Consider the following 113,054-nt stretch of genomic DNA (forward strand, 5'->3'; position numbering starts at 1 on the left):
AGGGTGGGCCACGGCTGGGCCTGCGACCGCTGCGCCTGCGGCGGGCTCGGCCCGGGCCACGACCGCCCCGCCTGCGGCGGGTTCGGCTGGGGCCGTTGCGCCTGCGGCGGGCTCGGCCGGGGCTGTGGACACCGCCACTGCCTCGCTCGCCCGCCCAGGGTGGGCCACGGCTGGGCCTGCGACCGCTGCGCCTGCGGCGGGCTCGGCCCGGGCCACGACCGCCCCGCCTGCGGCGGGTTCGGCTGGGGCCGTAGAACCCGCCGCTGCTTCGCTCGCCCGCCCCGGATGGGGCGCGGCCGCGCCTGCGGCCGCTGCGCCTGCGGCGGGCTCGGCGCGGGCCACGACCGCCCCGCCTGCGGCGGCCTCGACCTCGGGTGGGGAGGCGGGGTCGTCGCTGCCCGTGACCTCGCCCGAAGGGGTCGCCGTCCCCGCGCCTACGGCGGGTTCGGCTGGGGCTGTGGCTCCCGCCGCTGCTTCGCATGCCCGCCCGGGGCGGGCCACGGCCGTGCCTGCGGCGGGCTCGGCCCCGGCGGTGGATTCCGCTCCTGGGTCGGCCGCCCGCTCGGAGTGGGGTACGGCCGCGCCTGCAATGAGCTCGGCTGGGGACGCCGGGTCGTCGGCCGTCGCTTCGCCCGATCGGGTCGCTGTTCCTGCGCCTGCGACGGGTGCGGATCCTGCTCCTGTGTCGGCCACCCGCCAGAGCTGGGGTGCTGCCGCGCCTGCAGCGGGCTGGACCCCGACTGGGGATGCCGGGTCGGTGGCCGGGGCCTCGCCCGATGGGGTTGCTGTTCCTGCGCCTGCGCCTGCGCCTGCGGCGGCTTGGGGTCCGGGTGCGGATCTCGGTTCGGTGTCGGCCGTCCGCGAGGGTTGGGGCGCTGCCGCGCCTGCGGTGAGCTCGACCCCGGCTAGGGATGCGGGGTCGGTGGCCGGGGCCTCGCCCGATGGGGTTGCTGTTCCTGCACCTGCGCCTGCGCCTGCGGCGGCTTGGGGTCCGGGTGCGGATCCCGGTTCGGTGTCGGCCGTCCGCGAGGGTTGGGGCGCTGCCGCGCCTGCGGTGAGCTCGACCCCGGCTAGGGATGCGGGGTCGGGGGCCCTGGCCTCGCCCGATGGGGTTGCCGTTCCTGCGCCTGCGGTGGGCTCGGGCCGGGGTGCAGAACCCGCTCCCGTGTCGCCGCCCACCCGCCCCAGTTGGGGTACTGCCGTGCCGGCGGTGGGCTCGACCCCGGCAGGGGCCGGCTGGGCTGACGCTGTTCGGCCGGACGGGGCCGCGGAGGCCGGAGTGGCTTCGGCCGCATCGCGCGAAGCGGTCGTGGATGCCGGTGCCGGCCCTGCGTCCGGGGCGGCGCTGCGGGAGGCCGTCGGGCCCGCCGCCTCGGCGGCGCCGGTCGGCGCGTCTGGCAAGACCTCCTTCGGCTGGGCCGCCATGCCCGCGCCTGCGGGTGGACCACGCTCGGCGCCGGAACGCGGTTCCGACCCTGCGTCTTCGGCCCGCCCGCAGCGGCCCGCGAGCCACCCGGCAGGGGGTGGCGCGGCTCTGGTCTCGGAGCCGGGGTTGGTGGCCGCGTCCGTACCCGTGCCCGGGGGCCGTTCCGACCATGGCTCGGCCGTGGTTCATGACCAGGACCGGTACCAGGGCCTTGGTGCTGCCCGCGGCGATCACTCGGCCGAGGGCCGTTCCGCCGAGGCTGCGGGCGCCGCGCCCGGTTCCGTGCTGGTGGGTGCGCCCGCCGGGCAGGCCGGGGCCGAAGTCCCCGCCGCGCGCAGTCAGGCCGAGCCCGAGCCGATGCACGCCTCGCCGCAGCCGGGCGTTCCGCATCCGCAGGGCCAGGCGGACGACCCCGGCCCGGCCGCCCGCCGCCCCCGGGGCGAGGACATGCACGCCGACCCCGGCCCGGCCGCCCGCCGCCCCCGGGGCGAGGACGTGCCCGCCGACCCCGGCCCGGCCGCCCGCCGCACGCGGGGCGAGGACGTGCCCGCCGACCCCGGCCCTGCCGCCCGCCGCACGCGGGGCGAGGACCTGCCGGGCGAACCCGCGGACGCGCACCGCGTGCCCGGGCCCGGCGTCGCCGAGATCGTCGCCCAGGCGGTGTCGCGCGGCCTGGCCGAGGACGACGCGCCGGAGCTCGCCCGGCTCCGGCCGGCCCCGCGGGGGAGCGCCGTCACCGAGGTGCCGGTGCACCTCCCCTTCCGCGGCGCGCAGCAGCCCACGCCGCAGCCCACGCCGCAGCCCAAGCCGAAGCACGGGCCCGCACCACAGCCGACGGCCGTCACCCGTCCCGCCCCCGGCCGCCGCGTGCCCCGCGGTGACCACCGGCTCCGGGAGCACCGCGGCCCCGTACTGCCCGGCTGGGTCGGCGTGGCCGTCGGCGGGACCGCCCTCGCGGGATGCGCGGCAGTGCTGTGGCGGGCCGGGGCCGTCCCCGACCCCTTCCTCGCCGCTTTCGGCGCGGCCCCCCGCGCCTACCGCGGCCTGCGCGCCACCCACTGGCCCCCGCTCGCCTTCCTCGGCATCGTCGCCCTCATCGCGCTCGGCGGCCTCGGCCGCGCCCGGGCCGGCCACGCCTGGGTGCTCACCCTCTTCGGCCGCTACCGCGGCACGGTCCGCCGTACCGGCCTGACCTGGGTCAGCCCCCTCCTCCTGCGCCGCCGGGTCGACGTACGCCTGCGCCACTGGCGCAGCGATCCCATGCCCGCCGTGGACTCCGGCGGCCTTGCCCTCCAGGTCGTCGTCCAGGTCGTCTGGCAGGTCAAGGACACCGCCAGGGCCACCTTCGCCGTCGCGGACCACACGGAGTACCTCGCCGAGCAGGTCGAATCGGCCATGGCCCGCGTGCTGTCCCAACTGCCCGCCGACGCCTTCCACGAGGACGCCCCGACCCTGCGCGACGCCGAGGCCGTCGGCGACGCGCTGACCCGGATGCTGGCCGCCGAGACCGAGGCCGTCGGGATCGAGGTGTTCTCGGCCCAGCCGACCCGGATCGAGTACGCGGCCGAGGTCGCGGAGGCCATGCGCCGCCGCCGGGTCGCGGCGATCGACGCAAAGCACCGGGACACCGTGCTGACCTCGATCGTGGACGCCGTCGACGACACCGTCCACCGGCTGACCTCGCGCGGGCTCGTCGAGCTCGACGACTACGAGCGCAAGGCTCTGGTGAAGGACCTCACGGTCGCCTTCTACACCGGGCGCTGCGAGTAGGGCACGTGAGCCCTGAGCCCTGAGGTCTGAGGAAACGGATAGCGCACGTAAGGGAACGCGTGGGAACGGGTGGCCGGAACGGACCGGACCACCCGTTCCCGCATTGGTCTGGACATGGCCAACTCCCGTCCATAGTCTGGAACTTGGTCTAGACCTAAATCCCCTGCGCGCGCTCGCCGAACTCCCCCCACGTTCAAGGAGCACCATGCGTCACCTCCGCATGCCCAAACGGTCCGGCGCCACCGCGCTCGGACTCGGCCTCGTCGCCGGAATCACCCTCCTCGGCGCCCCCAGCGCCAGCAGCCACGGCTACACCGACACCCCCATCAGCCGCCAGAAGCTCTGCGCCAACAAGACCGTCTCCGACTGCGGCGCGATCCAGTGGGAGCCGCAGAGCGTCGAGGGCTACAAGGGCTTCCCGGCCGCCGGCCCCGCCGACGGCAAGATATGTTCCGCCGGTCTCCCGCAGTTCGCCGAGCTCGACGACCCCCGCGGCGGCGCCTGGCCCACCACCAAGGTGACCAGTGGCCAGAGCTACGGCTTCCGGTGGCAGTTCACCGCCAACCACTCCACCACCGACTTCAAGTACTACGTCACCAAGAACGGCTGGACCGGCACCAAGGCCCTCACCCGCGCCGATCTCGACCCGCAGCCCTTCCTCACAGTCGCCTACAACGGCGCCCGGCCCGCCATGACCACCGTCCACCAGGGAGCCATGCCGAGCGGCAAGACCGGCCGGCACCTGATCCTGGCCGTCTGGACGGTCAACGACACCCCGATGGCCTTCTACGCCTGCTCCGACGTCCAGTTCTGACGTCCCCAGCAGGACAGTCCCCGTCAGGGCAGTCCCCATCAGGGCAGTCCCCATCAGGACAGTCCCCATCGGGACAGGCCCCATTAGGACAGTTCAGTTCTGACACCACGTCAGCTACCCTCGGGCGCCATGCGGACGACGACGACCGGACCCGAGACCGTCGCGGAGCTCATAGCGCGCCAATGGGGCGACCACCGGCCCGGGCTGAGGCACGCCAGCGGTGTCCTCAGCCACCACCGGACCGCCCAGGCGGCCGCCGTGCGCGCCGCGCTGCTCGTCGACCTCATGCCCGCGGGGGCCGAGCCGCACCTCGGGGTGCTGCTCGACAACACCCCCGAGTTCCCGTTCTGGCTCGGCGCGGCGGCCCTCGCCGGGGCCGCCGTCGCCGGGATCAACCCCACCCGGCGCGGCCCCGAGCTGGCCCGCGACATCCTGCACACCGACTGCCGGATCCTGGTCACCGAGCGCGCCCACCTGCCCCTCCTCCAGGGCCTCGACCTGCCCGGCGTCCGCATCCTGATCACCGACACCGAGGAGTACGAGGCCCTCCTCGCCCCCTACGCGGCCGCCAAGCCCGGCGACGCCGCGCTGCGCCCGCCCGGCCCCGGTGACCGGCTGCTCCTCTACTTCACCTCCGGCTCCACCGGCGCCCCCAAAGCCGCCGTCTGCAGCCAGGGCCGGCTCGCGGCGGCCGGCTCCGCGCTGGCCCGCCGCTTCCAGGTCACCCCGGACGACGTCCACTACATCTGCATGCCGCTCTTCCACGGCAACGCCGTCATCGCCGACTGGCTCCCGGCGCTGGCCGGCGGCGCCGCGGTGGCGCTGCGCCGGCGCTTCTCGGCCTCCGCGTTCCTGGACGACGTACGGGCCTACGGGGCCACCTACTTCACCTACGTCGGGCGGGCGGTCCAGTACATCCTGGCCACGCCCCCGACCCCGAACGACCGCACGCACGCCCTCCGGCTCGGTTTCGGCACCGAGGCCGGGGCGGTGGATGCGGAGCGCTTCGCCGAGCGGTTCGGGGTCCGGCTGGTGGAGGGCTACGGGGCCACCGAGGGCGGCGCCTCCGTCCAGAGCACCCCGGACACCCCGCCGGGCGCCCTGGGCCGCGCGGCGGACGGGGACGACCTCGTGGTGATCGACCCCGGCACGGGCCTGGAATGCCCGCCGGCGGTCCTGGATCCGGCGGGCCGCCTGCTCAACGGCTCCGCCGCCATCGGCGAACTCGTCAACCGGGGCCGCAGCCTCTTCGAGGGCTACTGGCGCAATCCGGACGCCCAGGCCGAACGCACCCGGGACGGCTGGTACTGGACGGGAGACCTCTTCTTCCGCGACGCGGCCGGCTTCCTCTACTTCGCGGGCCGCACGGACGACCGCCTCCGCGTCGACAGCGAGAACCTCGCCGCCGCGGTGATCGAGAACATCCTGGCCCGCTGGCCGGCCGCGACGGCCGTCGCGGTCTACGCCGTCCCGGACGAGGTCGCGGGCGACCAGGTGATGGCCGCGGTCTCCCTCCAGGACGGCGCGGACTTCGACCCGTCGGGCTTCGCCGCCTTCCTGGCCGCGCAGCCGGACCTGGGCACGAAGATGTCCCCGCGCTACGTCCGCGTGCTCCCGGCGATGCCGGTCACGGCGACGAACAAGGTCCACCGCGTCGCACTGCGCCGGGCCGCCTTCCGCTGTCCGGACCCGGTCTGGACCCGCACCCCCTCCGGCGCCTACGAGCTTCTGGACGCCGAGTCCCTGTCCGCCCTCCTGGCGACGTACGAGACCCACGGCCGGACGGACCTCCTGGACCGCTAGGCCCCGCCGCCCCCGGCTCAGGAGTGCTGGACCTTCTGGCCCTCCGGGACCCGGTAGCAGCCGGACGTGACCTCGATGCCGATGCTCGGGGTGTCGCGCTTGCTGTATGCGACGACCCAGACGCTCACCTTCTGGGCGTCGTTGTCCGCGACGAGGTTGAGGTTCTGGTTGGGGCTGTTGTCACGGTAGGAGTCCTGGACCACCCACCCGCCCGTGCTCAGCTTCTCCTTGAGGTTCGCCATGGCGGTGTCGTTGTCGCCGCCGGACGTCGGCTGGAAGCTCCACGGATGGTGGACCCGGAAGTAGGTGTCCGGGTCCTTGCCCTCGCACTCCCGGATGCCGGGCCCGGGTGCCGTCGCCTTGCCGGGCACGCCCACGAAGTCGTAGAGCTGGCTGGAGACCGCCTTCACGGCGGCGACCGCCTCCTCCGTGCCCGCCGTGCCCGCGGGCGGGATCTGCGGGGCCGTCGTGCCGGTCGGGGAGTCGCTGGTGTCGTTGTCGTCAGTCATGCCACATCCGGTGAGGAGGAGTCCGGTCAGTGCGAGGGCCAGGCAGGTGCCGCCCGGCCGCCGGTACCGGCGCGGGACGGGGAGTGGTGCACGGAGCATGAGGATCCTCGGTGGTACTCGGTGGTACTCGGTACTGCTCGCTGGTGTTCGCTGGTGCCCATTGCGCTACTGGGGCGCGGTGACGTCTCCGTACTGGCCGACCACGACCAGCCCCTGGTTCCTCAGGGCGGTCGAGCCCGGGGTCCAGTACTCGCTGTGTCCTTCCGACCGCGTGGTCCGCTCGGTGCCCCTGACCTCGGCGTCGGTGTTCATCTGGTGCGCCCCGAAGGCCTCGTCGCTGGGGATGAGGAAGGTTCCGCCGCCCAGTCTCCACTGGCTGCCGCCGTGACCGTAGCGGCCGATGTCGGGCACCTTGTCACCGTCGGCCTCCTGGTTCCACACGTGCCCCTTCGGCACGTCCATCTCCGCGGCCGAACCGACCTTGACCCCCGGGCTTCCGGCGAAGATCACGTCGTCGGTGTTCAGATTCCCCTTCTCCGCCGCGGCCCCGATGAGGGTGCTGCCGTACGAGTGGCCGATGGCCGTACGGTGCGGATCCCCGGGGGCGCTGTGGGAGGCGTCGAGGCCGTCCATGAACTGGCGGAAGGCCGGGGCGCCGTCGTAGGCGTAGTGCTCGAAGGGGGCGTCCTTGACGGGGCTCTGCGGAGCGTCGTAGCCCAGCCAGGTGATCGTCGACACCGAGGCGTTCGGGGACGCCTGGTGGGTCTGGCGCCACAGGTCGGTCATCCGGTTGATGTTGCCCTCGACGCTGTCCAGGTCGGACCCCGTGCCCGGCACGTACACCGCCTGGTGCTGAGCCGTGTCCGGGTTTCCGGTGGCGACGATGGCCCGGCCGTGCCCGTCGGGGCTGAAGCCGAGCAGGTACGCCTCGGGCAGGCCCTCGGTGCCGGTGGCGTCGAAGCGCTTCTGGATGGCGTCCATGCCTTTGACGGAGTCGGTGAGGTGGCGGTAGTCGTCGCCGTACTTGCGGTCCCAGGCCATCCACTCGTCCGTATGGACCTTGGCGGCCCCGCCCATGGTCACGATGTAGGTCCACTCCTCGGCGGGCGGTTTCGGGATCGCGTCCAGCCTGATCCGGTACTCGGCCTGCTTCTCGTCGAACACGATCCGGTTGGCCTCGTCCCTGACCTCGGCGGGCAGCCCGTCCAGCCTGCCCACGACATCGGGCTGGAGGGAGAGGTACGCCTCGCGCTGCTGGGGCGTGAGCCCCTTCCACCAGTCGGCGTTCTGCGCGGGGGTCGCGTCCTTGGGCGGCCCGCCGATCGATTCCAGGTAGCCCTTGCCGGCCTCCCGTACGCCCGCCATGTCCGACTGGGCGTCGGCGAGGTCGTGCGCGGAGACGGTGAGGTCGTCGTCGGCCTTCAGCGCCCGCACGCGCGGCTCCCACTTGGCGTCCGCCTCCGTCGCCTCCTTGAGGGCGGCGGCGATGCGGTCCGCGAGGGCGATCGCCTCGGCGCGGTGGGGATTGGGGGCGGGACCGGCGCCGGGGCGCAGGACGGACGGGGGCGGGGCGCCGGGGGCCCGGGGATCCGCGCCGGCGGTGACCGTACCGCCCGCGGGCGGCAGCTCGACCATGGTGTGCGGCTCGCCGGGAGGGTAGGTGACGCTGCCGTCGGCGCCGACGGTGAACTTGAGCGCCTCCGCGTCGGCCAGCGCGGACAGGAGCTTGCCGCGGGCCGCGTTCATGTCGTGGACGAAACCGTTGAGCGCGGTGCTCACCAGCCCGCACTCGATCTGCGCGTAGTGGAAGTTCGCCGACAGCTGCTTCAGCTCCGCGAGCGCGGCGTCCCGGGCCTCCCCCTTGAGGGAGCCGCGCATGCTGGCCGCGACGACGTTGTCGATGTGGTCCTTGGCCGCACTGGCCATGTCGCTGCTCGCGCGGTAGCCGTCAGCGGCCTGAGCGAATTCGGACGGCTGCAGTGCCTTGAGGGTGGCGAGGTCCATGGAGGCCCGTCACCGCCCCGGGACCTGGCCGCCGACGGCGGGCGTGTCGGTGTACCGGCTGTCGATGGCGGAGAACGAGGCCTTGACGGCTTCGTCGCTTGAGAGGAGGAGGTGCCCGGTCTGCTCCAGCGTCTCCTTGATGCTGCCGCAGCGCTCACCGACGCTCTTGAGGTACCGGGACCAGGAGTCGTACACGTCCTTCTGGGCCCCCGCGGTCAGGCACCCCGGGGCAGCGGTCCCCTGCTGCCCGTCGCCCAGCTGGGTCAGGGCCTTGCCGAGGCCCTCCCGCAGCCCACCCACGCCCTCGCCCGCCTTGTTCCACACGTTCTGGATGGACTGGTAACCGCCGGTGACGGTGGCCGTCGCCACACCGGGTCCGTCGTCGGGCGGGGCCCCGTTGAGCCGCATCTGCGGCCCCTGCCCCTGGCCGGCGTCCTGCTTCAGCTGTTCCCACTCGTCCCACGCCATGCGTGGCCTCCTCCCCCGTGGCCCCTGGGCGTGCCCAGGGGTGCGTCGCGGACGGTACGGACGCGGGCCCCCGCCCGCATCTGGCCGCAGCGTGACCCACCCCGGCACTCCGCCGGGGGCCCGCCTGTCTCGAATCGATCCCCCCGGACGCAGCCCCTCCGCCCCATTCGAACAGCTCGGACCCGGTGACATCTGGGACGCGAACGGCCCTGTCGCATAAGGGAATTGGCTTGATGAGCACGCCGTGTCGGCCCCCGGAGCAGCCATTCCAGCCGTCCGGCGTTTGAGGGCCGGGTCCGGGCAGCGCCCGGGAAACGGAGAAAGGGCGGGGCGGGGAGAAGGCTCCGCGCAGCGGCCCCCGCGCCACCACCGGGTACTGGTTTTGAGCACCCCGGAGGACCAGGTAGTATTTTCTGTGTCAGGCGCCGCTAGCTCAGTTGGTTAGAGCAGCTGACTCTTAATCAGCGGGTCCGGGGTTCGAGTCCCTGGCGGCGCACCTGTACTTCGGGCGGTTTCCGGTTCACCGGAAACCGCCCGAAGTGTTTTCCAGCAGCTCAGCAGCCTAAAGGGTGAGCGAGAGCAGCAGCGGCGCCGTCTTCCGGTTCAGGGTGTCCGCCGCGGCGCGCAGCCGATGCGCGTGCTCGACCGGCATCGACAGGGCCAGGCAGCCCACCGAGGCCCCGGCCGTGATCGGGACCGCCGCGCAGACCGTGCCCACGGCGTACTCCTGGAGGTCCAGCACCGGCACGGTGGCCGGCTGGGAGTCCAGCTTGGAGAACAGGATCCGCTCGTTCACGATCGTCTTAGACGTCAGCCGGGCGATCTTGTGACGGGCCAGGTGGTCACGCCGCCCGTTCAGATCGAGCTGGGTCAGCAGGCACTTGCCGACCGCGCTGGCGTGCGCGGCCGAGCGGAAATCGACCCACTCGTGCACCTTCGGTGTGCGCGGGCTGTCCGCGAACTGCGTGATCCTGACCTCGCCGTCCACGTACCGGCTGATGTAAACGGCCGCGCCGACCGAGTCGCGCAGCCGGTCCCGCGTCTCCTGGAGCTTGTCCGTCAGTGCCTGCTGGCGGTCGATGCCGGAGCCGAGGAGGACGAGGGAATCCCCTATGGCGTAGGCACCGTCGGACACCTGCAGGACGTACCCCTCCCGCCGCAGCATGAGCAGCATCGGGGCGAGGTGCACTGCGGGCAGGCCGGTCTCACGCGCGATCTGTACATCGGTGACACCACCGGTGTGCCGTGCGATCGTTTCGAGTACGCGTAGTGCGTACTGCACCGAGTGGAACGGCGCGGTCGGCTCGGGCTTCAGCGCCACGGTCTCCCCCTAGCAGGTTGTTACCGCTTGCCCTACCACGATAGCCATCAAGCGGCCCATGTGGAGCGCCTGTTGAGAAGATTGATGGCTCAATTACATCCCCTCGCCTGGATCTACTCTCTTGGCATATGCCATGGTCATGCGCACAGTCCCACTGTGCCCGGGAATGCCCCGCGGCCGCTCACGGTTCGAGTTCTTCGTACGGACAATATGGGGCGGCACAGTGAGACGGGAGCGACGATGAGTGACATCGGGGACGCCGGGGACGCGCATCGACGGCAGGGCGGGAACGGGATCCGCGGCGCCGCACGGGGCCGGGCGGCCGTACCGCTCTCCGTCCTCGACCTCGTCAGCGTCGGCGCCGGCAGCACCGCCCACCACTCCCTGCGCACCAGCGTCGCCCTGGCCCGGCTCGCCGAATCCCGCGGCTACCACCGCCACTGGGTCGCCGAGCACCACTCCATCCCCGGCGTCGCCAGCTCCTCGCCCGCCGTGATCCTGGCGCACCTCGCCGCGCACACCTCCCGCATCCGGCTCGGGTCGGGAGGGGTCATGCTGCCCAACCACGCCCCGCTCGCCGTCGCCGAGCAGTTCGGCACCCTGGAGGCGCTCGCCCCGGGGCGGATCGACCTCGGGCTCGGCCGCGCGCCGGGCACCGACGGCCGCACGGCCGCCGCGCTGCGCGGGCCCGGGCGGCTGGACGAGGCCGCGGAGGAGTTCCCCCGGCGGCTCGCGGAACTCACCCGCTTCCTCGACGACGACTTCCCCGACGGGCACCCGTACGCCCGCGTCCACGCCGTACCGGGCCCGGTGCAGGGTCCCACCGGGAGGCCGCCACTGTGGCTGCTCGGCTCCTCCGGCTTCAGCGCCCGGCTCGCCGGGGAGCTCGGCCTGCCCTTCGCCTACGCGCACCACTTCTCGGCCGCCGGCACCCTGCCCGCGCTCGACCTCTACCGCCGCAGCTTCAGGCCCTCGGCCGTACTGGACGCCCCGTACGCCGTCATCGGGGTCTCGGCACTGGCCGCCGACACCGACGGGGAGGCCCGCGCCCAGGTCCTCACCGGCGCCCTGTCGATGCTGCGGCTGCGCAGCGGGCGGCCCGGACTGATCCCGACGCCCGAGGAGGCGGCGGCGTACCCCTTCTCCCCGCTGGAGCGGGAGTTCGTGGACGGCTGGCTCGCGAACGTCGTCCACGGCACCGCCGACGAGGTGCGCGCCGGGCTCGACGACCTGGCCGCGCGGACGGGCGCGGACGAGCTGATGCTCACCGCCAACGCCCACAGCGGGGCGGCCCGGCTGCGCTCGTACGAGCTCGTCGCGGATGCGTACGGGATGCCGGTGGAGGCGCCCGCCGCCGACTGACCCCGTACGAACGGGGTGTGGCTGGTTCATTGCCGCACCCTTGCCGGGGGATGGCTCAAGGGAGCCTTAAACCGCTCGTCACCCGGGGTGGCGAGCGGTTTCTGATGTGCGCTCAGGTCTCTGACGAGGGGTTTTGTGGCGTGAGTGGTCTAGTCCTTCTTTGGTCCGAACCATTGACGCGGCCCTGAAGTGATCGCTATCACTGCTCTCACCCGAACGTCTTGCTCCTCCCTCCCACCCCCACCGGAGGCAGTTCATGCACATCCGTAAATCTCTCGTCGCTGCCGCCGCCACGGCAGCGCTGGCAGCCGGAGCGCTTGCCTCCTTCGCGGGACTCGGCACCGCCGCCCAGGCGGCCGACGCCGGAACCACCGCCGCCGCGGGCGGCGTCCGCATCGCCTACTACGACCAGTGGAGCGTGTACGGCAACGCCTTCTACCCCAAGCACCTCGACACCCGGGGCATAGCGGGCAAGCTGGACGTCATCAATTACTCGTTCGGCAACATCCACCCCACCAACCTCACCTGTTTCGAGGCGAACAAGGCGGCGGGCGACGACAACAACCCCAACGCCGGTGACGGCGCGGGCGACTCGTACGCCGACTACCAGAAGTCCTTCAGCGCGGCGGACAGCGTCAGCGGGGTCGCCGACAAGTGGGACCAGCCGATCGTGGGCGTCTTCAACCAGTTCAAGCAGCTGAAGGCCAAATACCCCCACCTGAAGATCAACATCTCGCTCGGCGGCTGGACCTACTCGAAGTACTTCAGCGACGCGGCGAAGACCGACGCCTCCCGCAAGAAGCTCGTGTCCTCCTGCATCGACCAGTACATCAAGGGCAACCTGCCGGTCGAGGGCGGCTTCGGCGGCCAGGGCGCGGCGGCCGGGATCTTCGACGGCATCGACATCGACTGGGAGTACCCCGGCTCGGCGGGCGGCCACCTCGGCAACCACTACGCCCCCGAGGACAAGCAGAACTTCACGCTCCTGCTCAAGGAGTTCCGCGCGCAGCTCGACGCCTACGGCACGGCCAACGGCGGCAAGAAGTACCTGCTCACCTCCGCGCTCCCGGCCGGCCAGGACAAGATCAAGTGCATCGAGACGGACAAGATCGGCGCGTACCTCGACTACGCGAACATCATGACGTACGACATGCACGGCGCCTGGGACGGCGACGGGCCGACGTACCACCAGTCCCCCCTGCTGAACTCGGCGGCCGACCCGACCGACCCGATCGCACCGGGCACCCAGAAGTACGGCATCAAGAACGCCATCGACTCCTGGATCGACGGCAACCCGGCCTACGGCATCACGGGCGGTTTCCCCGCCAACAAGCTGACGCTGGGCTACGAGTTCTACTACCGCGGCTGGAAGGGCGTCCCCGCCGGGACCACCAACGGCCTCGCCCAGAGCGCCACCGGCCCCTCCGCCGCCCGGCCCACCAGCCAGCAGGCCGGCATCGCCAACTACAAGGAGCTCGGCGGGCTCGTCGACAACCCGGCGACCACCTTCTGGGACGACCAGGCCAAGGCCGCGTACTTCTACAAGGACGGGGAGTTCTTCACCGGCCTGAACCAGAAGTCCATCCAGGCCCGGGTCGACTACGGCAAGCAGCGCGGCCTGGCCGGCGCGATGATGTACTCCCTGCTCGGCCTGGACAACAACACCACGCTGCTGAACCAGATCTCGGACGCCCTCGGCTCCGCGACGCAGCCGCCGGTCACCACGCCGCCGACGACCACGCCGCCGACGACGACCCCGCCCACCACGACCCCGCCGAGCGGCTGCGGCTCGACCCCGGCGTACGTCGCGGGCACCGTCTACACCGCCGGCAACGAGGTCTCCCACAACGGCCGCAAGTACAAGGCCCAGTGGTGGACGCAGAACGAGACGCCGGGCACCACCGGTGAATGGGGTGTCTGGAAGGACCTCGGCGCCTGCTGATCCCCCCACCTCGCGCCGAGCGACACCCCGCCCCGCCCCCGGATCCCGGGTGCGGGGCGGAGGTGTGTCACATGGTTACCGGGATTCCCCACACCCGACGTGTCGGACTCGTTACGCTCGGCCACAGGCAGCCGAATCCGGTGCACGTCTCCATGGAGGTGACCGTCCATGGTCCAGGTCCGCGACCTCGACCCCAGCGCCTCGCCGCTGGACTACTACGCCTACGAACTCCGTCGGCTGAGAGAGGCGGCCGGGCTGAAACTGGGGCAGTTGGGCGACATCATCTACTGCACCGGCTCGCTGGTGGGGATGATCGAGCACACGAAGAGGGTGCCGACGCGGGACTTCTCGGAGCGGGTGGACGCGGCGCTGGGCACGGACGGGCATTTTTCCCGCCTGGTGGGGCTGGTCCTGCGGAGCGTGCTGCCGAGCTGGTTCCAGGCGTACGCGGAGATGGAGGCCCGGGCGACGTTCATTTCCACGTTCCAGTGCCAGCTGGTGTACGGACTCCTTCAGACGGAGGCCTACGCGCGTGCGGTGCTGGGCGTCGAGAACCCCGACACGCTCGATGCTGCCGTCGCGGCTCGCCTGGATCGGCAGCGCATACTGGCCCGCGACAATCCGCCTGTCCTGTGGGTGGTGCTGGACGAGGCGGCTCTCTACCGGGAGATCGGTGGCCGCGAGGTCATGCGGAACCAACTCGCCCACCTGTTGAGTCTTCAAGACCGGCAGTGGCGGGAGATCCAGGTCCTGCCCTTCAGCGCCGGACAGCACGCGGGAATGATGGGCTCGTTCAATCTTCTGCGGTTCGACGGCGATCCGGATCTGCACTACAGCGAGAGCTATGACTCCGGGCACATGACCGCCAACCCGCAAGTGATCAAAGAGCGTTCGGTCGGCTACGCTCGTTTGCAGGCCGAGGCCCTCTCTCCCCGGGCGTCGGCAGAGCTGATCGCTCGCGTAATGGAGGAACGCTATGGGAAGCATCCAGAGCCTGACGGGCGCGCTGTGGCGTAAGTCGTCCTATAGCGGCTCCAGCGGCGGCGACTGCGTCGAGTGCGCCCCCCTCGGCTCCGCCGCCTGGCGCAAGGCTTCGTACAGCGGAGGGACCGGCGGCGACTGCATCGAGGTCGCGGCCCAGCCCTGCCTCGTCGCCGTCCGGGACTCGAAGAACCCCGACGGGCCGACGTTCACGGTCGCCCCGGAGGCGTTCGGCGAGTTCGTCCGGAGCCTCTGACCAGCCGTGGGCAGCCCCCTGCCCGGGGCTGCCGCCTCGGGCAGGTCAGAACTGGTACTGGCCGACCGTCACGAAGTACCGCAGCTCCTCCGGGGTGCCGTTCAGCGCCTTCTCGGCCGCCGCGCGCAGGGCGTCGCTGATGTCGGTGCGGAACAGAATCCGGGCGACCGTGACGCGGTCGTCCTCGGCCCGGGCGAGCCGGAGACCGGTGGTCAGGAAGGCGGCGCGGTCGGCGGCGGTGCCGCTGAGGGCCTTGTTGGCCTCCCGCTTCACGGCCTTGCCGCTGGTGGGGTCGGCCAGGAGCTTGACGATGGCGAAGGTGTTGTCCTCGTCCTGGGCGAGGGCGTAGCCGGTGGTCAGGAACGTGAGCCTGTCCTCCGGGGTGCCGCTCAGGGCCTCGTTGGCCTCGCGGATCACGGCCTCGCCGCTGGTGGGGTCGGCCAAGATCTTGGCGATGGCGACGGCGTTGTCCTCGTCCGAGCCCACGACCGTGGTCACCGAGGCGGCGACGGGCGTGATGGCGGCGAAGGACGGGGTGGAGAGCAGCAGGGCCGGAGCCAGTGCGATGGCGGTCAGGACCAGCGCAGCTCGGGTCGTCTTCATGGTTCCCCCTCGTTGAGTATGAAGTCCGTTTCGACTTAGGCGAGTTGACGACGCCTGATCGATCATGTTCGGTTCCCGCCGTTCCGAACACGTTCGACGTTTGTCGCTCTCAGACCGGAGGGTGCGGCGCGGGCCCGTCCAGTTGGCCGGGGCCCGCCGCCACCTGTCGGTCGATCATGCCGGCGATCACGTCCGGGGCCACCGCGCGGGAGTACAGCCAGCCCTGCCCCGTGTCGCAGCCCACGCGTCGCAGCCGCGCGGCCTGGCCCGCCGTTTCCACGCATTCCGCCGTCACTGTCAGGCCCAGCCGGTGCGCGAGCTGGACCATGGCCTCGACGATGGTCTCGTCGGCCGGGTTCGGGTGCGTGCCCTCGTCGTAGCGGAAGCCCCGTACGAAGGAGCCGTCCAGCTTCAGGACCGAGACCGGCAGGCGGCTCAGGTAGGCCAGGTTCGAATACCCGGTGCCGAAGTCGTCGATCGCGATCCGTACGCCCATGTCGCTGAGCGCCTGCAAGGCCTGGAGCGGCCGGCCGGCCGAGCCCATCACGGCGGACTCGGTCAGCTCCAGCTGCAGCAGCTGCGGCGCCAGGCCCGTCTCGGCCAGGATCTCCGCGACGTCGCCCACCAGGTCCGAGTCCCACACCTGCCGCACGGCGACGTTGACCGACACGAAGACCGGGGTGTCGCTGGGCTGTTCGATCTGCCAGCGGCGGGCCTGCCGGCAGGCGGTGCGCAGCACCCACTGGCCCAACTGGACGATGGAGCCGTCTTCTTCCGCAATTCCGATGAACCGATTCGGCGTGAGCTTGCCGAACTGCGTGTGGTTCCAGCGCACCAGGGCCTCGACCCCGCGCAGGGCGCCGCTCTCCAGGTCCACCAGCGGCTGGTACTCCAGCTCGAACTCCCCACGCTCCACGGCAGGGCGGAGCGTGGAGGAGAGCGCCTGCCGGGTCATGCGGTGCGCGTTGCGCTCCGGGTCGAAGAGCGTCCAGCGGGCCTTGCCGTCCGCCTTGGCCCAGTACAGCGTCGTATCGGCGGCCTGCATCAGACCGGTCGCGGAGGTTCCGGCCGTGCTCCGCTCCACCACCCCGATGGAGGCGGAGACCGACAGCCGCTGCCCGGCCAGGTCGAAGGGCTCCTGTACGGCGGCCAGCACGCTCTTCGCCAGGTCGGCGAGCTGGTCGGTGCCGCTGGAGTCCTCCACGAGCAGGGCGAACTCGTCGCCGCCGAGCCGTGCGACCAGGTGCCCGCCGGTGCGCCCGTAGCCGGACTGGTCGGCGCACTGGGTCAGCCGGGCGGCGACGGCGGCCAGCAGCCGGTCCCCGACCCGGTGGCCGAGGGTGTCGTTGACGGCCTTGAACCCGTCGAGGTCCAGGTAGCACAGCCCGATCCGGCCCGTGCCGCCGCCGTGTTCGTACGAGGAGGCCTCCAGGGCGGCGGAGAGCCGCTCGAAGAACAGCGTCCTGTTCGGCAGCCGGGTGACCGGGTCGTGCATCTGGAGGTGCCGCAGGCGGGCCTGGAGGTCGCGCCGGTCGCTGATGTCGGCCACGGACAGCAGGACGTCCCCGGTCCCGGGGACGGGCCCGAGGGTGACCTCGGTCCACAGCGAGTGCCCGTCGGGGTGCTTGAGGCGGCGGGTGCAGCGCAGCCGGGCTTGGCGACCGCGGAGCACTTCCTGGTACGCGGCCCAGGTGCGGGCCTCCGCCGCCAGGTCCACCAGGTCGGCGGCGCACCGGTGGACGAGGGCGTGGGGCTCGCTGCCCAGCAGTCCGGCGAAGGCCTGGTTCGCGGCAACCACGTAACCGTCGCGGTCCACGACGGCCATGGCGAGGTGGGCCGCGTTGAAGGCGGCCCGGTAGTCGCGCAGCTCGGCCTCGGTGGCGCGATAGGGCGCCGCCGAGCTGGCTGGCATCGGGGAGGCCGACGGCACTGCCGGCACGGCCGGGTGACGCTCCGTAATGGCCGATCGGATGCTGTCGGCCGCCGAACCGGTTCCCTCTGAGGTTCCGCTCACCGTTGGCTCCCGCAGTGTTCGTGAGTGTCCGTGCAGGAAAGTGTGCCGATCATAGAGGCTGCCGGGAGGCCCTATCCAGCGGCGTCGCCGTGCGGGGCTCGGCTGTTCGGCGTGCTGACGCTTCGTCGGACCAAGATCGCTTGATCGTTTCTGCGCGGCTGTGAGCACCCGAGGGTCTCCACTGTTCTCGGGTGATCGGTCGTGACGATCTGTAGGCAGGTGCGTGAAGCCCGGGGGTCACCGGCTTGCCGTATTGCTCACTCGTGTGGGGCAGCGGAACAGGGCATTAGTAAGACAAGCGCCTCAAGGTGGCTAAACAGGGAAAAATCCACCACCGGAGGTCGATGTGACGCGTCAGCAGCCACCCGGGGGAGTGGACCGCTCCCGCATCCGAAGTACCGGCGCGGCACTCACCTCCCTGACGGCGCTCGCGGCCATGTCGCTCGTCGCGGGGCCCGCGGTGGCCGATTCGGGAGCCGGACCCTGCGCGCTCTCCCGTACGGCGGCGCACCACTCGCTGGGCCTGGACAGCTGGAACGGCGCCTACCCCAAGCCCGAGCGGACCCTCGATGCGGTCATGGTCTTCCTCTCGTTCCCCGACCACCGCACCACCCTCACGACCGGGGAGATCGCCGGCGACTACTTCCCCGCCACCAGCGAGTTCTTCGAGCAGGCCTCCTACGGCCGGTTCCGCCTGGCCGCGCACCCGCAGAAGCGGTGGATCCCGATGCCCAAGCCGTCCACCGCGTACGGGATAAGGCGCGACTGGGCCCCCGAGGACCGGGCGGCCTACCTGCGGGACGCGGTCGCGGCCGCCGACGCCGAGGTGGACTTCGGCAAGTACGACGTCGTCTACTTCGTCGCCGACCCGGACGCGCCCGGGGTGGACTCCGACGCCACGAAGGTCGTGAACTTCGACCGCCCGATCGTCGCCGACGGCACGGAACTGCGCCGGATCGTGACCGTTTTCGAGCGCCACCCCCCGGACCGCAACGTGCTGGCCCACGAGACCGGGCACGTCTTCGACCTGCCCGACCTCTACCACCGGCCCACGGACGGAAAGGGTGACTGGGACACCTACGTCGGGGACTGGGACGTCATGGGCAGCCAGTTCGGCATGGCCCCGGACCTCTTCGCCTGGCACAAGTGGAAGCTGGGCTGGCTGGACGCCTCCCAGGTGGACTGCGTGCAGTCCGGCTCCTCGCTGCACACCCTCCAGCCCCTGGCGCAGGCCCCGGTGGCGGGCGGCACCGGCGGGACCCGGCTCGCGGTGATCCGTACGGGACCCGGCAGCGCGATCGCCATCGAGGCGCGGGGCTCCGCCGGCAACGACGGGGACACCTGCACGGAGGGGGTCCTCGTCTACCGCGTGCGCAACGAGGCGGCGTCGGGCGGCGGCCCGATCGAGGTCCTGGACGCCCATCCGGAGACGGAGGCCTGCTGGGACCGCTCGGTGTACCCGCCGCTGGCTGACGCTCCGCTGGAGGTGGGCGAGACCTACAAGGTGCCCGGCGAGCGGATCAGGATCGAGGTGGCGGACCGCACGCCGTCCGGCGCGTACACGGTGAAGATCACCACGTAGGGGGTGGCGGCGGGGAAACGAAGAAGGCCCCCACTCGCGTGGAGGCCTTCTTCCGTCTGTGCGCCGCCAGGGACTCGAACCCCGGACCCGCTGATTAAGAGTCAGCTGCTCTAACCAACTGAGCTAGCGGCGCTTGCTGACGAGGTAGACATTAGCAGGAGGATCCGCGGAACGAAAAATCGATATCCCCAGGTCCGGTCGGTGCGGGGCTGCGGGCCGCCCGTACGAAGGCCCAGAGCAGCGCCTCCGGCCCCGGAAGCCACGGCGTGCGCGCGTCGGGGGCCACGAGCCACCGGGAAGGGCCGGGGGTGGCGGCCAGCGGCGGCACGGTGACGGCGTCGCCGCGACCGTGGCACAGGGGCGCCGGGGCCGTACGGGAACCACCCCACTCTTCCCACGCCAGCAGGGCGGGGAGCCGGTGGGCGGCGCCGGGGGAGGCGAAGAGGAGCATCCGGCCGCGGTGCACCGCGACGGGGCCGGAGCCGGGGCCCTCGGACCAGAGCAGGTCCAGGACGCGGCGGCCGAGGACGAGCGGGACGTTGACGACGTCGAAGGCGCTCCCGCAGGGCAGCGTGGCGAGCGCGGTCGGCCGGGCCTGCCACAGTGCGAGGGTGCGCTCGGGGTCGGCGGCGGCCGAGGCCAGCCAGGCGGCGCCCTGCGGGGTGACATGGGTGGCGGGGCGCGCGCAGCGCGTGTCGAGGGCGGGGGAGGTCATTGCCGTCGTCAGCGTCGTCATATGCCAGATGTACCGGGCGTAGCGAGCCGGTTTCCGGGAGTTACCGAAAACCGGGACGCGACGGGTGGTGATGGGATATCTTGCGCGCCGTTGCGCGCCGTCGCCGGGGGCAGAGCCCCCGGACCCCGCTACGGCGTACCGGCCCCGCGCTGGAGGGACTCGCCGAATTCGATCATCTTGCGGGCGTAGTCCTCGGTCCACTCCGCCTGATCGGCGATCGCCCCCGGCGAGAGCCGGTCGAACCGGCTCGGATCCGCGAGCTGGGCGGCGGCCAGCGCCTGGAACTCCACCGCCCGGTCCTGCGCGGCCCGGAACGCCAGCGTCAGCTCGGTCGCGCGCGCCAGGAGCTCCGCCGGGTCCTCTATCGATTCCAGGTCGAAGAAGTGTTCCGGATCCGCCGCCGCCTCCGAGGGTTCGAAGAGCAGCGGCGCAGGCCGCAGCCTCCGCTGGGTCCGCTCCGGCTCTGCCATGCGTGTCCTCCTGCTGCGCGTGCGAAATGCTTCCGGGCCACCGTCCATTGTCCAACGCCGCGCAAGGGGCCGTCAGCTCAGACGGCGGCGGGCTCCGCGGCGCGCTGCGCGGCCAGCGTGGCCACGTCGTCGAGGACGCCCGTCAGCTCGCCCACGAGTCCCTCGGGCGCCCGGAAGCCCTCGGGGCCGATCAGCCCGGGCAGGCCCGGGATGGCGATGGAGCGCTCGGCGGGCAACAGGCCGACCCGGTTGAGCACGGGCTTGAGCATCTCGGCCGCCGGGGCGCCGCCGCTGGGGCCGCCGCTGTAGCTGACGATGCCGACCGGCTTGCCCGCCCACTCGCGGTAGAGGAAGTCGATGGCGTTCTTGAAGGGGGCGGTGAAGCCGGCGTTGTACATCGGCAGGACGAAGACGAAGGCGTCGGCCGAGTCGACCAGGGCGCTCCAGTCGCGGGTGTGCTGGTGGGCGTAGTTGCCGGTGGAGGCGTATTCGGGCTCGTCGAGGAAGGGCAGCGCGATCTCGGCGAGGTCGACCGGGGTGACCTCGAAGCCGCCGTGCGCGCGGGCCTGCTCCGTGACCCACTGCGCGAGGGGGCGACCGGAGGAGGTGGGGCGGGTGGCGGCGGAGATGACGTGGAGGCGGGTCACGGCGTGGGCTCCCAGGGGTGCGGGTGGTTGTTGATGTGTCACCTATAGAACCCGGGGGGTGGGTGACGTGTCAACCAGGTAGATGATGTGTCATCGATCTGGTTAGAGTGCAGATATGACCCCCGCACCCGAGCCCCGGTGGCTCACGGCACGTGAGCAGGACGCCTGGTACGCCTGGCGGCGGATGTTCCCCCTGGTCAACGCGGGGATCGCACGCGACCTCAGCCAGGACAGCGGGCTCTCCGAGGCCGACTACGACGTCCTGTCGGTCCTCGGCTCCACGGACGGCCACCGCACGCGCATCAGCGCACTGGCCGAGCTGATGCAGTGGTCGCGCAGCAGGCTGTCCCACCAGCTCACCCGCATGGAACAGCGCGGCCTCGTCCGCCGCGAGGAGGTGGCCGCCGACGCCCGGGGCGCGGAGGTGGTCCTCACCGCCATGGGCGTGAGCACGATCATGACGGCGGCCCCGCTCCACGTGGAGTCGGTACGCCGCCACCTGATCGACGTCCTGACCCCCGAGCAGCTGCGCGTCCTGGCCGAGGTGGGCGAGGTGCTGGCCGCCCGGATGGGCGTCACCCGCAAGTCGTAGGGACACCCGGCCCGGCGGGGCTCACGGCCGCCAGGCCACCCGGTGTTCCGCCAGGTGCGCGAGCACCGCGTGGTTGGCCTCCCAGCCGTCCGGGAACTTCACCGTCACCCCCAGCTGGACCGGTTCCGTCGACGGGTGTTCGTCCAGGAGCTCCGCTATGCCCGCCCTGGCCACCACCACGCACGCGTGCCGGTGGCGGGAGGCCAGGACGCACAGGCGGCCCGTCTCCAGGTGGAAGGCCGTCGCGTCCGGGCGGCCCGACAGCGGGTGGAGGACCACCGTGAGGTCGTACTCGCGGCCCTGGAGCCGGTTCGCCGTGTCCACCGTGACCCCCGTGACCCCGAGCGCGACCAGCGCCGCACGGACCGCCGCCGCCTGGTCGCGGTGCGCGGTGCCGACCGCGATCCGGTCGGGCGTGAGCGGGGCCGGGCCGGGGGACTGCTCGTCGGAGGTGACCGCCCCGCGGTCCAGCGCGCGGCGGACCACCAGGGCCACCGCCCGCACCGCCTCCGGGTCGGTGCGCGGGGTGTGCCGGGCGGGCAGCTCCAGCAGGCCCCAGCCCGCCTCGGCCGCCTCGTCCAGCACCCGGTCCGGACCCGACCCGTCCGAGGGGACCCCGTACGACAGCCGGCGCTCGCCCGGTCCCGTACCGCTGCGGAACTGCGTGTACGGGTAGAACGCGCGGGAGACCAGCGGCGCCGCCGTCGCCGGGAGCCGCCAGGACACCGGCAGCCGGTGCTGCGGCAGCTGCGGGTTGTGGGCGAGCAGGGTGCTCACCGCCGCGGCGGAGGGATCGTAGGACAGGCCCGCCCACTGCTCCGCGCCGACCACGCTGAAGGGGTCCAGCTGCCCCGGGTCGCCCACGAACAGCGCCCGGTCGAACAGCCCGGCCACCGCCAGCAGCGCGTCCGAGCGCATCTGGTACGCCTCGTCGACGATGGCGTGCTCCCAGGGCTCCACGTCCTGGACGAAGGCCCACTTCGCCGCCGTGGAGATCGTGACGGGCAGACCGGCGAGGTCGCCGGGCTTGGCGGAGAGGGTGACCGAGGGGAGGTCGCGCAGGGCTGGATCGTAGGCGTCGCCCTCGCTGCTGTGCAGCCGGCCGACCTTGAGCTCCGGGTCCTTGTCGGCGAGGCGCAGCACCAGGTCGTCGACCTGCGCGTTGGTCTGCGCCACCACCATCAGCCGGCGTCCGGCCGCGGCCAGTTCGCGGGCCGCCCGGACCACGAGCGTGGACTTGCCGGCTCCGGGCGGGGAGTCGACGACGACGCCGCGCTCGGTCCCGTGCAGGGTGTCGTGCAGGATCGCGGCGGTCGCGTCGGCGGCCGCGGCTCCCGGGTCGAAGGAGTTCACAGCAGGTCCTCGTCGGTCACGGCGTCGGTCGCCACGGGGCCGGTCAGGTGTCCCGGCGGGCCGCCGTGCGTCCACGGGGTCCGCTCGGGGTCCGGGAGCCTGGGGCCGCCGCGCGCGTCGTGCTCGAAGAGCGTCCAGCACACCCGGTCGCCCTTCTCCGGGACCGAGCCGGGCTCGGGCTCCCTGCCGCGGCCCATCTTGTCGAGCAGCCGCAGCACGATCTGGCCGTCGGCCTCGTACCGTACGAACTGCGCCGACTGCGGCCGTCCGGCCAGCGAGCGGAACACCTTCCCGCCGCCCCCTTCCGCGAGCTGGGGCCGGTCCTCGGTGGCCACCGTCACCAGGGGGCGCGGGCTCGGCCGCTTCGACTCCGTCCACTCCATCACCACCTCGGTGACCTCACCGGCGAAGGCCTCGCCCGCGAGCCGCCGGCCCGCCATCACCAGGGGGTCGTCCAGCGCCTCCTGGGCGTCGAGCCGCACCTGCTCGGTCTCCCGCGTGGCCAGCTTCTGGGCCGCCGTCACCGCGTCGTCGCGGCGCGGCTGGGGCGGCTCGCCCGCCCGTACGCGGTTCCGGTGGCCCGTGTACGACCAGCGGTCGCGCGTCCAGCGCTCGGCGGTCCGCTCCCCGGCGGGCAGGGCGCGCAGCAGCTCCAGGGAGCGCCACACCGCGTCCCAGGTGGGCGTCATCTGGGAGGCGACCAGGTCCCGTACGTCCTGCTCGGCGCGGGCCCGCGCCCGCTCGTCCTGCGGCTGCGCCGAGCGCGCCGCGTCGTAGCGGGCCATCGCCGGGGCGAGCAGCTTGTTGTCGAAGGCAGGGTCCGTGGCGGGACCGGCGGGCGGGAGCAGCAACCGGCCGTCGCCGTCGCGGGCCAGCTCGGCGCGCAGGGCGGCCTCGGCGCCCGACTCGCCCTCCGGGGGCGCTATCCACGCCAGCAGGGCGCCCAGGTGCTGGTCCTCCAGATGGCTCTGGCCGGTGGCCCAGTGCCGCCCCAGCAGCTCGGAGGCCGACAGCAGCATCGAGGATCCCGGTACCCGGGAGCGCTCGGCGAGGTGCGTGAACCAGCGCCCCAGCAGCGGCACCCGGGCGGGCGCCGGGTAGGGGTTGTCCGGGTCCTCCTCGGCGGTGCGGCGAAAGCGCATCGACCGCCCCAGCAGCCTCACGTACTCGATGCCCGCGCGGCTCGGCACGATCAGCTGCGGTGCGTCCAGGCAGAGCTCGGCCGCGACCTTGGACCTCTTGCCCGTCTCCGGGTCGGTCTCGCTGCGCTCGACGACCTCGACCTCGTCGGCGTAGGCGTCCACATACGGCAGCACCTCGGCGGCCAGGTCGGCGAGGAAGGCCCACCGCAGGTCCCGGTCGCGCGGTTGCGGGACCACCAGGAGCCGCGGCGCGGCGGGATCGGTGCCGACCAGGGCGCCGAGCGGAGCCCCCGCCTCACCGGCCGTCGTCAGCGGTACGAGGACCAGCGGGCGCTCGCTCAGATGGCGGTGGCGTACCGTCGCCAGCGGCTGGGCCCGGCCCGCCCGGACGGCCTCCAGCCGCGCCAGGGTGTTCAGGAGGGGCATGCCGCGCCCTCCCCCGCCGAGTGCAGCGCCTCGGCGCGCAGCCGGGCCGCCCGGTGCAGTGCGGCCGCCGTCGGGTCCTCGGCGCAGCCGGACCCGCTGGCCGCCGCGAGGGCCTGCTCGACGGTGGTCAGCGCGCCCAGCTCACCCCGTACGGAACGGCCCAGGGCGCTCACCTCGTCCGCGGCGTGGGCCTGGCCGCGGCAGTGGAAGGCCAGCTCACAGGCGGCCAGGCACTCGGGGGCGTAGGCGGCGTCCACGGCGGCGACCGCCTCGGTGAGTTCCTCGGTGGTCAGCGCCGGGTCGAAGCTGAGCCCTTCGGGCAGCGCGGCGGCCAGCTCCTCGACGCGGGTCAGCCGCTCCAGCTGGCGCCGGGTGACCGAGCGCTCGCGGCGGACGTCGACGGGGGAGGCGGTGGGCAGGTTGGAGAAGTCCTTGGGGCAGACCAGCAGCGCGGTGTGGCCGACCTCGGCGCCGGTCAGTTTCCCGGCGGTCCGCTCCAGGGCCAGCACGTAGACGGCGGCCTGGCGGGCGGCGGCGCCCACCTTCGCGGCGTCGGCGGCGCCGTCGATCATCGGGAAGGACTTGATCTCCACGACGCTCCAGCGGCCGTCGGGATGAACGACGACCGCGTCCGGTTCCAGGTAGGCGGGGGAGCCCGCCACTTCCAGGGCCAGCATCGGGTGGTCGAGCAGGGTCCACGCCCCGGTGTCCCGGCCGGCGGCGGTGGCCTCGCGCAGGGCGAGCGCGGTGCGGGCGGCGCGGCCCTCGGGCCCGGCGGCGGTGAGGTCGGGGACCCGGGCGTCCGGTCCGGGGGGCTCGGCGGCGGGGTCGAGATGGGCGTGGGCCAGCCGCAGCAGCTCGGCTCCGCCGTCGCCCTTGACCTTGGCCTCGAAGGAGTTCCCGCGGATGATGGCGAACTGCGACTGGCCGAAGGCCGCCGGGGAGCCGAGGGCCGAGGCGAGCGCGGTCTTGTCGACCCCGGCGCCGTCGAGCAGGGCGCGTCTGCCGCAGCCGGGATTGGCGGCGAGCGCCGCCAGGGCCCGGGCGTCGAGCGGTCGGGGCGGCACGGCCGGACCGCGCAGGGCGGCGAGCCGCCGGCGCAGCGTGGTCGGCTGCGCGGGGCTGCTGGGCGGGTAGGAGCTCACCCGCGGAAGTGTCCCATCCGCCACTGACAATCGGGGACGGAGGCGGAAACCTGCGATGGGATGATGTACGGACGGCAGAATCACCGTAAAACCGAATGAACGTACCTGTACCGGGAGAACTCATATGGCCCCCCGCATCCTGCTGGCCCGCCACGGCCAGACGGCGTGGTCCAAACTCGGCAAGCACACCGGACGCACGGACGTGCCGATGCTGGAGGAGGGCAAGCGGGGCGCGAAGCTGCTCGGTGAGCGGCTGGCCCGCGACCCGTGGCGGGGCCTGCCCGGCCTGGAGGTCCGCACCAGCCCGCTGGTGCGCGCCAGCGAGAGCTGCGAGCTGGCGGGCTTCGGGGTGCAGGCGGAGCCGTGGGACGCCCTGATGGAGTGGGACTACGGCGACTACGAGGGCATGACCCCGGCCGAGATCCAGGCGGTCCGGCCGGGCTGGCTGATCTGGCGCGACGGGGTCCCGGGCGGCGAGTCCGTCGCGGACGTCGCGGCGCGCGCGGACGAGGTGGTGGCCTGGGCCCGCTCGGCGGAACGCGACGTCCTGGTCTTCGCCCACGGCCACATCCTGCGCACCCTGGCCGCCCGCTGGCTGGGCTTCGAAGCCTCCTTCGGCGCCCGCATCCGCCTGGAGCCCACGTCCCTCTCGGTCCTCGGCTGGGCCTACGGCGCGCCCGCCCTGGAACGCTGGAACGACACGGGGCACCTGGACGGCTAGCGCCTGGCCGCGTAGTGAGGGCGCGGGTGCGCCGCCGTTGCCGGGGGCGCTGCCCCCGGACCCCCGCGCCTCAACTCCCCCAGACTCCGTCCGGGGGGACCCCAGGCGAGGCTGATGATTCAGCCCCTCCGGCGTTTGAGGAGCGGGGTGCGGGGCGGAGCCCCGGGAGCGGCGGCGCACCCGCACGGGCCAGGTCAGGCCGACGCGTGCCGCGTCAGGAAGGCGCCCACGCGCGGGGAGCGCTGGTGCGGGACCAGCGCTTCGGCCGTCTGTGACAGTTTCGACCGGATCCGGGTCGACTGGACCTGCTCCAGCAGGTCCAGCACCCGGCCCCCCGCCCACGCGGCCTCGTCGGGCGCACCCGCCCGCGCCAGGTCGTCCGCCAGCTCCCCCGTGTAGAGGGCCACGTTGCGGGCGAAGTGCGGATCCTGGAGGTCGGCGGCCCGGCGCGCGTGCCGGGCCGCGCGGGCGTGCTCCCCGAGCGTCGCCCAGCACCGCGCCTCCAGGTATTCCAGTTCCGCCTCGCCGAAGAAGGACATCCACTCGGGGTCGGCGTCCGCCGCGCCCCGCGAGAACTCCGTGTGGGCCAGCGCCAGCGCCTCCTCGCAGGCCTTGCGGTCGGCCAGCCCCGCCCACCCGCCGGCCTCCCGCAGCGCGAGCAGCGACAGCAGCCGTGGGGAACCGAGGGAGCGCGCGGCGCGGCGGCCCGCCTGGGCCGCCCGTACCGCCTCGCGGGAGCGGCCGCAGTCCCGGGCGAGATAGGCCATGTTGCTGAAGGCGTGCGCCTCCAGGCCCGCGTCCCGCGACACCCGGGCCGTCGCCAGGGCCTCGGCGTAGTGCGAGCGGGCGTCGTCGAAGCGCCCGGAGTCGTGGGCCAGCCAGCCGACCGAGACGGCCAGCTCGCCGGCGCCCGCGTGCAGCCGGTCCTCGGTGGACTGCCGGGTGGCTCCCGCGTCGAGCAGCGCGTAGGCGGCGCGCAGGGGTTCGGCGGCCTGCCGGTACAGGGCGTCGGCGCCGTGCCGGTCGTCCAGCAGCCGGATCTGGCGTACGGCGTCCTCGACGGCCGCGGCCTCGGACTCGCCGGCGCGGGAGGGGATGCGGCGGGTGTCGCCGAGCAGGGTGAGGCCGAGCGTCGCGGCCGCCACGGTCGCGGAGCCGCCCGCCATGAACGCGCGACGCAGCACGTCGCTCTCCTTGGGACGGGAAGGGGAACGGGGAGTGGGGACGGAGAGGAGGAGGGAGGAGGGAAGGGGGGCGGGGACGGTAGTGGCGAAGGGGGCCGCGGGAGCGGCGGGTTCGCGCAGCGCCGAGCGGCCGCGGACGCTCTCGCGCGGGGAGAAGCCCAGGTCGGCCAGGGCGCGGCCGGGGAACATATGGAGGAAGACCCGCTCGTAGGCGTAGTTGGGGCAGCGGATCTCGCCGGACTCGACGCGGCCGATGTAGCGCGCGTCGCAGGAAACCGTTTCTCCGATCTCCTTCGCCGCCCGTCGCACCAGGGCCGCGAACTCGGCCGGCGAGTGCTGTCCGCGCAGTCGCCGGAACGTGGAGTTGGGTGAGTGGGGGGACGCCGCCATGGACGTGGCCTCTCTGGCAAGGAACCCGGCGCCGGTGCTGTGGAGTGGGGACCGGCGCGCATGAACGTACCGCCAGGGGCAGGGTGTTCACCCGATGTTTGGCTACAAAACGGATATCTCACCCACGATCCGCCATGAACTGCCATCCTTTGCGGCGTCTTGCCGCCGCACCTGTTGACGTTCCCGCGCGTTGAACCCATGCGGATCCGGATCGAGGAGGGGTTCCCTTGGTGGAGGGCGGCATGGAGAGCACTGGAACGAACACCGCGCCCGAGCCCGGCACGGCCCCGGCGGCGGACCTGGACCTGGACCTGGTGACCGTGCCCACCCGGCAGGGTCTGGAGGCGGTGGACATCATCCGCCGTGCCGCCAGCGAGGCCGGCGGGGTCGGACCCGTCCTGCACGACGGATCCGGCGACACCCTCGGCTTCCTCGTCCCGCCCGGTACCGCCGACGCCTGGGACCTGCCGGGCAGTGCGTGTACGCAGACCAACGGCCGCGGGATGCGCTTCGGCGACGCCGCCTCTCCCGTCGCGGGCGTCACCGGCTGGCTGCTCCCGCCGGAGGCCGTCGGACCGGTCACCGATCCCGCGGTGCTGCGCGCGGCGCTCGGCGAGGCGGCCCGGCTGATCGAGGCCGCGGACAACTGCCGCTGAGCGGACGACTGCCGCCGAGCGGACGACTGCCTGAGCGGACGACTGCCGCCGAGCGGGGACAATGGGACCGTGGCGGGCAAGGACAGGACCAAGGGCAAGCAGCGCGGACGGGCTGCCGCGGAGGCGGTCGTCGGACAGGTGGACGGCGGCCGGGCGGAGCTGGAACCGGACCGCGAGCGCGCCGGCGCCTGGACCCTGCTGATCGACGGAGCCCCGCAGTCGCACGTGGACCTGGACGATCCCGGGTACCTGGACTTCGCCTACCAGCGGCGGATCGGCCACCTGATCGACCTCGCCGCGCCCGCCCGCCAGCCCCTGAACGTGGTGCACCTGGGCGGCGGCGCCTTCACCCTCGCCCGTTACACCGCCGCCTCCCGCCCGCGCTCCACCCAGCAGATCGTGGAGATCGACGCCGCCCTGGTGGCCTTCGTACGGCAACACCTGCCGCTGGACCCGCAGGCGCGGGTCCGGGTCCGGGCGCTGGACGCGCGGGCCGGCCTGGCCAAGGTGCCGGACGGCTGGGCGGACCTGGTGATCGCGGACGTGTTCAGCGGCGCGCGGACACCGGCGCACCTGACGAGCACCGAGTTCCTGGACGAGGTACGCCGCGCCCTGGCGCCCACCGGGTGGTACGTGGCCAATCTGGCGGACGGTCCGCCGCTGGCCCACCTGCGGAGCCAGATCGCGACGGCCGCGTCCCGGTTCACGGAGCTGGCGCTGGCCGCGGATCCGGTGGTGTGGCGGGGGAAACGGTTCGGCAACGCCGTCCTCGTGGCGGCCGACCGCGAGCTGCCCGTCGCCGAATTCACCCGCCGGGTCGCGAGCGACCCGCACCCGGGCCGGGTCGAGCACGGCCGGGTCCTGGCGGACTTCGCGGGCGGCGCGGCGCCGGTCGCCGACGCCTCCGCGGTGGCCTCGCCGCAGCCGCCGCCGTCGGTCTTCCGCTGAGCGGTGCGGGTGCGCCGTCGCGTTCCCGATCCGCGGGCGATCTGCCGGATAAAGATCGGCAGAGTACTCCCGGCGGGCGGTCCCCGTGCGTAGCCTGTGAAGCCCTAGGAGGGTCGCCCCTCCTACGACGCGTTCAGGAGACGGCCAAAGATGTCTGATTTCCCCGCAACCTCCGGTGCCCCGACCCCCGGGACCCCGGCGTCCGGTGCTCCCAGCACCGCAGGTTCCGACTACACCCAGCGGCTGGCCCGCCTGGAGCAGTCCGGGATCAAGCGGCTGCTGCCGACGCAGGCGCCGTACCGGTGGAACCTGCAGCGCCTGCAGCTGGGCCGGGTCCTCGACATCGGCTGCGGTCTGGGGCGCAACCTGCTCAACTGCGGCCCCGACAGCGTCGGAGTCGACCACAACCCGCACTCGGTACAGACCTGCCGCGAGCGCGGACTGAACGCCTACACCCCCGACGAGCTGGCCGCGGCCCCGGACTGCGGGCCCGGGTCCTTCGACAGCCTGCTGGTCGCGCACGTGCTGGAGCACGTCGACGAGGAGACCGCGGCGGCGCTGCTGGAGCAGTACCTCCCGCTGGTCAAGCCGGGCGGCTCGGTCGTCATGATCACCCCGCAGGAGGTCGGCTACCGCTCGGACGCCACCCACATCCGCTGGGTCGGCTTCGAGGAGCTGCGCCGGCACGCGGGCAAGGCGGGGATCGCGGTCCGCCGGACCTACTCCTTCCCCTTCCCCCGCCCGATGGGCAAGGTCTTCCCGTACAACGAGTTCGTGCTGGTGGGAACCGTCCCGGCGTGATCCGTACGTTCTAAGGGTCGACGATCTCGACCCGCGGCGGGTGGTCGTGCCAGGTGCAGAACACCGACACCTCGCGGCCGTCCCGGGTGAAGGTGACCCGGATCCAGTAGTCCTGCTTCCACACCTGCATCCGCCAGCCCGCCGCCGGGGTCGCGGAGACCAGCTCCGCCGAGGAGGCCCCTAGGTCGAAGACGACCCGGCCGCCCGAGACGGGATACGCCTTGACCGTGTCCGCGCTCCCGCCCTCCCCCTGCTGCTGGGGGCGGGAGCCGGCCGGAGGCTTCGCCGAGGGCGGGCCGGGGGAGGCTCCGGCGGCCGGCGAGCCGGCCGGGGCGGAGGAGGCGGAGGGCGACGGGGACGCGGACTGCGAGGGCTGCGGATCCTGCGGGTCCGCCGTGCGGTGCGGGTGCTGGGTCGAGGAGGACAGGGGCAGGGTGGCCAGCGGCACCGCGAGCGGCGGATCGTAGGCCGTACCCGACATGACCGCGTGCACGCCCCACCAGGACAGCGTCACCGCCGCCCCGGTGGCCAGCGTCCAGGCCATGGCATGGAGAAGTCCTCGTCGCATCAGGGCACATACTGCACCACCCGTCACACAAGCCGCCCGCCACCCCGCTGAGTCCCCCGAATGGACTACGGTGCGGGCCATGGCAAGTGTGCTCGTGGTCGAGGACGACCAGTTCGTACGTTCCGCCCTCATCCGGCACCTCACCGAGGCCTCCCACACCGTGCGGAGCGTCGGCACGGCCCTGGAAGCCCTGCGCGAGGTCGCGCACCACCGCTTCGACGTGGTCATCCTCGACCTGGGGCTGCCCGACCTGGACGGGTCGGAGGCGCTCAAGATGCTGCGCGGCATCACCGACGTGCCGGTGATCATCGCCACCGCGCGCGACGACGAGGCGGAGATCGTTCGGCTGCTCAACGACGGCGCCGACGACTACCTGACCAAACCCTTCTCCGTTGAGCACCTCTCCGCCCGCATGGCCGCCGTGCTGCGCCGCTCCCAGGCGGCCGGGGCCGAACCGCTGTCCCGCGTCCTGCGCGTGGGCGGGCTCGCCATCGACCCGCTGCGCCGCCAGGCCGAGCTCGACGGGGCGGTACTGGACCTCACCCGGCGGGAGTTCGACCTGCTGGCCTTCCTCGCCGGGCGGCCCGGGGTGGTCGTGGCCCGGCGCGAGCTGCTCGCCGAGGTCTGGCAGCAGTCGTACGGGGACGACCAGACCATCGACGTCCACCTGTCCTGGCTGCGCCGCAAGCTCGGCGAGACGGCCGCCCGGCCGCGCTACCTGCACACCCTGCGGGGCGTCGGCGTGAAGCTGGAGCCGCCGCAGTGAGGGGCTCGCTGTGAGATGGGCGCTGGTCAAGGTGTGCCTCGCGGTCACCGCGATGGTGGTCGTGGCCTTCGCCGTACCGCTCGGGCTCGTCGTCCAGGAGATGGCCAGCGACCGGGCCTTCTCCAACGCCGAGCGGCAGGCCGCGACCATCGGGCCGACCCTCTCGATCACCACCGACCCGGTGCAGCTGCGCAAGGCGGTGGAGTCGACGCAGATGGGCGCCGCCCGGCGGATGGCCGTCCACGTGCCGGCGATCGGCGCGGACGCCCCGGTGGAGATCGGCGGGGGCTGGGCGGGCGAGCACGCCGTGGCCGAGACCCGGCGGATCGGACGGGCCACGACGGCCTCCGTGGCGGGCGGGGGCTCGGCGCTGCTCCAGCCGACCGCGCTCGGGTCCGGGGACATCGCCGTGGTGGAGATCTACGTACCGGAGAGCGAGGTCAGCAACGGCGTCGCGACCGCCTGGCTGGTCCTCGCGGGCGTCGGACTGGCGTTGATCGTGGGCTCGGTGGCGGTCGCCGACCGGCTCGGCGCCCGGCTCGTACGGCCCGCCGAGCGGCTCGCGGACGCCGCGCACCAGCTGGGCGAGGGCAGGCTCGGCGCGCGGGTGCCGGAGGCCGGGCCGAAGGAACTGCGCTCGGCGGCCGTCGCGTTCAACGCGATGGCGGACCAGGTGGTCCAACTCCTGGCAAACGAGCGGGAGTTGGCCGCCGACCTGTCGCACCGGTTGCGGACGCCGCTGACGGTGCTGCGGCTCAACACGGCCTCGCTGGGCGACGGTCCGGCCGCCGAGCAGACCCGGTCGGCGGTGGAACAGCTGGAACGCGAGGTCGACACCATCATCCGTACGGCCCGCGAGCAGCGCCCGGCCACGGGGCTGGCCGGCGCGGGCTCGGGCGCCGGCGCCGGGGCCGGGGCCGGGGCCGGGTGCGATGCCTCCGAGGTGATCCGCGACCGCATGGCCTTCTGGTCGGCGCTCGCGGAGGACGAGGGGCGCGAGGTGCGGCTCGCGGGGGTGGACCGTACGGTACGGATCCCCGTGGCCCGCCCCGAACTCGCCGCCGCGCTCGACGCCATGCTCGGCAACGTGTTCCGGCACACCCCCGAGGGCACCCCCTTCGCGGTGGACGTCCACGACGCCGGGGACGCGGTCATCGTGCTCGTCTCGGACGCCGGCCCCGGCATCGCGGACCCGGACGCCGCGCTGCGCCGCGGCAACGACGGCGGCCGCGACGGGTCGACGGGGCTCGGCCTGGACATCGTGCGCCGGGTCGCGGAGTCGACGGGCGGTGACCTGCGGCTGGGACGCTCGGTGCTGGGCGGGACCGAGGTCCGGGTCTGGATCGGCCTGGACGGGCGGACCCGCGGCGGCCCCGACGGCGGGCGGGGGCGGCGGGGGCGGCGCGGCAGTCGGCGCAGCAGGGGCGCGCGCCTAGGCACACCTCGTAGCCCGTAGCCCGTAGCCCGTAGCGCCTGGCCCGTGGTCCGTAGCCCCGCACGGACGGGGGCGCACATGTTGCTGCGGCCCCGGTCCGCCCCGAGTGTGGGCGTGAGGGAAGGAGTCACGCATGAGAGTCGTGCTCAGGGCCCACTTCGACACGGCCGCCACCAACGAGGGCATCGCGACGGGCGCCCTGACCCAGGCCATGAAGAAGCTGATGGACAGGGTGAAACCGGAGGCGGCCTACTTCGGCCTGCACGAGGGCGTGCGCTCCTGCTGGATGGTCTTCGACCTCCAGGACAGCGCGATGATGCCGTCGCTGACGTGGGACCTGCTGCACCAGTTCAACGCCGAGGTCGAGGTCGCTCCGGTCATGAGGCCCGAGGAGCTGGTGGAGGCTCTGGGGGCGTTGCAGGGCTCGTGACGGCCGGAGCTCGGTCCGGAGCTCGGTCCCGGGCTCGGGCCGGAGCTCAGTCGCGCTTGCACGAGCTCAGTCGCGGTCGCCCGCGGTCAGGCGCTTGGCCTGGGCCCGGCCGACCTCGGCGGCGCGGTGCAGGTAGTCGGCGATGACGGCGAGCTCGGTGTCGGAGTAGCTCTCCAGTACGGCGCCGAAGGCGCGGCCCGGGGTGTCCCAGGCCGCGCCGATCCGTTTCCGGGCCTCGGGGGAGAGGGAGACGAGGGAGCGGCGGCGGTCGTTCGGGTCGGAGTGCCGCTGGACGACACCGGCCTTGACCATGCGGTCCACGAGGCGGGTGGCGGAGCCGGAGGTCAGACCGGTGAGGCGGGCGATGTCGCCGGTGCTGACGGGCTCGGGCTCCATGTCGAGGAGCGCGACGCACTGCATGTCGGTGGGGTGCAGGCCCACGTGGTCGGCCATGGCCTGGTTGAAGAGGGAGTAGTCGGCGTAGTGCCGCTGGCTCTCGGTGACGATGCGCGCGAGCAGCTCGGCCCGGCTCCACTCCTCACCCGAACGAGGGGAATCAGTTGACATCGGCTTCTCCATGCTCCAAATTTGTCTGTGTGGCGCAGAGAATGTATCGCACAGAATCTGTGTCACGTATCTATCCTACCTCCAGTCAGAACGGGACACAGTCATGTCGATCCTCGTCACCGGCGGCCGAGGCGCCGTCGCCCGCGGCCTGTGCGACCTCCTCGCCGCCCGCGGCATCGCGCACCGCATCGGCTCCCGCGAGCGCGAAGCCCCGGGCGCCGTCCACTGCGATCTCACCGACCCTGCGACCTTCGGCGGCGCCCTCGCCGATGTCCGCTCCGTCTTCCTCTATGCCGAGGCCTCCGGCGTCGACGCCTTCGTCAAGGAGGCCGTCGCCGCGGGAGTGGAGCACGTAGTGCTCCTGTCCTCCTCCTCGGTGCTCAGCCCCGGCGCCGCCGACAGCCCCCTCTCCGCGGCCCATCTCGCCGTCGAGGAGGCGCTGTTGGCCTCCCCGCTGCGCACCACCCTGCTGCGCCCGGGGTCCTTCGCGAGCAACGCCCGCGGCTGGGCCTGGTCGATGAAGTCCGGCCGCCCGGTGCACCTGCCCTACCCCGGCGCCTACGCCGACCCGGTTCACGAGGCCGACCTCGCCGAGGCCGCCTTCGCCGTCCTCACCGACCCCGCCCTCGCCGGCCGCGCCTACACGCTGACCGGCCCGCAGTCGCTGACGTTCGCGGCGCAGATCGCGATAGTCGGCGAAGTCCTCGGCCGCTCCATATCCTGCGAGGCCGTGTCGGCCGAGCAGTGGAAGGCCGAGGTCGACGGCTACATCCCCGGGCCCTACGCCGATGCGCTGCTGGAGTACTGGGCCTCCACTGACGGCCTCCCGGTCGAGATCACCCCTGCCGTCGAGCACCTCACCGGCCACCCGGCCCGCACCTTCAGGACCTGGGTCGAGGACCATGCCGACGCCTTCTCGGCCTGAGGGCCGGGTGATCACGCACCCTCTGACGAAGGGCACTCCTGGTGAGTGCCGGCCTGCGGGGCATCCGAGCGCGACGGATTCCAGAGCCGGTCGGCCTCGCCGCGGGCGAGGTGGTCCTCGTAGATCCTCACCTTGTACCGCATGACGTCCATGGTCTCGTGCAGTTCCCGGATCTGCGCCTCCACGTGCTGTTCGTGCCGGCGCAGCAGCGCGAGCCGCTCGTGCTCGTTGCCCGGGCCCTGGCGGGCCAGCTCGATGTACTGCCGGATCGTTGCCAGCGACATGCCGGAGGACCGCAGCTTCGTGCAGATCGCCAGCCATTCGAGATCTTCCTCGTAATAGATCCGGCGGCCGTTGGGCAGGCGGCGTACCGGGTTGGCGAACAGGCCCTCCCGCTCGTAGAACCGCAGCGCGTGGACGCTGAGTCCGCTGCGCTCCGCCACCTCACCGATGCTCAGGTCCATGAGTGACCCCCGTCACACAGCTCTTGATCTAGACCCGACTCTAGCTTCTAGCGTCGAGCCGTCGGCCCGTGGGGCGATCGACATCGGAGCAGGGGGAGAGCATGGGCGTTTGGTTTGTCACTGGTGCGTCGCGCGGGCTTGGTGCGGAGATCACCCGTGAGGCGCTGGACCGGGGACACAGCGTGATCGCTACGGCGAGAGACGTGTCGGCGGTGGAGCAGGCCCACCCTGACCACCCCGAGGGCTTGCTGGCCGTGAGGGCGGACGTGACGGAACCGGAGCAGCTGGCTGCCGCCGTGGAGGCGGGCCTGGCGAGGTTCGGCCGCATCGACGTCGTGGTCAACAACGCCGGCTACGGGCTGGTGGGCGCGGTCGAGGAGGTCTCCAACAAGGCGGCCCGGGATCTGTTCGACGTCAACGTGTTCGGTGTGCTGAACACGCTGCGGGCGACGCTGCCGACGCTGCGCGCCCAGCGATCGGGACATGTCGTGAACATCGGCTCCGTGGGCGGCTTCGCCACCGCTCCGGGGGTCGGCGTGTACGGGGCGTCGAAGTTCGCCCTTGAGGGCATCTCCGAGGCGCTGCACGCCGAGCTGGCCCCGTTGGGCGTCCACGTCACGATCGTGGAGCCCGGCGGCTTCCGCACCGACTTCCTCCACCGGTCGAGCATCCGGGTCGAACCGGCCTCCATCGCCGACTACACCGCCGGCGCGGGGCCGGTGCGCGAGGCGCTCGCCGCCAACGACGGCCGCCAGCCGGGCGATCCGGCAAAGGCGGCGAAAGCCGTCGTCGACCTCACCGAGGCCGCCCAGCCGCCTCTGCGCCTGCAGTTGGGTGCGGACGCGGTCGAGCGCGTCGAGGCGAAGCTGGACCTCGTGCGACGGGAACTCGACCAGTGGCGCCACGAAGCACTCGCCACCGGCATCTGAGCAGCCGTCCGCACCCGGACCGCCCTGCCCCGGCCCCCGGCCGTCGACCCGGCGGATCCCGCCGAGGTCGCGGCCGTGGCCCGCAAGGTCACATGACCCCCTTGCGGGCCAGGCGGGCGTACCAGTGGGCGCTGGAGCGCGGGGTGCGGGCCTGGGTCTCGTAGTCGACGTGCACGATGCCGAAGCGCTTGCTGTAGCCGTAGGACCACTCGAAGTTGTCCATCAACGACCAGAGGAAATAGCCCTCGACCGGAGCGCCGTCCTCCCGCGCGCGGTGGAGGGCGGCGAGGTGGGCCTCCAGGTAGGCGATCCGCTCCGGATCGTCCAGGTCCTCGCCGTACGCGGCGCCGTTCTCCGTGACCAGCAGCGGCAGCCCGGGTGCCTCGCGGGTGAAGCCCATCAGCAGGTCGTACAGGCCGCTCGGATCGATCGACCAGTTCATGTCGGTCCGCTCGCCCGGCGGCTGGTGGAAGGCCACCCCGTCCGCCGCCGGCCAGGGGGAGTGGTCCGTGGAACCGTGGCCGTCGGCGCGCGGGCCCTGCCCGTCGGGCGCCGCCGAGACCACCGCCGGGGTGTAGTAGTTCACGCCGAGGAAGTCCAGCGGCTGGTGGATCAGGGCCTCGTCGCCGGGGCGGACGAACGACCAGTCCGTCACCTCGGCGGTGTCCGCGAGCAGGTCCCGCGGATAGGCCCCGTGCAACAACGGCCCGGTGAAGATCCTGTTGGCCAGGGCGTCGATGCGGCGCCGCGCGTCCACGTCGGCCTCGGAGCCGGTCAGCGGCCGCACCGCGCTCGGGTTCAGCGCGATGCCCACCCGGGCCGAGGCGGGCAGCGCGGCGGCGGCCAGGCCGTGCGCCAGGTTGAGGTGGTGGGCGGCGCGCAGGGAGTCGGCCGGGGAGGTGCGGCCCGGAGCGTGGACCCCGGAGGCGTAACCCAGGAAGGCGCTGCACCAGGGCTCGTTGAGGGTGGTCCACAGCTCCACCCGGTCGCCCAGCGCCCGGCCGACCTGCTCGGCGTACCGGGCGAAGGCGTAGGCCGTCTCCCGCTCGGGCCAGCCGCCGGCGCTCTCCAGCCCCTGCGGCAGGTCCCAGTGGTACAGCGTCACGCAGGGCTTGATCCCGTACGAGAGCAGCTCGTCGACGAGCGCGTCGTAGAAGCCGATCCCGCCGGCGAGCACCCGCGGCCAGGACACCGAGAACCGGTACGCCCCGAGCCCCAGTTCCGCCATCAGCCGGACGTCCTCGCGCCACAGCCGGTGGTGGTCGACGGCCACCTCGCCGGTATGGCCTCCGTACACCTTCCCCGGCGTACGGCAGAAGGTGTCCCAGATCGACGGCCCGCGCAGCCCCGCCGCGCCCTCGATCTGGAAGGCGGCCGTGGCCGCCCCCCACAGGAAACCGTCGGGGAAGCGCAGTTCCCCTGTCGTGTCCGTCATCCCTTCACCGCTCCTTGCATGATGCCGCCGACGATCTGTCGGCCGAAGACGAGAAACACCAGCAGCAGCGGGAGCGTGCCCAGCAGCGCGCCCGCCATGATCACCGACTGGTCGGGGATGTAGCCCCGGCCCAGTCCGGTCAGGGCCACCTGCACCGTCGGGCTGCCGTTCTGGGTCAGCGCGACGATCGGCCAGAAGAAGTCGTTCCAGGCCATGACGAAGGTCAGCATGGCCAGCACCGCCATGGCCGGACGGGCGGCCGGGAACACCACGTGCCACACGATCCGCAGCGAGCTCGCCCCGTCCGTGCGCGCCGCCTCCACCAGCTCCGACGGCAGCGCCTGCGCCAGGTACTGCCGCATGAAGAAGACCCCGAACGCGGACACCAGCGTCGGCAGGATCACCGCCTGCAGCCGGTCCGTCCACGACAGCCGGGCGATCAGCATGTACAGCGGGACCACGCTCAGCTGCGGCGGGATCAGCATCGTCCCCACGACGAGGGACATCAGCAGCCGGCGACCCCGGAAGCGGAGCTTGGCGAAGGCGAAGCCCGCCAAGGTGGAGAAGAGGACCGTTCCGGCCGCGACCGTCCCCGCCACGATCACCGTGTTCAGCAGGGCCGTGCCCATGTTGGCGTCGGTCCACGCGACCTGGAGGTTGTGTCCCAGGTTCCCGCCGAACCAGAACGGCGGCGGGGTCTGCGCCAGGCGCGTATTGCTCCGGGAGGCCGCGATCGCCGTCCACACGAGCGGGAAGAGCGAGCCGGCGGTGAAGAGGGCGAGCACCACGTAGGTGAACCGGCCCGCACGCAGTGACTTCATCAGGAGTCCTTCCGTCCGCGCAGCAGCCGCGCCGCCCCGGCGATCAGGAGCAGGATCAGGAACATCGCCCAGGCGATGGCCGAGGCCCGCCCGAGGTGCAGGTTCACCCAGCCCTGCTCGTACAGGTACAGCCCGAGCGTCTGGAACTGGTGGTCCGAGCCGCCCGTCGCGCCCGCCCCGCCGTTGAACAGCAGCGGCTCACCGAACAGCTGGGTCGCCCCGATCGTCGACACCACACAGGTGAAGAAGATCGTGGGCCGCAGCGAGGGCACCGTCACGTGGAGGAACTGCTGCCAGCGCGAGGCCCCGTCCAGTGCCGCGGACTCGTACAGCTCGCCCGGCACGGCCTGCATGGCCGCCAGGTAGATCAGGGCGTTGTACCCGGTCCACCGCCAGATCACGATGGTGGAGACCGCCAACTGGGAGGCGAAGGTCCCGTTCTGCCAGTCGACCGCCTCGAAACCGAGCGACGACAGCGCCCAGTTGACCATCCCGTAGTCCCGGCCGAAGAGCAGCACGAAGACGAGCGTGGCCGCCGCCACCGAGGTCGCGTACGGGGTGAGCACCGCGACCCGGAAGAAGGCCGAGCCGCGCATCTTGTAGTTGAGCAGATGGGCCAGCCCGAGCGCGATCGCCAGCTGCGGCACCGTGGACAGCAGCCCGATGGTGAAGGTGTTGCGCAGCGCGTTCCAGAAGAACTCGTCGTCCCACAACCGGGTGAAGTTCTTCAGCCCGACCCACGTCATGCTGTCCGGATCGGTGAGCTCCACCTGGTGCAGCGCCGCCCAGCCCGTGTAGAGCAGCGGGAACAGCCCGAAGGCGGCGAAGAACAGGAAGAAGGGCGCCACGAAGGCGTACGGGCTGGCGCGCAGGTCCCAGCGGTAGCGGCGCGAGCGCCACACCTGCCTGCGCCCGCCCCGGCCACCCCCCTCCGCCGCCGGCCGCTTCGGGCCGACGGCGGAGGGGGACAGGACGGCCGTCTCGTCCGTCACGGCCGCCTCACCGGTCCAGGGCGTTGTCGATCGCCTTCACCGCGGCCTCCCAGCCCTCCTGCGGCGAGCGGCCCTTCTGGTCGACCTGGAGCATCCCGATGTCCGCCAGGTTCTGCGCGATGACCAGGTCCTTGGGGCCGACCACCGTCACCGGCACCCCCTCGGCCGCCTTCGCGAAGATCTCCCCGATCGGGGCCCCGCCGAAGTACTCGTGCTTCGCGCCCGACACCGCCGGCAGCTTGTACGCGGCGCTCGCGCTCGGGAAACTGCCGCGCTTCTCGAAGAGCTTGGCCTGCTGCGCCGGAGCCGTCAGCCAGGCCGCCAGCTTCGCCGCCTCCTCGGCGTGCTTGCCCGCCTTCGGCACCACCAGGAAGGAGCCGCCCCAGTTGCTGGGCTTCGGCGCCTGCGCCACGTCCCACTTGTCCTTACCCGCCGGACCCGCCTTGTCCTGGATGTAGCCGAGCATCCAGGCCGGGCAGGAGACCGTCGCGAACGAGCCGTTGGAGAAGCCCTGGTCCCAGGCCGGGGTGAACTGCTGGAGCTTGGCGCTCAGCCCCTCGGTGGCGAAGGAGGCCGCCAGGTCGAAGGCCCCGCGCACCGCCGGGTTCGTCTTGTAGACGACCTGGCCCTGCTCGTCGTAGAACCGCTGCGCGCTGCCCCCGGTGACCGCCGTCATCACACCCGAGGCGGAGTCGACGAAGGCCTTGCCGTCGCCGGCCTTCGCCTTGTACGCCTTGCCCGCCTCCAGGTACTTGTTCCAGTCGCCCGCCCACAGCGCCCCGACCGCCGCCCGGTCACTGGGCAGCCCGGCCGCCTCGAAGAGGTCCTTGCGGTAGCAGATGCCCTGCGGGCCGATGTCGGTGCCGAGGCCGACCGTGGCCCCGCCCTTCGCCGCGCTCGCCGTGCCCTGCGCCCACTTCCACGGCAGGTACGCGGCCTTGTCCACGCCGGGGGCCTTGCCCAGGTCCACCAGCTTGTCGGCCTGGGTGGCGGTGATCTCCGCGATGTTGTTGACCTCGACGGCCTGGATGTCGGCGAGCCCGCTGCCCGTGCCCAGGTGGGTCAGGAGCTGGGGGTAGTAGTTCTCGTTGCGCTCGATGGAGGTCTGCTCGATGCGGATCCCGGGATTCTGCGCCATGTACTCGTCGTAGAGCCCGGCCTCCTGGAGGCCGAAGGCCCCGAAGACCCCGACGGTGAGGGTGGTCTTCGCCTTGCCGTCACCGGTCGGGTCGCCCTTGCCGGAGCTCTCCTTCGGGTCCTCGGCGCATCCCGCGAGCAGCAGGGCCGCGGCCCCGATCGCCGTGACGGTGGTGACGAAACTTCTTCGGGCGCCTGCTCGCGCTCGTGTTCGGCCTTGCGATCGGGCCTGTATCTGGGCTCGCATGGGCTTCCTCCCTGAAGGACGCAAACGTGCCGGGGTGTCGTGTGACACAGTGTGGGAGCGCTCCCACAGTCGTCAAGAGGTAGATTCACAACCGGGAGGAAGCCATGAACGGGTACGGGCGCAGTGGGGGACGACCGACCCTGGAGGAGGTCGCGGCGCGCGCCGGAGTCGGACGCGGCACGGTCTCCCGGGTGATCAACGGATCCTCCAAGGTCAGCGAGCACACCAGGGCCGCCGTCGAGGCGGCCGTCGCCGAGCTGGGGTACGTCCCCAACCGTGCGGCCCGGGCGCTCGCCGCCAACCGCACCGACGCCATCGCCCTCGTGATCCCCGAGCCCGAGGCGCGCTTCTTCGCCGAGCCGTACTTCTCCGAGGTGGTCCGCGGGGTCGGCGCCGCCCTCGCCGAGACCGACGTGCAGCTCGTCCTCACCCTGGCGGGCAGCGACCGCGAGCGCCGCCGCCTGGCCCAGTACCTGTCCGGGCACCGCGTCGACGGGGTGCTGCTCGTCTCCGTGCACGCCGGGGACCCGCTGCCCGAGCTGCTCGCCGAGCTCGGCATCCCGACGGTGATCAGCGGCCGGCGCTCCGCCGCCGAGACCCTGCCCTGCGTGGACTCAGACAACTTGGCGGGCGCGGCCGAGGCCGTACGCCACCTCCTCGAACGGGGCCGGCGCACCCTGGCCACGATCGCCGGCCCGCAGGACGTGTACGGGGCCCAGTGCCGCCTCGACGGCTACCGGCAGGCCCTGGCCGCCGCCGGACACCCCGTCGACGAGCAGCTGATCGCGGTCGGCGACTTCACCGAGGACGGCGGCCGCCGGGCCATGCGCGAGCTGCTGGAGCGCCGCCCCGGCCTCGACGCGGTCTTCGCCGCCTCGGACGTCATGGCGGCGGGCGCCCGGCGGGAACTGCGAGCGGCCGGCCGCCGCATCCCGCAGGACGTGGCGCTGGTCGGCTTCGACGACTCGGTGGTGGCCCGGCACATGGACCCGCCGCTGACCAGCGTCCGCCAGCCGATCGAGGAGATGGGCCGGACCATGGCCCAGGTGCTGCTGGAGCACATCGCCGGCCACCGGGAAGACGGCGGGGAGCCGGACGGGACCGCCGTCGTCCTGCCCAACCGGCTGGTGGTCCGCGAATCCTCGTAGGACATGCAGAAGGCCACGGCCGCTTTCGCGGCCGGGGCCTTCTCGCAGGGTGAGTGACGGGACTTGAACCCGCGGCCACCTGGACCACAACCAGGTGCTCTACCAACTGAGCTACACCCACCATGTCCGGTCGGAAAACCGACCGGCCGAAGAAAAGGGTACAGGGTCCGGGAGGGTGCTCGCTCCCCCGTTTCCCCGCCCCCCTCCCCGGTAGGGCGAGACCCCCGCTAGGCGCCGGGAGAAGTGTGCTTGGCGGCGATGGTGCGGGCGGTGTCCGAGTCGGGCCCGGGCCGCGGCACGAAGACCGCCTCCCGGTAGTAGCGCAGCTCGGTGATGGAGTCCTTGATGTCCGCCAGCGCCCGGTGGTTGCCGTTCTTCGGCGGGCTGTTGAAGTACGCCCGCGGGTACCAGCGGCGCGCGAGCTCCTTGACCGAGGACACGTCCACGATCCGGTAGTGCAGGTAGCTCTCCAGCGCCGCCATGTCGCGCAGCAGGAAGCCGCGGTCGGTGCCGACCGAGTTCCCGCAGAGCGGGGCCTTGCCGGGCTCCTTCACGTGCTCCCGTACGTAGGCCAGGACCTGCGCCTCGGCATCGGCGAGGGTGGTGCCGCCGGCCAGTTCGTCGAGCAGTCCGGAGGCGGTGTGCATCTCGCGCACCACGTCGGGCATGGTCTCCAGGGCCGCGTCCGGCGGGCGGATCACGATGTCCACGCCTTCGCCGAGCACATTGAGCTCCGAGTCGGTGACCAGTGCGGCCACCTCGATAAGTGCGTCGTCCGTCAACGAGAGCCCGGTCATCTCGCAGTCGATCCACACCATGCGATCGTTCATGTGTCCCACCTTATGCGGTCGCTCGGGGGCCGGACCGCATATGCGGAAGGTCCCCCATCGGCGGTGACCGGTGGAGGACCTTCGCCTGCCCTGCCCCTCGCGGGAGCTACGCGTGTTCCCGCAGGACACGCCCCGGGCCGTACAGCTCGGTGACGGTGGGGCCGGCCGCGGCCAGAGCCGCCGCCGCCCGATGCGGCTGCGGAGTGCGCTGGTGCGGAACCGGACCCGAGTTCATCTCGGCCGCCTGCGCCACGTCGGCCTGCGGCCGGCGTGCCCGGTAGGCGGAGCGGTAGGCGGCCGGGGAGGACCCCAGCTGCCGCCGGAAGTGACCGCGCAGGGCCACCGGCGAGCGGAACCCGCAGCGTCCGGCGACCTCGTCGACCGAGTAGTCCGAGGTCTCCAGCAGCCGCTGCGCCTGGAGCACCCGCTGGGTGATCAGCCACTGCAGCGGCGCGCTGCCGGTGAGCGAGCGGAACCGGCGGTCGAAGGTGCGCCGGCTCATGTACGCACGGGCCGCCAGGGTCTCCACGTCGAACTGCTCGTGGAGGTGCTCCAACGCCCAGGCGACGACCTCGGCCAGCGGGTCGGCGCCGATCTCCTCCGGCAGCGACCGGTCGAGATAGCGCTCCTGGCCGCCGGTGCGGCGCGGCGGGACGACGAGCCGGCGGGCCAGGGCCCCGGCCGCCTCGCTGCCGTGGTCCGTGCGCACGATGTGCAGGCACAGGTCGATTCCGGCCGCGGTGCCCGCGGACGTGAGCACGTCGCCGTCGTCGACGAACAGTTCGCGCGGATCGACGTGGACGGACGGGTACCGCTTGGCCAGCGTCGGCGCGTACATCCAGTGCGTCGTCGCGGGCCGGCCGTCCAGCAGACCGGCGGCGGCGAGCACGAAGGCCCCCGTGCACAGTCCGACGATCCGGGCCCCCTCCTCGTGCGCCAGACGCAGCGCGTCGAGCGCCTCCGGCGGCGGCGGTGAGGTGATGGAACGCCAGGCGGGCACGACGACCGTGCCTGCCCGGGCGATCGCCTCCAACCCGTATGGCGCGGTCAGTTCGAGTCCGCCGGTGGTCCGCAGCGGACCGTCCTCACCGGCGCACACGAGCAGTCGATAGCGTGGAACTCCCGCGTCCTGCCGGTCAATGCCGAACACGGAAAGTGGAATGGAGCTCTCGAAGATCGGTCCGCCGCTGAAGAGCAGCACCGCGACGATCTCCCTGCGGCGACGCCCCGCGAGCTTCCTGCCCGCGTCAGCGATGACTGCGGTGGAATCCTGGCTCATGGCGCTAAGCCCCCCTTGGGTGTCGCGACTCCTTGGTCTGGTCGCACCTGCACGTTTCCCCTCGGCCTTGCACGTGGATCCCCCGCCGTAAATACATGATCGAATCTACTGCGTCCCGTGGTGTCGGCGTGACAAGTTCAGCACGCAGCGCTATGTCGACTTCTCAACTTGGCGAAAAGCATTCGATCAGGATCCGTTCCGCTCCGCTACCCGATCGAGATGTGCGTCGGCCGCCCGTGGCCAGTACCCGTACGGCCAAAACGCCCCCCGAGGTCCGTCATCGCTGGTGATGACGGGCAAGGGGGGACATTCCGGCAAGGAGGGCACCCTGCCGGGAAGTTGGCCGAAAACGTGCGGGTGTGGATGTGCGAATGAGTCAGTCGTGCGGGCGGGCGGGGCCGGACCCCTGGCAGCCGCGCCGGTTTCCGGCCCCGCCGCGCGAGTGCCGACCGCGGTGGCCGGGCGCCTCCCGCTGCTCCGGCCGCACCCGGGCCTCGGCCTGCCGCGTCCTCTCCGAGTGGCGCAGCAGGACCCGGCACGCGGCCGTGACGGCGAGCAGGCCGAGGGTCGCGACGGCGGCCCCACCGAAGGAGGTCCCGTAGACGACGAGGACCACCGGGACGAGCAGGCAGCTGAAGGCGGCCCAGCGCACGACGTCGCCCGCCGGGTCGTCCGCGGGCCGCCCGGCGGGCTGCACGGACGAGTGAAGGGCCGGACGGCCGGAAGTGGTGAAAGGGGGGGTCCCGGACCGGCCGGACCGGATGGACCGGGCGGACTGCGTCGGCTGAGCTGGCTGGACGGGGTGAACCGGATGACCGGGCACGGCGTGCTCCCTGCGGGCTCTTACCTGGAGGTCGGACTCGTGTCCAACGCCGCGCGGCGGGGCTCGGTCACTGCGCGCACGGGTGGCGAAACCCCCGTCTCGTCACTGCCTGTAGGGGGCAGCGGCCATTGCCAAGCAGCGCGCGCTCCGGCATGCTCCCTGGGACGCTCTCCAAGGGCGGCAAGCCCTGTGCAGGACAGGAGTGTCGCCGTACCCTGGGGGGTATGGGCTTGGGAAGATGCTTCCCGGACAGAGCTCCGTCACCCAGCGTCGCCGCTTTCGCCCCCTGTTCCTTCCTCCAAGGACCTCTTCACCGAGACACCCATGGCCGGTCACGAATTCTCCGAACCCGCGGACCGCAAGCGCAAACGCCTCGCCGCCGACCCCGCGTCGGCCGCCGACCTGCGCGCGGTGGAACAGACGCGCATGCCCTGCGACCCGGCCTTCCGGCACGGGGTCGTGGTGGGATTCGACGGATCCACGTCCAGTGAGCGCGCCCTCGCGTACGCGATCGGCATGGCCCGCCGCTCCGGCTCCGGTCTGATCATCGTCCATGTCGCGAACCGGCTGCCCACGACCGTGTGGGCCGGGTGCGAGCCGCCGGTGTTCGTGGACGTGCCCGACCACCGCACCGAGGTGCTCGGGCTGGAACTGGCCTGCGCGGACTACCTGGCCGAAGTGCCGTGGATCCTGGTCGAGCGCGGTGGTGACATCTGCCATGAGCTGGAGGAGGTCGGCCGGGAGTATTCGGCCGACGCCATCGTGGTCGGATCCACGCACGGGATCGTGGGGCGGATCTTCGGCTCGGTGGCCGGACGCTTGGCCAAGCGCGCACAGCGACCGGTCGTTGTCATTCCGTAACTGCTTGTTAACCGATTGTGCGGTTGTGCCCCCGTGTAAAGGGTAGATAAATGCTGCTGGGACGCAGCAAACAACTGCAGATCGAAGGGAGCCCGCCGTGGACAATGGTGTCTCTGCGGGAAGCACGGCCTCGACTTCGACCCTCGGGCACATAGCCCTGGGTCTGACCCTTCTCGCATTCGGTATCGGCCACACCGGTGTCATCGACGGTGTGACCGCTGCCAACTCCGTGTCGCTCGCGATGTACGTCGGCGGCGCCGCCCTCTTCCTCCTCGGGCTCCTCGAGTACCGCGGCGGCAACGGGTTCAACGGCACCGCGTTCGCGGGCCTCGGCATCTTCTGGTTCACGTGGGCCAAGGGCGCGGGGGGCTCGGTCTCCGACGAAGCCGCCGGAACGTTTCTTGTCCTGTTCGCGATGCTCGCGCTGAGCCTCACGGTCGCCGCCGCGAGCGGTGTGTTCGGCCAGGGCGTCTACGCCCTGCTGACCCTGTCCCTGGTCCTGCTGGCGGTCGGCGCGTTCGCCGACAGCGGCGGGCTGGCCAAGGTCGCCGGCTGGGTGGCCGCCGTGTCCGGACTGCTGGCCTGGTACGGGGCCACCGCGGCCCTCGCGCACTGGCCGATGGCCCTGGGCAAGAGCCGCCGCGGCGCGGTCGCCGCGGGCTGAGCGCCACATGAGCCGACCCCCGTGCGCACGGCGCACGGGGGTCGGCTCATGTGAGGGCTCGTCTGAGGACTCCTGGGAGGACTCCTGGGGACGGGCCGTGACTACTCGACCGTGACCGACTTCGCCAGGTTCCGCGGCTTGTCGATGTCCCGGCCCATGGCCAGGGCCGTGTGGTACGCCAGCAGCTGGAGCGGGATGCCCATCAGGATCGGGTCGAGCTCGTCCTCGTTCTTCGGCACCACGATGGTGTGGTCCGCCTTCTCCTGCTCGCGGTGCGCCACCGCGAGGATCCGGCCGCTGCGGGCCTTGATCTCCTCCAGCGCCGCACGGTTCTTCTCCAGCAGGTCGTCGTCCGGGACGATGGCGACCGTCGGCAGCGAGGGCTCGATCAGCGCGAGCGGACCGTGCTTGAGCTCGGAGGCCGGGTAGGCCTCGGCGTGGATGTAGGAGATCTCCTTCAGCTTGAGGGAGGCCTCCAGCGCCACCGGGTAGCCGCGCACCCGGCCGATGAACATCATCGACTTGGCCTCGGCGAACTCGGCCGCCAGCTTCTTGATGTCCTCTTCGCCGTCGAGGATCTCCTGGATCTGCGCGGGCAGCTTGCGCAGGCCCTCGATGATCCGCTTGCCGTCGGTGACCGAGAGGTCCCGGATGCGCCCCAGGTGCACGGCGAGCAGCGCGAAGGCCACGACCGTGTTGGTGAAGCACTTGGTGGAGACGACGCAGACCTCGGGACCGGCGTGCACGTACACGCCGCCGTCGGCCTCGCGGGCGATCGCGGAGCCGACCACGTTGACGACGCCGAGGACGCGGGCGCCCTTGCGCTTGAGCTCCTGGACGGCCGCGAGGACGTCGTAGGTCTCACCGGACTGCGAGACCGCGATGTAGAGGGTGTCGGGGTCCACGACCGGGTTGCGGTAGCGAAACTCCGAGGCCGGCTCGGCGTCCGCGGGGATGCGGGCCATGCCCTCGATGAGGCCGGCGCCGATGAGGCCCGCGTGGTACGAGGTGCCGCAGCCAAGGATCTTGACCCGGCGGATGCCGCGCGCCTCGCGCGGGTCCAGGTTCAGGCCGCCCAGGTGGACGGTGTTGAAGCGGTCGTCGATCCGGCCGCGCAGCACGCGGTCGACCGCGTCGGGCTGCTCGGAGATCTCCTTGTGCATGTAGGTGTCGTGACCGCCCATGTCGTAGGAGGCGGCCTCCCACTCCACGGTCTCCGGCGTGGCGGTGGTGGTGGCACCGCTGGTGGTGTAGGTGCGGAAGTCGTCGGCCTTCAGGGTGGCCATCTCGCCGTCGTCGAGGGTGACGACCTGGCGGGTGTGGGCGACCAGGGCGGCGACGTCCGAGGCGACGAACATCTCCTTCTCGCCGATGCCCAGGACGACGGGGGAGCCGTTGCGGGCGACGACGATGCGGTCGGGGAAGTCGGCGTGCATGACGGCGATGCCGTAGGTGCCCTCGATCGCCTTGACGGCCTCGCGCACCTTCTCCTCCAGGGAGTCGGCCACCGAGCGGGCGATCAGGTGGACGATCACCTCGGTGTCCGTCTCCGAGACGAAGACGACGCCGTCGGCCTCCAGCTTGGCGCGCAGCTCGGAGGCGTTGTCGACGATGCCGTTGTGCACGACGGCGACCTTGTTGTCGGCGTCGAGGTGCGGGTGCGAGTTGATGTCGCTCGGGGCGCCGTGGGTGGCCCAGCGGGTGTGGGCGATGCCGGTGGTGCCGGCGAAGCGCTTGGGAACGCGGGACTCCAGCTCGCGGACCCGGCCCTTGGCCTTGACCACCTTGAGGGCGGCGGCCTTGGGGCTGTTCACGACGATGCCCGCGGAGTCGTATCCGCGGTACTCCAGCCGCTGCAGACCCTCCAGCAGCAGCGGTGCGACGTCACGCTTGCCGATGTAACCGACGATTCCGCACATACGGTTTAGCCCCTCCTGAAGTTCGGTTCATAGTGCTCGTTCGCGGCCGCGGGTGCGGCGCCGGATCAGCCGTAGACGATGCGGCGCAGCTGCCGCAGCGAGAGGTCCGCAGGCGCCACCGCGCGGTGCGGCAGCTCGGCCGCGATCCGCTCGAAGATCTCCGCGTTCACCGCTCCGCCGGCTTGCATCTCCCGGTGGCGTCGGCGGACGAACTCCTCGGTCGTCTCGTCGAAGTACGCGAGCACGTCGAGCACCACCCGGGCGGCTTCGCCTCGCTGCAGCGAGGTGCTGCGCACCAGGTGGTCGACGAGGTCGTCATGCGACGGGCGGCGATCGAGCACCCGTAGATACTGGCGGCTTCAGGCGTTGAAAGCAAAGATTCTGCCCGAATCCGGGCAGGATGGCCCTGGTCTGGACCACAGGAATGGGTCGGTCCGGTTAGAAACACCGCAAAACGGCCTGTTTCGCCGCCGTGAACTCCTCGGCCGTCAGGACACCCGCCTGGTGGAGATCGCCCAGCTCCCGCAGCCGCCTGAGCAAGGCGTCGTGGTCCTCGCCGGGGGCGGCCGCCGCGCCGAGCTTCCCGGCAGCGTCGCCGGCCGCGTCGGCCGGGCCCTCCTGCGGCGCCGCCGGGTGGGGCATCCGTACGGCCACGGCCGCCGCTACGAGGGCCATCAGAGGGTCCTTCTTGAAGCCGAAGAGCTCCACCGTGTGCGGGTCGTACTTGGGCGCCGGTGCCGGCGGGGCGCCTGCCGGCGTGAACCGCAGCCAGCCGTTCTCCAGCCCCTTCGACGGCGACCACTCCACCGTCCGCAGGTCCGCGACCCGAAATTCCCGCGGCCCGCCGGAGCGCTTGGCCTCCTCCGTGGTCCAGTTCCACTCCAGGGCCACCCGGTCGCCGTCGAAGGACACCGTCCCGTCGCCCGCGCCCACCGCGATCGGTACGGCCGGCCCCGGCAGCAGGTACCGGTCCACCGGGCCGGGGTCCACCTGGTCCAGCAGCAGGGCGGTGCGCACCTCCTCCACGAAGTACTCGGCGACCCCGCTGCGGTCCGCCTCCACGGTCAGCCGGTACGGGTCGCAGGCCTCCGGCAGCCGCCCGCCCGTCACCTGGAGCAGCGGGTCGGCGCCCTCACGCAGACGCAGGCGCAGCCGGCCCGCCTTGCGGCTCGGCTCGTAGGAGATCCCCGCGAGCGCGTGCAGCGGTACGACCACCTCGCCGAGGGTCTGCCGCAGCAGCGCCACCCCCTTGTCGCGGCCCGGCACGATGCGCACCGCGTCCCCGTCGAAGCTCCAAGTGCCGTCCTTCTGGATGATTTCCGCCATCCGGCGATTCTCCCACCGTCCTGGACGGGCCAGTTGGCCTATACCTGGGCCATGAGAGTCCTGCGACTGCGACGCACGCTCGGTACGCTCCTCGCCCTCGGCGTCCTGGGTGGTTCCGTTTCCTGCACCGCCGCCCACGGGGACGACGCCAGACCCGCCGACGACCCGCCCGCCGCGCTCACCCCCTTCGAGGCGCTGCTGCCGGCGCCAGCCTCCGTACGGGCGGCGGGCCCAGGCTATGCCCTCGGACCGGGCACGGTCCTCCGTACCGGCGCCGGCCCCGACGAGGAGGTTCACCGGGTCGGCGACCTCCTCGCCCAGCAGCTGCGCGGCCCCAGCGGGCTGCCGCTGCCGGTGGTGGACGGCGACCGGGGGGACGGGATCCGCCTCGGCATCGACGAGGAAGCCGCAGGCCTGGGGGACGAGGGGTACCGGCTGGAGTCCGGCCCCGGCGGGGTCACCCTCACCGCACGGACGCCGGCGGGGCTCTTCCACGCGGGGCAGACCCTGCGCCAGCTGCTGCCGGTGACCGGTCGCGGGACGGTGCCCGGCGGCACGGTCACCGACCGGCCGCGCTTCCGGTACCGCGGGGCCATGGTCGACATCGCCCGCCACTTCTTCAGCGTGGAGCAGGTCAAGAGGTACGTGGACCAGCTCGCCCAGTACAAGGTCAACACCCTGCACGTGCACCTCACCGACGACCAGGGCTGGCGCATCGCCATCGACTCCTGGCCGAGGCTCGCCGAGTACGGCGGCGTCGGCGAGGTCGGCGCCGGCCCGGGCGGCCACTGGACGAAGGAGGAGTACCGGGACCTGGTGGCCTACGCGGGCGAGCGGTACGTGGACGTGGTCCCCGAGATCGACATGCCGGGGCACGTGAACGCGGCCCTGGCCTCGTACGCGGAGCTGAACTGCGACGGGAAGGCCCCGCCCCGGTACACCGGGGTCAAGGTGGGCTTCAGCTCGCTGTGCGTCGGCAAGGAGCGGACGTACGCGTTCGTCGACGACGTGCTCGGCGAGATCGCGGCCCTCACGCCCGGCCGCTACCTCCACATCGGCGGCGACGAGGCGCACTCGACGCCGGCGGCGGATTACGCCGCCTTCATGGACCGGGCCCAGGCCGTGGTGGGGCGGTACGGCAAGACGGTGGTGGCCTGGCACCAGCTGGCGGCGGCGCGGCCGGCGCCGGGGGCGGTGCTCCAGTACTGGGGCCACGACCGGACCACAGCCGCGGAGAAGACGAAGGTGGCCGCGGCGGCCAAGGCGGGCCACCCGCTGATCCTCTCGCCCGCGGACCGGCTGTACCTGGACATGAAGTACGACGCGACGACGAAGCCGGGGCTGGCGTGGGCCGGGTACGTCCCGGTCGAGCGCGCGTACTCCTGGAACCCGGGGGCCTACCTGGCCGGCGTCCCGGAGTCCGCCGTCCTCGGCGTGGAGGCCCCGCTGTGGACGGAGGCGGTCACGACGCGCGCGGAGTGGGAGCTGATGGCCTTCCCCCGCGTCCTGGGCCTGGCGGAACTGGGCTGGTCCCCGGCGGCCGCCCGCGACTGGACCGCGTACAGCCGCCGCCTGGCCGCGCAGGCACCGCGCCTGGACGCCCAGGGCGTCACCTTCTACCGCGCCCCGGACGTGCCCTGGTCGTAGCCGCTGCGGCGGCTCGCATCAGCCGAGGGTCCGGATCAGCCGACGGTCCGGATCAGCCGACGGTCCGGATCAGCCGACGGTCCGGATCAGCCGACGCGCCGGCGGTCCGGCGCGTCGGAGACCGAACGCTGCGCGGGGATGCGCCGCAGGGGTGCGGGCACCGAAGACCGCCTGCGCCTGACGTACCGGCGCACCCGCCGGGCGAGGCGGCGCGCCAGCGCGGCCGCCACGGGCACGACCACCAGGCCCCCGATGAACACGGCCAGCACGGCGAAGGCGATGAAGGGCCGCGGCTCGGGGGCGGCCTTGACCTTGTCCTCGGTGTAGAAGTCGTACCAGACGAAGACGCACTGCACGATCGTCAGCGAGGTCAGGGCGACGATCACCTTGTTACGGAACTCGTCGCGCCGGTTGGCCACCCGCTCGCGCCGCAGGTTGAAGATCTCCCGCAGGGCGGCCATCCGGTCCGTGAGAGTGCGGCCCTCGTCCGAGATGCCCCACGCCTGGTCCACCGTGTTCTTCACGGTCAGCTGTGAGTTGGAGGTGTAGCGGATGCTTTCGCTGAAGATCACACTGCGGAAGGTCGCCTTGTCCGTGAGGTCGAGGATCTCGTCGTACTGGCGGTCGATCTCCGCCTGGTTGTCCGGGCCGTCGACTTCGATGCGCATCAGCTGAGTGGAGGTGAGCCGGGTGGCGTCGTCGATGATCAGCCAGTTCTGCGAGGCGAGGATCAGGCCGTTGATGTACTCCTGCAGGCACTCCTCGTCCGGGTCCTCGATGCGCGAGAAGAGGTAGCCCACGGTGCAGGACGTGGCCCCGAGGGTGCACGTCACTCCCACCCGCACACTGACCGGCACGTTCTCGCCCGGATCGATCAGGATCCGGTGCCACCACAGCATCCGCTCCGCCGGCAGCATCCCGTCCCCGGCCTGGCGCTCGCTCACGGCGTCGAGCGGCACCAGCGTCCGCTTCATGTGTTCGCACCAGATGCGGATCTGACGGCCCAGCGCCTTGCGGTAGGGGGCTTCCAGATCCCTGAGCTCCTGGCCGCGCCCCGGCTTGTCGATGTGGAGGTCGATGTCGTCGGGACACTCCGGCAGTTCGAGGACGGCGAAGCCGATCGACAGGCTGCTGACGTAGATGCGCGCGGTGAAGTCCACCCCGAGCTCCGCGTCCTGGACGCGGACCGTCCCGTCGAGGACCGCGTTCTCGATGCGCGCCGCGTGGTTGGGCTCCGGGTAGTCCAGGACGATGTGCTCGTCGGCCGAATCGTCCCCGTCGTCGTGCGCCGAAGGCGCCGGCCGCAGTCCCGGGAAGCAGGCCCGCAGGGGTTCCACGACTGCCGCACGGTCCTCGATCAGGCTGCTGAGCAGGAAGTCGACCGGTAGCGAGAACGTGACCACTGCGATGATGCGCACCGAGCCTCCAGGGCGGACTGGGGGAAGGCACTGGCCGTCCAGTCCCCTCCCGGCTGGACAGGGATCGGTCCGGGCCGGTAGGACAGTAACGTAATTCAAAGGCCAATTCACCTGCGAAAGAAGGCGATTCGGCTGTCCACCACCACCGCGCGGGGCATCGCGGCCGTCGGAGCCTCGGCGGCAGGATTCGGCCTGCTGCCCGTCCTCGCGTTGTGGGGCGCCTCGACGGGTCTGAACGTGATGACCCTGCTGATCCTGAGGTTCGCGCTCACCGCTGCGCTCCTCCCGCTGCTCATGCGCGAGCGCCGGCCGGAAGGGGAACGCGAGCCGGAACCGCTCGCCGCGCGCGATCTGGGCGGCCTCTTCCTGCTGGGTGTCCTCTTCGCCCTGCAGTCGGTGCTGTACCTGCTGGCCGTGGAGCGGATCTCGCCGGGCCTGGCCGTGCTGCTCCACTACATCTACCCGGTGTTCGTGCTCGTGCTGTCCGTCGCCCTGCGGCACGACGCCGCCAAGGCCCGGCTGGTGCTCCCGCTGGCCATCTCGCTGGCCGGCCTGGCACTGACCGTCGGCAGCCCCGGGGACGCCGACACGGTGGGCGTGCTCTGCGCGCTGGCCTGCGCCCTGGTCTACGCGCTGTACGTGGTCCTCGGCACCCGGCTCTCCGAGCGGGTGGGCCCGCAGCGGCTCACGCTCTACGTGGTGCTGTGCTCCGCGTTGTCCCTGGCGGCCGTTGCCCTGCCCACGGGCCGCTTCGACCTCGGTTTCCAGCCGTCGGGCTGGGCGGCCATCGCCACCATCGCCGTCGCCTCCACGGCCATGCCGATCGCGCTGTTCTTCGTCGGCGCCAAGATCCTCGGCGCCACCGGTGCGTCCATCCTCAGCATGCTGGAACCGATCGTCGGCGTACTGGCCGCCTGGGCCCTCCTCGGGGAGAAGGTCACGCTCCTCCAGCTGGCGGGCGGCGCGATCCTCCTCACGGGCGCGGCGCTGAGCGTGTACGCGCCGTCCGCCCCGGCAGGGCCGGACGGGCGCCGAGGGACCGTATCGGCGCCCGCCCAGCCCCGGGTCACCGCCGCGCGAAGGGCGCGACGGGGTTCTTGAGGGTGCCGACCAGCTGGAGGGCCGCCGACGGGTCCGCGAGGTCGACCATCTGCTCGTTGTTGCGCAGCTGCAGGCGGTTGAGGCAGGACAGCTGGAATTCCGGAGCGAAGAGGTCGTAGCGCCGGAAGCGGTCGGAGAGGGCCGGCACGGAGTCCTGGTAGTCGTGGGCGCAGTCGGCCACGGCCTTCCAGAAGGTCTCCTCGGTGCAGATGCCCTCCGTGACCAGGATCGAGCCCAGGAAGCGGAAGAAGCAGTCGAACACGTCCGTGAAGACCGACAGCAGCTTCATGTCCTCCGGGATGTCGGCCCTGACGCGCTCGACGGCCGGCGGGAGGACCGCGTCGGGGTCCATGACCACGATCTCCTCGGCGATGTCCTTGAAGATCGCCCGCTGCACGACGCCGTCCTTGATGACCAGGATGGTGTTCTCGCCGTGCGGCATGTAGGCGAGGTCGTACTGGTAGAAGCAGTGCAGGAGGGGCAGCAGGTAGGCCTTCAGGTACGGCGCCAGCCACTGCGCGGGAGTCAGGCCCGACTCGGCGATGAGCGCGCCCACGAAGGACCTGCCCTCCGCGTCGACGTGCAGGAGGGAGGCCATCGTGGCCAGGCGTTCGCCGGGCTGCAGGGTGGCCACCGGGGACTCGCGCCAGAGGGCGGCGAGCATCTTGCGGTACGGGGAGTACCGGTCCGTCGCGCGTTCGTACTGGCGGTGGTGGTAGCCGATCGCCGCCCGCTCGCGGATGATCGAGAAGTCGACGGACCGCAGGACCTCGTCGCCCTCGATCAGCTGGTGGAGCCAGTCGTTGATCGCCGGGGTGGCCTCCATGTAGGCCGCGGAGAGCCCGCGCATGAAGCCCATGTTCAGGACCGAGATGGCGGTCTTGACGTAGTGCTTGGCGGGGGTGGTGGTGTTGAAGAACGTACGGATCGACTGCTGGGCGAGGTAGGCGTCCTCGCCCTCGCCGAGCAGCACCAGACGGCGGGCCGCGATCTCGGCGGCGAACGTGACCGTCGTCTTGTTCCACCACTGCCAGGGGTGGACCGGGAACAGGTGGTAGTCCGCCAGGTCCAGGCCCAGGGCCGCCAGCTTCGCCCCGAACCCGGCGATCGCCGCCTCGCCCAGCTCCGCGCGCATGAACGCGTCGTGGTCCAGACCCGCGCCCGCCGTGAAGGTGGAGACGTCCTTGCGGGCCGCCACCCACACCAGGTGCACCGGGCTCGCGGTCTCAGGCGCGTACGAGAGGTACTCGTGCACGCCGAAGCCGAGACGGCCGTTGTTGGCGACGAAGCAGGGATGGCCCTCGGTCATGCCCGTCTCGACGTCCTGGAAGGAGGACTTCGCGAGCACGGCGGAGGGCACCTGCGGCTTCGTGTACTTGAAGCAGGAGCCGGCCAGGGTGGAGGAGATCTCCTCCAGGTAGACGGGCAGCACCCGGGCGCTCAGGCCCAGGGTCCGCTGGAACTCGATGTGGAAGTCGAGGGCGTCCGGCTCCACCGGTTCGCCGTCGCGGTGACGGGTGATCGAGTCCTCGTCGACCGCCCAGTGGTCCAGGGCGTGGAGCTCGGCGCGGAAGCGGTACTCGACCGTGGCGTCGTCGCTCAGGACGGAGTACAGGCCGTCGCCGAGGGGCGCGGGGGTCAGCAGGCGCTCGTGGGAGAACTCCGCCAGCGCCTTGCGGACCAGGGCGCGGTTCGCCCGGGCCCACAGCTCGGGGGAGAGGTGGGCTACGGCGTCGGAGAGGTTCATATCGTGGCCGCCTCGAACTGGGCGCGGGTGCAGAAGCTCAGGAGCGCTTCCTTCTCGGGCTTGCGGACCGGGCCGTCGGCGACGAAGCCGACCGCCTCGTTCAGGGTGTGGACCGCGGTGTTGCGGACGTCCGGTTCGACCACGACCCGCTGGGTGCTGGGGTCCGCGAAGAGGCAGGACATCACCGTCGTGATCACCGCGCGGGTGAAGCCGCTGACCGGGGAGTCGGTCGGCGCCACGAGGAAGTGCATGCCGACGTCGCCGGGCAGGGGCTCGTACAGGCCGACCAGTTCGACCTCCGCCGGGTCGTAGCTCTCCATCAGGAAGGCGGGGCGGCCCTCGTGGAGGCCGATGAAGGCGTGGTGGTGCTCGGCCGCGGCGATGCGCATGTACTCGCGCTCCACGTCCGGCAGCGTGGCGTCCTGCATCATCCAGAACGCGGCCTTGGGGTGGGTGACCCAGCCGTGCAGCAGCTCGGCGTCCGCGAAGGGGTCCAGGGGGCGGACCGAGAAGGTCCCCAGGGCCGCGTCGGTGCGGGCGTAGAGGGTTTCGGGCGGGGTGCTCATGCGTGGCTGCCTTCCGGTACTGCGAACTGCTGGAACGCGATGGACTTCTCGACCTTGTAGTGCTCGCGGCCGAGGAGCTCACCGATGATGTACGCGTTGCGGTACGCGGCCATGCCCAGGTCGGGCGAGGTCAGGGAGTGGTTGTGCGTCGTGCCGTTCTGGAGGAACACCCCGCGGCCGGTCGTGTCGACGCTGTAGTTGCGGGCCGCGTCGAGGCGGCCGTGGCCGTCGAAGTTGAGGCGCCCGCGGACGGGGTTCAGGAAGTCGGGCACGCGGTACTTGTAGCCGGTGGCCAGGACCAGCCCCTCGGAGGTGAGGGAGAAGTCCCGCTCCTGCTCTTCCTGGCGCAGCCCCAGGGTGTAGGTGCCCGTGGTGGTGTCGTACGCGGCGCTGCCCAGCGAGGTGTTGGTCAGCAGGGTGGTCGGAACCGGGCCCGGCATGGTGATCTTCTTCTGGTAGAGCAGGTCGAAGATGGCGTTGATCAGCTCGCCGTCGATGCCCTTGAAGAGGTTCTTCTGCTGGCTCTCCAGCCGGTAGCGGGTCTCCTCGGGGAGGGCGTGGAAGTAGTCCACGTACTCGGGGGAGGTCATCTCCAGCGTCAGCTTCGTGTACTCCAGCGGGAAGAACCGCGGTGAGCGCGTCACCCAGTTGAGCTGGTAGCCGTGGATGTCGATCTCGGCGAGGAGGTCGTGGTAGATCTCCGCGGCGCTCTGGCCGGAGCCCACCAGGGTGATCGAATTCTTCCGCTGGAGCCCCGCCTTGTGCTGCATGTAGGCGGAGTTGTGCAGGAAGTCGCCGCCGAGTCCGGCGCAGGCCTCCGGGACGAAGGGCGGGGTGCCGGTGCCCAGGACCAGGCGCCGGGCCAGGTGGGTCTCGCCCCGGTCGGTGTGGACCTCGTAGAGCCCGGCCCCCTCGTCGTAGGTGACCTCGGTGACGGAGGTGGAGTAGAGGACGTTGTCGAGCCGGTCGGCGGCCCAGCGGCAGTAGTCGTTGTACTCGGCGCGCAGCGGGTAGAAGTTCTCCCGGATGTAGAAGGAGTACAGCCGGTCCTTGTCCTTCAGGTAGTTCAGGAAGGAGAAGGGCGAGGTGGGGTCGGCGAGGGTGACCAGGTCCGACATGAAAGGCGTCTGCAGGTGGGCGCCGTCCAGGAACATCCCCGCGTGCCACTCGAAGTGCGGCTTCGACTCGATGAAGAGGCCGTCGAGCTCGTCGATCGGGGCGGTCAGGCAGGCGAGTCCCAGATTGAAGGGACCGAGGCCGATTCCGATGAAGTCACGAGGCGTGGGCAAGGGATTCTCCCAGGTACTGCTCGGCGTGGGACGCGAGGAGGTCGAGGACGGCCGCGATGTCGGCCGTCGTGGTCTGCGGGTTGAGCAGGGTGAACTTCAGGTACTGGTCCCCGTCCACCTTGGTGCCGGCGACGACGGCCTCACCCGAGGCGAACAGGGCCTTGCGGGCGTGCAGGTTGGCCTCGTCGACCAGGTCTCCGCGGACCTCGCCGTCGGCCACCGGCACGTAGCGGAAGACCAGCGTGGAGATCTGCGGCTTGACGACGACCTCGAAGCGCGGGTCGGCGTCGATGAGGTCCCAGCCCGCGGCGGCCAGGTCGACGACCTCGTCGAAGAGGGAGCCGATGCCGTCGGCGCCCATGACGCGCAGGGTCATCCAGAGCTTGAGCGCGTCGAACCGGCGCGTGGTCTGGATGGACTTGTCCACCTGGTTGGGGATGCGCTCCTGCGCCATCCGCCGCGGGTTGAGGTAGTCCGCGTGGTACGTGGCGTGCCGCAGGGTGTCGCGGTCGCGGACCAGCACCGCGCTGGAGCTGACCGGCTGGAAGAAGGACTTGTGGTAGTCGACCGTGACCGAGTCGGCGTGCTCTATGCCGTCGAGGAGGTGCCGACGGGTGGGGGAGACCAGCAGGCCGCAGCCGTACGCGGCGTCCACGTGCATCCACGCGGAGTGCTCGGCGGCCAGCCGGGCGATCTCGGGGAGCGGGTCGATGGACCCGAAGTCGGTGGTGCCGGCGGTGGCGACGACGGCCATCGGGAAGACGCCCTCGCGCTCGCAGTTCTCCAGCTCCAGGGCGAGCACCGCGGTGTCCATGCGGCGGTTGCGGTCGACCGGGACGGAGATGACGGCCTCGTAGCCGAGTCCGAGCATGGCGGCCGACTTCTTCACGCTGAAGTGGCTGGCCTCGGAGGTGAAGATGCGCAGCGCGGGCAGGACCTCGGACTTGGCCAGCTCGCGGCCTTCGCTCTGGGCCCGCTGCATCAGGACGCGGCAGGCCTCGTCGCGGGCGAGCAGCAGCGCGTGGAAGTTGGACTGGCTGCCCCCGGAGGTGAAGACGCCGTCCGCGGCCGGGCCCAGGCCGATGCGCTCGGCGGTCCAGTCGATGAGGCGGCGCTCGATCAGCGTGCCGCCGATGGACTGGTCCCAGGTGTCGAGGGAGGAGTTGACGGCTGACAGGACCGCTTCGCCGAGCACCGCGGGGATGACCACCGGGCAGTTGAGGTGCCCCAGGTAGCGCGGGTGGTGGAAGTAGACCGCGTCGCGCAGGTAGACGCCCTCCAGCTCGTCCAGGGCGGCGGCCGCGTCGTGGAGCGGCCGGTCCAGGTCGATCGCGTCGATGACCGGGGCGAGTTCGTCGACGGAGATCCCGGTGTGGGGCCGCTGCGTGGTCGCGAGCCGGGCGGCGACGCGTTCGACTCCCTCGGTGACGGAACGCCGGTAGAGGTCCGCGGTCGTCTCGTTCAGCAGATGCGAGCGCATCAACATTCCTCCGGGCAGGGGAAGCGGCAGGTGTGGGGGCGATGCAGTGGGTAGTGCAGTTAGGTTAGCCTAACCTAACTGCACTGCAAAACAGAGATGGGCCCCGGCATCATGCCGGGGCCCACCTCGCAAATGCCCTGTAGCGAAAGAAAGTTGACTACAAGTCGGAGGCCGGGTCCTCGCTGGGAGCCTGACCCGCGTACGCCTCGGCGAGGAGCTGTTCCTCACTCGCGCCGAGCCGCCAGTACCCCGTGAAGCGCACCGCACGGCGGTCGACGCCCCGTTCCTGCACGAAGTGGCGGCGCACCGCCCGTACGGTGCCCGCCTCGCCCGCCAGCCAGGCGTACGGGGCTTCGGCCGGGGGCGGGGTGGCCGTGCGCAGCGCGCTCAGCACCTGCTCGGCCCGCTCCCGGCCCGCGCCCCTGCCGGCGCGGACGAGCCAGGTGATGTCCGCGTCGTCGGGCGTCGTCAGGGCGAGCCGGTCGTCCTCGTGCGGGACCTCGAACCAGGCCCGGACCCGCGTCCCGGCGGGCAGTGCCTCCAGGATCGCGGCAGCGGCCGGCAGGGCGGTCTCGTCCGCGTACATCCAGATCGCGTCGGTGGCGGCCGGCGGCTGGAACCGTACGGACTTGTTCTGCGCGACGGCCGGGCCGATCGCCAGGATCCGGCGGCCGGTGACCGCCCGGCCCGCCCAGCGGGAGGCCGGCGCTGTGACATCAGCCGCTGCCGCGGCGGGGTCCCCGTGGAGGACGAAGTCGATGTCGACCTCGTCCGCCCCCTCGGGCGTACGGCGTTGCTGGCGCACGGTGTAGGACCGCATCACGGGACGCTCCTCGTCCGGCATCGCGCGCCAGGCGGCGAACCAGGTGTCCTCGTCCGTGGACGGGAGCCGGGTGTGCTCCTGGCCGGCGGGCGGCAGGAAGAGCGACAGGCTCTGGTCGAAGCCGCCCGAGCGGAAGTCCGCGAGGGACTCACCGCCGAACGTGACCCGCAGGAACGACTGGCCGAGCCGGCGGGTGCGGAGCACTTCGAGCGCGAAGAACCGGAAGTGCGCGGTGGGCGCGGCGGCGTCGGACGCGGTGGCGGTCATGCGGAGGGTCCCCCTGGAGGTCGGTGCGGCGCGGGCCGTGCGCGGCGGTCGGAGCGTCAGCTGACCTTCTTGGCGCTCTGGAGGGCCTTCGCGAGGTTCTCCAGGATCTGGGCGCACTTGTCGTAGGAGAAGATCGGCTCGGTGACGCGCGGGGTGATCTGGCCGGCCTTGACCGCCGGGAGCTCGGCCCAGGTGGCCTTCGCCTTCAGGTCCTCCGGCTGCAGGGTGCCGGTGCGGTTGTCGAGCAGGACGACGTCGGCCTTGTACTTGCCGGCGTTCTCCCAGCTGAGGCTCTCGAAGAAGCCGCCCTCGTCCAGCTTCTCCGGGGTGACGAACTCGACGCCGAGGGACTTGAAGTACTTCAGGTCGGCCGAGGTCTCCGGAGTGGAGACGTAGAACAGGTCGGCGGAGCCGGAGCCGACGAGGACCTTGACGCCCGGGTTGGTCTTGGTGGCCTCGCGCACCTTCGCGGCGGCGGCCTCGAAGCGGGCCTTGGCGTCGACGGTGGTCTTGGCGTTCATGTCGGCGCCCAGGGACTTGGCGAGCTCGGCGGTGCGCTCCAGGGCCTTGTCGAGGGTGGCGTCGCCGCCCACGGAGATCGCGGCGGCCGGGGCCAGCTTCAGGATCTTGTCCTTGGAGGCCGCGGGCACGTACCAGTAGCTGCCGTCCCAGGTGTTGGTGACGAGCAGCTCGGGCTGGAGGGCGGCGTACTTCTCGACGTTGAACTCGTCGTAGACGTTGCCGAGGATCTCGACCTTGGAGATGTCCATCGACCCGGCCTGGACGTCGGCCTTGCCGTCGGCGGTCCTGGTCGGGCCGAAGACACCCTTGACCGGGATGCCGTAGTCGTACAGGGCGGCCGCGGTGCCGGTGAAGGCGACGATGTTCTTCGGCTTGGACTTCAGGCTGACCTCCTTGCCGAGGTCGTCCGTGAAGGTCCAGGGGCCCGAGGCCGCGGCGCCGTTGTCCTTGCCGCCGTCCCCCTTCGCCGAGTCGGCGCCCCCGCAGGCGGCGAGCGCCGCGACGAGGCCGAGGGCGCCGCCGGCCGCGATGAATCCGCGGCGGGTGAAGGAGGAGGTGCGGGACTTGGGCATGGCGGTGTCCGATTTCGTGCGTGCCGGGCGGCCACTCGGCCGTTCGGAGGGAAGGTTAGCCTAACCTTGCCTCAGATGGGTAAGGGGGCCCTAACTTTCCTTGAGGGCCCCCTCCGGCACGGCACGGCGCGGACGCGGCTACGCGGTGAAGCCCAGCTCGCGGGCGATCAGCATGCGCTGGACCTCGCTGGTGCCCTCGCCGATCTCCAGGATCTTGGAGTCGCGCCACATGCGGGCCACCGGGTACTCGTTCATGAACCCGTAACCGCCGTGGATCTGCGTCGCCTCGCGCGCGTTGTCGACGGCGACCGTCGAGGAGTACAGCTTCGCGATCGCCGCCTCCTTCTTGAAGGGCTCGCCGGCCACCAGCCGGGAGGCCGCGTCGCGCCAGCCGATGCGGGCCATGTGGGCGCGCATCTCCATGTCGGCCAGCTTGAACTGGATCGCCTGGTTGTCGCCGATCGCCTTGCCGAAGGCGTGGCGCTCCTTGGCGTACTTGACCGACTCGTCCACGCAGCCCTGCGCCAGACCGGTCGCGAGCGCGGAGATGGCGATCCGGCCCTCGTCGAGGATCCGCAGGAACTGGGCGTAGCCACGGCCCTCTTCGCCCACCAGGTTGGCCAGGGGGACCCGTACGTCCTGGAAGGACAGCTCACGGGTGTCCGAGGCGTTCCAGCCGACCTTGGAGTAGGGGGCGGCCACCGTGAAGCCGGGGGTGCCGGACGGGACGATGATCGAGGAGATCTCCGGGCGGCCGTCGGCCTTGCGGCCCGTCACGGCGGTGACCGTGACCAGACCGGTGATGTCCGTACCGGAGTTGGTGATGAAGCACTTGGAGCCGTTGATCACCCACTGGTCACCCTCGCGGACGGCCGTGGTGCGGGTGCCGCCGGCGTCGGAGCCGGCGCCCGGCTCGGTCAGGCCGAAGGCGCCGAGGATCTCGCCCGAGCACATCTTCGGCAGCCACTGCCGCTTCTGCTCCTCCGAGCCGAAGAGGTACAGGGGCATGGCGCCGAGGGAGACGCCGGCCTCCAGGGTGATGGCGACCGAGGAGTCGACGCGGGCCAGCTCCTCCAGGGCGATGCCGAGGGCGAGGTAGTCGCCGCCCATGCCGCCGTACTCCTCGGGGAAGGGCAGGCCGAACAGGCCCATGCGGCCCATCTCGGCGACGATCTCGTAGGGGAACTCGTGCCGTTCGTACAGGTCGCCGATCTTCGGCGCGACCACGTCGTGCGCGAATGCCTCGACGGTACGGCGGAGTTCTTCGTGCTCGGGGGTGAGCCGGTGGTCGAGGGACATGGTCTTCGTTACTCCTTGTGGGAGAGGGCGCGGACGGTACGGGAGGGGCTGGGGCGCCCCAGCCGTTCGGCCATCCACACGCTCGTGGCGGTGAGGGCGGCGAGGTCGACCCCGGTGTCGATGCCGAGGCCGTCGAGCATCCACACCAGGTCCTCGGTCGCGAGGTTCCCGGTGGCGCTCTTGGCGTACGGGCACCCACCGAGGCCGCCGGCGGAGGCGTCGACGGTGCTCACGCCGTGCTGGAGGGCGGCGAGGGTGTTGGAGAGGGCCTGGCCGTAGGTGTCGTGGAAGTGCACGCCGATGCGGTCGGTCGTGACACCGGCCTCGTTCAGCGCGGCGAGCAGGGCCTGCACGTGGCCCGGGGTGGCGACGCCGATGGTGTCGCCGAGGCTCAGCTCGTCACAGCCGAGGTCGAGCAGGGCCTTGGCGACCCGCACGACCTGGTGGACCGGGACCGGCCCCTCCCAGGGGTCGCCGAAGCACATCGACAGATAGCCCCGGACATGGGCCTTCTCCTGCCGGGCCCGGGCCACGACCGGCTCGAACATGGCGAGGGACTCGGCGACGGTGCGGTTGAGGTTGCGGGAGGCGAAGGTCTCCGTGGCCGAACCGAACACCGCGATACGGGTGGCCCCCAGGGCGAGCGCGCGGTCGAGCCCCCGCTCGTTGGGGACCAGGACGGGCAGAGCGGCCTCCACGTCGGCGAGCAGCGGGAACAGCTGCTCCGCGTCCGCGAGCTGGGGCACCCACTTCGGGTGCACGAAGCTCGTCGCCTCGATGGTGGTCAGCCCGGCGGCGGCGAGACGGTGGACGAACTCCGCCTTCACCTCGGTGGGCACGGCCGTCTTCTCGTTCTGCAGGCCGTCGCGGGCGCCGACCTCGTGGATGCGGACCCGGGCCGGGAGCCCCGGGGCCGGGACGTTCATGGGCAGCCGGTTCACGCGCCCTCCTCCTCGTCCGCGGTGACGACGGCCAGGACCTGGTCCATGGCGACGGTGGCGCCGGGGGTCACGTCGAGCTCGGTGACGGTGCCGGCGTGCGGGGCCGAGATGACGTGCTCCATCTTCATGGCCTCGACGACGAGCAGGCTCTGGCCGGCCGCGACCTTCTCGCCGACGGCCACCTTGACGACGGTGACGGTGCCGGGCATGGGGGCGGCCAGGGTGTCGGCGCCGGTCCTGCCCGCGCCGCTGAGGTTCGCGGCGACGGGGTCGTACGCCTGCACGTGCCAGCTGTCGGCGTCGCGCCCGAGCCAGACCCCCTCCGGGGAGGCGGCGTGGCTGAAGTGGTGGGTGACGCCGTCCAGTTCGATGGTGAGGTGGTCGGGGGTGCGGCTGATGATCCGGCCGCGGGCCGGCATGCTGGGGGCGCTGCCCGCAGACCCCCGCGCCTCAAACGCCGGCGAGGCTGGATTCGCCTCGGCGGAGTCGGTCAGGACGAACTCCGTGGTGGAGCCGGAAAGGCGAGTGTGGACTTCTACCGGCTCCTGGCCCGGAAGGCGGAAGTGGTGCACCGTCCAGGCGGGGGTGCCGCCCAGGCGCCAGCCGGTGACGGCGTCGAAGGGGTCGACCCACGATTTCAGCCTGTCCGGCGTTTGAGGACCGGGGTCCGGGGCGGAGCCCAGGATTCGGGAAGGGGCGGGGTGGGGGACGGACAGCAGCGCGGCCGCCGCGTACACCTCGTCCGGCACGCCGGCCGGGAGCAGAGAGGGAAGGTCCCGCTCGACCAGGCCGGTGTCCAGGTCGCCGGAGACGACGTCCGGGTGGGCCAACAGCCTCCGCAGGAAACCGGCGTTGGTCTGGACGCCCAGGATCACGGTGTCGGCGAGGGCCGACCGCAGCAGGCGCAGGGCGGCCGGGCGGTCCGGCCCGTGGACGATCACCTTCGACAGCATCGGGTCGTACGTCGAGCCCACCGGCACGCCCGCCGTCAGGCCCGAATCCGTGCGGACCGCGCCGCCCGAGGGCTCGGACAGGGCCAGGACCGTACCGCCCGACGGCAGGAAGCCGCGCGCCGGATCCTCCGCGCAGACACGGGCCTCGATCGCGTGCCCGGTCAGCCGGACGTCCTCCTGGGTGACGGGCAGCGCCTCGCCGGAGGCGACCCGCAGCTGGAGCTCCACCAGGTCCAGGCCCGTGATCAGCTCCGTCACCGGGTGCTCGACCTGGAGGCGGGTGTTCATCTCCATGAAGTAGTAGGAGGAGGGGTCCTTGCCCGGGACGATGAACTCCACCGTGCCCGCCCCGACGTACCCGCAGGAGCGGGCCGCTTCGACCGCCGCCGCGCCCATCGCGGCACGGGTCTCCTCGTCGAGCAGGACCGAGGGCGCCTCCTCGATGACCTTCTGGTGGCGGCGCTGGAGCGAGCATTCGCGCTCGCCCAGGTGGATCACGTTCCCGAAGGAGTCGGCCAGGACCTGGATCTCGATGTGCCGCGGCCGGTCCACCCACCGCTCGACCAGCAGGGTGTCGTCACCGAAGGAGGACCGCGCCTCGCGCCGGGCCGCCGCGATCTCCTCGGCCAGCACCGTCTCCTCGCGCACCAGCCGCATGCCCTTGCCGCCGCCGCCCGCGGAGGGCTTGAGCAGCACCGGCATGCCGATCTCCGCGGCCGCCGCGACGAGTTCCGCGTCCGACAGGCCGCTGCCCGAGGAGCCCGGGACGACCGGGACGCCGGCGGCGCGCACCGTCTCCTTGGCCCGGATCTTGTCGCCCATCAGGGAGATGGCGGAGGCGGGCGGCCCGATGAAGGCCAGTCCGGCGTCCGTGCAGGCCCGCGCGAAGGCCGCGTTCTCCGCGAGGAAGCCGTAGCCCGGGTGGATCGCCTCGGCGCCCGTCCGCTTGGCGGCATCCAGCAGCCGCTCCACCGACAGGTAGCTCTCGGCGGCCGCGGCCGGCCCGATCCGGACGGCCGTGTCGGCCTCCCGGACGTGGCGCGCGTCCGCGTCCGCGTCGCTGAAGACCGCCACGGAGCGGACTCCCAGCTCCCGCAGCGTGCGGATGACGCGTACCGCGATCTCGCCCCGGTTCGCGACCAGAACAGTGCTGAACATCAGTGAGGTCCTCACGTCACATACGGAAGATGCCGAAGCCCGAGTCGCCCAGAGGGGCGTTCGCGCACGCGGTCAGGGCCAGTCCCAGCACCTGCCGGGTTTCCATCGGGTCGATGACCCCGTCGTCCCACAGCCGCGCGGTGGCGTAGTAGGCGTTGCCCTGCTCCTCGTACTGCGCGCGGACCGGGGCCTTGAAGGCCTCCTCGTCCTCGGCGGGCCACTCCTGGCCCGCGCCCTCGATCTGGTCGCGCTTGACCGTCGCCAGGACCGAGGCGGCCTGCTCGCCGCCCATCACGGAGATCTTGGCGTTCGGCCACATCCACAAGAAGCGGGGCGAGTACGCCCGCCCGCACATCGAGTAGTTGCCCGCGCCGTACGAGCCGCCGACCACCACGGTCAGCTTCGGCACCCGGGCGCAGGCCACGGCCGTCACCATCTTGGCGCCGTGCTTGGCGATGCCGCCGGCCTCGTAGTCGCGGCCGACCATGAAGCCCGAGATGTTCTGGAGGAAGAGCAGCGGGATCCCGCGCTGGTCGCACAGCTCGATGAAGTGCGCGCCCTTCTGGGCGGATTCGGAGAACAGGATGCCGTTGTTGGCGATGATCCCGACCGGGTGCCCGTGGATCCGGGCGAAGCCCGTGACCAGCGTCTGCCCGAACTCCGACTTGAACTCCTGGAAGCGGGAGCCGTCCACGATCCGCGCGATGACCTCGCGGGCGTCGTAGGGGGTGCGCGAGTCGACGGGGACCGCGCCGTACAGCCCCTGCGGGTCCACCTTGGGCTCCTCGGGAGCCTCGACCGACCAGGGCAGGGGCCCGCGGTCCGGGAGGGTCGCCACGATGTTCCGTACGATCCGCAGCGCGTGCGCGTCGTCCTCCGCGAGGTGGTCGGTGACGCCGGAGACCCGGGAGTGGACCTCGCCGCCGCCCAGCTCCTCGGCCGTGACGACCTCGCCGGTGGCCGCCTTCACCAGCGGCGGGCCGCCGAGGAAGATCGTGCCCTGGCCGCGGACGATCACCGCCTCGTCGCTCATCGCCGGTACGTACGCACCGCCCGCCGTGCAGGAGCCGAGGACGGCGGCGATCTGCGGGATGCCGGCCCCCGACATGCGCGCCTGGTTGTAGAAGATGCGGCCGAAGTGCTCCCGGTCGGGGAAGACCTCGTCCTGCATGGGCAGGAAGGCGCCGCCCGAGTCGACCAGATAGAGGCAGGGGAGACGGTTCTCCAGGGCCACCTCCTGGGCGCGCAGGTGCTTCTTGACGGTCATCGGGTAATACGTGCCGCCCTTGACGGTGGCGTCGTTCGCGACGATCACGCACTCGCGGCCGCTGACCCGGCCGATGCCCGCGATGACCCCGGCGGCGGGCGCCGCGCCCCCGTACATGCCCTCGGCGGCCAGCGGGGCCAGCTCCAGGAAGGGGGATCCGGGGTCGAGGAGGGTGTCGACGCGGTCGCGCGGGAGGAGCTTCCCGCGTGCGGTGTGGCGGGCGCGGGCCTTCTCGCCGCCGCCGAGCCGGGCCGCGTCGAGCCGGGCCCGCAGCCCCTCGGTCAGCGCGCGGTGGGCGGCCTCGTTGGTCCGCCAGGCCTCGGACGCCGGGTCCGCGGCGCTCGTCAGCACTGGTGCCTGCTGCATCGGTCGAGCTCCCTTGCTCGTTCCACTTGCTCGATACACGTTGTTAATGAGCGTTAACGTGTCTGGGGCCTAGGTTAACGACCGCTAACGGCCCTGTCTAGAATGGTTTCCCATGAGCACCAGAGCGGCCGCCCCGACCCGTCGCGAGCAGATCCTCAGTGAGGCCGCTCGCCTCTTCGCCGCGCGCGGATTCCACGGTGTCGGCGTCGACGAGATAGGGGCCGCGGTGGGCATCAGCGGCCCCGGCCTGTACCGGCATTTCGCGGGCAAGGACGCGATGCTCGCCGAGCTGCTCGTCGGCATCAGCGAACGGCTGCTGACCGGCGGCCGCCACCGGGTGGCCCAGGCGGCGGGCGACCCGGGCCGGGTGCTGTCCTCCCTCATCGACGGGCACATCGACTTCGCGCTCGACGACCGGGCGCTGATCACCCTGCACGACCGGGAGCTGGACCGGCTGCGGGAGGAGGACCGCAAGCTGGTGCGGCAGCTCCAGCGCCAGTACGTCGAGCTGTGGGTGACCGTCGTACGGGAACTGCACCCCGAGGTCGGCGAGGCCGAGGTACGGGTCTGCGTGCACGCGGTGTTCGGCCTGCTCAACTCGACCCCGCACCTGGCCGCGCTGGGCCGGGAGGCCACGGAGTCGCTGCTGCGGCGCATCGCGCACGGGGCCTTCGGCGCGCTGTAGGGGGCGCGCGGGGGTTCGCTTGCGCGCCCGCCGGTCGTCCGGTGATCGGAATGGACGCGCCGCCTCCGCCCCGGCGGCGGCAGAATGGCCCGTATGCCGAAGCCGATAGAGACGCTCGACCAGCCCGTGGGAACGCCGAGCCGCGCCGAACTCATCGACCATCTGGTCCGCACGCGGATCGCGGGGCAGGTCGCGACCCCGCGCGAGAACAACCTCAGTCACTACCGCAAGCTCGCCAACGGCGACCGGCACTACTGGCTCGGCCTGGAGCTGGGCGACCGCTGGACGGACGAGCAGGACGTGCTCGCGGTGATGGCGGAGCGGTGCGGGGTCGTGGACGACCCCGGCTTCCGGTACGGCCAGGACACCATCGACCCCGAGCTGACCGTGGCCGGCCTGGACCGGCTGGCGGCGCGGCTGCGCAAGGCCGCGCTGGACCGGCAGAGCGTGCTGTTCGCCACCGGGCACCCGGGCGGACTCCTGGACGTCCACCGGGCCACGGCGGCGGCCCTGCGCGCCGCGGGCTGCGAGATCGTCGTCATCCCGTCGGGCCTGGTCGCGGACGAGGGCTCGGTGTGGCAGTTCGCGGACGTCGCGGTGATGGAGCGGGGCGCGACCCTGTGGCACACCCACTCACCGGAGCCGATGGCCGCGATCCTCGACGGCCTGGCGGCGGCGGGCCGCCCGCAGCCGGACCTGGTCGTCGCCGACCACGGCTGGGCGGGCTGCGCGGCGCAGCGCGGCCTGGACGCGGTGGGCTACGCCGACTGCAACGACCCGGCGCTCTTCCTCGCCGAGGCCGAAGGCACCCTCCAGGTGGCGATCCCCCTGGACGACCACGTCCGCGACCCCCGCCACTACGACCCGCTGGTGGCGTACCTGCTGAACGCGGCGGGCCTGCGGGACGCGTAGCCCGGCGGCCGGCGAAAAGCCCCGTCCGGGCCCTCCCGGCCGGGGCTTCTGTGCGCTCCCAGGGCGCTGCTCGCTCCGGTCAGCCCTGCGGCTCGGCCGAGCGCAGGTAGCGAACGCCGGACCGGCCGCCCCGGTGGACTGGCCGCAGTCCGGCCCGGGCCGTGTCACCCGTTCCAGCTCTGCGGAACCGTCGGCCCGAACCCTCAAACGACCGCCGTCCGAGCCCTGCCGGCGCCCCTGCACATCGGTGACCGCGAGGGAGGCCTCGCGGTCCTGGCCCAGGTCCGCCCGGAAGGCGGCCAGCACGGCCCGGGCCCCTCAGCGGCCGAGTCCGTCACGCGCGGGGGACGCGGACCACGCCCTCCTGGATGACCGTGATCGCCAGTTGGCCGTCCTGGGTGTAGATGCGGGCCTGGCCCAGGCCGCGGCCGCCGTGGGCCGAGGGGGACTCCTGGTCGTACAGGAGCCATTCGTCGGCGCGGAAGGGCCGGTGGAACCACATCGCGTGGTCCAGCGAGGCGCCGACCACGTCGCCCACCGCCCAGCCGCCGCGGCCGTGCGCGAGCAGGACCGAGTCCAGCAGGGTCATGTCGGAGACGTAGGTGGCCAGGCAGGTGTGCAGCAGCGGGTCCGCGCTCTCCAGCTTGCCGGCCGTACGGAACCACACCTGGCTGTGGGGCTCCAGCGGCTGGCCGACGCTGCCCCAGGGCGGCGTCGTCGCGTACCGCAGGTCCACCGCCTCGCGCGTCTCGATCAGCCGCTCCACCGTGCCCGGGTCGCGGAAGATCTCCCGGTACGCGGGCAGGGACTCGGCCGCGGTGGGCAGGGACTCCGGGTCCGGGGCCGGCGGCATGGCGACCTGGTGGTCGAGGCCGTCCTCGTACGTCTGGAACGACGCGGAGAGGTGGAAGATCGGCTGGCCGTGCTGGACGGCGACGACCCGGCGGGTGGTGAAGGAGCGCCCGTCGCGGATCCGGTCCACCGAGTAGACGATGGGCGCGCTCGTGTCCCCGGTGCGCAGGAAGTACGAGTGCAGCGAGTGCGCGGTGCGGTCCGCGGGGACGGTCCGGCCGGCCGCGACCAGCGCCTGGGCCGCGACCTGACCGCCGAACACGCGCGGTACCAGCGAAGGACGGCTGGTACCGCGGAAGATGTTCTCCTCGATCTGCTCGAGGTCGAGCAGATCGAGGAGCGTCGTCAGTGCCTCGTTCATGGGGGAAGGGTAAGGGCCCGGATTTCCTTACAGGCCCATGGACTTGGCGATGATGGACTTCATGACCTCGCTGGTGCCGCCGTAGATGCGGTTCACGCGGTTGTCGGCGTACAGGCGGGCGATCGGGTACTCGTTCATGTAGCCGTAACCGCCGTGCAGCTGGAGGCACTTGTCGATCACGCGGTGCGCGACCTCGGTGCAGAACAGCTTCGCGGACGCGGCCTCGGCCGCCGTCAGCTCACCGGCGTCCAGGGCTTCCAGGGCGCGGTCGGCGACGGCCTCGGCGGCGTCGACCTCGGCCTGGCAGGCGGCCAGCTCGAACTTGGTGTTCTGGAAGTGCGCGACCGGCTTGCCGAAGACGGTGCGCTCCGTGACGTACTGCTGGGCGAAGCGGATCGCGGCCTTGGACTGCGCGTACGCGCCGAAGGCGATGCCCCAGCGCTCGGACGGCAGGTTGGCGCCGAGGTAGTAGAAGCCCTTGTTCTCCTCGCCGAGCAGGTCCTCGACCGGCACCTTCACGTCGACGAACGCCAGCTCGGCGGTGTCGGAGGTGCGCAGGCCCAGCTTGTCCAGCTTGCGGCCGATGGAGTAGCCCTCGGACTTGGTGTCCACGGCGAAGAGGGAGATGCCGAAGCGGCGGTCGTCCTCGCGCGGGGCGGAGGTGCGGGCGCAGACGATCACGCGGTCGGCGTGCACGCCACCGGTGATGAAGGTCTTGGCGCCGTTGAGGACGTAGTGGGTGCCGTCCTCGGAGAGCTTCGCGGTGGTCTTCATGCCCGCGACGTCGGAACCGGTGCCCGGCTCGGTCATCGCGAGGGCCCACATCTCCTCACCGGAGACGAACTTCGGCAGGAAGCGCTTCTTCTGCTCGGCGTCGGCCAGCATCTTGATGTAGGGCAGGGCGAGCAGCACGTGCACGCCGGAGCCGCCGAAGTTCACGCCCGCGCGCGAGGTCTCCTCGTAGAGGACGGCCTCGAACTTGTGCGTGTCCAGGCCCGCGCCGCCGAACTCCTCGGGGACGTTGATCCCGAAGATGCCCAGCTCGCCGAGCTTGTAGTAGAACTCGCGAGGTGCCTGACCGGCGGCGAACCACTCGTCGTAGACCGGGACGACCTCGGCCTCGATGAAGGCGCGAATGGTCTCGCGGAACGCCTCGTGGTCCTCGTTGAACACCGTACGGCGCACGGCCGGCTCCCTTCGGTCGCGGCAGTCCGCCGCCTTATCTAAGCGCTTGCTCAGATTAAGTTACCGGCGAGTTGTCCTCGCTGTCCAGAGTGCCGTACGCCACCCCGGCTCCGGCCCGGCGCGCGCCGATGAGTTTCGCGGTGACCAGGGGTCTACCGTCACAAGAGGCGATCAACAAGACGCGATCGGCAGGGGAGATCACGATGGGTACGTACGTCCAGCTCGGCGATGTGAGGACCTGGTACGAGGAGCACGGTGCGGGCGACCCGCTGGTGCTGATGCACGGCGGTCTGGTGGACGCCCGCTTCTTCGCGCCGAACCTCGGCCCGCTGGCCGAGCACTTCCACGTGTACACGCCCGAGCGCCGCGGCCACGGGCACACCCCGGACGTACCGGGTCCGATCACCTACCAGCTGATGGCCGACGACACGATCGCCTTCCTGGAGACGGTGGTGGGCGGCCCCGCCGACCTGGTGGGTCACAGCGACGGGGCGTTCGTGGCCATGCTGGTGGCGATGCGGCGCCCGGAGCTCGTCAAGCGACTGGTGATGATCAGCGGCGACTTCAGCAAGGCGGGCGAGGCCGTGCCCGACATGGAATGGGACGTCGACCAGATCTTCCAGTTCCTCGGACCGGCGTACGGCGAGGTCTCCCCGGACGGCATCGACCACTTCAAGGTGGTGGCCGCGAAGATCGGCGAGATGGCCGCCAAGGAGCCGAACCTCCAGGCCTCCGACCTGGCCGCCGTGACCCAGCGCGCGCTGGTGATGTTCTCCGACGACGACCTCGTCACCATGGGCCACGTGGTGGAGATGTACGAGGCCCTGCCGCACGCCGAACTGGCCGTGGTGCCCGGTACCTCGCACTTCCTCACCCAGGAGAAGCCCGCGCTGGTCAACGCGATCGTCCTGGACTTCCTCACCAACGACCCGGTCCCGACGGTGGCGGCGATCCGCCGGGCGGCGGGCTGAGGTCCGGCAACTCGCCTCGGCCGGTCGCCGTACACCCGGACCCGCTCAGGCGCCCGCCTCGTAGCGCAGGGCGAACCACAGCTCCATCCGGGTGTCCGGGTCGTCCAGGTCGCGCCCCAGCAGGGCCGTGCAGCGGGCGATGCGCTGGCGGACCGTGTTCCGGTGCACGCCGAGTGCGGCGGCGCTGCGGTCCCAGCTGCCGTGGTGGGCGAGCCAGGAGCGCAGGGTGGTGCGCAGCGCGGGGCTCAGCGGGCCCAGCAGGGCCTCGGCGTGGGCGCGGGCCTCGGCCTCGCCGACCAGCCCCGCGAAGCCGGGGTCCGCGTGCCGGGCGAGCGGGGTGCGGGCCGCCTCCGCCCGTTCCAGAGCCCGCCGCGCCTGGGCGTCGGCGGCCGCCAGCGCCTCGGGCGGGGCCGCCGCGCTGACCCCCAGCCGCCAGCCCGGCTGGGGTGCGGGCTCCCGGGCGGTGAGCAGGCGTACGTCCTGCCCCTGCGCGTCGAGCAGTACGGTGCCCAGCACGGCCGCGAGGGCCCGCGGATCGCCGCCGCCGCGGGCGTGGACCGCGTACCAGGGCCCGGGGGCCAGCGCCTCGGCCGGGGAACCGCCGAGGAGCAGCCGGGTCAGGGCCGCGGTGCCCTCCCCCGACGGGCGGTCCGCGGTGAGCAGCGCCAGCAGGACGGCGGCGACGGAGGCGATGGTGTGGTCGCCCGGCGCCCGGCCGGGGGTGGCGGTGCCGAGCGCCGCCGCGGGACCCGGCCCGGACCAGGTCCCGGCGGGGGCGCCGCCGGGGTCCTGCTCCGGGGTAGCCGCCGCCGCAGGCGTGTGACGGCCCAGGGCGTAGGCGGCCAGGTGCCAGCCGCCGGCCTCGTCGGTCGCCGTCGCCGGGCCGCCCGCCTGACCGGCGCGGGCCAGCAGCGCGCGCAGGGCACGCTCCGCCTCCGGCGGGGGCGGGCTCCCCGCCGAGCGGCCGTCGGGCCAGAGCACGACATGACCGCCCAGGCTCGCCGCGAGGCGGGACAGTACGGCCGGGACCGGTTCTGGCCGGGCCGCGGCGGCGGCCAGGGACTGCTGGGCCTCGGTGACCCGGCGCAGCTCGCGCGTACGGGCCTGCGCCATCAGCCGCCAGACCGCGCGGGCGACCGCCGTGAACGGGGTGCGCGGCGGGACCTCCAGCAGGGGCAGCCCGTGCCGGTCGCAGGCTTCGACGAGGGCCCGCGGTACGACCTCGTGCACCGGCGTCACCCCGAACCCGAGCCCGGCCACCCCGGCCCGCACCAGCCGCCGTACGTACTCCTCGGCCTCGCCGCTCTCTCCGGCCTCGCCGGGCTCCGTCCCCGCGAGGCCCGCGCCCGCCGTCAGCAGCAGCTCACCGCCCAGCAGGTAGGGGGAGGGGTCCGCCATCTCCGACGCGTGCACCCCGTGGACGTCGACGTCGCCGATGTCGGCCGGGCCCGCGAGCAGCCGCAGACCCAGATCGTCCGGGCCGAGCAGGGCGGTGAGCCGCACCGGCTCGGTGGGGGGAGTGGGCCGCGCGCCCACCCGGTCCGCGTCACCCGGAGGCGGCTGCATGGATGCTCCGTACATAGTGGCGGATGCTGATGGATGAACCGTACACTTCGCGCCCCCGGGGTTGCCGCTTACGCTCGAAGGACCGCACCCGTAGGACCACAGAAGGGCACCCCCCATGAGCACGCAGCCGCGCGGCCCCGTCGACTCCTCCCGCATCCCGCGCTACGCGGGCCCCGCGACCTTCGCCCGGCTGCCCCGCCTGGACGAGGTCGGCACGGCGGACGTCGCCGTCGTCGGCGTGCCCTTCGACTCCGGTGTCTCCTACCGCCCCGGCGCCCGCTTCGGCGGCAACGCGATCCGTGAGGCCTCGCGCCTGCTGCGTCCGTACAACCCGGCCCAGGACGCCTCCCCCTTCGCCCTCGCGCAGGTCGCCGACGCCGGCGACATCGCCGTGAACCCCTTCAACATCAACGAGGCCGTCGAGACGGTCGAGGCGGCCGCGGACGAGCTGCTGAACGCCGGCTCCCGCCTGATGACCCTCGGCGGCGACCACACCATCGCGCTGCCGCTGCTGCGCTCCGTCGCCAAGAAGCACGGCCCGGTCGCGCTCCTGCACTTCGACGCGCACCTGGACACCTGGGACACCTACTTCGGCGCCGAGTACACCCACGGCACGCCGTTCCGCCGGGCGGTGGAGGAGGGCATCCTCGACACCGAGGCGCTGTCGCACGTCGGCACCCGCGGCCCGCTGTACGGCAAGCAGGACCTCGACGACGACGCCAAGATGGGCTTCGGCATCGTCACCTCGGCGGACGTCTACCGCCGCGGCGCCGACGAGGTCGCCGACCAGCTGCGCCAGCGCATCGGCGACCGTCCGCTCTACATCTCGATCGACATCGACGTACTGGACCCGGCGCACGCGCCCGGCACCGGCACCCCGGAGGCGGGCGGCATGACCTCCCGCGAGCTGCTGGAGATCATCCGCGGCCTGTCCTCGTGCAACCTCGTTTCCGCCGACGTGGTCGAGGTGGCCCCGGCGTACGATCACGCGGAGATCACCTCCGTCGCGGCCTCGCACACCGCGTACGAGCTCACCACGATCATGAGCCGTCAGATCGCGCAGTCGAAGGGCAAGTAGGACACGTGACGCACGACCACGACCTGGTTCTCCGTCCCACCGAGGCCCAGACGGCCGCCGCCCTCGCGCCGCCGCCGGGCCGCACGGGCGGGGACCTGGTCGTGGAGACGCTGCGTTCGCTCGGCGCGGCCACCGTCTTCGGGCTGCCCGGGCAGCACGCGCTCGGCCTCTTCGACGCGGTCGGGCGCAGCGACCTGCGCCTGGTCACCCTCCGGGTGGAGAACAACGCGGCCTTCGCGGCGGACGCGTACGGCCGCCTCACGGGCGAGGCCGTCCCGCTCCTGCTGTCCACCGGCCCGGGCGCGCTGACGGCCCTGCCGGCCCTGGCCGAGGCCGCGGCCGCCTCCGCCCCGGTCCTGGCGATCTCCTCGCAGGTGCCGACGCCCGGCCTGGGCGGCGGCCGGCGCGGCCACCTGCACGAGCTGCGGGACCAGTCGGCGTCCTTCCGGGACGTGGTGAAATCCGTCCACCAGGCCCGCGCCTCCTCGCAGATCCCGTCGGTGATCGCCGAAGCGTGGGAGTCGGCGCTCACGGCGCCGCACGGCCCGGTCTGGGTGGAGATCCCCGAGGACGTCCTGCGCACCGAGACCCTGATTCCCCAGGTCACGGGCATGGACGCGACCCCGCACGAGCTGGCCCCGCGCCCGGAGCTGACGGCGGTGGCGGCCCACTGGCTGTCGCGGGCCTCACGCCCGGTGATCGTCGCAGGCGGCGGAGTCATCCGCTCCGACGCGGCGGGCAAGCTCAGGCAGCTGGCCGAACGCCTCAACGCCCCGGTGGTCACCACCTTCGGCGGCAAGGGCGCCTTCCCCTGGACGCACCCGCTGTCCCTCCAGTCCTGGCTGGAGGACCGCCACATGACGGACTTCCTGGAGGACGCCGACGTCCTGCTGGTCGTCGGCTCCGGTCTCGGTGAACTGTCCTCGAACTACCACACGTTCTTCCCGACCGGCCGGGTCGTCCAGATCGAGGCCGACCTCGGCAAGCTGGAGTCCAACCACCCGGCGCTCGGCATCCACGCGGACGCCCGCCTCGCCCTCCAGGCCCTGCTGGAGACGGTCTCCGAACGCCAGGACCCCGGCGCCCCCGAGCGCGTGCGCCTCGTGCTGGCCGACATCGCGGCCCGTCTGGCGGCGCAGGACCTCACCCTGGAGCAGGACCTCCTGGCCTCGGTCCGCGCGGCCCTGCCCCCGCGCTCCCCGTCCTTCTGGGACATGACGATCCTGTCCTACTGGGCTTGGTCCGCCTTCGACCCGAAGCACCCCAACACCATGCACTCGGCGCAGGGCGCGGGAGGCCTCGGCTACGCGTTCCCGGCGGCCCTCGGCGCGGCCGTCGCCGAGCCGGGCACCCCGGTCCTCGCGGTCTCGGGCGACGGCGGCGCGATGTACTCGATCGCGGAGCTGGCCACGGCGAAGCAGCACGACCTGGACGTCACCTGGCTGATCGTGGACGACGGCGGCTACGGCATCCTGCGCGAGTACGGCTGCGCGACCGGGACGGACCTCCCGGGCCCCGACTTCGTCGCCCTGGCGCGGTCCTTCGGCGTCCCGGCCGCCACCACCACCCCGGACACCCTGAAGGACGACCTCAAGAAGTCCCTCACCACCCCCGGCCCCTCAGTCCTGGTCCTCGCGGCCACCCTCAGGATGTTCGCCCCGACGCACCTGGCCCAGGAGGAGCCCACCTTCGGGGGATGACGCTGTGTCACCGGGCCGGGAGGGCGGGGCGGGCGCCGCGGTGTGCGACGTTGGGCGGCGGACCGGACCCGAGCAGAGGTGGTGGTGCCGGATGCGCGCAGTCGTCCGCGGTCTTGTCGCAACAGTGGTGGCCGGCGTGCTGGCCGCGGCCGCGGGGTGCGGGGGCGGAGACGGGGGCGGGGGGTCGGGCGAGGAGAGCGGGCAGCCGACGCCGCCGCCCACCTCCGAGGTGCAGGAGGACACCCCCGACTCCTCGGCGTCGGTGTTCCTGGGCCAGGGGGCCGACGAATCCACGGCGGGGCTCAACGTGCCGACCGCGCCGGTCGGCAAGCCGACCAGCGGCGACGTCACCGTGCACAACTCGCGCCGCGAGACCGTCACCTTCCAGAACGTCGCGGCCTCCACCACCACCGGCGAGACCTCCATCATCGAGGACACCTGTACGGGCGTCGCGGTGCCACCGGCGGGCACCTGCCGGATCAGGGTCCGGCACATCGCGACGGAGGCCGGCGCCTACAGCGGTGAGCTGACCGCGACGACCTCCGACGGCAATGTCCTGTCCGTCGGCATCACCGGTGAGGCACTGGGCGCGGCCACCCCCAGCGAGGAGGTCACCCCGGAGTCCGAACCGCCCTCGCCGACCCCCGAGGAGACCTACACCGACATCGAACCGCTCCCCACCGAAGCTGAGGTCCCCCCCGAAGGCTGACCGCCGTCACGCCCGGAGTTCCATCCGGACACTCCCGTCGTCGGGCAGGACCACCAGCGTGCGCTCCTGCAGCCGGGGCAGGTAGGAGACGAGGTAGAGGCGGGCCGCCGCCTTCGCGAAGAGGCGGAAGCCCGTGTACTGGTAGCGGTACGGGCCCTGGGCCGGGCCCAGGTCCTTGAAGCGGATGCCCGGGGCGTGGTGGATCACGGGCACGCGGGAGTAGAGGACCACCCTCGGGCTGGAGACGTAGCCGTCCCAGGCGTAGTTCCTGGCATCGGTGCGGCCCGCCGCGTCCACGTACCGCGCCATGCCGAAGAACAGGCTCATCGTCAGCACCCCGAGGAGCAGGGCCCCGGCCGCCAGCCACAGCCGGTCGGCCGTACGGGTCTGCCGGTCCCGGGCCCGGTCCCGCTGCCCGTCCGGGCCGTCGCCCAGACGCAGCTGTACGGCGGCGAACGCCAGCGTGGCGCCCAGGGCCACCGCGAGACAGGGCGCGAACTCGCGCAGCCAGCCCCGGGGGAGCGGCGGCAGCCGGTCCTCCCAGAAGAAGACCGGGAAGCCCAACAGCACCAGGGACAGCCCGGCCGCGAGCAGCCAGGACGCCACCGTCCCGCGCCGGTCCTCGTGCCCGGACCGGGCCAGCCACCGCCCCGCCCATCCCAGCGCCAGCAGCGTGACGAGCCCGCAGCACAGCAGGAACCACAGCGGGAAGAAGATCGCGCCGGGGCTGCGGACGAGATAGGCCTGGACGGAGAGCTGCAAGTCGGCCGTCGGCACGCCGAAGGTGGCGTAGTACGCCTCGGTGTAGGTGCTGCCGAAGTAGTAGAGGAGGCCGAGGGCGATGGTCCCCGGCGCCGCGATGTACGTCACCTTCTCCAGGAACGCCCTCGACGGGCCCGCGGTGTGCGCGGCAGGCGCCCGTGGTCCGGGCGGGGGCGGCTCCTGCGGCTCCGACATGCGGCCCAGTCTGTCCCCCGCCCCCCGGGCCCGCACCCGGGGCGGCGCGCCCGGCTGAACCGACCGGCCGCGCCGCGGGCGCCGCAGCCGCACCTCAAGCGCCACCGGAGCCGCGAGCCGAGCCGCGACTGAACCCGACCGGCCCACATCCGGCGCTCCCCGCGTGCGCCACGGCCGCCCGCCCGCCACGTTCGAACTGTTGCGGCGGGATGAAATCCGCCGGTCGGGGCGTTGGGGCTTCCGGCAGGACAAGGCGAACGGGGAGGCCTCACGTGACGGCGGCAGAGACGGCGACCGGGGACGAACAGGGCTGGGGCAGGCGGCTGGCCGCCTACACCTGGCGCTACAAGCTCAATGTGCTGCTCGCGCTCGGATCCTCGCTGGCCGGTATGGCCGTCATGGCGCTCGTACCCCTGGTCACCAAGGTCATCATCGACGACGTCATCGGCGATCAGAGCAAGCCCATGGGGCCCTGGGCCGCCATGCTCATGGGCGCGGCCCTCCTCGTCTACGTACTGACCTACATCCGCAGGTACTACGGCGGGCGGCTCGCCCTCGACGTGCAGCACGACCTGCGCACCGACATGTACGCCACCATCGCCCGCCTCGACGGGCGGCGGCAGGACGAGCTGTCCACCGGCCAGGTCGTCGGGCGGGCCACCAGCGACCTCCAGCTGATCCAAGGGCTGCTCTTCATGCTGCCCATGACCATCGGGAACTTCCTGCTCTTCGGGATATCCCTCGGGATCATGCTGGCGCTCTCGCCGCTGCTGACCCTCGTCGCCCTGCTGATGGCCCCCGCCCTCTGGTTCATCGCCCAGCGCAGCCGCAAGAAGCTCTTCCCCGCCACCTGGTACGCCCAGGGCCAGGCCGCCGCCGTCGCCACCGTCGTCGACGGGGCCGTGACCGGCGTCCGCGTCGTCAAGGGCTTCGGGCAGGAGGAGCAGGAGACCGCCAAGCTCCGCGAGGCCGGCCGCGGGCTGTTCGCGGGGCGGATGCGCGCCATCCGCCTGAACTCCCGCTACACCCCCGCCCTCCAGGCCGTCCCCGCGCTGGCGCAGGTCGCCATGCTGGCCCTCGGCGGCTGGATGGCCACCCGGGGGCAGGTCACCCTCGGTACGTTCGTCGCCTTCTCCACCTACCTCGCCCAGCTCGTCGGACCCGTGCGCATGCTCGCCATGGTGCTGACCGTCGGACAGCAGGCCCGCGCCGGCGTGGAGCGGGTGTTGGAGCTCATCGACACCGAACCCGCGATCCGGGAGGGCGCGCACGAGCTGCCCGCCGACGCGCCCGCCACCGTCGAGTTCGACGACGTCCACTTCGGCTACGACCCCGGGCGTCCCGTCCTGGACGGGTTCTCCCTCTCCGTGGCGCAAGGGGAGACCGTCGCCGTCGTCGGCGCCTCGGGCAGCGGGAAGTCCACCCTCTCGCTCCTGCTGCCGCGCTTCTACGACGCCGACCGCGGCGCCGTCCGCGTCGGTGGCCACGACGTCCGCGATCTGACCTACGCGTCCCTGCGCGGCGCGATCGGCCTCGTCCCCGAGGACTCCTTCCTCTTCTCCGACACCATCCGCGCGAACATCGCCTACGGGCACCCCGAGGCCGGCGAGGAGCAGATCCGGGCCGCCGCGCGCGCCGCCCAGGCGGAGGGGTTCATCGAGGCCCTGCCCGCCGGGTACGACACCAAGGTCGGCGAGCAGGGCCTGACCCTCTCCGGCGGCCAGCGCCAGCGCATCGCCCTCGCCCGGGCCATCCTCACCGACCCCCGCCTGCTCCTCCTCGACGACGCCACCTCCGCGGTCGACGCCCGCGTCGAGCACGAGATCCACGAGGCGCTGCGCGCCGTCATGGCCGGCCGGACCACTCTGCTGATCGCCCACCGCCGCTCCACGCTCGCGCTGGCCGACCGGATCGCCGTGCTCGAACACGGGCGGCTCGCCGACATCGGCACGCACGAGGAGCTGGAGAGCCGCTCCGCGCTCTACCGCAGGCTGCTCACCGACCCCGACGCGCTCGGCGCCGGCTCGCCGCGGACCCCCGACGCCCCCGTGATGAGCGAGTACGAGCGCGAGCTCGACCGCGACCTCGAACGGGACCTCGAACTCGAAGCCGAGATCGACTCCGAGCCCGTCAACGCCAAGCGCAGGGTCGCCGGCGGGATCACCCCCGAGCTCTGGCGCCGCCGGGAGGAGAAGCCTGGGCCGGCGCCCACCGCCGCCACCGCAGTGCCCGGAGCCGGGCACTCCATGGCGGGCGCGGTCGCCGGGATGCCGGCCACCCCCGAGCTCCTCGCGCAGGTGGCCGCGCTGCCGCCCGCCGACGACCGGCCCGACGTGGACGAGACGCGCGCCGCGGCCGCCGAGGAGAGCTACGGCCTGCGCCGTCTGCTCCGCGGCTTCTGGGCGCCCCTCGTCATCAGCCTCCTGCTCGTCGCCGTCGACGCGGGCGCCGGGCTGCTCCTGCCGATCCTGATCCGGCACGGCATCGACCAGGGCGTGGAGCAGGCCGTGCTCGGCGCCGTCTGGACGGCGGCCGCCCTCGCGCTGGCCGTGGTCGTCGCGCAGTGGGCCGCGCAATTCGCCGAGACCCGTATGACGGGCAGGACCGGGGAGCGCGTCCTGTACGCGCTGCGCGTCAAGATCTTCGCCCAGCTGCAGCGCCTCGGCCTCGACTACTACGAGCGCGAACTGACCGGCAAGATCATGACCCGGATGACCACCGACGTGGACTCCCTGTCCAGCTTCCTGCAGACCGGGCTCGTCACCGCCGTCGTCTCCGTCTTCACCTTCTTCGGCATCCTGATCGCCCTGCTCGTCCTCGACGTCGAGCTCGCGCTGATCGTCTTCGCGACCCTGCCCGTCCTGGTCGTCGGCACGATCGTGTTCCGCCGCAAGTCCGTCGCCGCGTACGAGCTGGCCCGCGACCGGGTCAGCCTGGTCAACGCCGACCTCCAGGAGTCCGTCTCCGGACTGCGCATCGTCCAGGCCTTCCGCCGCGAGGACGCGGGCGCCCGCCGCTTCGCGGAGCGCAGCGACGCCTACCGCCAGGCCCGGGTCCGCGGCCAGTGGCTGATCTCCGTCTACTTCCCCTTCGTACAGCTGCTGTCCTCGGCCGCCGCCGCCGTGGTGCTGATCGTCGGCGCCGGGCGGGTGGAGGCCGGGACGCTCACCACCGGCGCGCTCGTCGCGTACCTGCTCTACATCGACCTGTTCTTCGCCCCCGTCCAGCAGCTCTCCCAGGTCTTCGACGGCTACCAGCAGGCCACCGTCTCCCTGGGCCGCATCCAGGGGCTGCTGCGCGAGCCCACCACCACACCGCGCCCCGACCACCCCCGCGAGACGTCCGCGCTGCGCGGGGAGATCGCCTTCGAGGACGTCCGCTTCCAGTACGGGACCGCGGAGGAACGCGGCGAGAAGGGCGAGGCCCTGGCCGGGATCAACCTGCGGATCCCCGCAGGGCAGACCGTCGCCTTCGTCGGCGAGACCGGCGCCGGGAAGTCCACCCTCGTCAAGATGGTGGCCCGGTTCTACGATCCGACCTCCGGCCGGATCACCGCCGACGGCGCCGACCTGCGGGAGCTCGACCTGACGGCGTACCGCCACCGGCTCGGCGTCGTCCCCCAGGAGCCCTACCTCTTCCCGGGGACCGTGCGCGACGCCATCGCCTACGGACGGCCCGAGGCGAGCGACGCCGAGGTGGAGGCCGCCGCCCGCGCGGTGGGCGCCCACGACATGATCGCCACCCTCGACGGCGGCTACCTGCACACCGTCGCCGAGCGCGGCCGCAACCTCTCCGCCGGACAGCGCCAGCTGATCGCGCTGGCCCGGGCCGAACTCGTCGACCCGGACGTCCTGTTGCTCGACGAGGCCACCGCCGCCCTCGACCTGGCCACCGAGGCCCAGGTCAACCGGGCGACGGACCGGCTCGCGGGCAAGCGCACCACCCTGGTGGTGGCGCACCGGCTGACCACCGCCGCGCGCGCCGACCGGGTCGTGGTCATGGACCACGGCCGGGTCGTGGAGGACGGCACCCACGCCGAACTCCTGGCGCGCGGCGGCCGGTACGCCGCGCTGTGGCGCACCTTCGTCGGAGAGGACGAGCACGCCGCAGCTTAGGGGCACTCTCGTGGACCGTGCCGGGCCCGCACCCGGCTTACCCGCCTACCGGCTCAGAGTTCGCCGAAGAGCAGGTTGCCCGGGGCGTCCTCTTCGGTGCCCGTGTAGTACTCGCGCACCGCGTCCAGGAGCTCGTCCACGGTCAGGGTGCCGTCCCCGTCCGCGTCGATGCGCTGGAACAGCGCCTCGGCGTCGGCGGGGCGCAGCTTCGTGTCGAAGGCCTCCTGGGCCTTGTGGAACTCGGCCGGGCTGATGCGCCCGTCGCCGTCGGTGTCGACGATCGTGAGGATCGCCTGCACCATCGGCCTGAACGAGCGGTCGTACGCGGGCCCGCCCTGCGCGTACAGCCGGGTCATGCCCTGCTTGTACTCCTCGGGCGTGACCTTGCCGTCCCGGTCGACGTCCAGCTCGGTGAAGAGGTCCTGCCAGAAGTCGGCCAGCCCGCCCATCACCAGGGTCGCCTTCGGCGAGGTGGCCGGCTCCGCGAGGGCCGACAGCAGGCGGGACCCGAGCGCGATGATGTCGTCGGAGTCGATGACCCCGCTCCCGTCGGCGTCCAGGTGCGCGAACGCGCGGTCCAGCTTGCGTTCGAGGAGGGCGTTCGTCATGGCGGTGCCTTTCAACGGCTACGGTGTGAGAGCTCGTGATCACCTACCGTAATCTCCCTCATGATCGTGGATTCCCGTTCTCCCGCTAGGAAGTTGTGGATGCACTCTTACGAGGTATGGGTGGCCGGCGCCGCGGAGCGCGGCACCCGGTGGGTCTACTGGCCCCGGGTGGGTCAACTGCTCCGCGAGCCCTTCGAGGTGCTCGCCCTCAAGGCGCGGCTGGAGCGCGGCGAGGACCTCCCGTACGACGACCGGCTCCTCGCGGGCCGCGTCGCCATGTCCACCCCCGAGCAGGGGCTGCGCGCCCTGGCCGCCGCCCGCGCCGCTCAGCCGGGCTGGGCCCGCGTCCCGCTCGACGACCGGTTCGAGCTGCTGCACGGCATCCACCGGGCCGTCACCGAGCGGTACGCGGAACTGAAGGCGCTGCTGGTCGCCGAGGGCCACCCGGTACGGCTGGCGGACTGGGAACTGGCCTCGGTGGCCAGCGCGTTCCACCCGGACTCCGTCGCCGACTTCGCCGCCCAGCTGCGGCAGCCGGAGCGGACCGCGGCCGGCCGGCGCATCCGCATGGTGCGCAAGCCCGACGGAGTGGTGTGCCTGAGCCCGCCGCGCAACGCCCCGACCTCCAACTCCTTCTACGGGGTGATGACGCTGGCCGCGGGCAACGGCGTGGTCGTCAACGCGCCGCCGACCGCCCCGCTCGGCGTCAGCTTCGTCTACCGCGAGATCGTGGCCCCGCTCCTGGAGCGCCTCGGCGCCCCGCCCGGCATCCTGAACGTGGTCTCGACCCATGCCCGCGCCGTGGTGCGGCAGTGGCTCGACAGCCCCGACTGCGACGACGTCGTCTTCTTCGGCGGCTCCGAGCAGGGCCTCAAGCTGGAGCGGGAGTGCGTGGCCGCGGGCAAGAAGCCCGTACTCGAACTGTCCGGCAACGACGGCGTGCTGGTGTGGGCCGACGCGGAGACCGATCTGGCCGCGCGGGCCCTGTGCGAGCGCTACTACGGCTCCGGACAGATCTGCATGACCCCCAAGTTCGCGATCGTCCACCCCGAGGCGGCGGACCGGCTGCTGAAGGAACTGGTGGAGCGGGCGCGCGGGATCCGGCCCGCCTCGCCCGAGGACCCGGACACGGTGCTGAGCCCGGTGGTGAAGCGAGCCGAGTTCAGCGAGTTCCTCGACGAGGTGCTGGCGGCCGGAGGTGAACTGCTGTGCGGCGGCGAGTTCGTCGACGTGGACGACGTACCGGCGGGGGAGGGGCCCTTCATCCGCCCGGCGGTCGTACGGGTGGACGGACTGGCCGCGGCCGCCCGGCTGCGGGCGTTCCGCGAGGAGACCTTCTTCCCGCTGCTGTGCGTGGTGGTCCCCGAGGCCCCGGTCTCGCTCGACGGCGCCATCGGCTTCCTCAACGCCAACCGCTACGGGCTGCGCAACTCCCTGTGGACGCAGGACGAGCGGGTCGTCGACCGGTTCTGCGGGGAGGTGGTCAACGGCGGGATGCTGAAGGTCAACGACTCGCACATCGGCTGCCTGCCGGTGCTCCCGTACAACGGCGGCACGGGGGCCACGGGCGGGATCTTCGGCGAGGCCAACCAGCCCGCCGTGCGCACCACCCACCTCCAGTCGATCGCCGTCGCCACCCCGGTCCGGCCCCGCGAGGCGGTCTTCGACCACGCGGCGGACGTGATGTGGGGTGCGGCCGGGGCGGTGGCCGGCCCGGCGCGCTGAGTCCTTGCCGGCCGCAACCTTCCGGGGGGCTCGGGCGTCGTACGTGCGTGCGTACGTCGTGCGCACGCATGATCGGGGGACCAGGTGGTGCAGGGATCGAGGGGGAGGGGCCGACGGGCCCTGTCCCTGGGGGTCTTCGGCGCGGCGCTGTGGCTCTGCGTCGGCGCGCTGTTCACCGCGGCGCCGTCGGCGCGGGCCGCGACCGGCGGCTGCGGCGGCCGGCTGGCCAGGACGCTGCCGTTCGAGACGGGTGAGGTGCGCGTCTACAAGAGCCGCACCCGGGCCTGCGCCGTGACCGTGCCCCGGGCCCCGGGCCCGCGGCGGCACATGGCGGTGAGCATCCAGCCGCGCGGCGGGGTCCCGGTCCGCGACGGCGGTCTGTTCGCCCGGTATGCCGGTCCTGTCACGGTCGGTTCCATCAGCCGGTGCGTGTACGTCAGGGGGAGCGTGGGGACCGGATCGACCGATTCCGGCTGGATCCTGTGCTGAGGTCCCATTGGGCGGTTGCCAACTGGGTCTGTTCACCGGTGCGTTGACCCCGCTAGGTTCACGGCGACCGAAGTGGACTCAAGGGGAGGGTGAATGCGCAAGACGCTCGGATGGCTGCTGTCACTCGTGGTGCTCATCGGCACCATGGGCGCGGCCGGCTCCACGGCGCAAGCGGCCACAGCCGCGGAGCCGGCGGCTGCCACGGACATCAAGGACCAGATCCTCGGCATTCCCGGGATGAGCCTGATCGAGGAGAAGCCGTACCCCGGGTACCGCTTCTTCGTCCTGAACTACGAGCAGCCGGTCGACCACCGGCAGCCGTCGAAGGGCACCTTCAAGCAGCGCCTGACCCTGCTGCACAAGGACGTCTCACGGCCGTCGGTGTTCTTCACCTCCGGCTACAACCTCAACACCAACCCGCGCCGCAGTGAGCCGACGACCATCGTCGACGGCAACCAGGTGTCGCTGGAGTATCGATTCTTCAACCCCTCCCGGCCCGACCCGGCCGACTGGGCCAACCTGGACATCTGGCAGGCCGCCAGCGACCAGCACCGCATCTACACCGCCCTGAAGAAGATCTACACGAAGAACTGGCTGGCCACGGGTGGCAGCAAGGGCGGTATGACGGCGACGTACTTCGAGCGGTTCTACCCCCGCGACATGGACGGCGTCGTCGCCTACGTCACGCCCAACGACGTCGTCAACAAGGAGGACTCGGCCTACGACCGGTTCTTCGCCAAGGTCGGCACCAAGGAGTGCCGCGACAAGCTGAACGCGGTGCAGCGCGAGGCGCTCGTACGCCGCGAGCCGCTGGAGGCCAAGTACGCCGCGGCCGCCGCCGAGAACGGCTGGACCTTCACCACCGTGGGCGACCTGGACAAGGCCTACGAGGCCGTCGTCCTCGACTACGTGTGGGCCTTCTGGCAGTACAGCATGCTCGCCGACTGCGCCACGCTCCCCACCGCCGCGACCGCGAGCGACCAGGAGATCTGGGACTCGGTCGACGCGATCTCCGGCTTCTCGGCCTATACGGACCAGGGCCTGGAGACGTACGTGCCGTACTACTACCAGGCGGGCACGCAGCTCGGCTCCCCGGACATCAAGCAGGCGCACCTGGGCGACCTCAGCCGCTACGGCTACCAGCCGCCGCGCAACTTCGTGCCCCGCGACATCCCCATGACCTTCCAGCCGCAGGTCATGCGGGACGTGGACACCTGGGTGCGCAACAACGCGCACCAGATGCTGTTCGTGTACGGGCAGAACGACCCGTGGGGCGCCGAACCGTTCCGCCTCGGGTACGGGGCCCGCGACAGCTACGTGATGACCGCGCCGGGCGCCAACCACGGCGCGAAGGTCGCGGGTCTCCTGGACGGCGAGAAGGCCCTCGCCACCCAGAAGATCCTCCAGTGGGCGGGCGTGGCACCCGCCACCAACCTGTTCGGCACGGCGAAGGCGCAGCCCCTGGCGGCGCCGGACGCCCAGCTCGACCAGCGGGACCTGGAGCGCGAGCCGCAGCTGCGGCCGTAGCGCCACCCCGGGAAACGGGGCCCGGGCTGACGCGCTAGTGATCAATACAGCTAGTACGTCAGCCCGTGGCCCAGCGGGTAGCGGCCCGGCACCGGGACCGGCAGGCGGCCGGAAGGCCGCAGCGCCCCGGTGAGCACCCGGGCCGCCGCCCGCATCTCCACGTCCGTCCAGGAGTACGTCGCCAGCTCCGCCGCACAGGCCGGCAGCCGGGCCGGGTCGTACGGATTGCGGACGGCCACCAGGATCACCGGGACGCCGGTGGCGATCAGGTCCGTCACCAGCGTGCGTTGCGGATCATCCCCCTCCGGGACGTTGTACGTGCACACCAGCACCGCCGCGTGACCGGCCGCCGCGGCCACCGCCCTGGCCGGCGGCAGCGCCGTGGCGCGGCAGCCCAGCGCGGTCAGTTCGCGGGCCAGCACGGCCGTGGGAGGGCCGGTGGTACCCGAGGGGGAGACCGGGTCCGTCCCGGTGACCAGCAGCCGGGGCCCGGCCGTCGCGTCCAGGGGCAGCAGCCCCGCCGCGTTGGCCAGTACGGTCGTCGTGCGGGCCGCGATCGTGTCGGCCGCGTCGAGGTGCTTGCGGATGCCGACCGTGTCGTCCACCTTCCCGGCCGCGGGGTACGGCTCGTCGAACAGGCTCCGGCGCGCTTTCAGTTCCAGGATGCGCAGGACCGATTCCTCGATGCGCGCCCGCGTCAGCTCGCCCGCCTCGACGGCCGCCAGCACGCTGCGGTACGCCAGCCCCAGGTCCGGCGGGTTCAGCAGCTGGTCGCAGCCCGCCAGCAGGGCCAGCACCGGGACTCGGTCGTTCCCGTACTTCTGGCGGACCCCGGCCATGTCGAGGGCGTCGGTGACCACCACCCCCTGGAAGCCGAGGCGTTCGCGCAGGATGCCGGTGACGATCGGCCGGGACAGGGTCGCCGGATCCCCCGAGGGGTCGAGCGCGGGGAAGACGATGTGCGCCGTCATGATCGCGTCCACCCCCGCTTCGACGGCCGCCCTGAAGGGTGGTTCGTCCAGTTCCTCCCACTGTGCGCGGGTGTGCCGCATGACGGGCAGGCCGACGTGGCTGTCGGTCTCGGTGTCCCCGTGGCCCGGGAAGTGCTTGGCGGTGGCGGCCACGCCGGCGGCCTGGTAGCCGCGTACCTGGGCGGCGACCATGGCCGCCACGGCCTGGGGGTCGGAGCCGAAGGAGCGTACGCCGATGACCGGGTTGGCGGGATTCACGTTGACGTCGGCCACCGGGGCGTAGTCCTGGCGGATGCCCATGGCGGCGAGCTCGGCGCCCGCGATGCGGGCGGCCCGCCGGGCGGCGGCGGTGTCGCCGCCCGCCCCGAGCGCCATCGCCCCCGGCAGCAGGGTGGCGGGCCGGCCGATCCGGGCGACGGCGCCGTGCTCCTGGTCGGTGGAGAGCAGCAGGGGGATACGGGCGCCGGTGCTGAGGGCGGCCTGCTGGAGGCCGACGGAGAGCGCGGCGATCTGGTGCGGGGTGCGGGTGTTGTGGGCCCAGGAGAAGTAGATGACCCCGCCGAGGTGGTAGCGGGAGACGAGCTCGGCGGCCGTGCGCACGCCGAACATCCGCTGGTTCTGCTCGGCGTCGGCCGGGTCGGGGTCGGTGGCCGAATGTCCGTACGCACGGGAGACGAAGAGCTGGCCGATCTGCTCTTCGAGGCTCATGGCGGCGATGTGGCGGCGGAGTTGGGTGCGGTTGGGGTGGGCGGGGGCTCCGCCGGGGGCCCCGCCGGGTGCTTCGGTGGGGGAGTGCGGGTCGTCGGGGGCGCGGTGGGTGCCCACCGCGGCGGAGACGGCTCCCGAAGCCGTGACGGCGGCGATGGCGGCCGCGGTGAGCAGGGTCCGGCGCGAGGCGTGGTTCGGCACGGCCGGGACCTTACCGCTGCCGTCGGGGGAGTACCGGGTGTGTCGGGGCGTGTCGGGTAACTGGACCCGCGGCCCTCCCGGGGTGGGTCGGGCGGGGCGGTGCCCTGCGGGGCCGGGGCGGGGTGGGGCCGGTGCCGGCGGGGCCGGGCGCGCGCCGGGGTGTCTCCTCGGGCGCCGAACGGTTCGGGGGGTCGGGGGGTGCGGCGGTGGTGCGTTCGACGCCCTGCGGGGACACCCCGCCACACACCCGTCCCCGCCGACACCGGCCGGGTGGGTGGGCCGCGTCGGCCCATTCCGGCCCGCCGGAACCGGCGTAGGCGCGCCCGGGCACCCCGGCCCCCTGGGGCTGGCGTGGGCCGTGCCCGGGAACCCCGGCCCCCTGGGGCTGGCGTGGGCCGTGCCCGGGAACCCCGGCCCCCTGGGGCTGGCGTGGGCCGTGCCCGGGTTTTCCCGGCTCGCCGGGGACGGGGTGGGTCGCGCGCGGGCGTTGCCTGGACCGCTGGCAGCGGTGGGGGGCGCGCTGGTCGGGGTGGGTTAGGGGGTGGGCCAGTGGTGGCGGAGGGTTTTCACTGTCTCCGTGATGGCGGGGCGGCGGGCGGCGCCGGTGCGCCAGAGGGCGTACAGGCGGCGGACGGGGCCCGGTTCCAGGGGGACGGCCACCGCGCCCGGTGGGAGGGGGCCGGTGCCCAGGCGGGGGACCACGGCCACGCCGAGACCGGCTGCGACAAGGGCGACGATGGTGTGGTTCTCCTCGGCCACGTGCGCGATGTCGGGTTCGAAGCCGGCCGTGCGCAGGGTCCGTACGAGCCAGTCGTGGCAGACCCGGCCGGGGGGCTGGCAGATCCAGCGTTCGCCCCCGAGGTCGGCGCGCCGGATGACCCGGCGGGTGGTGAAGGGGTGGCCGGCCGGGACGACCAGGTCGCAGAGGTCGTCCCCGATGACCGCCTGCTCGATGCCCTCGGGCGCGGGCAGGGGGGCGATGTCCCAGTCGTGGGCCACCGCCAGGTCGGTGACGCCCCGGGCGACCAGGTCCACCGAGAGGTGGGGGTCCACCTCGGTCAGGCGGACGTCGAGCGCGGGGTGGCGCTGTGACAGGTCGGCGAGCACGGCCGGCAGCAGGCCGCGGGCCGCAGAGGCGAAGGCGGCCACCGTCAGCAGCCCGCTCGGCTGCCCGCGCCGCTCCTCCAGGGTGGTCTCGGCGCGCTCCACGATCGCCAGCAACTCCTGGGCGGTGGACGCCAGATGGCGGGCCTCCTCGGTGAGCGCGACGCCGCGGCCGCGTCGCTCCAGGAGGGTGGTGCGGGTCTCCCGCTCCAGCTTCGCGATCTGCTGGGAGACGGCGGAGGGGGTGTAGCCGAGGGCGGCCGCCGCGCCCGCGACCGAGCCGTGGACGGAGACGGCGTGCAGGGCGCGCAGCCGGGCGAGATCGAGCATGTTCCCATGGTGGCACCGGGGGCATTCGTAAGCAACGCTTCATTGGTGGCGGAAGAGATTCGAGCTGGTGCTACATGGTGGGGGCGTCGATGCTCGGAGCATGCGTCCCGTACACACCTCGCTGGCCGTGCTCGTCGCCGCCGTCTGGGGCTTCAACTTCGTCGTCATCCAGATCGGACTCGGCCACTTCCCGCCGCTGCTCCTGTCCGCCCTGCGTTTTCTCGTCGCCGCCGTGCCCGCGGTGTTCTTCGTCGGGCGGCCCAAGGTCGCCTGGAAGTGGATCCTCGGGGTCGGTGTGGCCCTCGGCATCGCCAAGTTCGGCCTGCTCTTCACCGGCATGGACGCCGGGATGCCGGCCGGGCTGTCCTCGCTCGTGCTCCAGGTGCAGGCGGTGTTCACCGCCGTTCTCGCCGCCGTGGTGCTGCGGGAACGGCCCGGGCGGGTGCGGGTGCTGGGGATGGGCGTGGCGCTCGCCGGGATCGCGGTGGCCGCCGTGGACGGGGGTGCGGGCGGGCCGGTGCTCGGCTTCGTGCTGGTCGTGGCGGCTGCCGCGTGCTGGGGCGTGTCCAACGTGCTCACCCGTCAGGCCTCGCCGCCCGACGCGCTCAACTTCATGGTGTGGGTGTGCACGGTGCCGGTGCTGCCGCTGTTCGTGCTGTCGCTGCTGTTCGAGGGGCCGGGCAGGGACCTGGCCGCACTGCGGGCGCTGGACTGGGCCGGGGTGGGCGTCATCGGGTACGTGGCGTGGGTGTCCACGGTCTTCGGGTTCGGTGCCTGGGGGTTCCTGCTGCGCCGCTACCCGGCCTCGGCCGTGGCCCCGTTCTCCTTGCTGGTCCCGGTGTTCGGGATGTCCTCGGCCGCGCTGGTCCTGGGGGAGTCCGTGTCGGGGCTGCGCTGGCTGGCGGCGCTGCTCCTGGTGGGAGGGGTGGCGCTCACCTCCCTGGTCCCCGCGCGGGCGGCGCTCAGCGCGGCTGGTCCTGCTGGAGCGGAAGCCGCCAGTCCTGGCCCTTCAGACTCACTCCGTACGAGCGGTGCGGCCGCTGCGCGACCAGCGTGAACCCGGCCCGCAGATAGAGCTCGCGGGCGCTGGTCAGTACGTCGTTTGTCCACAGCACCAGCTCGCGGTAGCCGACCGAGCGGGCGAAGGCGACGACCGTGTCGACCAGCAGGGCGCCGATGCCGAGGCCGCGCCCCTCCGGGTCGACCAGGAGCAGCCGCAGCCGGGCGGTGCCGGGGGCGCCGTCCTCCCGTACGCACATCACCGAGCCGACGGGGCGCCCGTCCAGCTCCGCGATCCACACCCGTTCCAGGTACGGGTCGTGGTCCTGGGCGAAGTCCGCGACGATCCGGGCGACCAGCCCCTCGAAGTCGGCGTTCCAGCCGTACTCGGCGGCGTACAGCGCGCCGTGGCGCTGCACGATCCACCCCAGGTCGCCCGGCTCCGGAGCCCGCAGCCGCACCGTTTCAGCCATGGGCCAACTCTAGGCCGTACGGGTGGCAGCGGGTCTTCGAAACGGTTACTTCCTGCCGCCGCCGAGGATCCGGCCCAGGAGGTCGCCGAGGGCGCCGCCCGGTGTGGGTGCCGCGCCCGGTTTCGGGGCGCCCGCGGACGTGCCCGAGGCCGCGCGCTTGGCGAAGACCGCCAGGACGACCGGGATCAGCGTCTCGATGACCCGGCTGATGGTGGGGGCGGGGATGCCGGTCTTCTTCGAGACGGCGTCGGCCACGGGCCTGCTCACCTTGGCGAGCACCCCGGCCATCAGTCCGCCGCCCAGTAGGCCGCCGCCGAGCGTGGCGACGCCCTGCAGCGGCGGCTCGGAGACCTCCGCGAAGGCCTGGCGCACCTCGTCGTCGTCATCGGCGTCGGCCTTCTGCTGGAGAGTGCCGGTCATCGCGCCCACCGTCTGCGCGACGGTGTCGCGGGCGCCGTCGGCGTCGGTGCCGAGCAGCCCGGCGATCTCGGTCAGCTTCTCGTCGCCGAGCTCGTCCAGGACGTCGTCCTGGAAAGAGGATTCACTCATGCCCGGAACGCTACTTGTATGCCGATTTACCGGCACTTTGTGTGGCCGGTCTGTCGGCGTTGGGTAACGGAAACGTAAAGCTGTGACTCCGGATGCAACCGTCCGGGCGGATCGTGGGTCGTATGAAGCGTCGGGACTTCCGGGGAGGGATCCGGGGGGATCGGGAAGTCCGACGAGGGAGGGGTAACCGTGAGGGGGTCCGGCCGCGAGGCGGGACCCCTTTCGCGCTGTCCTCGGGGTTGTCCACAGGCCTGACGCGCTGTCGGCGCCGGGCGGTAGCTTCGGGTCATGGCGATGGACGGGGCGCGGGGCACGGTGGTGCAGATGGCGGTGGTCGAGGGGGTGCTCGAGCGCATCACCTACGCCAACGAGGAGAGCGGGTACACGGTCGCCCGCGTCGACACCGGCCGGGGCAGCGGTGACCTGCTCACCGTGGTCGGCTCGCTGCTGGGCGCGCAGCCCGGCGAATCGCTGCGCATGGAGGGCCGTTGGGGCTCCCACCCGCAGTACGGCAAGCAGTTCACGGTGGAGAACTACAAGACCGTGCTGCCCGCCACCATCCAGGGCATACGGCGCTACCTCGGCTCCGGACTGATCAAGGGCATCGGCCCGAAGATCGCCGACCGGATCGTGGAGCACTTCGGCACAGACACCCTCGACGTCATCGAGGAGGAGCCGAAGCGGCTGATCGAGGTGCCGGGGCTCGGCCCCAAGCGGACCAAGCTGATCGGCGCCGCCTGGGAGGAGCAGAAGGCGATCAAGGAGGTCATGGTCTTCCTCCAGGGAGTCGGTGTCTCCACCTCCATCGCGGTGCGCATCTACAAGAAGTACGCCGACGCCTCCATCTCCGTGGTCAAGAACCAGCCCTACCGGCTCGCCGCCGACGTCTGGGGCATCGGCTTCCTCACGGCCGACCGCATCGCCCAGGCCGTCGGGATCCCGCACGACAGCCCCGAGCGGGTCAAGGCCGGGCTCCAGTACGCCCTGTCGCAGTCCACCGACCAGGGGCACTGCTTCCTCCCCGAGGAGAAGCTCATCGCCGACGGGGTCAAGCTGCTCCAGGTGGACACGGGGCTGGTCATCGACTGCCTGGCCGAGCTCGCCGCCGATCCGGAAGGGGTCGTACGGGAATCGGTGCCGGATCCGCAGGGCGGCCCCGACCCGCTGACGGCCGTGTACCTGGTGCCCTTCCACCGGGCGGAGCTGTCGCTGGTGGGACAGGTGCGCCGGCTCCTGCACGCCGAGGACGACCGGATGCCCGGCTTCCAGGACGTGGACTGGGACAGGGCACTGGGCTGGCTCGCCGGCCGGACGGGAGCCACGCTCGCCCCCGAGCAGCGGGACGCGGTCCGGCTGGCGCTGACCCGCAGGGTCGCCGTCCTGACGGGCGGGCCGGGCTGCGGGAAGTCCTTCACCGTGCGCTCGATCGTCGAACTGGCCCGGGCCAAGAAGGCGAAGGTGGTGCTGGCCGCGCCCACCGGCCGGGCGGCCAAGCGGCTGTCCGAGCTCACCGGGGCCGAAGCCTCCACCGTGCACCGGCTGCTGGAGCTCAAGCCCGGCGGGGACGCGGCGTACGACCGGGACCGGCCGCTGGACGCGGACCTGGTCGTGGTCGACGAAGCCTCGATGCTGGACCTGCTGCTGGCCAACAAGCTGGTCAAGGCGGTGGCGCCGGGAGCGCACCTGCTGCTGGTCGGGGACGTGGACCAGCTGCCCTCGGTCGGCGCCGGGGAGGTGCTGCGCGACCTGCTGGCCGAAGGCGGCCCGGTGCCCGCGGTGCGCCTCACCCGGATCTTCCGCCAGGCCCAGCAGTCGGGCGTGGTCACCAACGCCCACCGGATCAACACCGGTCTGCCGCCGATCACGGACGGGCTGCCGGACTTCTTCCTCTTCCCCGAGGAGGACACCGAGGCGGCCGGGGTGCTCGCCGTGGACGTGGCGGCCCGGCGCATCCCCGCCCGCTTCGGCCTCGACCCCCGGCGGGACGTCCAGGTGCTCGCGCCCATGCACCGCGGCCCGGCCGGAGCCGGACACCTCAACGGGCTGCTCCAGCAGGCCATGACCCCGGCCCGGCCGGACCTGCCGGAGAAGCGGTTCGGCGGCCGCGTCTTCCGGGTGGGCGACAAGGTCACCCAGATCAGGAACAACTACGAGAAGGGCGCGAACGGCGTCTTCAACGGCACGGTCGGCGTGGTCACCGCGCTCGACGCGGACGAGCAGCGCCTCACGGTGCGCACGGAGGAGGACGAGGAGATCGGGTACGAGTTCGCGGAGCTCGACGAGCTGGCCCACGCGTACGCCGTGACCATCCACCGTTCCCAGGGGAGTGAATATCCGGCGGTGGTGATCCCGGTCACCACCGGGGCCTGGATGATGCTCCAGCGCAACCTGCTGTACACGGCGGTCACGAGGGCGAAGAAACTCGTCGTCCTCGTCGGGTCCCGCAAGGCGCTCGGCCAGGCGGTGCGTACCGTTTCCGCAGGCAGGAGGTACACGGCCGTGGCCCCCCGACTGGCCGGCCGCCTACCGGTGGGAAACATCACCTAAATGATCGATCATTTGGGGTTCCACCCGCCGGGCAGAGGGGGCAGGATGTTCAGGTTGGCGGCACTCAGTGCCGCCAAAAGCACCAAAGGCCGACCCCGAGTGCACTCTCCTGCGCCAAATGGGGGAAGGTAGAGGCAGTCAGGGCACCTCGAAGAAGAGGCACTACGTCGGTGAGGGATGACGTGAGCGACAACTCTGTAGTACTCCGGTACGCGGACGGTGAATACACCTACCCGGTGGTCGAGAGCACCGTCGGTGACCAGGGCTTCGACATCTCGAAGCTGCGGGCCCAGACCGGGCTCGTCACCTTGGACAGTGGCTACGGCAACACCGCCGCCTACAAGTCCGCGATTACCTACCTCGACGGTGAGCAGGGCATCCTGCGCTACCGCGGTTACCCGATCGAACAGCTGGCCGAGCGCTCGACCTTCATCGAGGTCGCGTACCTGCTGATCAACGGTGAGCTGCCGACCGTCGACCAGCTCGCGTCTTTCCGCAACGAGATCACCCAGCACACGCTGCTGCACGAGGACGTGAAGCGCTTCTACGACGGCTTCCCGCGCGACGCGCACCCGATGGCGATGCTGTCCTCCGTGGTCAGCGCGCTGTCGACGTTCTACCAGGACAGCCACAACCCGTTCGACGAGACGCAGCGCAACCTCTCGACGATCCGGCTGCTGGCCAAGCTCCCGACCATCGCGGCCTACGCGTACAAGAAGTCGGTCGGCCACCCGGTGGTCTACCCGCGCAACGACCTCGGCTACGTCGAGAACTTCCTGCGCATGACCTTCTCCGTGCCGGCCCAGGAGTACGACCTGGACCCGGTCGTCGTCGCGGCGCTCGACAAGCTGCTGATCCTGCACGCGGACCACGAGCAGAACTGCTCGACCTCCACCGTGCGTCTGGTCGGCTCCTCGCAGGCGAACATGTTCGCCTCGATCTCGGCCGGCATCTCCGCGCTGTGGGGTCCGCTGCACGGCGGCGCCAACCAGTCCGTCCTGGAGATGCTGGAAGGCATCAAGAACGACGGCGGCGACGTCGACGCCTTCATCCGCAAGGTGAAGAACAAGGAAGACGGCGTCCGCCTCATGGGCTTCGGACACCGCGTCTACAAGAGCTTCGACCCCCGGGCGAAGATCATCAAGGCCGCTGCGCACGACGTCCTCTCCTCGCTCGGCAAGAGCGACGAGCTGCTCGACATCGCGCTCAAGCTGGAAGAGCACGCGCTGGCCGACGAGTACTTCGTCTCGCGCAACCTCTACCCGAACGTGGACTTCTACACCGGCCTGATCTACCGGGCCATGGGATTCCCCACCGAGATGTTCACGGTGCTCTTCGCGCTCGGCCGGCTCCCCGGCTGGATCGCCCAGTGGCACGAGATGATCAAGGAGCCGGGTTCCCGCATCGGCCGCCCGCGCCAGATCTACACGGGCGAGGTCCTGCGCGACTTCGTGCCCGTAGAGGCCCGCTGACCCGAGCCTCCCGGCCGCGCGGCCTGATCCCGCGCGGCCACCCCACGCACTGCGAAGTGCCGGGAACGCGAAAAGCGCCCCGCCGTCGATCCCCCCACGGGTCGACGGTCGGGGCGCTTTCCATTTCCCCGAAACGGACTCCCCCCACGGGATCCGAGCCGGGGCGTCGGTGTGCCGGGACCCGTTCGGGTCGGGAGGGCCGCTCAAAGCCTCCCGCGGGCACGTGTCCCGGCGGCTGACACCACGGAAAACCCCCAAGGTTTCCGTGAAACGTCCCCCAAGACGTTCTTGGCATCGCCCCATTAGACCCATGACGACCCCGGATGGTTACGTTGCGGTCACTGTGATCTGCGTCTCCCGTGAAGGAAGTGTGTGGAGGGGGAGGAGGAGATCCACTAGCGGAAGGAACGCAGCCGCAGGCTGTTGCTCACCACGAAGACCGAGGAGAAGGCCATGGCGGCCCCCGCGATCATCGGGTTGAGCAGACCGGCGGCCGCCAGCGGCAGCGCCGCCACGTTGTAGCCGAAGGCCCAGAACAGGTTCCCCTTGATCGTGGCCAGGGTCCGGCGGGAGAGCCGGATCGCGTCCGCCGCCACCCGCAGGTCGCCCCGTACGAGCGTCAGGTCGCCCGCCTCGATGGCCGCGTCCGTGCCGGTTCCCATGGCCAGGCCCAGGTCTGCCTGGGCCAGCGCGGCCGCGTCGTTGACCCCGTCGCCGACCATGGCGACCGTACGGCCCTCGGCCTGGAGGCGGCGCACGACGTCCACCTTGTCCTCGGGCAGCACCTCGGCGATCACCTCGTCGATGCCCACCGCGCGGGCCACCGTCTCGGCGACGGCCTTGTTGTCGCCGGTCAGCAGGACCGGGGTCAGGCCCAGGGCCCGCAGCCGGGCGACCGCCTCGGCGCTGGTCTCCTTGATCGCGTCGGCCACCGTCAGCACCCCGCGCGCCTCGCCGTCCCAGGCCACCAGGACCGCGGTGCTCCCCTCGGCCTCGGCGGCCGCCTTGGCCTCGGCGAGCTCGCGGGGCAGGGCGATCGACCAGTCGGCGAGCAGCTGCTCGCGGCCCACCAGGACGGCGTGCCCCTCGACCACGCCCTGGACGCCGAGTCCGGAGACGTTCGTGAAGGAAGCGGGGGCCTCGAACGTGAAGGAAGCAGGGGTCTCGAAGGCAGGGGCCTCGAACGCAGGGGCCTCGAAGCCCCCGGCGAGCGCCGGGGCGCCGGCGCGCTCGGCCGCCGCGGAGGCGATGGCCCGGGCGATCGGGTGCTCCGAGGCGTGCTCCAGTGCTCCGGCCAGGCGCAGCAGCTGGTGTTCGTCGACGCCCTCGGCGGCGAACACGCCGGCGAGGCTCATCCGGCCGGTGGTGACGGTCCCGGTCTTGTCCAGGACGACGGTGTCCACGCGCCGGGTGGACTCCAGCACCTCCGGGCCCTTGATCAGGATCCCGAGCTGCGCGCCCCGCCCGGTGCCCACCATCAGGGCGGTGGGGGTGGCCAGGCCCAGGGCGCACGGGCAGGCGATGATCAGGACGGCCACGGCGGCGGTGAAGGCGGCGGTGGCGTCGTCGGTGATCAGCAGCCAGCTCACCCAGGTGCCGAGCGCGAGGACCAGGACGACGGGCACGAAGATCCCCGAGATCCGGTCGGCGAGGCGCTGCACCTCGGCCTTGCCGTTCTGCGCGTCCTCCACCAGCCGGGCCATCCGGGCGAGCTGGGTGTCGGCGCCGATCCGGGTGGCCTCGACGACCAGGCGTCCGGAGGCGTTGACGGTGGCTCCGGTGACGGGGTCGCCGACGGAGACCTCGACCGGGACGGACTCGCCGGTCAGCATGGAGGCGTCCACGGCGGAGCTGCCCTCGACGACCGTGCCGTCGGTGGCGATCTTCTCGCCGGGCCGGACGACGAACCGGTCGCCGACCGCCAGCGCGCTCACCGGGATCCGGATCTCGCGGCCTTCGCGCAGGACGGCCACGTCCTTGGCGCCCAGTTCCAGCAGGGCCTTGAGGGCAGCGCCCGCCTTCCGCTTGGAGCGGGCCTCCAGGTAGCGGCCGAGCAGGATGAAGGAGACGACCCCGGCCGCGACCTCCAGGTAGAGGGCGGAGGAGCCGTCGGTACGGGAGATCGTGAAGGAGAAGCCGTGCCGCATGCCGGGCATGCCCGCGTGGCCGAAGAACAGGGCCCACAGCGACCAGGCGAAGGCGGCGAGGGTGCCGACCGAGACCAGGGTGTCCATGGTGGCGGCGCCGTGCCGGGCGTTGGTCCAGGCGGCCTTGTGGAAGGGGAAGGCGCCCCACACGACGACGGGGGCGGCGAGGGTCAGCGAGAGCCACTGCCAGTTGTCGAACTGGAGGGCGGGGACCATCGCGAGCAGGACGACGGGCAGGGCGAGCGCGGCGGAGACCAGCAGCCGCTGGCGCAGGGCGGCGAGCTCGGGGTCGCGCGCGGCCTCGCCCCGGTCCTCCTCCACGGCCTCGGCCGCGGGGGTGGGGGCGGCCGGCGGCGGGGGCTGCTCGGCGGTGTACCCGGTCTTCACGACGGTCGCGATCAGGTCCTCGACCCGGACGTCACCGCCGTAGGAGACCTTGGCCTTCTCGGTGGCGAAGTTCACCGTGGCCTCGACGCCGTCCATCCGGTTGAGCTTCTTCTCGATGCGGGCCGCGCAGGAGGCGCAGGTCATTCCGCCGATGGAGAGCTCGACCGCCGCTATGGGTCCGTCGTGCACTGTGCTGGTCATGTTGCGGCTCCAGGGGGAGGGCCGGGCCGTACGGAACCAGTATGAGCTGGCCGGTACGGCCCGGCGGGATGCTGCGGGTGTTGCCGTTGTCGCCGGTGTGGCGGATGTGCGGATGGTGCGGGGTGCTGCCCGGAAGGTGCGGCGCCTCAGGCCCGGCCGGCGAACTCGTAACCGGCCTCGTCCACGGCGGCGCGCACGTCCTCGTCGGCCAGCGGGGCGGCGGAGACGACGGTGACCTCGCCGGTCGCGGCGACGGCCTTCACCGAGCTGACGCCCGGCAGGGCGGAGATCTCACCGGTCACCGCGCCCTCGCAGTGTCCGCAGGTCATGCCGGTCACCCGGTAGACGGTGGTGGTCTGGGTGTCCGTCTCGGCGGTCATGTCGTTCTCCTCTTCAGGGGCTGTGTCCGGTCGCCGGGCGGGGCGGCCGCATGCCTCCACCGTCCCTCCGACAGTTCGAGACTATACCCCTGGGGGGTATTGATGCGAGCGTCGGCGCCCCTTTCTTGCGCCGCGCGCCCCTCAGTCCTCGCGCCGGCCCCGGTTGCCGGGCCGGCGGGCCACCCAGGCCCGCACGGTCTCGGGGTACCAGTAGGGCTTGCCGCCCTCCACGTGATCGGGTGCGGGGAGCAGGCCGTGCTTGCGGTACGAGCGCACGGTGTCCGGCTGGACGCGGATGTGGGCAGCGATTTCCTTGTACGACCAGAGCTGACGGTCGGCCATGCAGGACACCTCCTCGTCCACGCGGCGGGGCCGGCCGGGAGGCCGTCGGGGGAGCCGGCGCGTGGGCAGTGACGATCACTCGCGTTGTGCCCGGGGAACGACGCACGGTGAGGCCAGGGGAGGGGCTGTTGACCGCCTGTGACGGAAAACCCGCGTAGTGCGGACATGTGTGACACGAAGGCGACCCCTGTGACAGGAGCGCCACAGGGGTCGAGGGGCCAGTCGTGGGGTCAGCCGAGGGACCAGCCGGGGGATCAGTCGTGGGGTCAGTCGTGGGGCCGTACGCGCGCCGGGCGCGGGCCGTCAGCGGTACAGGGCCGGCCGTTCCACCAGCTCCACCACGGTCCGTACGCCGCTGCGCGCGGCCGCGAGGCCCGCCTCCGAGACGGCGGCCGCCGCGTAGCCGTCCCACGCGTCGGGTCCCGCCACCCGGCCGCGGCCGGCCGCCTCCACCCAGCGCCGCAGCTGCCGGTCGTAGGCGTCGGCGAAGCGCACCGTGAAGTCCTGGTCGATCGCGCCGCCCCACCGGCCCGCCGACTGAACCACCATCGCGTGTCCGTCGCCGATCCGGGCCGTGCCCGCCTCGCCGACCGCCTCGCACTGCACTTGGTAACCGAAACCGCAGTTCACGAAGATCTCCACGTCGACGACGGCCCCGCCGGAGGTCTCCAGCACCACCAGCCGGGGATCGCGCAGCCCCTCGGGGGCGGCCGCCGAGGGCCTCGGCGAGAGCACGGTGACGGCGGTGATCTCCTGCCCCAGCAGCCAGCGGGCCGCGTCCACCTCGTGCACCACGGAGTCGCTGATCAGCATGTCGCTGGTGAAGAAGGACGGCGAGGAGGCGTTGCGGTGGCGGCAGTGCAGGAAGAGCGGCCGTCCGATCCCGCCCGCGTCCAGCAGCTCCTTCAGCCCTTCGTACTCGGCGTCGTGCCGCCGCATGAACCCCACCTGCACCAGCCGCCGCCCCAGCCGCTGTTCGGCCTCCATGACGCGCAGCGCCCCCGCCGGGTCCGGGGTCAGCGGCTTCTCGCACAGCACCGGCAGCTCCCGCTCCAGGGCGTGCAGAATCGCTTCCTCGTGGGCGGGCCCGGGAGAGGCGATCAGTACGGCCCGCACCCCGGGCGCGGCTATCGCGGCCGCCGGGTCGGTGTGCGCGCTCGCGCCGTCCAGGGTGCCCGCGACCTCCTTGACCCGGTCCCCGTCCGGATCGGCCACGGCCACCACCCGCGCCCCGCCCACGCTCCGCCCGATCCGGCGCACGTGGTCGGCGCCCATCTTCCCGGTGCCGATGACGGCGATGCCGAGGGTGCTGCTGCTCATGCGATTCCTCCTTCAGACGCCACAGGAGCGCAGATAGGCACGGGTGCGGCGGGCGATCGGCAGGGGCCGGTCGGGCGGGCACGGGTACATGTCCTGCTCCACGATGGCGAACAGGTCCACGCCGAGCCGCCCGGCCGCCGCCAGTACGGGTTCCAGCGCGGGTACCCCGGACGGCGGCTCGCACATCACCCCGCGGCCCACGGCCGGCCCGAAGGGCAGCTCCTGCGCGAGGACTTCGGCGAGGATCCGCGGGTCCACCTGCTTGAGGTGGAGGTAGCCGATCCGCTCGCCGAAGGTCTCGACGGCCTGGACGCTGTCGCCGCCGCAGTAGGCGTAGTGCCCCGTGTCCAGGCAGAGGGAGACCAGGGCGGGATCGGTGGCGTCCAGGAAGCGGGCCACGTTCTGCGGGGTGTCGATGTGGGTGTCAGCGTGCGGGTGGACGACGATCCGCAGCCCGTAGCGGTCCTGGACCTCGCGGCCCAGCCGCTCGGTCTGGGAGGTCAGTTCACGCCACTGGGCGGGCGTGAGGGTGCGGTCCTCCAACACCTTCCCGGTCTTGTCGTCCCGCCAGAAGGAGGGGATGACGACGAGGTGCGCCGCGCCCACGGCCCCGGTGAGCGCCGCGATCCGCGACACGTGTTCCCAGGTGTCCTCCCACACGGCGGGGCCGTGATGGAGTCCGGTGAAGACCGTTCCGGCGCTGACCCGCAGCCCGCGCCGGGCCGTCTCCTCGGTGAGGCGGGCGGGATCGGTGGGCAGATAGCCGTAGGGGCCGAGCTCGATCCACTCGTACCCGGCGTCGGCGACCTCGTCGAGGAAGCGGTCCCAGGGCGTCTGCCGGGGGTCGTCGGGAAACCAGACACCCCAGGAGTCCGGAGCCGAACCGACACGGATACGCGTCAACGCGGGCGGGGAGGACGTCATGACGACCACCTTAGGCTGGGACGAGAGCGGGAGGACTGACTGTGACCGGGACCGGCGATCCGTTGGAGTTCGACCTCATCACGATGGGCCGGATCGGGGTGGATCTCTACCCGCTGGCGACCGGCGTACCACTGGCGGAGGCCGAGACCTTCGGCAGGTTCCTCGGCGGCTCCCCGGCCAACGTGGCCGTCGCGGCGGCCCGGCTGGGACGGCGGGTGGCGCTGATCACCCGCACCGGCGCGGACCCCTTCGGCGGGTATCTGCGCTCCGAGCTGCGGGGGTTCGGGGTGGACGACCGGTGGGTCGGGGAGGTCGCGGGCCTGCCCACGCCCCTCACCTTCTGCGAGATGTTCCCGCCGGACCGGTTCCCGCTGTACTTCTACCGGCTGCCGAAGGCCCCGGACCTGCAGATCGCGGCGGACGAGCTGGACCTGGAGGCGGTACGGGCGGCCCGGGTGTTCTGGATGACGGGCACGGGCCTGAGCGAAGAGCCCTCGCGGGAGGCGACTCTGGCGGCGCTGGACGCCCGTGGCGCCGGGGCGGGGGCGGGGGCGGGGGCGGGTGCGGGGACGACGGTGTTCGACCTGGACTGGCGGCCCATGCTGTGGCGGGAGAAACCCGGGCCGTACTACGAGCGGGCGCTGGCCCGGGCGACGGTGGCCGTGGGGAACGTGGAGGAGTGCCAGATCGCCACGGGGGAGTCCGAGCCGTACGCGGCGGCGCGGGCGCTGCTCGCCGCCGGGGTGGAACTGGCGGTGGTCAAACGGGGCCCGGAGGGCGTGCTGGCGGTCCACCGCGACGGAACGGTGGCGCAGGTGGCGCCGGTTGCCGTCCGGGTGGTGAACGGGCTGGGGGCCGGTGACGCGTTCGGGGGCGCGCTGGTCCACGGGCTGCTGGCGGGGTGGCCGCTGGCGCAGGTGATGCGGTACGCGAACGCGGCGGGGGCCATCGTCGCGGGGCGCCTGGCTTGTTCGAGCGCGATGCCGTTCGCGGCGGAGGTCGAGGAGGTGCTGGGCCGTGCCGGTGGTGAATGAGTGGGGGATGTCCTGGACGAGGCTGGTCGTCCTCAACCTGGCGCCGGGCGAGGTGTACGGGTTCGAGTGCGGGGAGTCGGAGTGGATCGTGCTCCCGCTGTCGGGCGGCTGCGAGGTCCGCTGCTGGGGCGCCGCCCCAGACCCCGCTCCTCAAACGCCGGAGGGGCTGAAACATCCAGCCCCGCCTGGGGGTCCCCCCGGACGGAATCTGGGGGAGTTTGAGGCGCGGGGGTCTGGGGGCAGCGCCCCCGGCAGCGATCCGCAGACGTTCGAACTGCGCGGCCGCGACGGGGTGTTCCGCGGGCCCACCGACTTCGCCTACCTGCCCAGGGATGCGCACGCGGAGGTCACCTCGGCACAGGGAGGGCGCTTCGCCCTCGCCGGGGCGCGATGCCGGCGGCAGCTACCCGCACGGTACGGCCCGGCCGGAGCCGTGCCCGTGGAGCTCCGCGGCGCGGGCCAGTGCTCCCGACAGGTGAACAACTTCGCCGCAGCGGGCCCCGGCGGCTTCGACTGCGACCGGCTGATCGCCGTAGAGGTGCTCACCCCCGGCGGGAACTGGTCCTCCTACCCGCCCCACAAGCACGACGCGCACCACCCCGGCGAGGAATCCCGCCTGGAGGAGATCTACTACTTCGAGATCGCCCCGCACGGGAACACGCCCGGCCTCGGCTACCAGCGCGTCACCCCCTCCCCGGCCGGAAAGACCGACATCCTCACCGAGGTGCGCTCCGGCGACGCCGTGCTCATCCCGGACGGCTGGCACGGGCCGTCCATCGCCGCCCCCGGGCACGACATGTACTACCTGAACGTGATGGCCGGGCCGCCCGGCGGGCCCCGGGAGTGGCTGATCCGGGACCACCCCGACCACAGCTGGATCCGCGACAGCTGGGACGGGCAGGACGTCGACCCCCGGCTGCCCTTCCACCACGAGGAGGCCACCCCGTGAGGCTGACCGTCGCCCAGGCACTCGTACGCTTCCTCGCCCACCAGTACACGGAGCGCGACGGGCAGCGCCACCGTCTGATCGCCGCCACGTGGGGGATCTTCGGGCACGGCAACGTCGCCGGCATCGGCCAGGCCCTCCTGGAGGAGGGCCCCGACGCCATGCCCTTCTTCCAGGGCCGCAACGAGCAGGCCATGGTGCACGCCGCCGTCGGCTACGCCCGCCAGTGCGGCCGGCTCTCCGCGCACGCCGTCACCACCTCCATCGGGCCCGGCGCCACCAACCTCGTCACCGGGGCCGCCCTCGCCACCATCAACCGGATCCCGGTGCTCCTGCTGCCCGGTGACACCTTCGCCACCCGGCCCGCCGACCCCGTGCTCCAGCAGCTGGAGGTCCCCTACGCCGGTGACGTCTCCGTCAACGACACCCTGCGGCCCGTCTCCCGCCACTTCGACCGGATCACCCGCCCCGAGGCCCTCGTTCCGGCGGCCCTCCAGGCCATGCGGGTGCTCACCGACCCCGTGCAGACGGGGGCCGTCACCCTCGCGCTGCCCCAGGACGTCCAGGCGCAGGCGTACGACTGGCCCGAGGAGTTCTTCGCCGAGCGGGTCTGGGGCGTACGCCGCCCCCGGCCAGACCGCGCGGAGCTCGCCGCGGCCGCCGAGGCCGTACGGGGATCCGCGCGCCCCCTGCTCGTCGCCGGCGGCGGGATCCGCCACAGCGGGGCCCAGGCCGCCCTCGCCGCCTTCGCCGACGCCACCGGGATCCCGGTGGCCGTCACGCAGGCGGGCAAGGGGGTCCTGCCGCACGACCACCCGGCCGACGTCGGCGGGATCGGCCACACCGGGACGGCCACCGCCGCCGCACTGGCCCGGGAGGCCGATCTGGTCATCGCCGCCGGGACCCGCCTGACGGACTTCACCACCGCCTCCGCGACCCTCTTCCGCGATCCGGCCGTCCGGTTCATCGGCCTCAACCTCGATCCGTACGACGCCCACAAACTGGCCGCCCGGCCGCTGGTGGCCGACGCGCGCGAGGGGCTCGACGAGCTGCGGGAGGCGGTCGCCGGGTACCGGGTGGATCCCGCGTACGAGACGGCGTACCGGCAGCGCCAGGAAGAATGGGAGAGCCGCGTCGACCGGGCCTGGGCCGTCGACGACGAGGACGCGGCGCCCACCCAGGCCCAGGTGCTGGGCCTGCTCGACGCCCTCGTCGACGACACCGACATCCTGATCAACGCGGCCGGCTCGCTCCCCGGCGACCTGCACAAGCTGTGGCGGGCCCGGTCCGCGGACCAGTACCACGTGGAGTACGGCTACTCCTGCATGGGATACGAGATCCCGGCGGCGATCGGCGTCGCGCTCGCCGCACCCGGCAGGCCGGTGTGGGCGCTGGTCGGGGACGGCACCTACCTGATGAACCCGACCGAGATCGTCACCGCCGTCCAGGAGGGCGTCCCGATCAAGGTGGTCATCCTCGACAACCACGGCTACGCCTCGATCGGCGGCCTGTCGGGGGCGGTGGGCGGCGAGGGGTTCGCCACCGGATACCGCTTCCGGACGCCCGAGGGCGCGTACACGGGCGACCCCCTTCCGGTGGACCTGGCGGCCAACGCGGCCTCCCTGGGAATGGCCGTAATCCGCACCCGCACCATCGGTGACCTGCGAAAAGCCCTGGCGGAGGCACGCTCGGCGGACCGTCCCACATGTGTCTACGCGCAGACCCGAACACCCGACACTGTGTCGGGCCCACCCCCGGCACAGGCGTGGTGGGATGTTCCTGTGGCCGAGACCGCGACCCGCAAGGCGGCGGCCGAGGCCCGTGAAGAGTACGACCGGCAAGCCGCGCAGCGACGTCGCCATCTGTGAAGGAGCAAGGCACATGAAGACCGTCAACCACTGGATCGGTGGCAAGACCGTCGAGGGCGCGTCGGGCAATTACGGCCCGGTCACCGACCCGGCCACCGGCGAGGTCACCACGCAGGTCGCGCTCGCCTCGGCCGAAGAGGTCGACGCGGCGGTACAGGTCGCGAAGGAGGCCTTCCAGACCTGGGGCCGGTCCTCGCTGGCCACCCGCACCAAGGTGCTGTTCGCCTACCGCGCCCTGCTCGACGCCCACCGCGACGACATCGCCGAGCTGATCACCGCCGAGCACGGCAAGGTCCACTCGGACGCGCTGGGCGAGGTCGCGCGCGGCCTGGAGATCGTCGAGCTGGCCTGCGGCATCACCACGCAGCTCAAGGGCGAGCTGTCGACGTCGGTCTCCAGCCGGGTGGACGTCTCCTCCATCCGCCAGCCGCTGGGCGTGGTCGCGGGCATCACCCCCTTCAACTTCCCGGCGATGGTGCCGATGTGGATGTTCCCGCTGGCCGTGGCCTGCGGAAACACCTTCATCCTCAAGCCGAGCGAGAAGGACCCGTCGGCTTCCAACAAGCTCGCCGAGCTGATGAGCGAGGCGGGCCTGCCCGCGGGCGTGCTGAACGTCGTGCACGGCGACAAGGTGGCCGTGGACGCGCTCCTGGCCCACTCCGACATCGCGGCCGTGTCCTTCGTCGGCTCGACCCCGATCGCCCGCCACATCCACACCACCGCCTCGGCCCACGGCAAGCGCGTGCAGGCGCTGGGCGGCGCCAAGAACCACATGCTGGTCCTCCCGGACGCCGACCTGGACGCCGCGGCCGACGCGGCGGTGTCCGCCGCCTACGGCTCGGCCGGTGAGCGCTGCATGGCGATCTCCGCCGTCGTGGCCGTCGGCTCCATCGCCGACACCCTGGTCGACAAGATCCGCGAGCGCGCCGAGAAGATCAAGATCGGCCCCGGCAACGACCCGACCTCCGAGATGGGCCCGCTGATCACGGCGGCCCACCGCGACAAGGTCGCCTCGTACGTGAAGGGCGCGGCGGCGCAGGGCGCCGACGTGGTGCTGGACGGCACCGGCTACACCGTCGAGGGCAACGAGAACGGCCACTGGATCGGCCTCTCCCTGCTCGACAACGTCCGGACCGACTCCGACGCCTACCGCGACGAGATCTTCGGCCCGGTGCTGTGCGTCCTGCGCACGGAGACCTACGAGGAGGGCGTGGCCCTCATCAACGCCTCGCCGTTCGGCAACGGCACCGCGATCTTCACCCGCGACGGCGGCGCCGCCCGCCGCTTCCAGCTGGAGATCGAGGCCGGCATGGTCGGCGTCAACGTCCCGATCCCGGTTCCGGTGGGCTACCACTCCTTCGGTGGCTGGAAGGACTCGCTCTTCGGCGACCACCACATCTACGGCAACGACGGCATCCACTTCTACACCCGCGGCAAGGTCGTCACGACCCGCTGGCCGGACCCGGCCGACGCCCCGTCAGGCGTGGACCTGGGCTTCCCCCGCAACCACTGACGCCCCGGGCACCCCGCACGGCGAGAACCCCCGGCCCACCCCCTCACCGGCCGGGGGTTCCCGCTAGCCCGTTCCGTCCCGTCCCGTCCCGCCCCGTGCCGTTCAGGGGGCGGGCGTCAGTTCCGGGGCGGGCTCGGGGTGTTCCTCCACCCGGCCGCGCCGGCGCCGCAGCACCCGCAGGGCCAGGGCCGCTCCCGCCGCCAGCAGGAGCGCGCCCACCGCCGGCCAGGGGACGGCGGTGAACCGGGTCCCGGACTGCGAGCGCAGATCGGGGTGGGCCGTCGCGCCCGCCGTGATCGTGACGCTCACCCGGTCCGACTGGGGCGCGTCCGGCCAGGGCTCGGTCAGTTCGATCCGCTGGCCGGGCAGCAGGGGCAGCTTCAGCTCGCGGGCCGGGCGGCTGAGCAGCTCGCGCCCGAACAGGCCCCGCGCGGACACCGCCACCGTGGGCTCGACGACCAGGTTGCCCCGGTTGACCAGCGTGTACGAGACCGTGGCCCGGGCGTTCTTGACCCAGGGCAGCAGGGGGGCCGCGCGGGTGACCCGTACGTCCTCCACGCTCAGGCCCGGGGTCACCGGACCCGGCACCCGGAAATAGAGGCGGGCGCCCACCGAGCGCTTCACCCCGACCTGGACCTTGCCCTCCTGCTGGACGCCCTCCACCGCCGTGCCCAGGGCGACGATCCCGCCGACGTGGTCGCCGGGCGTCGCGTCCGCCGGGACCTTCACCGTGAACGGGATGTCCGTGCGGCCCTTGGGCGGCACGGTGACGGGGTGCGCGGCCTGCGGTGCCAGCGTGATCCACGCGCCGACGTCCTGGGGCCGACTCTCCACCGGCAGCAGGGCGAAGGCGCCGCCCGACGGGGTGTTCACGGCGTCGGTCGCGAAGACCTGGAACGTCAGCTCCTTCTCGGAGGAGTTCAGGATCGTCACGCTGTCGCTGAGGGTGGTCCCGGCCTCGCCCTGGTGGAAGAAGTACGCGCGGTCGGTCATCGTCGCGCCGGCCGCCGGTGTCGGGAAGACGCTCCAGGTGCCGTTGTCCGCCGCCCTGGCGGCCGTGGCGGACAGCGGGCCCGTGCCCGCCACGAGCGCGAGCAGGGGCGCGAGCGCGAGCAGGGCCAGGAGCCGGCTGACGAGCGGACCGTGCGAGGGGGTGCGGATGCGCATGGGCGGTCTCTCCAGTCGGCGCGGCACGGGGAAGGGGTGGTGCGGCGCCGGAGCGCCGCACCACCCGGGACGGAGCGGGGCCGTACGGGTCAGGCGATCGAGAAGGTGACGACCGTCTGGTAGGTGTCGGCGAACATGAACGGCGGGAGCTGGATCATCCCGGCGCCGCCGACGGCGAACTCACCACCGGTCAGCTCCTCCCCGCCGGCGGCCTGCGAGGCCACCTTCATCGGGGTGTCGGAGATCGCGCCGGGCGCGCCCGGCGTGCAGGTGCTCGGGCTGTCCGGGTTGGTCACGGTGCAGGACGGCTGGATGCCGATCTGCGCCTTGGCCATCGAGTGACCCGTGGTCTGGTTCAGGAACGGCGTGCGCGTCGCCGTCACGTCCCAGCCGAGCGAGCCGCCGCGGAAGTCCTGGACGGTCGCGGCGTTGAAGACGCCGACCACCGACTGGGCCTTTCCGTTGATGGTGACCGCGCCGAAGCTGACGGCCGGCTGGCCGTCCTTCGGGCCGAGGGCCAGCGGTCCGGGCAGGACCTCGACGTCGACCGGGTTCTTCACGCCGGGCTGGTCCTCCAGGAACACGAAGGCCTTGTACGGGGTGACCGCGCCGTCGATCCTGATCGCGTCGGCCTTCTTGGTGACCGTGACGGTGCAGGTCGCGGCGCCGGAGGCGTCCGCCGTGCCCGCACCGGCATCACCCGTCGCCACGCCCCCGAGGAGGGCGGAGCAGGTGACCGCGCCGGCCGGGAAGTTGGCGCCGTTGACGACGACGGCGGTACCCGCCGGGCCGCTGTTGGGCGTCAGCTTCGTCGTGACCGGGTCCTTGGGCAGGGCCTCGACCGCGACCGAGCCGAGCGAGGCGCTCGGGCGCGGTGCCGGGGTGCAGGTGGTGGTGAAGACCGAACCGGAGAGGTCCGCGTCGGTGACCGCCAGGTCGAGGGCGACGTTGACCGCGGTGCCCTCGGTGCCGTCCGGAATCCTGATCGTTCCGGAGAACGCCTTGGGGTCGAGCGGCTGCCCGGCCACGACGGTGACGGTCTCGGGCGGGCTGGTGACCACCTGGGTGGTCGTCCCGACCTTGAGGGTGATCTTGGAGGTGTTCACCGTGGTGACGGAGAACGCGGGGACCAGCGGGCTCGCACCCGGGTCGATCGTGATCGGGACGACGTCGCCGGCCTTGGCGCCGTCCGGGAGGGTGACGGTGTAGTTCTGGTTGCCCGAGCCGTCCGACTGCGGCGCGGGGGCGTCACAGTTCTCGAAGACGGCGGTGGTCTTGGTCGCGGCCTGCGCGGAGCCTGCCAGGCCCACCACGCCGCCCGACAGGGCCAGGGAGAGGGCTGCCGCCCCGGCCAGTACTCTTCGTCGATGCGTTCTCGTACTCACTGGGTCGCGACTCCTTCGTCATGACGAACCCTCCCCCCACCCGCTGTGTGGGGGAGGCCGAGCCGGTGCGGTGGCCGATATTGACGCGTCGCCGTGATGAGAAGTCAATGACTTGCTTTCGCCCGAAGCGCACATAAATTGATGGGCCATCAGAGAAGGTCTGATGGCCCATCGCATACCGGCCGGTCGGCGTGGCCGGTGGTCAGCGGTCGGGGGGCTACTGGCCGGTGCCTAGCGGCCGGGGGCTAGCGGTCGGTGGGCAGGTGGAGCAGCAGGTTCGCGCTGCCGGCCGGCAGGGCGGTGATCCGGTCGGGCACGGCACTGCGTACGAGCGCCTCGGAGACCTGCGCCGGAGTCCTCGCGACACCGCGCGCCAGGATGAGCGCGGCCACCCCGGCCACGTGCGGCGAGGCCATCGAGGTGCCGGAGGCGCGGGCGGTGGCCGTGGTGGAGCCCTTCCAGGCCGAGGTCACGGACACGCCCGGCGCCCAGAGGTCCACGCACCTGCCGTGGCTGGAGAAGGGCGCGCGCCGGTCCCGGGCGTCGGTCGCGCCGACCGTGATGGCCTGGCGGACGGAGGACGGGGATCCGCCGCAGGCGTCCTTGCCCTCGTTCCCGGCGGCCACGGTGAAGGTGATCCCGGAGGCCACGGCCCGGATCACCGCCCGGTCCAGGGCGGAGCTGCGCGTACCGCCCATGCTCATGTTCGCCACCGCCGGGGTGGCCCGGGCCCTGGCGGCGTCTTTCACCATCCAGTCGATGCCCTTGAGCATGGCCGAGAGCCTCCCGGAACCACGGCAGTCGGCCACCTTCACCCCGACGAGTGACACCCCCTTCGCGACCCCGTACCGCTCCCCGCCGACGGTCGCCGCGACGTGCGTGCCGTGGCCGTTGCAGTCGCCGGAGCTGCCGGGGAACAGCGCGCTGTAGCCGAAGCGGGCGCGGCCGCCGAACTCCCGGTGGCGTGTGTTGATCCCGGTGTCGATCACGTAGACCGTCACGCCCTCGGCCTTGGTGGGGTACGTGTACGAGCCGTCGAGCGGGAGCCCGCGCTGGTCGATCCGGTCCAGCGGCCAGGGCGCGGGGCTCTGCGACTGCGCGTCGGCGACGTCCATGGTGTGGAACCGCGCGTCGGGCTCCACGGAGGCCACCCGGGGGTCGGCGGCCAGGGCGGCGGCGCGGGCGGCGGTGGTGCGGACGGCGAAGCCGTGGAGGGCCGCGTCGTAGACCGGCCCGACCTCGTCTCCCGCCTGCTCCGCCTCCGCGACCAGCGCACGGGTCGCGGCGCGGGAGCCGGTGTCCTTGAGGGCGACGACGTAGGGGGCGGAGTCCGAAGTGGCGGAGGTGGCGGCGGAGTGCGGGGGCAGGGGAGTGGCGGCCGTGGCGGCTGTGGTGGCCGTGGTGGCCGCCACGAGGAGCGCGGCGGCGGGGAGGAACGCGGCGAAAGGGGTCATGCGGCCGATGCTCGGCGAGCGGCGGCGCGGGCGCGCGGAGGGTGCGCCGTGTGGGCGCACGACACGCCCTCGGGCGGTGGGTTACGGGGCGAGCTGCCAGCCGCGCATCGCGTAGAGCCCTTCGTCGCGCGCGCCGCAGGCGGTGTAGGTGGCCAGGGCGGGCTCGTTGTCGGTGTCGACCCCCGCCCACATGCCGTAACAGCCACGTCCCCGCGCCTCGTCGGCGAGGGCCAGCGTCAGGGCGCGGCCGATCCCGCGGCGGCGGTACCCCTCGTCCACGGAGAGCTCGTAAAGGCACATCTCGGTGCCCTTGTCGGGGTGGCACATCTCGATCCCGGAGACCATTCCGGCGGGCACGCCGTCGACGTAGGCGATGAGCATCACGTGCCCGGGGGCGGAGAGGAAGCGCTCGGACCAGTCCTTGCGGACGGGCCCGTCGAAGAGGGCTTCGGCGGCGGAGAGTTCGGCGGGGGTGAAGGCCCGGCGGATGTCCATGGCGGCCACGATAAGGCGTAGCCGACGGATGGTGAGCGGTATCCCGGTACGGCGTGGCGGGGCGCCGGCCCGATCGCCGAGGCAGGGGCGGGCCGTCTCAGGGAGCGGTCGGGGAGGCGGCGCCGTCCGTCCAGGCGTAGACCCGCTTGCCGCGGACGGCGACCTGGTACTGCCGGGCGTCGCGGCACTCGGGCCGGAGCTCGGACCGCAGGCTGCGCGGCCACCACTTGGCGTGCAGATCGGGGGCGCCCGGCTGTTTCGTCGCGGCCGCACCGCACTGCGGGCCGTCCAGCGGCGTCGCGCCGAGCGTGAACCGGATCAGCCGGGACCCGCCGGTGGTGCGCACCCGTATGCGCACGTCGGTGGCGTCCTTGGGTATCCAGGACGGAAGGGCGAACGGGGCCCCGGCGCGGGTGGGCGCGTCGGCCGCGGTCGCGAACCGCTTGCCCTTCTCCTTGGACACCCGGGCGTGGACCGCGTCGGTCACCGGGTTGGGCGGCAGGTTGGGCAGCGCGAAGGCGGCGGTGGCGAGGGCTCCCACGGTGGCGGCGGCGATCACGAGCGGGCGGCGGTTCATGCGTTCCAGTCTGGGCCGTGGGTGCCTCACCGCGCGTCCTTCCGCAGGACGATCCGCGCCTCTGCCGGAGGTCGCACACGGCCTCATACCTGGGAGCTGCCCGGTGCAGTGACCGGGCGCCGCGCGGGGCGTTGGCCGGGGTGACCCGCCCGCTCCGGCCCCCGAGGAACGCCATGCGCCGTCCCCGCCCGATCCCCGCTCTCGCCGCCGCCACCGCCACCGCGGTGCTCGCCCTCGCGTCACCGGCCTGGGCCGCACCCGGGGCGCCGGCCGACAAGCCGCAGGTACTGAGCCGCTGGACGCAGAGCAGCGCCGGCAGCTACCGGGCCTGGGCGGACGCGCGCGAGCACCGGGCCGCGTGGGCCGCGTACGGCTTCGACTGGTCGACGGACCTCTGCACCACCTCCCCGGACAACCCCTTCGGCTTCCCCTTCGAGGCGGCCTGCGCACGCCACGACTTCGGCTACCGCAACCACCGGGCGGCGGGGCTGTTCCCGGCCGCCAAGGCACGGCTGGACGAGGCGTTCCACGCGGACATGAAGAGGGTCTGCGCGCGGTACCGGGGCCCCCGCAAGAGCTCGTGCGACAGCACCGCATGGACCTACTACCAGGCCGTCAGGCTCTTCGGTATCTCCTAGGGGCCGGGCATTTCCCGGTCGCCGGGGCTCCTGGTCTCCCGGCTCAGCAGCACAGCACGGGGACCTGCTGGACCAGGTTGTTGCCGAAGCCACCGCGGTTCCAGGGCTGTTCGAGGGGCTGGGTGCGGCCCTCGCCGTCCGTGGCGCGGACGGTGAGGGTGTGGCTCCCCGGTGCGGCCCGCCAGTCGCAGGTCCAGCCCTGCCACGCCCAGCGGTGCGCCCCCTGCGGCTCGACCCGGGCCGGTGTCCAGGAGCGGCCCGCGTCGGCGCTGACCTCCACCCGCACCACCGACCCGTACCCGGACCAGGCGCGCCCCTCCAGCCGTACGGGGCCGGGGCGCACGACGCGGGTGCGGGACATGAAGTCGGGGAAACCCGGCGGGACCATCAGAGCGCGCGGGGCGATGCGGGTGACCGGCTCGCCGGGTTCGTCG

At 72.5% G+C, this 113,054-nt stretch carries 96 protein-coding genes, 3 tRNA genes and 2 pseudogenes (1 of these 101 cut by a window edge); 42 read left to right on the top strand and 59 right to left on the bottom strand.

Going from position 1 to position 113,054, the window contains the following annotated elements; genetic code table 11:
• Positions 1–1,606: 1,606 nt before the first annotated feature.
• The 3 genes from AC07DU_RS16290 to AC07DU_RS16300 all read left to right on the top strand — a co-directional run bounded on the left by AC07DU_RS16290 (position 1,607) and on the right by AC07DU_RS16300 (position 5,813).
• On the top strand, positions 1,607–3,196 hold the full coding sequence (locus tag AC07DU_RS16290) for an SPFH domain-containing protein (protein WP_479111931.1): 1,590 nt from the start codon (positions 1,607–1,609) through the stop codon (positions 3,194–3,196).
• A 220-nt stretch (positions 3,197–3,416) separates the two neighbouring features.
• Positions 3,417–4,010 (top strand): lytic polysaccharide monooxygenase auxiliary activity family 9 protein, encoded by a 594-nt coding sequence (locus tag AC07DU_RS16295; RefSeq protein WP_453374155.1) that lies wholly within the window; start codon positions 3,417–3,419, stop codon positions 4,008–4,010.
• A gap of 129 nt (positions 4,011–4,139) precedes the next feature.
• The gene (locus tag AC07DU_RS16300) at positions 4,140–5,813 is read left to right on the top strand and encodes an AMP-binding protein (protein WP_479111933.1); all 1,674 of its coding nucleotides are present in this window, start codon (positions 4,140–4,142) and stop codon (positions 5,811–5,813) included.
• Positions 5,814–5,830: 17 nt separating this feature from the next.
• On the opposite strand, the gene AC07DU_RS16305 is transcribed toward AC07DU_RS16300, so the two are convergent.
• From AC07DU_RS16305 to AC07DU_RS16315, 3 genes are all read right to left on the bottom strand, one after another.
• Positions 5,831–6,421: a hypothetical protein gene (locus tag AC07DU_RS16305; protein ID WP_479111935.1), complete on the bottom strand. Its 591-nt coding sequence runs from the start codon at positions 6,419–6,421 to the stop codon at positions 5,831–5,833.
• Between the two features lie 66 nt (positions 6,422–6,487).
• On the bottom strand, positions 6,488–8,326 hold the full coding sequence (locus tag AC07DU_RS16310; protein WP_479111937.1) for an alpha/beta hydrolase: 1,839 nt from the start codon (positions 8,324–8,326) through the stop codon (positions 6,488–6,490).
• Between the two features lie 9 nt (positions 8,327–8,335).
• Positions 8,336–8,794: a hypothetical protein gene (locus AC07DU_RS16315; RefSeq protein ID WP_479035623.1), complete on the bottom strand. Its 459-nt coding sequence runs from the start codon at positions 8,792–8,794 to the stop codon at positions 8,336–8,338.
• Positions 8,795–9,216: 422 nt separating this feature from the next.
• On the opposite strand from AC07DU_RS16315, the gene AC07DU_RS16320 reads away from it, so the two are divergent.
• Positions 9,217–9,290, top strand: a tRNA-Lys gene (locus AC07DU_RS16320).
• A gap of 66 nt (positions 9,291–9,356) precedes the next feature.
• Here AC07DU_RS16320 and AC07DU_RS16325 read toward each other — a convergent pair.
• Positions 9,357–10,115 carry an IclR family transcriptional regulator gene (locus tag AC07DU_RS16325; protein ID WP_479111939.1) on the bottom strand — a complete coding sequence of 253 codons (759 nt, stop codon included), beginning with the start codon at positions 10,113–10,115 and terminating at the stop codon, positions 9,357–9,359.
• A 240-nt stretch (positions 10,116–10,355) separates the two neighbouring features.
• On the opposite strand from AC07DU_RS16325, the gene AC07DU_RS16330 reads away from it, so the two are divergent.
• The 4 genes from AC07DU_RS16330 to AC07DU_RS16345 all read left to right on the top strand — a co-directional run bounded on the left by AC07DU_RS16330 (position 10,356) and on the right by AC07DU_RS16345 (position 14,656).
• Positions 10,356–11,477, top strand: a complete 1,122-nt coding sequence (locus AC07DU_RS16330) for an LLM class flavin-dependent oxidoreductase (RefSeq protein WP_360898091.1) — start codon at positions 10,356–10,358, stop codon at positions 11,475–11,477.
• Between the two features lie 256 nt (positions 11,478–11,733).
• On the top strand, positions 11,734–13,419 hold the full coding sequence (locus AC07DU_RS16335; RefSeq protein WP_479111941.1) for a glycosyl hydrolase family 18 protein: 1,686 nt from the start codon (positions 11,734–11,736) through the stop codon (positions 13,417–13,419).
• 168 nt (positions 13,420–13,587) lie between these two features.
• Positions 13,588–14,436 carry a helix-turn-helix domain-containing protein gene (locus tag AC07DU_RS16340; protein ID WP_479111943.1) on the top strand — a complete coding sequence of 283 codons (849 nt, stop codon included), beginning with the start codon at positions 13,588–13,590 and terminating at the stop codon, positions 14,434–14,436.
• The gene (locus AC07DU_RS16345) at positions 14,396–14,656 is read left to right on the top strand and encodes a DUF397 domain-containing protein (protein WP_479111945.1); all 261 of its coding nucleotides are present in this window, start codon (positions 14,396–14,398) and stop codon (positions 14,654–14,656) included. Before AC07DU_RS16340 ends, AC07DU_RS16345 begins: the two co-directional genes overlap by 41 nt.
• 45 nt (positions 14,657–14,701) lie before the next feature.
• On the opposite strand, the gene AC07DU_RS16350 is transcribed toward AC07DU_RS16345, so the two are convergent.
• Both AC07DU_RS16350 and AC07DU_RS16355 read right to left on the bottom strand, forming a co-directional pair.
• Positions 14,702–15,259 carry an ALF repeat-containing protein gene (locus AC07DU_RS16350; protein WP_479111947.1) on the bottom strand — a complete coding sequence of 186 codons (558 nt, stop codon included), beginning with the start codon at positions 15,257–15,259 and terminating at the stop codon, positions 14,702–14,704.
• A gap of 109 nt (positions 15,260–15,368) precedes the next feature.
• A complete protein-coding gene (locus tag AC07DU_RS16355; protein ID WP_479111949.1) occupies positions 15,369–17,273 on the bottom strand; it encodes a putative bifunctional diguanylate cyclase/phosphodiesterase in 1,905 nt (634 codons plus the stop codon).
• 346 nt (positions 17,274–17,619) lie between these two features.
• Here AC07DU_RS16355 and AC07DU_RS16360 point away from each other — a divergent pair, with 346 nt between their 5' ends.
• A complete protein-coding gene (locus tag AC07DU_RS16360; protein ID WP_479111951.1) occupies positions 17,620–18,855 on the top strand; it encodes a M6 family metalloprotease domain-containing protein in 1,236 nt (411 codons plus the stop codon).
• Between the two features lie 59 nt (positions 18,856–18,914).
• On the opposite strand, the gene AC07DU_RS16365 is transcribed toward AC07DU_RS16360, so the two are convergent.
• The 4 genes and pseudogenes from AC07DU_RS16365 to AC07DU_RS16380 all read right to left on the bottom strand — a co-directional run bounded on the left by AC07DU_RS16365 (position 18,915) and on the right by AC07DU_RS16380 (position 20,708).
• Positions 18,915–18,988: transfer RNA gene (locus AC07DU_RS16365), tRNA-Lys, on the bottom strand.
• Positions 18,979–19,570, bottom strand: a pseudogene (locus AC07DU_RS16370) (bifunctional DNA primase/polymerase). Before AC07DU_RS16370 ends, AC07DU_RS16365 begins: the two are co-directional and overlap by 10 nt.
• Before the next feature lie 149 nt (positions 19,571–19,719).
• The gene (locus AC07DU_RS16375) at positions 19,720–20,061 is read right to left on the bottom strand and encodes a hypothetical protein (protein WP_479111953.1); all 342 of its coding nucleotides are present in this window, start codon (positions 20,059–20,061) and stop codon (positions 19,720–19,722) included.
• 77 nt (positions 20,062–20,138) lie between these two features.
• Positions 20,139–20,708 (bottom strand): NADPH-dependent FMN reductase, encoded by a 570-nt coding sequence (locus tag AC07DU_RS16380; RefSeq protein WP_479111955.1) that lies wholly within the window; start codon positions 20,706–20,708, stop codon positions 20,139–20,141.
• 115 nt (positions 20,709–20,823) lie between these two features.
• Here AC07DU_RS16380 and AC07DU_RS16385 point away from each other — a divergent pair, with 115 nt between their 5' ends.
• Positions 20,824–21,300 (top strand): MarR family winged helix-turn-helix transcriptional regulator, encoded by a 477-nt coding sequence (locus tag AC07DU_RS16385; RefSeq protein WP_360898075.1) that lies wholly within the window; start codon positions 20,824–20,826, stop codon positions 21,298–21,300.
• 21 nt (positions 21,301–21,321) lie between these two features.
• Here the strand turns inward: AC07DU_RS16385 and AC07DU_RS16390 are convergent, their stop codons facing one another.
• From AC07DU_RS16390 to AC07DU_RS16400, 3 genes are read right to left on the bottom strand one after another with little or no spacing between them, the layout of a single operon-like run.
• Positions 21,322–22,653 carry an AAA domain-containing protein gene (locus AC07DU_RS16390; RefSeq protein WP_479111957.1) on the bottom strand — a complete coding sequence of 444 codons (1,332 nt, stop codon included), beginning with the start codon at positions 22,651–22,653 and terminating at the stop codon, positions 21,322–21,324.
• Entirely contained in the window at positions 22,650–24,221 is a 1,572-nt protein-coding gene (locus AC07DU_RS16395) for a hypothetical protein (protein ID WP_479111958.1), read from the bottom strand. The genes AC07DU_RS16390 and AC07DU_RS16395 overlap by 4 nt, the downstream gene beginning before the upstream one ends.
• Positions 24,209–25,366, bottom strand: a complete 1,158-nt coding sequence (locus tag AC07DU_RS16400) for a hypothetical protein (protein WP_479111959.1) — start codon at positions 25,364–25,366, stop codon at positions 24,209–24,211. Before AC07DU_RS16400 ends, AC07DU_RS16395 begins: the two co-directional genes overlap by 13 nt.
• A gap of 124 nt (positions 25,367–25,490) precedes the next feature.
• On the opposite strand from AC07DU_RS16400, the gene AC07DU_RS16405 reads away from it, so the two are divergent.
• Positions 25,491–26,087 carry a histidine phosphatase family protein gene (locus AC07DU_RS16405; RefSeq protein WP_453374144.1) on the top strand — a complete coding sequence of 199 codons (597 nt, stop codon included), beginning with the start codon at positions 25,491–25,493 and terminating at the stop codon, positions 26,085–26,087.
• A gap of 194 nt (positions 26,088–26,281) precedes the next feature.
• Here AC07DU_RS16405 and AC07DU_RS16410 read toward each other — a convergent pair whose 3' ends face one another.
• Positions 26,282–27,661 carry an NsdA family TPR-like regulatory protein gene (locus tag AC07DU_RS16410; RefSeq protein WP_360898067.1) on the bottom strand — a complete coding sequence of 460 codons (1,380 nt, stop codon included), beginning with the start codon at positions 27,659–27,661 and terminating at the stop codon, positions 26,282–26,284.
• Positions 27,662–27,903: 242 nt separating this feature from the next.
• Between AC07DU_RS16410 and AC07DU_RS16415 the strand changes: the two genes are divergently transcribed.
• The 3 genes from AC07DU_RS16415 (at position 27,904) to AC07DU_RS16425 (ending at position 30,066) form a co-directional block, all read left to right on the top strand.
• Entirely contained in the window at positions 27,904–28,317 is a 414-nt protein-coding gene (locus tag AC07DU_RS16415) for a hypothetical protein (protein WP_479035592.1), read from the top strand.
• 69 nt (positions 28,318–28,386) lie between these two features.
• Positions 28,387–29,265 (top strand): spermidine synthase, encoded by an 879-nt coding sequence (locus tag AC07DU_RS16420; RefSeq protein ID WP_479111960.1) that lies wholly within the window; start codon positions 28,387–28,389, stop codon positions 29,263–29,265.
• A 150-nt stretch (positions 29,266–29,415) separates the two neighbouring features.
• Positions 29,416–30,066 carry a class I SAM-dependent methyltransferase gene (locus AC07DU_RS16425; RefSeq protein WP_360898061.1) on the top strand — a complete coding sequence of 217 codons (651 nt, stop codon included), beginning with the start codon at positions 29,416–29,418 and terminating at the stop codon, positions 30,064–30,066.
• Positions 30,067–30,076: 10 nt separating this feature from the next.
• On the opposite strand, the gene AC07DU_RS16430 is transcribed toward AC07DU_RS16425, so the two are convergent.
• Complete coding sequence (locus AC07DU_RS16430; RefSeq protein WP_479035586.1) at positions 30,077–30,634, bottom strand: hypothetical protein; 558 nt, start codon at positions 30,632–30,634, stop codon at positions 30,077–30,079.
• A 79-nt stretch (positions 30,635–30,713) separates the two neighbouring features.
• Here AC07DU_RS16430 and AC07DU_RS16435 point away from each other — a divergent pair, with 79 nt between their 5' ends.
• The 3 genes from AC07DU_RS16435 (at position 30,714) to AC07DU_RS16445 (ending at position 33,265) form a co-directional block, all read left to right on the top strand.
• Positions 30,714–31,400: a response regulator transcription factor gene (locus tag AC07DU_RS16435; protein WP_360898057.1), complete on the top strand. Its 687-nt coding sequence runs from the start codon at positions 30,714–30,716 to the stop codon at positions 31,398–31,400.
• 10 nt (positions 31,401–31,410) lie between these two features.
• Complete coding sequence (locus AC07DU_RS16440; RefSeq protein WP_479111961.1) at positions 31,411–32,856, top strand: sensor histidine kinase; 1,446 nt, start codon at positions 31,411–31,413, stop codon at positions 32,854–32,856.
• Positions 32,857–32,968: 112 nt separating this feature from the next.
• Complete coding sequence (locus tag AC07DU_RS16445) at positions 32,969–33,265, top strand: hypothetical protein (protein WP_479111962.1); 297 nt, start codon at positions 32,969–32,971, stop codon at positions 33,263–33,265.
• Positions 33,266–33,331: 66 nt separating this feature from the next.
• Here the strand turns inward: AC07DU_RS16445 and AC07DU_RS16450 are convergent, their stop codons facing one another.
• Complete coding sequence (locus tag AC07DU_RS16450; protein ID WP_360898051.1) at positions 33,332–33,832, bottom strand: MarR family winged helix-turn-helix transcriptional regulator; 501 nt, start codon at positions 33,830–33,832, stop codon at positions 33,332–33,334.
• 103 nt (positions 33,833–33,935) lie between these two features.
• Here AC07DU_RS16450 and AC07DU_RS16455 point away from each other — a divergent pair, with 103 nt between their 5' ends.
• The gene (locus tag AC07DU_RS16455; RefSeq protein WP_479111965.1) at positions 33,936–34,757 is read left to right on the top strand and encodes an NAD(P)H-binding protein; all 822 of its coding nucleotides are present in this window, start codon (positions 33,936–33,938) and stop codon (positions 34,755–34,757) included.
• 11 nt (positions 34,758–34,768) lie between these two features.
• Here AC07DU_RS16455 and AC07DU_RS16460 read toward each other — a convergent pair whose 3' ends face one another.
• Positions 34,769–35,221, bottom strand: a complete 453-nt coding sequence (locus AC07DU_RS16460) for a MerR family transcriptional regulator (RefSeq protein ID WP_479111967.1) — start codon at positions 35,219–35,221, stop codon at positions 34,769–34,771.
• Positions 35,222–35,322: 101 nt separating this feature from the next.
• On the opposite strand from AC07DU_RS16460, the gene AC07DU_RS16465 reads away from it, so the two are divergent.
• Positions 35,323–36,150: an oxidoreductase gene (locus AC07DU_RS16465; RefSeq protein WP_479111969.1), complete on the top strand. Its 828-nt coding sequence runs from the start codon at positions 35,323–35,325 to the stop codon at positions 36,148–36,150.
• Between the two features lie 88 nt (positions 36,151–36,238).
• Here AC07DU_RS16465 and AC07DU_RS16470 read toward each other — a convergent pair whose 3' ends face one another.
• Genes AC07DU_RS16470 through AC07DU_RS16485 form a run of 4 tightly spaced genes read right to left on the bottom strand, consistent with a single transcriptional unit; the run spans position 36,239 to position 40,782 of the window.
• Positions 36,239–37,585, bottom strand: a complete 1,347-nt coding sequence (locus AC07DU_RS16470) for a GH1 family beta-glucosidase (RefSeq protein WP_479035572.1) — start codon at positions 37,583–37,585, stop codon at positions 36,239–36,241.
• Positions 37,582–38,406 carry a carbohydrate ABC transporter permease gene (locus AC07DU_RS16475; protein ID WP_360898041.1) on the bottom strand — a complete coding sequence of 275 codons (825 nt, stop codon included), beginning with the start codon at positions 38,404–38,406 and terminating at the stop codon, positions 37,582–37,584. The genes AC07DU_RS16470 and AC07DU_RS16475 overlap by 4 nt, the downstream gene beginning before the upstream one ends.
• Entirely contained in the window at positions 38,406–39,398 is a 993-nt protein-coding gene (locus AC07DU_RS16480; protein WP_468811545.1) for a carbohydrate ABC transporter permease, read from the bottom strand. The genes AC07DU_RS16475 and AC07DU_RS16480 overlap by 1 nt, the downstream gene beginning before the upstream one ends.
• 7 nt (positions 39,399–39,405) lie before the next feature.
• Positions 39,406–40,782: an ABC transporter substrate-binding protein gene (locus AC07DU_RS16485; protein WP_360898039.1), complete on the bottom strand. Its 1,377-nt coding sequence runs from the start codon at positions 40,780–40,782 to the stop codon at positions 39,406–39,408.
• Positions 40,783–40,886: 104 nt separating this feature from the next.
• Here AC07DU_RS16485 and AC07DU_RS16490 point away from each other — a divergent pair, with 104 nt between their 5' ends.
• Complete coding sequence (locus AC07DU_RS16490; RefSeq protein ID WP_479111972.1) at positions 40,887–41,930, top strand: LacI family DNA-binding transcriptional regulator; 1,044 nt, start codon at positions 40,887–40,889, stop codon at positions 41,928–41,930.
• Between the two features lie 48 nt (positions 41,931–41,978).
• Here the strand turns inward: AC07DU_RS16490 and AC07DU_RS16495 are convergent.
• From AC07DU_RS16495 to AC07DU_RS16510, 4 genes are all read right to left on the bottom strand, one after another.
• Positions 41,979–42,051: transfer RNA gene (locus AC07DU_RS16495), tRNA-His, on the bottom strand.
• A 106-nt stretch (positions 42,052–42,157) separates the two neighbouring features.
• Positions 42,158–42,760, bottom strand: coding sequence for an oligoribonuclease (gene orn, locus AC07DU_RS16500; RefSeq protein ID WP_479111974.1), 603 nt, complete (start codon positions 42,758–42,760; stop codon positions 42,158–42,160).
• A gap of 106 nt (positions 42,761–42,866) precedes the next feature.
• Positions 42,867–44,039: a helix-turn-helix domain-containing protein gene (locus AC07DU_RS16505; protein ID WP_360898033.1), complete on the bottom strand. Its 1,173-nt coding sequence runs from the start codon at positions 44,037–44,039 to the stop codon at positions 42,867–42,869.
• 376 nt (positions 44,040–44,415) lie between these two features.
• Positions 44,416–44,736 carry a hypothetical protein gene (locus AC07DU_RS16510; protein ID WP_453375161.1) on the bottom strand — a complete coding sequence of 107 codons (321 nt, stop codon included), beginning with the start codon at positions 44,734–44,736 and terminating at the stop codon, positions 44,416–44,418.
• Between the two features lie 450 nt (positions 44,737–45,186).
• On the opposite strand from AC07DU_RS16510, the gene AC07DU_RS16515 reads away from it, so the two are divergent.
• Entirely contained in the window at positions 45,187–45,723 is a 537-nt protein-coding gene (locus AC07DU_RS16515; RefSeq protein ID WP_453375160.1) for a universal stress protein, read from the top strand.
• Between the two features lie 97 nt (positions 45,724–45,820).
• Complete coding sequence (locus AC07DU_RS16520; RefSeq protein ID WP_360898027.1) at positions 45,821–46,387, top strand: acetate uptake transporter; 567 nt, start codon at positions 45,821–45,823, stop codon at positions 46,385–46,387.
• A 101-nt stretch (positions 46,388–46,488) separates the two neighbouring features.
• On the opposite strand, the gene glmS is transcribed toward AC07DU_RS16520, so the two are convergent.
• The 3 genes from glmS to AC07DU_RS16535 form a co-directional block, all read right to left on the bottom strand.
• Positions 46,489–48,306, bottom strand: a complete 1,818-nt coding sequence (gene glmS / locus AC07DU_RS16525) for a glutamine--fructose-6-phosphate transaminase (isomerizing) (RefSeq protein ID WP_360898025.1) — start codon at positions 48,304–48,306, stop codon at positions 46,489–46,491.
• Between the two features lie 65 nt (positions 48,307–48,371).
• A complete protein-coding gene (locus AC07DU_RS16530; RefSeq protein ID WP_360898023.1) occupies positions 48,372–48,647 on the bottom strand; it encodes a hypothetical protein in 276 nt (91 codons plus the stop codon).
• Between the two features lie 97 nt (positions 48,648–48,744).
• On the bottom strand, positions 48,745–49,632 hold the full coding sequence (locus AC07DU_RS16535) for a DUF4429 domain-containing protein (RefSeq protein ID WP_479111976.1): 888 nt from the start codon (positions 49,630–49,632) through the stop codon (positions 48,745–48,747).
• 51 nt (positions 49,633–49,683) lie between these two features.
• On the opposite strand from AC07DU_RS16535, the gene AC07DU_RS16540 reads away from it, so the two are divergent.
• On the top strand, positions 49,684–51,279 hold the full coding sequence (locus tag AC07DU_RS16540) for a beta-N-acetylhexosaminidase (protein ID WP_479111978.1): 1,596 nt from the start codon (positions 49,684–49,686) through the stop codon (positions 51,277–51,279).
• Between the two features lie 86 nt (positions 51,280–51,365).
• Here the strand turns inward: AC07DU_RS16540 and AC07DU_RS16545 are convergent, their stop codons facing one another.
• The gene (locus AC07DU_RS16545) at positions 51,366–52,697 is read right to left on the bottom strand and encodes a hypothetical protein (protein WP_479111980.1); all 1,332 of its coding nucleotides are present in this window, start codon (positions 52,695–52,697) and stop codon (positions 51,366–51,368) included.
• Positions 52,698–52,853: 156 nt separating this feature from the next.
• Here AC07DU_RS16545 and AC07DU_RS16550 point away from each other — a divergent pair, with 156 nt between their 5' ends.
• Positions 52,854–53,798, top strand: coding sequence for an EamA family transporter (locus AC07DU_RS16550; protein ID WP_479112153.1), 945 nt, complete (start codon positions 52,854–52,856; stop codon positions 53,796–53,798).
• Here the strand turns inward: AC07DU_RS16550 and AC07DU_RS16555 are convergent.
• From AC07DU_RS16555 to AC07DU_RS16600, 10 genes are all read right to left on the bottom strand, one after another.
• Positions 53,764–55,545 (bottom strand): IucA/IucC family protein, encoded by a 1,782-nt coding sequence (locus AC07DU_RS16555; protein ID WP_479111982.1) that lies wholly within the window; start codon positions 55,543–55,545, stop codon positions 53,764–53,766. The two genes, AC07DU_RS16550 and AC07DU_RS16555, sit on opposite strands and share 35 nt — an antisense overlap.
• On the bottom strand, positions 55,542–56,111 hold the full coding sequence (locus AC07DU_RS16560; protein WP_479111984.1) for a GNAT family N-acetyltransferase: 570 nt from the start codon (positions 56,109–56,111) through the stop codon (positions 55,542–55,544). Before AC07DU_RS16560 ends, AC07DU_RS16555 begins: the two co-directional genes overlap by 4 nt.
• Positions 56,108–57,400: a lysine N(6)-hydroxylase/L-ornithine N(5)-oxygenase family protein gene (locus tag AC07DU_RS16565; protein ID WP_479111986.1), complete on the bottom strand. Its 1,293-nt coding sequence runs from the start codon at positions 57,398–57,400 to the stop codon at positions 56,108–56,110. The genes AC07DU_RS16560 and AC07DU_RS16565 overlap by 4 nt, the downstream gene beginning before the upstream one ends.
• On the bottom strand, positions 57,384–58,880 hold the full coding sequence (locus AC07DU_RS16570; protein ID WP_479035544.1) for a pyridoxal phosphate-dependent decarboxylase family protein: 1,497 nt from the start codon (positions 58,878–58,880) through the stop codon (positions 57,384–57,386). The genes AC07DU_RS16565 and AC07DU_RS16570 overlap by 17 nt, the downstream gene beginning before the upstream one ends.
• A gap of 157 nt (positions 58,881–59,037) precedes the next feature.
• A complete protein-coding gene (locus AC07DU_RS16575; protein ID WP_479111988.1) occupies positions 59,038–59,970 on the bottom strand; it encodes a siderophore-interacting protein in 933 nt (310 codons plus the stop codon).
• Positions 59,971–60,026: 56 nt separating this feature from the next.
• Positions 60,027–61,064, bottom strand: a complete 1,038-nt coding sequence (locus AC07DU_RS16580) for an ABC transporter substrate-binding protein (RefSeq protein WP_479035541.1) — start codon at positions 61,062–61,064, stop codon at positions 60,027–60,029.
• A 138-nt stretch (positions 61,065–61,202) separates the two neighbouring features.
• Positions 61,203–62,363, bottom strand: coding sequence for an acyl-CoA dehydrogenase family protein (locus AC07DU_RS16585; protein WP_360898003.1), 1,161 nt, complete (start codon positions 62,361–62,363; stop codon positions 61,203–61,205).
• 8 nt (positions 62,364–62,371) lie between these two features.
• Positions 62,372–63,289 carry a hydroxymethylglutaryl-CoA lyase gene (locus AC07DU_RS16590; protein ID WP_453286411.1) on the bottom strand — a complete coding sequence of 306 codons (918 nt, stop codon included), beginning with the start codon at positions 63,287–63,289 and terminating at the stop codon, positions 62,372–62,374.
• An 11-nt stretch (positions 63,290–63,300) separates the two neighbouring features.
• Complete coding sequence (locus tag AC07DU_RS16595; RefSeq protein WP_479111990.1) at positions 63,301–65,415, bottom strand: acetyl/propionyl/methylcrotonyl-CoA carboxylase subunit alpha; 2,115 nt, start codon at positions 65,413–65,415, stop codon at positions 63,301–63,303.
• A 16-nt stretch (positions 65,416–65,431) separates the two neighbouring features.
• Positions 65,432–67,048, bottom strand: a complete 1,617-nt coding sequence (locus AC07DU_RS16600; RefSeq protein ID WP_360897999.1) for a carboxyl transferase domain-containing protein — start codon at positions 67,046–67,048, stop codon at positions 65,432–65,434.
• A gap of 112 nt (positions 67,049–67,160) precedes the next feature.
• On the opposite strand from AC07DU_RS16600, the gene AC07DU_RS16605 reads away from it, so the two are divergent.
• Both AC07DU_RS16605 and AC07DU_RS16610 read left to right on the top strand, forming a co-directional pair.
• The gene (locus AC07DU_RS16605) at positions 67,161–67,733 is read left to right on the top strand and encodes an SACE_7040 family transcriptional regulator (RefSeq protein WP_360897997.1); all 573 of its coding nucleotides are present in this window, start codon (positions 67,161–67,163) and stop codon (positions 67,731–67,733) included.
• An 84-nt stretch (positions 67,734–67,817) separates the two neighbouring features.
• On the top strand, positions 67,818–68,645 hold the full coding sequence (locus tag AC07DU_RS16610; protein WP_479111993.1) for a phosphatase: 828 nt from the start codon (positions 67,818–67,820) through the stop codon (positions 68,643–68,645).
• Between the two features lie 334 nt (positions 68,646–68,979).
• Here AC07DU_RS16610 and tesB read toward each other — a convergent pair whose 3' ends face one another.
• Both tesB and AC07DU_RS16620 read right to left on the bottom strand, forming a co-directional pair.
• Positions 68,980–69,858, bottom strand: a complete 879-nt coding sequence (gene tesB, locus AC07DU_RS16615; protein WP_479035531.1) for an acyl-CoA thioesterase II — start codon at positions 69,856–69,858, stop codon at positions 68,980–68,982.
• 27 nt (positions 69,859–69,885) lie between these two features.
• A complete protein-coding gene (locus tag AC07DU_RS16620; protein WP_360897992.1) occupies positions 69,886–71,043 on the bottom strand; it encodes an acyl-CoA dehydrogenase family protein in 1,158 nt (385 codons plus the stop codon).
• A gap of 203 nt (positions 71,044–71,246) precedes the next feature.
• Here AC07DU_RS16620 and AC07DU_RS16625 point away from each other — a divergent pair, with 203 nt between their 5' ends.
• Entirely contained in the window at positions 71,247–72,014 is a 768-nt protein-coding gene (locus AC07DU_RS16625; RefSeq protein ID WP_479111995.1) for an alpha/beta fold hydrolase, read from the top strand.
• A 45-nt stretch (positions 72,015–72,059) separates the two neighbouring features.
• On the opposite strand, the gene AC07DU_RS16630 is transcribed toward AC07DU_RS16625, so the two are convergent.
• Complete coding sequence (locus tag AC07DU_RS16630; RefSeq protein WP_479035526.1) at positions 72,060–73,580, bottom strand: PucR family transcriptional regulator; 1,521 nt, start codon at positions 73,578–73,580, stop codon at positions 72,060–72,062.
• Positions 73,581–73,695: 115 nt separating this feature from the next.
• On the opposite strand from AC07DU_RS16630, the gene speB reads away from it, so the two are divergent.
• The 3 genes from speB (at position 73,696) to AC07DU_RS16645 (ending at position 77,067) form a co-directional block, all read left to right on the top strand.
• Positions 73,696–74,658: an agmatinase gene (speB, locus tag AC07DU_RS16635; protein ID WP_360897986.1), complete on the top strand. Its 963-nt coding sequence runs from the start codon at positions 73,696–73,698 to the stop codon at positions 74,656–74,658.
• A 5-nt stretch (positions 74,659–74,663) separates the two neighbouring features.
• A complete protein-coding gene (locus tag AC07DU_RS16640; protein ID WP_479111997.1) occupies positions 74,664–76,358 on the top strand; it encodes a thiamine pyrophosphate-binding protein in 1,695 nt (564 codons plus the stop codon).
• Positions 76,359–76,449: 91 nt separating this feature from the next.
• Entirely contained in the window at positions 76,450–77,067 is a 618-nt protein-coding gene (locus tag AC07DU_RS16645; RefSeq protein ID WP_479111999.1) for a hypothetical protein, read from the top strand.
• A gap of 6 nt (positions 77,068–77,073) precedes the next feature.
• Here AC07DU_RS16645 and AC07DU_RS16650 read toward each other — a convergent pair whose 3' ends face one another.
• The gene (locus tag AC07DU_RS16650; RefSeq protein WP_479112001.1) at positions 77,074–78,024 is read right to left on the bottom strand and encodes a hypothetical protein; all 951 of its coding nucleotides are present in this window, start codon (positions 78,022–78,024) and stop codon (positions 77,074–77,076) included.
• Between the two features lie 272 nt (positions 78,025–78,296).
• On the opposite strand from AC07DU_RS16650, the gene AC07DU_RS16655 reads away from it, so the two are divergent.
• On the top strand, positions 78,297–82,139 hold the full coding sequence (locus tag AC07DU_RS16655; protein ID WP_479112003.1) for an ABC transporter transmembrane domain-containing protein: 3,843 nt from the start codon (positions 78,297–78,299) through the stop codon (positions 82,137–82,139).
• A 53-nt stretch (positions 82,140–82,192) separates the two neighbouring features.
• Here the strand turns inward: AC07DU_RS16655 and AC07DU_RS16660 are convergent, their stop codons facing one another.
• Positions 82,193–82,747, bottom strand: a complete 555-nt coding sequence (locus tag AC07DU_RS16660) for an EF-hand domain-containing protein (RefSeq protein WP_479112005.1) — start codon at positions 82,745–82,747, stop codon at positions 82,193–82,195.
• 99 nt (positions 82,748–82,846) lie between these two features.
• Here AC07DU_RS16660 and AC07DU_RS16665 point away from each other — a divergent pair, with 99 nt between their 5' ends.
• From AC07DU_RS16665 to AC07DU_RS16675, 3 genes are all read left to right on the top strand, one after another.
• On the top strand, positions 82,847–84,472 hold the full coding sequence (locus AC07DU_RS16665) for an aldehyde dehydrogenase family protein (RefSeq protein ID WP_479112007.1): 1,626 nt from the start codon (positions 82,847–82,849) through the stop codon (positions 84,470–84,472).
• Positions 84,473–84,559: 87 nt separating this feature from the next.
• The gene (locus tag AC07DU_RS16670; protein WP_360897972.1) at positions 84,560–84,961 is read left to right on the top strand and encodes a hypothetical protein; all 402 of its coding nucleotides are present in this window, start codon (positions 84,560–84,562) and stop codon (positions 84,959–84,961) included.
• A gap of 93 nt (positions 84,962–85,054) precedes the next feature.
• Positions 85,055–86,488: an aminopeptidase gene (locus tag AC07DU_RS16675; RefSeq protein WP_479035508.1), complete on the top strand. Its 1,434-nt coding sequence runs from the start codon at positions 85,055–85,057 to the stop codon at positions 86,486–86,488.
• Between the two features lie 50 nt (positions 86,489–86,538).
• On the opposite strand, the gene AC07DU_RS16680 is transcribed toward AC07DU_RS16675, so the two are convergent.
• A complete protein-coding gene (locus tag AC07DU_RS16680; RefSeq protein ID WP_479112009.1) occupies positions 86,539–88,368 on the bottom strand; it encodes a glycoside hydrolase family 3 protein in 1,830 nt (609 codons plus the stop codon).
• Between the two features lie 534 nt (positions 88,369–88,902).
• Positions 88,903–89,802, bottom strand: a complete 900-nt coding sequence (locus AC07DU_RS16685) for a LysR family transcriptional regulator (RefSeq protein ID WP_453374690.1) — start codon at positions 89,800–89,802, stop codon at positions 88,903–88,905.
• Between the two features lie 100 nt (positions 89,803–89,902).
• On the opposite strand from AC07DU_RS16685, the gene AC07DU_RS16690 reads away from it, so the two are divergent.
• Positions 89,903–90,859 (top strand): EamA family transporter, encoded by a 957-nt coding sequence (locus AC07DU_RS16690; protein ID WP_479112011.1) that lies wholly within the window; start codon positions 89,903–89,905, stop codon positions 90,857–90,859.
• On the opposite strand, the pseudogene AC07DU_RS16695 reads toward AC07DU_RS16690, so the two are convergent.
• Both AC07DU_RS16695 and AC07DU_RS16700 read right to left on the bottom strand, forming a co-directional pair.
• A pseudogene (locus AC07DU_RS16695) lies at positions 90,765–91,277 on the bottom strand (GNAT family N-acetyltransferase); the annotation flags it as partial. The gene AC07DU_RS16690 and the pseudogene AC07DU_RS16695 overlap by 95 nt on opposite strands.
• Positions 91,278–91,319: 42 nt before the next feature.
• Positions 91,320–91,823, bottom strand: a complete 504-nt coding sequence (locus AC07DU_RS16700) for a DUF937 domain-containing protein (RefSeq protein WP_479035126.1) — start codon at positions 91,821–91,823, stop codon at positions 91,320–91,322.
• A gap of 288 nt (positions 91,824–92,111) precedes the next feature.
• Here AC07DU_RS16700 and recD2 point away from each other — a divergent pair, with 288 nt between their 5' ends.
• Together recD2 and AC07DU_RS16710 are read left to right on the top strand one after the other, a co-directional pair.
• On the top strand, positions 92,112–94,370 hold the full coding sequence (gene recD2, locus AC07DU_RS16705; RefSeq protein WP_479035129.1) for an SF1B family DNA helicase RecD2: 2,259 nt from the start codon (positions 92,112–92,114) through the stop codon (positions 94,368–94,370).
• A gap of 182 nt (positions 94,371–94,552) precedes the next feature.
• The gene (locus AC07DU_RS16710; protein ID WP_360902915.1) at positions 94,553–95,842 is read left to right on the top strand and encodes a citrate synthase; all 1,290 of its coding nucleotides are present in this window, start codon (positions 94,553–94,555) and stop codon (positions 95,840–95,842) included.
• Between the two features lie 395 nt (positions 95,843–96,237).
• On the opposite strand, the gene AC07DU_RS16715 is transcribed toward AC07DU_RS16710, so the two are convergent.
• The 5 genes from AC07DU_RS16715 to AC07DU_RS16735 all read right to left on the bottom strand — a co-directional run bounded on the left by AC07DU_RS16715 (position 96,238) and on the right by AC07DU_RS16735 (position 101,543).
• Positions 96,238–98,577, bottom strand: a complete 2,340-nt coding sequence (locus AC07DU_RS16715) for a heavy metal translocating P-type ATPase (RefSeq protein WP_479112014.1) — start codon at positions 98,575–98,577, stop codon at positions 96,238–96,240.
• A 146-nt stretch (positions 98,578–98,723) separates the two neighbouring features.
• Positions 98,724–98,957, bottom strand: a complete 234-nt coding sequence (locus tag AC07DU_RS16720; RefSeq protein ID WP_360902921.1) for a heavy-metal-associated domain-containing protein — start codon at positions 98,955–98,957, stop codon at positions 98,724–98,726.
• A 141-nt stretch (positions 98,958–99,098) separates the two neighbouring features.
• Complete coding sequence (locus AC07DU_RS16725; RefSeq protein ID WP_360902924.1) at positions 99,099–99,299, bottom strand: helix-turn-helix transcriptional regulator; 201 nt, start codon at positions 99,297–99,299, stop codon at positions 99,099–99,101.
• A 303-nt stretch (positions 99,300–99,602) separates the two neighbouring features.
• On the bottom strand, positions 99,603–100,619 hold the full coding sequence (locus tag AC07DU_RS16730; protein WP_479112016.1) for a Gfo/Idh/MocA family protein: 1,017 nt from the start codon (positions 100,617–100,619) through the stop codon (positions 99,603–99,605).
• Positions 100,620–100,631: 12 nt separating this feature from the next.
• Positions 100,632–101,543: a sugar phosphate isomerase/epimerase family protein gene (locus AC07DU_RS16735; protein WP_479112018.1), complete on the bottom strand. Its 912-nt coding sequence runs from the start codon at positions 101,541–101,543 to the stop codon at positions 100,632–100,634.
• An 83-nt stretch (positions 101,544–101,626) separates the two neighbouring features.
• Between AC07DU_RS16735 and iolC the strand changes: the two genes are divergently transcribed.
• Genes iolC through AC07DU_RS16755 form a run of 4 tightly spaced genes read left to right on the top strand, consistent with a single transcriptional unit; the run spans position 101,627 to position 106,904 of the window.
• Positions 101,627–102,577 (top strand): 5-dehydro-2-deoxygluconokinase, encoded by a 951-nt coding sequence (gene iolC, locus AC07DU_RS16740; RefSeq protein ID WP_479112155.1) that lies wholly within the window; start codon positions 101,627–101,629, stop codon positions 102,575–102,577.
• A gap of 7 nt (positions 102,578–102,584) precedes the next feature.
• Positions 102,585–103,526 (top strand): 5-deoxy-glucuronate isomerase, encoded by a 942-nt coding sequence (gene iolB / locus AC07DU_RS16745; protein ID WP_479112020.1) that lies wholly within the window; start codon positions 102,585–102,587, stop codon positions 103,524–103,526.
• On the top strand, positions 103,523–105,391 hold the full coding sequence (gene iolD / locus AC07DU_RS16750) for a 3D-(3,5/4)-trihydroxycyclohexane-1,2-dione acylhydrolase (decyclizing) (protein ID WP_479112022.1): 1,869 nt from the start codon (positions 103,523–103,525) through the stop codon (positions 105,389–105,391). Before iolB ends, iolD begins: the two co-directional genes overlap by 4 nt.
• A 13-nt stretch (positions 105,392–105,404) precedes the next feature.
• On the top strand, positions 105,405–106,904 hold the full coding sequence (locus AC07DU_RS16755; protein ID WP_479112024.1) for a CoA-acylating methylmalonate-semialdehyde dehydrogenase: 1,500 nt from the start codon (positions 105,405–105,407) through the stop codon (positions 106,902–106,904).
• A gap of 102 nt (positions 106,905–107,006) precedes the next feature.
• On the opposite strand, the gene AC07DU_RS16760 is transcribed toward AC07DU_RS16755, so the two are convergent.
• The 5 genes from AC07DU_RS16760 to AC07DU_RS16780 form a co-directional block, all read right to left on the bottom strand.
• The gene (locus tag AC07DU_RS16760) at positions 107,007–108,071 is read right to left on the bottom strand and encodes a WxL protein peptidoglycan domain-containing protein (protein WP_479112026.1); all 1,065 of its coding nucleotides are present in this window, start codon (positions 108,069–108,071) and stop codon (positions 107,007–107,009) included.
• A gap of 89 nt (positions 108,072–108,160) precedes the next feature.
• Entirely contained in the window at positions 108,161–109,456 is a 1,296-nt protein-coding gene (locus AC07DU_RS16765) for a hypothetical protein (RefSeq protein WP_479035151.1), read from the bottom strand.
• A 245-nt stretch (positions 109,457–109,701) separates the two neighbouring features.
• Entirely contained in the window at positions 109,702–110,910 is a 1,209-nt protein-coding gene (locus tag AC07DU_RS16770) for a S8 family peptidase (protein ID WP_479112028.1), read from the bottom strand.
• A gap of 81 nt (positions 110,911–110,991) precedes the next feature.
• Positions 110,992–111,405: a GNAT family N-acetyltransferase gene (locus AC07DU_RS16775; protein ID WP_360902951.1), complete on the bottom strand. Its 414-nt coding sequence runs from the start codon at positions 111,403–111,405 to the stop codon at positions 110,992–110,994.
• A gap of 97 nt (positions 111,406–111,502) precedes the next feature.
• Positions 111,503–111,982 carry a hypothetical protein gene (locus AC07DU_RS16780; protein ID WP_479112031.1) on the bottom strand — a complete coding sequence of 160 codons (480 nt, stop codon included), beginning with the start codon at positions 111,980–111,982 and terminating at the stop codon, positions 111,503–111,505.
• A gap of 173 nt (positions 111,983–112,155) precedes the next feature.
• Between AC07DU_RS16780 and AC07DU_RS16785 the strand changes: the two genes are divergently transcribed.
• Positions 112,156–112,620 (top strand): phospholipase, encoded by a 465-nt coding sequence (locus AC07DU_RS16785; protein WP_453374678.1) that lies wholly within the window; start codon positions 112,156–112,158, stop codon positions 112,618–112,620.
• A 43-nt stretch (positions 112,621–112,663) separates the two neighbouring features.
• Here AC07DU_RS16785 and AC07DU_RS16790 read toward each other — a convergent pair whose 3' ends face one another.
• Positions 112,664–113,054: the end of a sulfite oxidase gene (locus AC07DU_RS16790; RefSeq protein WP_479112033.1), read on the bottom strand. 722 nt of this gene lie beyond the right edge of the window; only the last 391 of its 1,113 coding nucleotides appear in the window; its start codon lies off the right edge, out of view — the gene reads right to left on this strand; it ends in the stop codon at positions 112,664–112,666.

The organism is Streptomyces sp. NPDC045695 (genome assembly GCF_056432025.1).

Bases quoted from the DNA above. Each gene is read 5' to 3' on its own strand.
- AC07DU_RS16295 (WP_453374155.1), top strand. From the start codon at position 3,417: ATGCCCAAACGGTCCGGCGCCACCGCGCTCGGACTCGGCCTCGTCGCC.
- AC07DU_RS16300 (WP_479111933.1), top strand. From the start codon at position 4,140: ATGCGGACGACGACGACCGGACCCGAGACCGTCGCGGAGCTCATAGCG.
- AC07DU_RS16305 (WP_479111935.1), bottom strand. From the start codon at position 6,421: ATGCTCCGTGCACCACTCCCCGTCCCGCGCCGGTACCGGCGGCCGGGC.
- AC07DU_RS16310 (WP_479111937.1), bottom strand. From the start codon at position 8,326: ATGGACCTCGCCACCCTCAAGGCACTGCAGCCGTCCGAATTCGCTCAG.
- AC07DU_RS16315 (WP_479035623.1), bottom strand. From the start codon at position 8,794: ATGGCGTGGGACGAGTGGGAACAGCTGAAGCAGGACGCCGGCCAGGGG.
- AC07DU_RS16330 (WP_360898091.1), top strand. From the start codon at position 10,356: ATGAGTGACATCGGGGACGCCGGGGACGCGCATCGACGGCAGGGCGGG.
- AC07DU_RS16335 (WP_479111941.1), top strand. From the start codon at position 11,734: ATGCACATCCGTAAATCTCTCGTCGCTGCCGCCGCCACGGCAGCGCTG.
- AC07DU_RS16340 (WP_479111943.1), top strand. From the start codon at position 13,588: ATGGTCCAGGTCCGCGACCTCGACCCCAGCGCCTCGCCGCTGGACTAC.
- AC07DU_RS16345 (WP_479111945.1), top strand. From the start codon at position 14,396: ATGGGAAGCATCCAGAGCCTGACGGGCGCGCTGTGGCGTAAGTCGTCC.
- AC07DU_RS16350 (WP_479111947.1), bottom strand. From the start codon at position 15,259: ATGAAGACGACCCGAGCTGCGCTGGTCCTGACCGCCATCGCACTGGCT.
- AC07DU_RS16375 (WP_479111953.1), bottom strand. From the start codon at position 20,061: ATGGCAGAGCCGGAGCGGACCCAGCGGAGGCTGCGGCCTGCGCCGCTG.
- AC07DU_RS16385 (WP_360898075.1), top strand. From the start codon at position 20,824: ATGACCCCCGCACCCGAGCCCCGGTGGCTCACGGCACGTGAGCAGGAC.
- AC07DU_RS16395 (WP_479111958.1), bottom strand. From the start codon at position 24,221: ATGCCCCTCCTGAACACCCTGGCGCGGCTGGAGGCCGTCCGGGCGGGC.
- AC07DU_RS16405 (WP_453374144.1), top strand. From the start codon at position 25,491: ATGGCCCCCCGCATCCTGCTGGCCCGCCACGGCCAGACGGCGTGGTCC.
- AC07DU_RS16410 (WP_360898067.1), bottom strand. From the start codon at position 27,661: ATGGCGGCGTCCCCCCACTCACCCAACTCCACGTTCCGGCGACTGCGC.
- AC07DU_RS16415 (WP_479035592.1), top strand. From the start codon at position 27,904: ATGGAGAGCACTGGAACGAACACCGCGCCCGAGCCCGGCACGGCCCCG.
- AC07DU_RS16425 (WP_360898061.1), top strand. From the start codon at position 29,416: ATGTCTGATTTCCCCGCAACCTCCGGTGCCCCGACCCCCGGGACCCCG.
- AC07DU_RS16430 (WP_479035586.1), bottom strand. From the start codon at position 30,634: ATGCGACGAGGACTTCTCCATGCCATGGCCTGGACGCTGGCCACCGGG.
- AC07DU_RS16435 (WP_360898057.1), top strand. From the start codon at position 30,714: ATGGCAAGTGTGCTCGTGGTCGAGGACGACCAGTTCGTACGTTCCGCC.
- AC07DU_RS16445 (WP_479111962.1), top strand. From the start codon at position 32,969: ATGAGAGTCGTGCTCAGGGCCCACTTCGACACGGCCGCCACCAACGAG.
- AC07DU_RS16450 (WP_360898051.1), bottom strand. From the start codon at position 33,832: ATGTCAACTGATTCCCCTCGTTCGGGTGAGGAGTGGAGCCGGGCCGAG.
- AC07DU_RS16455 (WP_479111965.1), top strand. From the start codon at position 33,936: ATGTCGATCCTCGTCACCGGCGGCCGAGGCGCCGTCGCCCGCGGCCTG.
- AC07DU_RS16460 (WP_479111967.1), bottom strand. From the start codon at position 35,221: ATGGACCTGAGCATCGGTGAGGTGGCGGAGCGCAGCGGACTCAGCGTC.
- AC07DU_RS16465 (WP_479111969.1), top strand. From the start codon at position 35,323: ATGGGCGTTTGGTTTGTCACTGGTGCGTCGCGCGGGCTTGGTGCGGAG.
- AC07DU_RS16470 (WP_479035572.1), bottom strand. From the start codon at position 37,585: ATGACGGACACGACAGGGGAACTGCGCTTCCCCGACGGTTTCCTGTGG.
- AC07DU_RS16475 (WP_360898041.1), bottom strand. From the start codon at position 38,406: ATGAAGTCACTGCGTGCGGGCCGGTTCACCTACGTGGTGCTCGCCCTC.
- AC07DU_RS16485 (WP_360898039.1), bottom strand. From the start codon at position 40,782: ATGCGAGCCCAGATACAGGCCCGATCGCAAGGCCGAACACGAGCGCGA.
- AC07DU_RS16490 (WP_479111972.1), top strand. From the start codon at position 40,887: ATGAACGGGTACGGGCGCAGTGGGGGACGACCGACCCTGGAGGAGGTC.
- orn (WP_479111974.1), bottom strand. From the start codon at position 42,760: ATGAACGATCGCATGGTGTGGATCGACTGCGAGATGACCGGGCTCTCG.
- AC07DU_RS16505 (WP_360898033.1), bottom strand. From the start codon at position 44,039: ATGAGCCAGGATTCCACCGCAGTCATCGCTGACGCGGGCAGGAAGCTC.
- AC07DU_RS16515 (WP_453375160.1), top strand. From the start codon at position 45,187: ATGGCCGGTCACGAATTCTCCGAACCCGCGGACCGCAAGCGCAAACGC.
- glmS (WP_360898025.1), bottom strand. From the start codon at position 48,306: ATGTGCGGAATCGTCGGTTACATCGGCAAGCGTGACGTCGCACCGCTG.
- AC07DU_RS16535 (WP_479111976.1), bottom strand. From the start codon at position 49,632: ATGGCGGAAATCATCCAGAAGGACGGCACTTGGAGCTTCGACGGGGAC.
- AC07DU_RS16540 (WP_479111978.1), top strand. From the start codon at position 49,684: ATGAGAGTCCTGCGACTGCGACGCACGCTCGGTACGCTCCTCGCCCTC.
- AC07DU_RS16555 (WP_479111982.1), bottom strand. From the start codon at position 55,545: ATGAACCTCTCCGACGCCGTAGCCCACCTCTCCCCCGAGCTGTGGGCC.
- AC07DU_RS16560 (WP_479111984.1), bottom strand. From the start codon at position 56,111: ATGAGCACCCCGCCCGAAACCCTCTACGCCCGCACCGACGCGGCCCTG.
- AC07DU_RS16570 (WP_479035544.1), bottom strand. From the start codon at position 58,880: ATGCGCTCGCATCTGCTGAACGAGACGACCGCGGACCTCTACCGGCGT.
- AC07DU_RS16575 (WP_479111988.1), bottom strand. From the start codon at position 59,970: ATGACCGCCACCGCGTCCGACGCCGCCGCGCCCACCGCGCACTTCCGG.
- AC07DU_RS16580 (WP_479035541.1), bottom strand. From the start codon at position 61,064: ATGCCCAAGTCCCGCACCTCCTCCTTCACCCGCCGCGGATTCATCGCG.
- AC07DU_RS16585 (WP_360898003.1), bottom strand. From the start codon at position 62,363: ATGTCCCTCGACCACCGGCTCACCCCCGAGCACGAAGAACTCCGCCGT.
- AC07DU_RS16590 (WP_453286411.1), bottom strand. From the start codon at position 63,289: ATGAACGTCCCGGCCCCGGGGCTCCCGGCCCGGGTCCGCATCCACGAG.
- AC07DU_RS16595 (WP_479111990.1), bottom strand. From the start codon at position 65,415: ATGTTCAGCACTGTTCTGGTCGCGAACCGGGGCGAGATCGCGGTACGC.
- AC07DU_RS16600 (WP_360897999.1), bottom strand. From the start codon at position 67,048: ATGCAGCAGGCACCAGTGCTGACGAGCGCCGCGGACCCGGCGTCCGAG.
- AC07DU_RS16605 (WP_360897997.1), top strand. From the start codon at position 67,161: ATGAGCACCAGAGCGGCCGCCCCGACCCGTCGCGAGCAGATCCTCAGT.
- AC07DU_RS16610 (WP_479111993.1), top strand. From the start codon at position 67,818: ATGGCCCGTATGCCGAAGCCGATAGAGACGCTCGACCAGCCCGTGGGA.
- tesB (WP_479035531.1), bottom strand. From the start codon at position 69,858: ATGAACGAGGCACTGACGACGCTCCTCGATCTGCTCGACCTCGAGCAG.
- AC07DU_RS16625 (WP_479111995.1), top strand. From the start codon at position 71,247: ATGGGTACGTACGTCCAGCTCGGCGATGTGAGGACCTGGTACGAGGAG.
- AC07DU_RS16630 (WP_479035526.1), bottom strand. From the start codon at position 73,580: ATGCAGCCGCCTCCGGGTGACGCGGACCGGGTGGGCGCGCGGCCCACT.
- speB (WP_360897986.1), top strand. From the start codon at position 73,696: ATGAGCACGCAGCCGCGCGGCCCCGTCGACTCCTCCCGCATCCCGCGC.
- AC07DU_RS16645 (WP_479111999.1), top strand. From the start codon at position 76,450: ATGCGCGCAGTCGTCCGCGGTCTTGTCGCAACAGTGGTGGCCGGCGTG.
- AC07DU_RS16650 (WP_479112001.1), bottom strand. From the start codon at position 78,024: ATGTCGGAGCCGCAGGAGCCGCCCCCGCCCGGACCACGGGCGCCTGCC.
- AC07DU_RS16660 (WP_479112005.1), bottom strand. From the start codon at position 82,747: ATGACGAACGCCCTCCTCGAACGCAAGCTGGACCGCGCGTTCGCGCAC.
- AC07DU_RS16665 (WP_479112007.1), top strand. From the start codon at position 82,847: ATGCACTCTTACGAGGTATGGGTGGCCGGCGCCGCGGAGCGCGGCACC.
- AC07DU_RS16675 (WP_479035508.1), top strand. From the start codon at position 85,055: ATGCGCAAGACGCTCGGATGGCTGCTGTCACTCGTGGTGCTCATCGGC.
- AC07DU_RS16685 (WP_453374690.1), bottom strand. From the start codon at position 89,802: ATGCTCGATCTCGCCCGGCTGCGCGCCCTGCACGCCGTCTCCGTCCAC.
- AC07DU_RS16690 (WP_479112011.1), top strand. From the start codon at position 89,903: ATGCGTCCCGTACACACCTCGCTGGCCGTGCTCGTCGCCGCCGTCTGG.
- AC07DU_RS16700 (WP_479035126.1), bottom strand. From the start codon at position 91,823: ATGAGTGAATCCTCTTTCCAGGACGACGTCCTGGACGAGCTCGGCGAC.
- recD2 (WP_479035129.1), top strand. From the start codon at position 92,112: ATGGCGATGGACGGGGCGCGGGGCACGGTGGTGCAGATGGCGGTGGTC.
- AC07DU_RS16715 (WP_479112014.1), bottom strand. From the start codon at position 98,577: ATGACCAGCACAGTGCACGACGGACCCATAGCGGCGGTCGAGCTCTCC.
- AC07DU_RS16720 (WP_360902921.1), bottom strand. From the start codon at position 98,957: ATGACCGCCGAGACGGACACCCAGACCACCACCGTCTACCGGGTGACC.
- AC07DU_RS16725 (WP_360902924.1), bottom strand. From the start codon at position 99,299: ATGGCCGACCGTCAGCTCTGGTCGTACAAGGAAATCGCTGCCCACATC.
- AC07DU_RS16730 (WP_479112016.1), bottom strand. From the start codon at position 100,619: ATGAGCAGCAGCACCCTCGGCATCGCCGTCATCGGCACCGGGAAGATG.
- AC07DU_RS16735 (WP_479112018.1), bottom strand. From the start codon at position 101,543: ATGACGTCCTCCCCGCCCGCGTTGACGCGTATCCGTGTCGGTTCGGCT.
- iolC (WP_479112155.1), top strand. From the start codon at position 101,627: ATGGGCCGGATCGGGGTGGATCTCTACCCGCTGGCGACCGGCGTACCA.
- iolB (WP_479112020.1), top strand. From the start codon at position 102,585: ATGTCCTGGACGAGGCTGGTCGTCCTCAACCTGGCGCCGGGCGAGGTG.
- AC07DU_RS16755 (WP_479112024.1), top strand. From the start codon at position 105,405: ATGAAGACCGTCAACCACTGGATCGGTGGCAAGACCGTCGAGGGCGCG.
- AC07DU_RS16760 (WP_479112026.1), bottom strand. From the start codon at position 108,071: ATGCGCATCCGCACCCCCTCGCACGGTCCGCTCGTCAGCCGGCTCCTG.
- AC07DU_RS16770 (WP_479112028.1), bottom strand. From the start codon at position 110,910: ATGACCCCTTTCGCCGCGTTCCTCCCCGCCGCCGCGCTCCTCGTGGCG.
- AC07DU_RS16775 (WP_360902951.1), bottom strand. From the start codon at position 111,405: ATGGACATCCGCCGGGCCTTCACCCCCGCCGAACTCTCCGCCGCCGAA.
- AC07DU_RS16780 (WP_479112031.1), bottom strand. From the start codon at position 111,982: ATGAACCGCCGCCCGCTCGTGATCGCCGCCGCCACCGTGGGAGCCCTC.
- AC07DU_RS16785 (WP_453374678.1), top strand. From the start codon at position 112,156: ATGCGCCGTCCCCGCCCGATCCCCGCTCTCGCCGCCGCCACCGCCACC.